This is a genomic window from Streptomyces sp. NPDC028722, assembly GCF_040637655.1.
In the GTDB taxonomy this organism is placed as follows: Bacteria; Actinomycetota; Actinomycetes; order Streptomycetales; family Streptomycetaceae; genus Streptomyces.
The window spans coordinates 1-115,343 of record NZ_JBEZWU010000003.1 but is presented as its reverse complement, the minus strand read 5'-3'; the positions used below and the strand labels follow the sequence as shown (position 1 = coordinate 115,343).

The following is a 115,343-nucleotide window of genomic DNA, read 5'->3' as shown; positions in this document are numbered from 1 at the left end:
CACCCTGGGCCGGCACCGACACGAACGCGGACGGTGGCGAGGACGACCGTTCGGTGCCGCTGCCCGCGACGGTGTTCGCGCCGCCGTTGAGCGACCAGGGCGCCCCGCCGCGCCCGCCGATGGCCGCGCCGGACGCGCCGACGGCGCTGATGTCGGGCGGTAGCCAACTGCCGCCGACGGCGGTCGCACCGGCGCTCGACGCGTCGATCGTGCCGGGCGCGCAGGACGTTCCGCCGGGCGCCCCCGCAGACGCGTCCGCGGCCGGCGCCACGTCGGGCGGCCCGCGGGGCAGCACGCCCCCGCCCCCGCCCGGCGCGCCGGTGTACGGCACCCCGCCGGCGGCCCCGGGTACGCCGCCCGCGCCTCCCACGGGCGCGCCGGGCGGGCCGTCGTACGGCTACCCGCAGGGCGCCGGTCCCCAGGACGCCGCGGGGTACGGCTACCCGCTGGCGCCCGCCGGGCCGGGCGCGCCGGGGCGGCAGCTCGCGCCGAACGCCGGGGACATCGCGGACGCCGCGACGAGCAAGGCGGCGCCGCCGCCGAAGAAGGCGCGCGGTGGAGCGGGAGCACCTCCGCCGCCGCCGGGCGTCCCCGGTCTGCCGGGCGCACGCCCGGGGAACACGGCGACGCCGCCCGCGGGCGGGTATGTGCCGACGCAGCTCGTCTCGGCGCTCGGGCCGGAGGGGCCCGGGGGGCCGGAGGGGCTCACCGGGGCCGAGGGCCAGGGCGGTGCGGGCGCGCCGAACGCTCCGGGCGCCCCCCGTCCGCCTGTCGCGCCCCCGGGTGCCGCGGGCGGTACGCCTCCGGGTGGCGTCCACCACGCGGCCACGATGCTGGCCGGCCCCGGCCGGACGGGCGGCAGCGGCGTTCCCCAGGCGCCGGGTGGCCCGGCCGCTCCGCCCGGCGCCCCCGCAGTTCCGGGGATGCCCGACCACCCCGGCGCACCCCAGCCTCCGGGCGCTCCCGGTGCCCCCGGTGGGGCTCACGGTGCCATGCACCATGCAGAGACCGTGCTGTCCGCGCCGCCGCCGTCCGGACCCGGCATGCCCCCGCCGCCCGCCCCCGGCGCGCTCGGTGTGCCGGGCGCCCCGCCGATGCCGCCCGGTGCGATGCCGCCGCCGGGTGCGATGCCGCCGCCGGGTGCGATGCCCCCGCCCGGTGCGATGCCGCCGCCCGGTGGGCCGTTGCCGGGGCAGGCCGGGGCGTACGGGTATCCGCAGCAGGGGCTGCCGACGGTGGGCCCCGGCTATCAGGCGGTGCTGCGCTACCGCGCGCAGGACGGTTCGGAGCAGCAGCTGATCCGGCGTTCGGCGCCGGGTACGCCGCACCCGGAGTGGCAGATCTTCCATGAGCTGCGGGCGATGAACGTACCCCCGGACCAGGTGCTGGAGCTGCACACGGAGCTGGAGTCGTGCGAGCTGCCGGGCGCCTACTGCGCGCGGATGATCCGGGAGCAGTGGCCGCAGGCGCGGATCGCGAGCATCGCGCCGTACGGTACGGATCACGCGAGCCGGCAGCAGGGCATGCGGCAGCTGCTGGCGCACCAGGGCGAGTTGCATCAGGTGGCGGACGGTCCCGCGCGGCCGGCGCCGGTGCGGGCGCCGCTGCCGCCGGTGCAGGCCGTGCCGCCCGTCCCGCCGGAGGGGATCGCGCAGGAGCTGGCCGCGGCGTTCGGGCCGGGGGTCTTCCGGTTCGAGCAGCAGGCCGTCTCCCGGCAGGGTGTGCCGCCGGTGGTGGCGCACACGCTGGTGGTGGCGGGGCTGCCGCTGGACATGGGCCCGTTCTTCTGGGCGCAGGCGCAGCCGGGCCGTCCGGTGCCGACACTGGCGGAGCTGGCGGCGGAGCGCAGGGTGCAGCCGGCCGCGGACGCGGGTTCGTACCTCGTCATGGGCACGGACTTCGGCAAGGCGGTCTGTGTGCAGTACGGGACGGCGAACATCGTGGCCGTGCCCGTGGAGGCGGGGCCGGGCGGGGCGCCGGTGCCGCCGCAGTTCGTGAACACCGGGCTGCCGGAGTTCGTCCGCTGCCTGGCCCTGCTGGGCCGGATGTGGCGGCTGCGGTACGGGCTGAACCAGGAGCAGGCGGGCCGCTGGACCGTCGACTTCCAGGCGCAGCTCGCGGCCCTGGACCCGGCGGCGCTCGGGTCGCCGGAGAGCTGGTGGTCGGTGCTGCTGGAGCAGATGTGGGACGGACTGCTGTAGCGGGCTCCGGCCGGGTGTGAGCCCTCGTGCCCTTCACGCGCGCGCGTGAAGGGCATGAGGTGTTTTCCGGGGGTGTGGGCCGCCGTCGGTGCGGTGTGCGGGACACCGGCCGTGACGGGACTGCGGAGTGTCGCGTTATGAACACTTACGCCCTATCCATCAAGATGTGCGCGAAATCGTCCTGTCGTGTATGTCCGGTGGAGAGGGGTTCCAGGATGAGCAGCGCAGCGATGCCGCCGCACGGCTTCGTGACCGTCCGGGGGCGCGGCTACCGCCCCGACCAGGTCGACGCGTACCTGGAGGCGCTCTCCGAGGACCGCGACGCCGCCTGGGTGCGTGCCGCCCGGCTGACGGTGCTCGCCCGGGAGATGGAGGAGGAGGTCGTACGGCTGCGGGAGACCGTGGCGCAGCTCGCGCCGCAGACGTACGAGACGCTCGGGGAGCCCGCGCGGCGCCTGTTCCAGCTCGCCCTGGAGACGGCCGCTGAGCTGCGGGAACGTACGCGGCGTGAGACCGGGCAGGAGGTCGCGCGGGCCGAGGAGTCGGCCGAGGGCGTGCGCCGGGAGGCGCGGGAGGCCGCGGACGCGGTTCGCGCGGAGGCCGACGAACAGGCCCGCCAGTGCCTCCTCGACGCGCGTGCCGAGGCCGACGGTCATCGGGTGGGTGCCCGGCGCGAGGTGAAGGAGGGGCGCGGGCAGGCGCTCGGGGCGTTGCGCGAGACGCGGCAGCGCATCACCGCGATGCTCGCCGAGCATGCCCGGGAGCAGACCGAACGCTGGGCGGAGGCCGAGCGCGAGGAGGCCGAACGGGTGAGCGCGCTGGACGCCCGGCACGCCGAACGGGTGAGCCGGGCGGAGGGGGAGCTGGCCGCGGCCGAGCGGGCGCTGGTGGAGGCCGGGGAGTACGCGCGCCGCCACGAGGAGGAGGCACACGCGCGTGCCGCGGAGATCGTCGCCGACGCGCGTGTGCACGGGGAGCGCATCGCCCGGGAGACCGAGCAGGTGCTGCGCGAGCACAGTGCGACCTGGGACGACGTCCAGGCGCACATGGACTCCGTACGCGACAGCCTTCTGTCGCTGACCGGCAGGGTGGCGATGGAGTAGCGGCGGGTACGGCGTCCGCGTCGTCAGTCGCCCTTGCGTACCGCCCCCGCCAGGATCCGGGCCTCCACCGCCTCGTACTGGTGCCGCTGCCGTTCGGCACCCGGGCGGCCGGACAGCACCGTGCCCAGCCAGCCGAGGAGGAAGCCGGCCGGGATGGAGACGAGGCCGGTGGTGGTGAACGGGAACCAGTCGAAGTGGGCGTGCGGGAACGCCGAGGTGGGTGAGCCGGAGACGAGCTTGGTGCCCGGCATGAGCAGCAGCACGGTCAGCGAGCCGCCGATCAGGGTGCTCAGCAGTCCGCCGCGGGTGTAGCGGCGCCAGAAGAGGCCGTAGACCAGGGCGGGTGCGAGGGCGGAGGCGCCCAGGCAGAACGAGAGCGTGACCAGGGGCTGGAGGCTGTGGTGCTGCACCAGGGTGGCCAGCAGGATCGTCGGTGCTCCGACGGCGAGCGCCGAGACGCGCGCCAGGGCCGTCTCGCGGCGGGCCGGCATCTCCTGCACCCGGGCGGCGAACACGTCGTGGGCGAGGGAGTTGGCGCAGGCGAGGATCATCCCGGCCACCGAGGCGAGCAGGGTCAGGAAGATCGCGGCGGGGACGAGGGTGAACAGGAACATCTCCCCCGTGGACACGTCGGCGCCGAACACCGCGCGCGAGCCCAGCAGGTACGCGGTGTTGCCCCGCGGGTCGGCCGCGGCGATCGCGGTGCGGCCGACCAGGGCCGTCGCGCCGAACCCGACCACCGTGATGACCAGCACGAACAGGGCGACGATCGACACCGCCCAGGACATCGCGCGGCGCACCTGGCGGGCGCTGGAGGCGGTGTACATGCGCATGGTGACGTGCGGCAGGCAGGCGCCGCCGAGTACGACGGTCAGCTCGGAGGCGATCATGTCGAGGCGGGACGCGGGGGTGGTGCCGAACTCCAGCCCGGAGCGCAGGAACGCGGGCCCGGTGCCGCTCCGCCGTGCCGCGGCGGTGAACAGGGCGCCCGGGTCCCCGTCGAAGCGGCGGAGCACGAGGACGGCGACCAGGATGCCGGAGCCGACGAGCAGCACGATCTTCAGGATCTGGATGAGGGCGGTGCCCTTCATGCCGCCGATCGCGGCGTAGGCGATCATCAGCGCGCCCACTCCCACGACGCATCCGGTCTTCAGGGACTCGCTGGAGAAGCCCAGGATGAACGCCATCAGCTGTCCGGTGCCGGCTAGCTGGACGAGCATCAGCGGCAGCAGGGCGGCGATGGTGACCGCGCAGGCCGCCACGCGTACGCGGCGGCCGGGCAGCCGGCGGGCCAGTGCGTCGCCCATGGTGAACCGGCCGGCGTTGCGCAGTGGTTCGGCGAGCAGGAACATCAGCAGCAGCAGGGACAGGGCCGTGCTGAGGGCGAGGACGACACCGTCGTAACCGCACAGGGCGATGATGCCGCCCGTGCCGAGGACGGTGGCCGCGGAGATGTAGTCGCCAGCGATGGCGAGGCCGTTGCGCAGCGGGGACAGGGAGCCGTAGCCGGTGTAGAACGCGTCGAGGTCGTCCCCGTCGGGGCCGGTGAGCACGCACAGCAGCAGGGTCACCGTGACGACGGTGGAGAAGGCCACCAGGGACATCGCCCGGACGGAGTCGCTGAATCCGGAGAGGGCGGCGATGCCGGCGGCGCTGGTCATCGGCTCGCTCCTCGCCGCACGTCGAGTTCGGTCTGCCTGCGGATGCGGTCGGCGAGCGGGTCGACGCAGCGGCGCGCGGTGGTCTCGTACAGGCCGATCGCCAGCCAGCTGACGGGGAGTTGGACGAGGGCGAGCAGCAGGCCGGCGGGGATGCCGTCGGCGACCGTGCGCGTCATCGCCCCGGGGGCGCACGCGGACAGGACGAGGAACAGCGTGAAGTAGCCCAGCGCGGTGAGCGTGGCGGTGCGGCGCTGCCGGCGGTAGGCGCCGCGCAGGACGCGCAGGTCGCTGTGGTGGCCGAGGGGTTCGCGGAGCGGGCGGCGGGCCGGGCGGGGCGGCTCGGGGAGTACGGGGGGTGCGGGCTGTCGGGGAGGGGTGAGGCGGGGCGGCGGGTCGTAGGACATCCCGGTGCTCCTTGCGTGGCTCGGGTCCGTGGCGACGGACCGCAGGGAGGGGGGAGAGCTGAGCCACGCACGCTACTCGCGCGGTCCGGACCGCGCGGCGTTTTCTCCGAACTGGCCGGTCGGTATGTGCTCACCGCACCAGGACGGCCCGGGACACCCGGGCTCGCCCACGGCACCGCTCACTCCTCGAGCACCGGGAACCGTCGCGGCGCCACGAGGAGCAGGAGCACGAACGCCAGTGCCGCCGCTGCCGCCGCACCGAGGTACACCGCGTGCACCGCCTCCGCGATCGCCCGCCGGGTGGTCTCCGGGGCCGTACCGGCGCGCAGCGCGCGCGTGACGGAGTCCAGGTCGCCCGCCCCACCCAGCCGCGCGGCCAGCACGCCGTTGGCGACGGCGCCGAACAGGGACGCGCCGACGGTCTGCCAGGTCTGCCGGCAGAAGAGCACGGACGCGGTCGTGGTACCCCGCTCCGACCAGCCCACCGTCGACTGCACCCCGACGATCAGCGGCAGCTGGAACAGGCCCAGCGCCCCGCCGAGCAGCAGCATCAGCAGCGTCGGCTGCCACCACGAGCCGGGGTACGGCAGGAAGGGGAACGCGGACAGGATCAGCGCGGCCAGGCCGATGCCGAGCAGTGCGGTGTCGCGGAAGCCGATCCTGCGGTAGACGTGCTGGCTGAGTGCGGCCGTCACCGGCCAGCTCAGCGTCCACACCGACAGCACGAACCCGGCGGCCACCGGCGCGAGCCCGAGCACCGACTGCGCGTACGTCGGCAGGAACACCGCCGGTGCCACCATCAGCAGCCCCAGCGCGCCGAGCGCCAGATTGACGGCGGCGATCGTCCGGCGCCGCCACACCCAGCCCGGGATGACCGGCTCCGCGGCCCGCCGTTCCACCGCGACCACCACGGCGGCCAGGGCGAGGCCGGTGCCGAAGAGGGCCAGGGACGGCGCCGACAGCCACGGCCAGGCCACCCCGCCCTGCACCAGCGCGGTCAGCAGCACCCCGCCGCACGCGAACACCGCCAGCGCGCCGGCCCAGTCCACGCGCGCGTGGCGCGCGTGCCGCCGCTCGGCTTCGTGCAGGTGACGGACGATCAGCCAGAGGGCGGCGGTGCCGACCGGCAGGTTGACCAAGAAGATCCAGCGCCAGTCGGTGTAGGCGGCGAGCACCCCGCCCAGCCCGGGACCGGCCACCGCGGCCACCGCCCACACCGTGGACAGCCTGGACTGGATCTTCGGGCGCTCCGCCAGCGGGTACAGGTCGGCGGCCAGGGTCTGCACCGTGCCCTGCAACGCCCCGCCGCCCAGGCCCTGCACGATCCGGAACGCGATCAGCGCCGCCATGTTCCAGGCCGCCGCGCACAACAGCGAACCCAGCAGGAACACGGCCGCGCCCACCACCAGCACCGGCTTGCGGCCGAAGGTGTCGGACAGCTTGCCGTAGACGGGGAGCGTGACCGTGACGGCGAGCAGATAGCCGGAGAACAGCCACGAGAAGACGGAGAACCCGCCCAGGTCGCCGACGATCTGCGGTACGGCCGTGGCGACGATGGTGGAGTCGAGCGCCGCCAGTGCCATGGCCAGCATCAGGGCGGCGACCACCGCACCCCGCCGGCCGGTGTCCAGCTGCCGCGCGGCCCCGCCGCGTATCGCCGGTGTCGTGCTCCCCACCGCGACTCCCCTCCCGTGGTCCCCGCCGGGTGACGTTCCGTGCCCCCTGCATCCGTCGCCGGACGACAGCCTCCCACGGCGGGCGGGATCCCGGCCGTGACCCGGCACGAGGGCGGAGACCTGCCGCGCCCAAGGGTGGAGGCGACCCCGGGAACGGCTGCACCCGGCGGTGGACCACCCCTAGGGGTAACTCCGAACCGCGGCTCGGGGAGGGGTCGTCCCGGCGGAGGACGAGACCGGCCGGGGACAGTCCCTAACCTGGGCTTCGACGCCGCTGGGGGGCGGCGTACCGCACCGGCGGGGGTGGGGTTTACCCCCCGGGAAGACGGGGCCCCGCACCAGCGCGCGCCACCCCCGCCGGCCGCGAGACTCGACGGCATACCCAGGACGGCCGCCCGGCACACCCGGGCTTCTCATCGACCTGTCGACGACAGAGGAGACATACCGTGACATCGGCTGTGACCATTCCCAGGCACGGGGGCACTGGAGGGCGTACGGCCGTTGCCGCGCGGGCGCGGCAGGTGGTGAAGGCGTACGGGTCCGGCGAGACCCGCGTCGTCGCCCTGGACCGCGTCGACGTGGACATCGCCCGCGGCCGATTCACCGCGATCATGGGCCCCTCCGGGTCCGGCAAGTCAACCCTGATGCACTGCCTCGCCGGCCTCGACACGGTGACCAGCGGTCACATCCACCTGGACGAGACTGAGATCACCGGGCTGAAGGACAAGAAGCTCACCCAGCTGCGCCGGGACCGGATCGGCTTCATCTTCCAGGCGTTCAACCTGCTGCCGACGCTGAACGCGATCGAGAACATCACGCTGCCCATGGACATCGCCGGCCGCAGACCCGACCGGGCCTGGCTGGACCGGGTGGTGGAGACCGTCGGGCTCGCCGGACGACTGAAGCACCGGCCGACCCAGCTCTCCGGCGGCCAGCAGCAGCGCGTCGCCGTGGCCCGCGCGCTCGCCGCCCGCCCGGAGATCATCTTCGGGGACGAGCCGACCGGAAACCTCGACTCGCGCGCCGGAGCGGAGGTCCTGGGCTTCCTGCGCCGCTCCGTGGACGAACTGGGGCAGACCATCGTGATGGTCACCCACGACCCGGTGGCCGCCTCCTACGCCGACCGCGTGCTCTACCTCGCCGACGGCCGCATCGTGGACGAGATGCACCACCCGACGGCCGACCAGGTCCTGGACCGCATGAAGGACTTCGACGCCCGGGGCCGTACGTCATGACCGTCCTGAAGACCTCGATGCGCAACTTCTTCGCACACAAGGGCCGCATGGCGCTGTCGGCGGTCGCCGTCCTGCTGTCCGTGGGCTTCGTGTGCGGCACCCTGGTGTTCACCGACACGATGAACACCACCTTCGACAAGCTGTTCCAGGCGACCGCCTCGGACGTCACGGTCAGCGCCCAGGGCTCCTCCGACAGCGGTCGGACCGTCTCCCGCACCGGCAAGCCGCCCGTCATGCCGGCCTCCGTGCTCGACCGGGTCCGCGCCGCCCGCGGCGTCGCGTCCGCCGAGGGCACGGTGCTCTCCACCTCGGCGACCGTCGTCGACGCCGCCAAGGACAAACTGTCACCGAGCAACGGCGGCCCCACCATCGTCGGCGGCTGGAACCGCAACGACGCCCGCACGATGGACATCACCTCCGGTACGGCGCCCAGGGGCCCGGACCAGGTGATGGTCGACGCCGACACCGCCGGCAAGCACCACCTGCGTCTCGGTGACGAGATCGGTGTGATCACGGCCGTCGGCACGCACCACGCGCGCGTGTCCGGCGTCGCCGCCTTCCGGGTCACCAACCCCGGCGCGGCCCTGTTCTACCTGGACACCCGGACCGCCCAGCAGGTCATCGTCGGCCGGACCGGTGTCTACACCGACGTCAACGTCACCGCCGCCAAGGGCGTGACGGACGCCCGGCTGAAGAAGAACGTCACCGCCGCCCTCGGGCACACCTACCAGGTGCGGACCGCCAAGGAGGTCGCCGACGCCAACCAGAAGAGCGTCGGCAGCTTCCTGAAGGTCATGAAGTACGCGATGCTCGGCTTCGCCGGAGTCGCCTTCCTGGTCGGCATCTTCCTGATCATCAACACCTTCTCCATGCTGGTCGCCCAGCGCACCCGGGAGATCGGCCTGATGCGGGCCATCGGCTCCTCCCGCAAGCAGGTCAACCGCTCGGTGCTGGTCGAGGCGCTGCTGCTCGGCGTGATCGGCTCCGTGCTCGGCGTCGGCGCGGGCATCGGCCTCGCCGTCGGCCTGATGAAACTCATGGGCCAGATGGACATGCACCTGTCCACCGACGACCTGACGGTCGCCTGGACCACCCCGGCGACCGGCCTGCTGCTCGGCGTGGTCGTCACCGTGCTCGCCGCCTACCTCCCCGCCCGGCGCGCCGGCAAGGTCTCCCCGATGGCCGCCCTGCGCGACGCGGGCGCCCCCACCGACGCCAGGGCGGGCACCGTCCGGGCCGGCATCGGCCTGCTCCTCACCGCCGCCGGCGCCTGGAGCCTGTACGCCGCCGCCACCGCCGGCCGGGCCTGGACCGGCTCGGGCTGGCTCGGCCTCGGCGTCCTGTTCACCCTGATCGGGTTCGTCGTCATCGGCCCGATGCTCGCCGCCGGCCTGGTCCGCGTCCTCGGCGCCGCCCTCCTGCGGGTCTTCGGCCCCGTCGGCCGGATGGCCGAACGCAACGCCCTGCGCAACCCGCGCCGCACCGGCGCCACCGGCGCCGCCCTGATGATCGGCCTCGCCCTCGTGGCCTGCCTGTCGGTGGTCGGCTCCTCCATGGTGGCCTCCGCCACCGACCAGCTGGACAAGACCGTGGGCGCGGACTTCATCATCGAGGAGGACCACGGCCAGGTCGTCGACGCGCAGGCCGTCGACGCCGTCAAGCGCACACCCGGTCTCGCACGGGTCACCGAGTACAAGGTGCTGGACGCCTCCCTGACCACCCCCGACGGCCGCACCACCGGCAAGGAGACGGTCAACGCCGCCGACCCGGCCTACGCGCGCGACGTGCGCACCAGGACCGTGGCCGGCCGGCTCGCCGACGCCTACGCGCCCGGCTCGATGTCCGTCTTCGAAGGCTTCGCCAAGGACCACGGCGTCAGGCTGGGCTCCACCGTCGCCGTGCACTTCGAGGGCGGCAGGACGGCGAAACTCACCGTCCGCGCGATCACCAGCGACGACGTCGTCATCGACAAGGGCGCGATGTACGCGTCCATCGCCACCGTCGCGCGGTATGTGCCCGCCGACCGGATGCCACTGGACCAGCTCGTCCTCGCCACGGCCAAGGACGGTCAGGAGAAGACCGCCTACCGGGCGCTGAAGTCGGCGCTGCACGAGTTCCCGCAGTACACCGTGCGCGACCAGACCGACTACAAGCAGGAGCTGAAGGACCAGATCGGCCAGCTGCTGAACATGATCTACGGCCTGCTGGCGCTCGCGATCATCGTCGCCGTCCTGGGCGTGGTGAACACCCTGGCCCTGTCGGTGGTCGAGCGGACCCGGGAGATCGGCCTCATGCGGGCCATCGGCCTCTCCCGCCGCCAGCTGCGCCGCATGATCCGCCTGGAGTCCCTGGTCATCGCCGTCTTCGGCGCGCTCCTCGGCCTCGGCCTGGGCATGGGCTGGGGCGCCACCGCCCACCGGCTCCTCGCCCTGGAGGGTCTCACCATCCTGGAGATCCCCTGGCCGACGATCATCGGGGTCTTCGCGGGCTCCGCGTTCGTGGGCCTGTTCGCCGCGCTCGTCCCGGCGTTCCGGGCGGGCCGGCTGAACGTCCTGAACGCCATCGCGACGGAGTAGCCCGTACCGCGCCGACGGCCACCGCATACGGGGGTTGCGGGGGAAGAACCCGGTGCCGGGACGCCTTCGGGCGCCACCGGCACCGGGTTCTCCGCCGTCGCGCCGACCGCTGGACGGCGGGTCGCCCACAGGGGTGGTCCACAGCCGTCGTCCACAGGGGTGGTCCACAGTGGTTGTCCACAGCTCCCGCACCGCCGGGCGAGGCGTCGTACGCTGGACACCCCCGGCCGCTCCCAGCGTCGGGCTCTTCGCGTTGCCCCCACGACCCGGACGGAAAGCCCCCTCCATGAGCCTGCACGGTCTGCTCGACGCCGTCGTCAAGGACCCCGCCCTCGCGGAAGCGATCGGCGCGGCAGCGGACGGCAACCGCACGCACGTCGATCTCGTCGGCCCCCCGGCGGCCCGCCCCTTCGCGGTAGCCGCCCTGGCCCGCGAGGCCGGCCGCCCGGTGCTGGCCGTGACGGCGACCGGCCGCGAGGCCGAGGACCTCGCGGCGGCCCTGCGCTCGCTGCTGCCCCCCGAGGGTGTCGTGGAGTACCCCTCCTGGGAGACCCTCCCGCACGAGCGGCTCAGCCCCCGCAGCGACACCGTGGGCCGCCGCCTCGCCGTCCTGCGGCGCCTCGCCCACCCCAGCACGGACGACCCCGGGGCGGGCCCCGTCTCCGTCGTCGTCGCACCCGTGCGCTCCGTGCTCCAGCCGCAGGTCAAGGGCCTGGGCGACCTGGAACCGGTGGCCCTGAGGACCGGCCGGACCGCCGACCTGAACGAGATCGTCGAAGCCCTCGCTGCCGCCGCCTACGCGCGCGTGGAGCTGGTCGAGAAGCGCGGCGAGTTCGCCGTCCGCGGCGGCATCCTCGACGTGTTCCCGCCCACCGAGGAACACCCCCTGCGCATCGAGTTCTGGGGCGACGACGTCGAGGAGATCCGCTACTTCAAGGTCGCCGACCAGCGCTCCCTCGAAGTCGCCGAGCACGGCCTGTGGGCACCCCCGTGCCGCGAGCTGCTCCTCACCGACGAGGTCCGCACCCGGGCGCGCGCCCTCGCCGAGGAACACCCCGAGCTGGGCGAACTGCTCGGCAAGATCGCCGAGGGCATCGCGGTGGAGGGCATGGAGTCCCTCGCGCCGGTCCTCGTGGACGACATGGAACTGCTCCTCGACGTGCTGCCCAAGGGCTCGATGGCCGTCGTCTGCGACCCCGAGCGGGTCCGCACCCGCGCCGCCGACCTCGTGGCCACCTCCCAGGAGTTCCTCCAGGCATCCTGGGCGGCCACCGCCGGCGGCGGCGAGGCCCCGATCGACGTCGGCGCCGCCTCCCTGTGGTCCATCGCCGACGTCCGCGACCGCGCGCGCGAGCTGGACATGATGTGGTGGTCGGTGTCCCCGTTCGCGGCCGACCTGGAGCCGGACGCCGACACCCTCAAGCTCGGCATGCACGCCCCCGAGACCTACCGCGGCGACACCGCGCGGGCCCTCGCCGACACCAAGGGCTGGCTCGCCGACGGCTGGCGCACGGTGTTCATCACCGAGGGCCACGGCCCGGCAGCCCGCACGGTCGAGGTGCTCGGCGGCGAGGGCATCGCCGCCCGCCTGGACTCCGACCTCGGCACGCTCAGCCCCTCCGTCGTGCACGTCTCCTGCGGCTCGCTGGAGTACGGCTTCGTGGACCCGGTGCTGGAACTCGCCGTGCTCACCGAGACCGACCTGTCCGGCCAGCGCACCGCGAGCCGCGACGGCGCCCGCATGCCGGCCCGCCGCCGCAAGACCATCGACCCGCTCACCCTGGAACCGGGCGACTACATCGTCCACGAACAGCACGGCGTCGGCCGCTACATCGAGATGGTGCAGCGCACCGTGCAGGGCGCCACCCGCGAGTACCTCGTCGTCGAGTACGCGCCCGCCAAACGCGGCCAGCCCGGCGACCGGCTGTACATCCCGACCGACCAGCTTGAGCAGATCACCAAGTACGTCGGCGGCGAGGCGCCCACCCTGCACCGGCTGGGCGGCGCCGACTGGACGAAGACCAAGGCGCGCGCGAAGAAGGCCGTCAAGGAGATCGCGGCCGACCTGATCAAGCTGTACAGCGCGCGTATGGCCGCCCCCGGCCACGCCTTCGGCACGGACACCCCCTGGCAGCGCGAGCTGGAGGACGCCTTCCCCTACGCGGAGACCCCCGACCAGCTCACCACCATCGCCGAGGTCAAGGAGGACATGGAGAAGTCCGTCCCCATGGACCGCCTGGTCTGCGGCGACGTCGGCTACGGCAAGACCGAGATCGCCGTACGGGCCGCCTTCAAGGCCGTACAGGACGGCAAGCAGGTCGCCGTCCTGGTGCCCACGACCCTGCTGGTGCAGCAGCACTTCGGTACGTTCTCCGAGCGGTACGGGCAGTTCCCGGTCAACGTGCGGGCGCTCTCCCGCTTCCAGACCGACACCGAGGCCAAGGCCGTCCTGGAGGGGCTGAAGGAAGGCTCCGTGGACCTCGTCATCGGCACCCACCGCCTGTTCTCCTCCGAGACCAAGTTCAAGGACCTCGGCCTGGTCATCGTCGACGAGGAGCAGCGCTTCGGCGTCGAGCACAAGGAGCAGCTGAAGAAGCTCCGCGCCAACGTCGACGTGCTGACCATGTCGGCCACGCCCATCCCGCGCACCCTGGAGATGGCGGTCACCGGCATCCGCGAGATGTCCACGATCACCACCCCGCCGGAGGAGCGCCACCCGGTGCTCACCTTCGTCGGACCGTACGAGGAGCGGCAGATCGGCGCCGCCATCCGCCGCGAACTGCTGCGCGAGGGCCAGGTCTTCTACATCCACAACCGGGTCGAGTCCATCGACCGTGCGGCGGCGAAGCTGCGGGAGATCGTCCCCGAGGCCCGCATCGCCACCGCCCACGGCCAGATGTCCGAGGCGGCCCTGGAACAGGTCGTCGTCGACTTCTGGGAGAAGCGGTTCGACGTCCTCGTCTCGACCACGATCGTGGAATCCGGCATCGACATCTCCAACGCGAACACCCTGATCGTGGAACGCGGCGACACCTTCGGCCTGTCCCAGCTGCACCAGCTGCGCGGCCGGGTCGGCCGGGGCCGCGAGCGCGGCTACGCCTACTTCCTGTACCCGCCGGAGAAGCCGCTGACGGAGACCGCCCACGAGCGGCTCGCGACGATCGCCCAGCACACGGAGATGGGTGCCGGCATGTACGTCGCGATGAAGGACCTGGAGATCCGCGGCGCCGGCAACCTGCTCGGCGGCGAACAGTCCGGGCACATCGCCGGCGTCGGCTTCGACCTGTACGTCCGCATGGTCGGCGAGGCCGTCGCCGACTACCGGCGCCAGCTGGAGACCGGCGGCACCGAGGAGGAGCCGCCGCTCGAGGTCAAGATCGAGCTGCCCGTCGACGCCCACGTCCCGCACGACTACGCCCCCGGCGAGCGGCTGCGCCTCCAGGCCTACCGGGCCATCGCCTCCGCCAACAGCGAGGAGGACATCAAGGCGGTCCGCGAGGAACTCACCGACCGCTACGGCAAGCTGCCCGAACCGGTGGAGAACCTGCTGCTGGTGGCCGCCCTGCGCATGCTCGGGCGCGCGTGCGGCGTCGGCGAGATCGTCCTCCAGGGCACCAACATCCGCTTCGCGCCGGTGGAGCTGCGCGAGTCGCAGGAGCTGCGGCTCAAGCGGCTCTACCCCGGCACGGTCATCAAGCCCACCGCCCACCAGGTGCTGGTACCGCGCCCCAAGACCGCCAAGGTGGGCGGCAAGCCGGTGGTCGGCCGCGAACTGCTGGCCTGGGTGGGGGAGTTCCTCACCTCGGTCCTCAGCTGATCCGCGGGCGGCGGGCGGGCCACCGGGCTCTCCAGGCCCGGCGCCGCCCTCCCCGTAAAGCCTTACTCGTCCGGTAATCGCCCCTTCAGGCCCCATCCGACGGGCGCCGAAGGGGCGTTACCGTGGGGGCGGAACGATCCGTCCGCATCCGGGGGGCGGTTCAGGGTGAGCGAGGGGGCGCAGCGTGACACGTCTGAGGGGCGGGGCGGTCACCGCCGTGGCCGTGCTGGTCGCCGTGACCGGCTGCAAGGTGGAGCAGACGACCGGGTCCGGCGGACCGCAAGGGGCGGGGGGCGGGGGAGCGGCCATGGCCGCCGCCGGCTCACTGACCGTCAAGGGGCGCGCGCCGAAGACCGGTTACTCCCGGGAGCGGTTCGGCACCGCCTGGGCGGACACCGACTCCAACTCCTGCGACACCCGCGACGACATACTCAAACGCGACCTGGAGAAGGTCAGGTTCACGAGCGGCGGCTGCAAGGTCTCGTACGGGCTGCTGGCGTCCGACCCCTACTCCGGCAAGGAGATCACCTACCGGCGCGGCCGCAGCCAGGTCGACATCGACCATGTCGTGGCCCTCTCGGACGCCTGGCAGAAGGGCGCCAAGTACTGGGCCCCCGGCAAGCGCATAGCCCTCGCCAACGACCCCCTGAACCTTCTCGCGGTCGACGCGAGCACCAACCGCGGCAAGGGGGACGGCGACGCGGCCACCTGGCTTCCCCCCAACAAGGCCTACCGCTGCGCCTACGTCGCCGCGCAGGTCGCCGTCAAGAAGAAGTACGGCCTGTGGGTGACCGCCGCCGAGAAGTCCGCGATGCGGAAGGTCCTGGCCACCTGTCCGGACCAGAAGCTTCCCTCCGGCGGCAACCCCACCAGCGCACCGGAACGCTTCCGCGCCCGCTGACCGGCCCGGCGGCCGGGCGTCAGTGGAGCCCGGCCGCCGGCGCCGTGACTCACGCGCCCGTCTTGCCCTTGAGGGAGCCCAGGACCTGGGTCGTCAGCTTCTTCGCGATGGCGGCGCCGTTGTCGCCGCCCGCCGTCGACAGCACGGTGACCACGGAGTTGCCGGAGCGGGCCGCGATGAGCGTGGTGCCGTTCTCCCAGGCGCCGCTCGTCAGCGTCATCGTGTACGCCTCGTCGCCGAGCCCGGTCGTCGACTGCCCGGCGACCTTCACCCTGGCGTGCGCGTCGGTGTCCGTGAAGGAGGCGCACTCGGTGGCCACGGACCGCAGGTTCTTCATCACGGTCTTCGCGGTGTCGCCCTGGAACGCGTCGACCTCCTGGGCCACTTCCTCGGTCTTGTCCTGGTTCACGTAGTCGTTCTGCGCGAAGGACGCGCCGCCCTTGTAACCGGACACCTGTATCCAGGACGTGCCCTCCAGCCGGGTGCAGTCCGGCTTCGCCTTGTTCCCGGCGGAGGCGGGGACGAACTGGCTGCCGCTGTCCGAGGCGCCGTCGGCCTCGGCCGTGAACCCGGCCGGGAAGGCGGACGCGGGCGCCAGCACACCCTTGAGCTGCGTACCGGTGAGCAGACCGGCGTTAGGGTTCGTCGACTTGGCCGGCTTGGCGCTCGCGGCGTCGGAGGAGGAACCGGACGAACAGGCGGACAGGGCCAGGGGAAGTGCCGCAACCGCGAGCGTGGTGACGACACGGGACGAGAGGCGCATGACAGTCCTTCAGAACGGTGGTGGAACGGGGGGCACAGCAGGGGGGTGGCGGGGGGCCGCGGAGCCGTGAAGTGACCGCTCGGCCGCGGGCTAATAAGATCAAAGCTTGTGAACCGAGTCAACACGATCCACGGGCATCACTGTGTACACGTCGTGAAGCTCCGGATCATGTGTACGTCGGTATGCTCGATCACACACGGGACGAGGGGAGCGGCAGCCGTGCTGGAAAACGCGACAGAGGTGACCGCAGCCGGTATCGCACGGCTCGCCGGAGTGGGCCGGGCCGCCGTGAGCAACTGGCGCCGCCGGCACCCGGACTTCCCCAAGCCGGTCGGCGGCAGTGAGACCAGCCCGTCCTTCGCGCTCGCCGAGGTCGAGTCCTGGCTGCGCGCCCAGGGGAAACTGGCCGAAGTACCGTTGCGGGAGCGGGTCTGGCAGCAGCTCGCCGGCCACCCCGAGGGCCCGCTGACGGCCCTCGTGCACGCCGGCTGTGCGCTGCTGCTGATCCACGAACGCCCCACCGTCTGGCTCGACGCGAGCGCCGGTTCCGACGCGCGGCTCGCCGCGATGCTGCCGGGCGCGCTGGAGCAGGTGCTGACACCGCGCTTCGGCGGCGCGAGCGCCGGGGCGGGCGCCCGGTCGGACGCCGAGGGTGTGAACACGGCGCTCACGCCATCTGCTGTGAACCCCGCACCAACGCCCCCGCCTGTGAACACCTCATCGGCCGCGCCGCTTGTGAACGCCTCCTCGGCCGCGCCGCCTGTGGACACCTCGTCGGCCGTGCCGCTTGTGAACACCTCATCGGCCGCGCCGCTTGTGAACGCCTCCTCGGCCGCGCCGCCTGTGGACACCTCGTCGGCCGTGCCGCTTGTGAACACCTCACCCGCGCCGCCACCCGTGAACCCCGTGCCGACATCGTCGGCCGTGACCGCCTCACCAACGGTTCACAGCACCCCAGCCGCTCACGGTTCGACCGCCTCACCAACGGTTCACAGCACCCCAGCCGCTCACGGCTCGACCGCCTCCCCTCAGGCCACTCCGTCCCCCCACGCCACTCCGCCCCCTCATGCCACCCCGTCCCCTCAGGACACCCCGGCCGCCCGCGCCGCCCCTGCCCTCCGCACCCCCACCGGCCCCCAGCTCCTCCCCTCCGCCCCCCTCCTGCGTGGTGCCGCCGAGCTGGCCGCCGAGGTGGGTGCGCGGCAGGCGTTCGAGTTCCTGCTGGGGCGGCACCTGGACGCCAACCCCCGCCAGTACACGCTCACCCCCGCCGAACTCGCCGGCCTCATGGCGGACCTCGCCGGCCCGGCCCGTACCGTCCTGGACCCGGCCTGCGGCACCGGCGCCCTGCTGCGCGCCGTGGACACGCGCCCCGGCCAGGAGCTGTACGCCCAGGACAGCGCCCCCGACCTCGCCGCGCTCAGCGCGCTGCGGCTCGCGCTGCACACCCGGGCCGCCGTGCGCGGCGCCGTGGGCGACAGCCTGCGCGCCGACGCCCACCCGGAGCTGCGCGCGGACGCGGTCCTGTGCCATCCGCCGTTCAACGAGCGGAACTGGGGCCACGACGAACTCGCCTACGACCCGCGCTGGGAGTACGGCTTCCCGGCGCGCACCGAGTCCGAGCTGGCCTGGGTCCAGCACGCGCTGGCCCGGCTGACCGACGGCGGCACCGCCGTCCTGGTGATGCCGCCGGCCGCCGCCTCCCGCCGCTCCGGGCGCCGGATCCGCGCCGACCTGCTACGCCGGGGCGCGCTCAGGGCCGTGGTCGCGCTGCCGGTCGGGGCCGCACCGCCGTACAACATCCCGCTGCACCTGTGGGTGCTGCGCCGGCCGGACCGTACGCCGGCGGCGCCGGAGGTGCTGCTCGTGGACACCGGGAGGTTCGCCGCCGGGGGGCGTGGCGGGCCGGACTGGGTTGCGGTGCGGGAGGCCGTCCTGGACGCCTGGCGGGTGTTCGGGCGCGCCGGCCGGCTGGCGGAGCGGCCGGGCCTCGCCCGTTCCGTGCCGGTGATCGCGCTCCTCGGCGACGACGTGGACCTGGCACCTGCCCGTCATCTGCCGCCACCGGCGGTGGCCGGCGGCGCGGCGCACCTCGCCGAGGTGCGTGAGCGGCTCGGCGAGACCCTGCGCCTGACCGACGGCCTGACCCCGGCACCGGCGGACCGGGCACCGGACGGTCCCCCATCGGCCGGTCCGGCCCCGGCCGCGCGCCGGCCGGTCACCACCATCGGTGAACTCGCGCGCGGGGGCGCGCTGGTGCTGCGCACGGGCGGGAACGGCGGCCACGCGCGCGTGCCCGTGCTCACCGACCATGACGTCCTCGCGGGGACGGCCCCCTCGGGCACGCTCCCGGAGAGCGAGGAGGAGGCCGTACTGACCGAGACGGGTGACATCGTCGTACCGGTGCTGGGCGGGGGTTCGGTGGCGCGGGTGATCGACGAGGGGACAGCGGGCGCCGCCCTGGGGCGCAACCTCGTGCTCCTGCGCCCCGACCGGGCGGCGCTCGACCCCTGGTTCCTCGCCGGCTTCCTGCGCGGTACGGCCAACAACCGCCAGGCCAGCAGCTACGCCTCCACCGCGACCAGGCTGGACGTGCGCCGGTTGCAGCTGCCCCGGCTCCCGCTGGAGGAACAGCGGCGCTACGGCGCGCGGTTCCGCGCACTCGACGAGTTCGAGCGGGCGCTGCGCCACGCGAGCCGGCTCGGGGAGCAGCTCGTGCGGGGGATGTACGACGGCCTCACCGACGGCACCGTCCTGCCCGGCTGATCCGGGGCGGGTGGCCGTCGGACAACGGTTCGGTACAACCCGGACCGCATGTCCCCGCCGGGCCATATGCTCGACGCGACATGCGCACGACCGGCGTCCGTCCGCCCCGCGGAGGGCGCCGGCCGGGCGTGCACGCCCACTTCAGGCATCAGGAGCAGCCATGCAAGGCCACGGCTACGGACAGCCGGTGAAGCAGCCGCCGCACACCGCGTGGCTGGTTCTCCTGCGTGTGCTGTTCGTGGCGCTCGGAATCCTCACCATCGGCTTCCTGGCGTGGGCGATGCTGCTCCGGCTGGCGGCCGTCACCCGCCGGTCGCTGGACTGGGGGCTGTTCGTGGCGGTGCTGGCGGCCGACATCCTCAGCATGGCGCTGCTGGCGGCCGAGCCCGGCGACGACGTCCACACGGCCGGCGGTTACACGGGCATCCTGCTGCTGCTCGGCACGCTCGTGGCCACGACGGCGTACTACCTGGCCGCGGACATCCGCCACTTCCTGCTGCGGCAGCAGGCCTACCAGGGGCAGCAGCGGACGTACCAGGGGCAGCGGCAGGCCCCGGCGTACGGCTACCCGGCCGTCGCGACGCCGTACACCGCGGCGACCGTACCGACCCTGCCGACGCACGCCACGCCCGTGACTCCCGCGCACCCGGCCGCCCCGCACACCCCGCCCCCGGTGCCGCACCCCGCCGTGCCCCGGCCGCCGTTGGCCACCCCGCCGCCGCAGCGTCCGGCGCCCGCCCGGATCGACCAGGTGCGCGCCGAGCTGGACGAGCTGAGCGACTACCTCCGCCGGCACGAGGGCCAAGAGGGCGGACGGTGAGCGTGGCGACCGGACGTGTCGTCGCGGGCCGTTACGAGCTGTCGACGCTCATCGGCCAGGGCGGCATGGGCCAGGTCTGGACGGCGTACGACCAGCGGCTGGACCGGCGCGTGGCGGTGAAGCTGCTGCGGCCCGACAAGGTGGCGGGCCAGGAGGCGGACGAGCTGCGCCGGCGCTTCCTGCGCGAGTGCCGGGTGACCGCGCAGGTGGCACACCCCGGCCTGGTGACGGTGCACGACGCGGGCACCGAGGGCGAGGAGCTGTTCCTCGTCATGCAGTACGTCGACGGCGCCGACCTCTCCGACCACCTCGCCGAGCACGACCCGTACCCGTGGCAGTGGGCGGTCGCGGTGGCCGCGCAGCTGTGCGCCGTGCTGAGCGCCGTGCACGCGGTGCCGATCGTGCACCGCGACCTCAAGCCGCGCAACGTGATGGTGCAGCAGGACGGCACCGTCACCGTCCTCGACCTGGGCGTGGCCTCGGTCATGGACACCGACACCACCCGCCTCACCCACACCGGCTCCCCGATCGGTTCGCCCGCCTACATGGCGCCCGAACAGGCGATGGGCGGTGCGGTCGGCCCGTACACCGACCTGTACGCGCTGGGTGTGCTGATGCACGAACTGCTCAGCGGTGACGTGCCGTTCGCCGGCTCCACGGCGCTCGGTGTGCTGCACCGGCACCTGTACGAGCCGCCGCTGCCGGTGCGCCGGATCCGCCCCGAGGTCCCCGAGGCGCTGGAAGCCCTGGTGCTGCGGCTGCTCGCGAAGGACCCGCAGCACCGGCCCGCGTCCGCTCAGGAGGTGTATGAGGACCTGGCGCCGCTGCTGCCCGCGCGCGGGATGCCCACCGGGGCGCCCCTGGATCCCACCCGCCCCTTCCTGCGCCCGCACGCCCCCTGGCCGGACCGCGCGCGCACCCCCGCGCCGCAGCCCGCCCCCGTCACGCCGACGCCCACGGTGGCAGGGAAGCCCGACGTCGCCGCCGCCGTCGACGACGTCAAACGGCTGCTGGGAGAGGGCCGTATCACGCAGGCCGTCGACATCCTGGGCGCGATCCTGCCGGCCGCCGCGCAACAGCACGGCGAGCACTCTCCGGTCGTCCGCACGCTGCGCAAGCAGTACGCGGCGACGCTCATGGACGACGGCCAGTACCGGCGCGCGCTGCCCGAACTGCGCCGGCTCGCCGACGAACGCGCCGCCGAGGCCGGCCAGGCCGACCCGCAGTCCCTGCGCTACCGCTACGAGGCCGCGCAGTGCCTGGAACAGCTGGGCGAACCGGCGGCGGCGCTCGCCGAGTACCGCGCGCTGCTGCCGTACTACGAGAACCAGTACGTGTCCGGGGACCCGGGGCTCGCGCACGAGGTGCGCCGGCGCATCGGCCATCTGCTGCTCGCCCTCGGTGACCGGCCGGCCGCCCACGACACGCTCGCGCGGCTGCTGATGGATGTGGAGCGGCTGCACGGCCCCGGCCACCCCACGGCCGTGGAGGTCCGGCGGACCTTGCAGTGGCTGGGGCAGGTGCGCGGGTAGATTCTGCCGTTCCCCGGGTGCTGCGAGCACTCCAGGGGCGCGGTTCTCCGGCGGCGGACCCGCCGCCCGATACCTTGCGGTTCGATTTCGACAGGCACGCGCGTGCGTGCACGATGAGGGGTGGGGTTCATGGCCGGCCACCGGCAGTCCAAGAAGCGCAGATACATCACGTGGGCGGTGGCCGGCGCGGCCGTCGTCACCGGGGCCGGGATCGCCGCCCAGGCGTCCATGGCCGCCACCACGTGGCCGGCCCAGAAGACCTTCACCGGGCGTGCGTTCGACACGTGCAGCGCGCCCTCGCTGTCCGCCATGAAGGCCTGGCACACCGGCTTCTACGGCGCGGCGGCCGTCTACGTGGGCGGGAAGAACCGCGGCTGCGCCCAGCCCAACCTCACCGCCTCCTGGGTGAAGTCGGTCAACTCCCTCGGCTGGAAGCTCATCCCGCTCTACGTCGGCGCCCAGCCGCCGTGCCAGTCGGGTGCCAACCCCGAGAAGATGACCGCCTCCACCGCCGCCTCGCTCGGCGCGAAGGACGCCGCCGACGCCGTGGCCAAGGCGTCCGCGCTCGGCATGAAGGCGGGCAGCGCGGTCTACCTCGACATGGAGGCGTACGACATCACGAACACGTCGTGCAACGACGCCGTGCTGACGTATGTGCGCGCCTTCGACAAGGGCCTGCACGCCAAGACCTACCGGGCCGGCTACTACGGCTTCAGCAGCTCCAGCGCCAAGGCGATAGCCACCGCCAAGGACCGCACGGACCTGCCGGGCAACCTCTGGTACGCGCTCTGGGACAAGCAGAACACGACGACCGCGGACTGGCCGTGGGGCTCCACCCAGTTCACCCAGCACAGCCGCGCCCACCAGTACCTGGTCAACAGCAAGGAGTCGCACGGCGGCGTCACGCTGACCGTCGACCGGGACGCGTGGGACGCGCCGGTGGCCCTCGTCGGCTGACCCGGCGGCAGACCCCGCGGCGGGCGGCGGTGCCCGAAGGGCGTGTGAATCGTTGGTCGAATGGGTTGGCCGCAGCCTGCCCACTGCCTACCATCGATCATCGCAAGTCATTGCAATCTCCCCTGGAGGTTTCCTTGCACCGCCGCCGTCGCACCGCGCTCGTCCTCACCGCCGCGATCGCCGCCGCGGCACCCCTGCTGACCGCCTGCGGAAACGACGCGCACCCGGGCGCCGCGGCCGTCGTCGGAGGCGGGCGGATCACCGTCGCCCAGCTGGAGAACCGGGTGGACGAGGTCCGCGAGGCACAACGGGCCGCGGTGACGGACGACGCCCAGTACCAGCAGATCGTCTCCTCCACGAGCAGCCTGACCCGCGACACCCTGCACAACATGATCCTTGACCGGGTGCTGCACCGCGCCGCCCGGGACGAGGGCGTCACGGTCAGCCGCAAGGACATCCAGCAGATGCGCGCGGGCCTGGAGCAGCAGACCGGCGGCGCCAAGGGCCTGGAGACGGCCTGGCTCCAGAAGTACGGCATCGCCCCGGCACGCCTCGACGACAACCTGCGCCTCCAGCTGGAGGCGCAGAAGCTCGCCGCGAAGCTGGGCACCGACACCAGCCGGCCGGAGTTCTGGAAGGCCCTGTCCGCGGCGTCCCGGGAACTGCACGTCGACCTCAACCCGCGCTACGGCTCCTGGGACGTGCAGAAGAGCAGCCGCGTGGACGCCCGGACCCCGTGGGTGCGGGAGGTCACGACGACGGACGGACAGCCACCGACCACGGCATAGTCCGGCCAGGGCGCCGGCCGGTCACGGCACAGGCCGGTCACGGCACAGTCCGGCTACGGCATCGGCCGGTCACGGCTTGGTCCGACCACAGCGCGCGTGCGGACCCCGGCAGAGGCCGGCCGGTCACACGATCGCAGGACTCCTCGGCCCTGTGGACAACGCGATCCGTTCGCTCCCGCCGTGGGTTACGTTCGGATCGTGAACGAAACCAGCCGCGAGACCGCTGCCACCCCCGGCCGTGCCGTCCTGCTCACCACCAGCCACCGCGTCGCCCCCGGCCTGCTGTCCTGGCCCGCCTGGCAGGCCCTGCGCGCCGCCGACGCCGTGCTGTGCGCGGACGGCGCGCATCCGCAGCTGCCGTATCTGCGGGAGGCGGGGATAGCGGTGGCGCTGACGGCGCCCACCGCTCAGGAGCTGGTCGACGCGTGCGCCGGCGGGCGGACGGTGGTGGTCGTGGCCACCGGCGAGGGCGAGCCGGCCCTCACCGACGGCCTGGCCCGGCTGGCCGGCACGGGCCGGACCGCCATGCCCGACCTGGAGCTGCTGCCCGCCTCCTACGACCTGCCGGGCGCCCGCCTCCTGGACCTCGTACAGGTCATGGACCGCATCCGTGCGGAGTGCCCGTGGTCGGCCCGGCAGACCCACGAGGGCCTGGCGAAGTACGGCATAGAGGAGGCGTACGAACTGGTCGAGGCGATCGAGGCCGGTGACCGCGAGGAGCTGCGCGAAGAACTGGGTGACGTCCTCCTCCAGGTCGTCTTCCACTCCCGGATCGCCGAGGAGCACCCGGACGCGCCGTTCTCCGTCGACGATGTCGCCGGCGGCATCGTCGCCAAGCTCGTCCACCGGCACCCGCACGTCTTCGGCGACGAGACGGCCGAGACCCCGGAGGACGTCAAGGAGCACTGGCTGCGCACCAAGGCCGAGGAGAAGCGGCGCACCTCGGTCACGGACGGCGTACCCCTCGGCCAGCCCGGCCTGGCACTCGCCGCGAAGCTCGCCTCCCGCACCCGCACGGCGGACCTGGACGTACCCCTGCCGCGCGGCGAGGGCATCGGGTACGAACTGCTGGCGCTGGCGGTCCGCGCCGAGGCGGCCGGCATCGACCCCGAGGCGGCGCTGCGGGCGGCGGCGCGGGTGTACCGGGACGCGATACGGGCCGCTGAGGGCCTGTCCGCTCAGCGCCCTAGCCCCGATGGACCGGAGTGAGGCGCTCGGGGGCGGGCGCGGCACAGGGAGAAGGAGCCGTCCACACCGCGCGGTAACCGGTCCCGCTGCCGCACCGGCAGGGCACGGACGGGGAAGCAGGGGAGTGACGGAGGAGTAGGGGAAGGTGGGGCGCAGGGCAGCCGCCGGGGAGCGGGAAGGCACGCTGCAAGCGCTTGCAGCGTCACCCCGCCGCGCCTTCCCGGGCGAGCCGGATACCGTCGGGGAGTGACCGACCAGCTCCGCCCCGACGGCCCGCCGCCCGCCCTCTTCACGTGGGAGTTCGCCACCGACCCCTACCCCGCCTACGCCTGGCTGCGCGAGCACGCCCCCGTGCACCGCACGCGGTTGCCGAGCGGGGTCGAGGCCTGGCTGGTCACCCGGTACGCCGACGCCCGGCAGGCCCTGGCCGACCAGCGGCTGAGCAAGAACCCGGCGCATCACGACGAGCCCGCGCACGCCAGGGGCAAGACCGGCATCCCCGGCGAGCGCAAGGCCGAACTGATGACGCATCTGCTGAACATCGACCCGCCGGACCACACCCGGCTGCGCAGGCTGGTCAGCAAGGCGTTCACCCCGCGCCGCGTCGCCGAGTTCGCGCCCCGGGTGCAGCAGCTGACCGACGACCTCATCGACCGGTTCGCGGCATCGGGCTCCGCCGACCTCATCCACGAGTTCGCCTTCCCGCTGCCCATCTACGCCATCTGCGACCTGCTCGGCGTCCCGCCCGAGGACCAGGACGACTTCCGGGACTGGGCGGGCATGATGATCCGGCACGGTGGCGGGCCCCGGGGCGGGGTCGCCAGGTCGGTGAAGAAGATGCGCGGCTATCTCGCCGAGCTGATCCACCGCAAGCGCGCGGCCCTGCCCGCCGAACCGGCGCCCGGCGAGGACCTGATCTCCGGCCTGATCCGCGCCTCCGACCACGGCGAGCACCTCACCGAGAACGAGGCCGCCGCGATGGCCTTCATCCTGCTGTTCGCCGGCTTCGAGACGACGGTCAACCTCATCGGCAACGGCACCTACGCCCTGCTCACCCACCCCGGGCAGCGCCTGCGGCTCCAGGAGTCCCTGGCGCGCGGGGAACGGGACCTGCTGGAGACCGGCGTGGAGGAACTGCTGCGCTACGACGGGCCGGTGGAGCTGGCCACCTGGCGGTTCGCCACCGAGCCGCTCACCATCGGCGGGCAGGACATCGCGCCGGGCGATCCGGTGCTCGTCGTCCTGGCCGCGGCGGACCGGGACCCGGAGCGGTTCACCGGCCCGGACGTGCTCGACCTCGCCCGCCGCGACAACCAGCACCTCGGCTACGGCCACGGCATCCACTACTGCCTCGGCGCCCCGCTCGCCCGGCTGGAGGGCCAGACCGCGCTCGCCACCCTGCTCACCCGCCTGCCCGACCTGCGTCTCGCCGCGGACCCAGCCGAGCTGCGCTGGCGCGGCGGGCTCATCATGCGCGGTCTGCGCACCCTGCCGGTGGAGTTCACACCCACCGCGTGAGGCCCACCGCGCCACGGAAATGACAGACGTTCAACTTTGTGATCTTCACGTGATCTGTGCGGCATTAACTTGTGACAAGTGATCGTCTGCCGATACGTTCACCCCTCAACGCGGCGGGCACCGTTCGCCGCCGGTCCTGCTGTCGCTCGAAAGGCTCCTGCATGCTCTCCGGGAACGGCCGACACCGTCGCCCCCGTCAGGCTCCGGCCCTCCTCGTCGCGGCCGGCGTGACCGGTTCCGCCATCGCCATTCCGCTCCTCGGCGCCGCGAGCGCCCACGCGGCCGACGGCACCACCTGGGACAAGGTGGCCGAATGCGAGAGCGGCGGCTCCTGGAGCGCGGACAACGGCAACGGGTACTTCGGCGGCCTCCAGATCTCGCAGGACGACTGGGCCAAGTACGGCGGCAGCCAGTACGCGGCCAGCGCCGACCAGGCCAGCCGCTCCCAGCAGATCGCCGTCGCCGAGAAGATCCTCGCCGCCAAGGGCACCACTCCGTGGGCCACCTGCGCCCTGCTGTCCGGGCTGACCTCGAACTCGGGCTCCGTGGACGTCGACACCGGCGTCGGCGGCACCGGCGGCACCGGCGGTTCCGGTGACACCGGCGGATCCGGAGGTTCGACCGGCACCTCGGACTCGACCGGCTCGCCGGGATCGGCCGGTACGTCCGGCAGTTCCGGTACTTCCGACACGTCCGGCACGTCCGGCTCGCCGGATTCGCCGTCCTCCACCGGTGCCGGCTCGCACACCGGCTCCGGTTCCGGTTCCGGTTCCTCCTCGGCCCCGGCCACCACGCCGACCGCGAAACCGGACAAGGGCACCGGCAAGGCCACCGGGACCAAAACTCCCGAGTCCGACAAGTCCACTCCGTCGGACGCCGGAACCCCGCAGGGTGCCGACAGCTCGGCCACGGCCACCCCCGACACCGGCAATCCGGACAATCCCCAACAGGCCGCCGGTTCTTGGAGTCTGGTCGACACCGGCAGCCTGGACGCCGGCGGGCGCCACCGCGGCACGAGTGCGGACGAAACCGTGACAAACGGTCAAAGTCCCGCACTGTCCGGCCGCCACGCCTCCCGGGAGTCGGACGCCTACACCGTCCACGAGGGTGACACCCTCGCCTCCATCGCCGACTCCCTTGACGTCGACGGCGGCTGGCGGGCGCTCTACGCCGGCAACAAGAAGGCCATAGGCACCGACCCGAACCACATCAGTGCCGGTCAGACCCTCGAAGTCGGGTACGAAACGGACGCGAAATAGCGAGAGTTGACGCCTCATTTGGCGCTTGATGTCCGTTTTGGCGAAAGTGTGGGATGAGTCTCAGAAGCCCTGATCGTCTTTGAAATTCCGTCGATCACGTGTCTACGGTCGAGATCGCTCGTCACCACGAGCCCCGGCAGTCGCAACGCCGAATCCTGCCAGCGGTTGCCCGGGAACAGTCGTCGCGTCAAGCGCCGCAGGCAGGAGCGGGGGACCCAAGGTAAGTGCCGGGACCAGCAGTCGAAGAGGCTGGCACCGGCTGGGGGTGAAGCCGCACCTCGCGTGACAGCGAGAGGTGCGGCCGGGCAACTCAACCGGCCCGAACCCGACAGCTCACCTCGCAGGCGTCGGTGAGGGGATAGATTCATGCTGTTTTCCGCCAAGGGCAAGCACCGTCGTCCGTCCAAGGCCGTTCGTGCCATCACGCTCGCCGGTGTCACCGGCGCCGCCGTCGCCGCCCCGCTGATGGCGACCGGCACCGCCTCCGCCGCCACCACCTCCGAGTGGGACGCCGTCGCCCAGTGCGAGTCCGGCGGCAACTGGGCCATCAACACCGGTAACGGCTACTACGGCGGTCTTCAGTTCTCCGCCTCCACCTGGGCCGCGTACGGCGGCACGCAGTACGCCGCCACCGCCGACCGGGCCGGCAAGGCGCAGCAGATCGCCGTCGCCGAGAAGGTCCTGGCCGCGCAGGGCAAGGGCGCCTGGCCGGTCTGCGGCACGGGCCTGTCGGGCGCGTCCTCCAGCGGCTCCGCCCCGAGCACCACCCCGGACTCGGCCGGTACCACCACCCGCTCCACCGACCAGCAGACCGCCTCCCGCTCCGCCGAGCGCCCGGCCGCGTCCGCGAGCCAGGCCCCGAGCCAGGCGCCGAGCCAGAGCCAGAACAAGAGCAAGACCGTCACCACCCCGACCGGCAAGACGGTCAAGAAGGGCGACGGCGAGTACAAGGTCGTCACCGGCGACACCCTCAGCTCCATCGCCACCGCGCACCACGTGCAGGGCGGCTGGGCGAAGCTGTTCGAGCTGAACAAGGACATCGTCCAGGACGCCAACCTCATCTACCCGGGTCAGCAGCTGCACCTGAAGTGACCCCCGGCTCCGCACGGAGCCACAGCCCCCTCACACCCGGCCCGCATACCGAGGGCCCCGTGAGGGGGTCCCCGTCCCCACGGGCTCCCCGCCCCGGTGCGTGTTCCCCCGTACGCACCGCGGCGGGGCTTTTTTCTGCCCGCCGCCCTTTCCCCTCCGTCCCGGCCCCTTTTCGCCGATCCCCTTTGTTTCGGCAACAAACAAAAGGTACGGTCGCCTTGTCCACGGGACGGTCGGTCGGTGGCCGACGCCCCCGGGACGGTTAGGCTCTAGTCGCAAGGCACAGCCGTAAGGCACCCAGCCCCGCACTTCCAGCGTCACATCCAAGAAGGAGATGCTCGTGCCGTCCATCGACGTCGTCGTAGCCCGGGAAATCCTGGACTCCCGAGGCAACCCCACGGTCGAGGTCGAGGTCGGCCTCGACGACGGCAGCACGGGTCGTGCCGCCGTTCCGTCCGGCGCCTCGACCGGCGCCTTCGAGGCCATCGAGCTGCGCGACGGTGACCCGAACCGCTACCAGGGCAAGGGCGTCGAGAAGGCCGTCCTCGCCGTGATCGAGCAGATCGGCCCGGAGCTGGTGGGCTACGACGCCACCGAGCAGCGCCTGATCGACCAGGCCATGTTCGACCTGGACGCCACCGACAACAAGGGCTCCCTCGGCGCCAACGCCATCCTCGGCGTCTCGCTCGCCGTCGCCCACGCCGCCTCCGAGGCCAGCGACCTGCCGCTCTTCCGCTACCTGGGCGGCCCGAACGCGCACCTGCTGCCGGTGCCGATGATGAACATCCTGAACGGCGGCTCGCACGCCGACTCCAACGTGGACATCCAGGAGTTCATGATCGCCCCGATCGGCGCGGAGTCCTTCTCCGAGGCCCTGCGCTGGGGCACCGAGGTCTACCACACGCTGAAGAAGGTCCTGAAGAGCAAGGGCCTGTCCACCGGTCTCGGCGACGAGGGCGGCTTCGCCCCGAACCTCGGCTCCAACCGCGAGGCCCTCGACCTCATCCTCGAGGCGATCAAGGAGGCCGGCTACACCCCCGGCGAGCAGATCGCCCTGGCCCTCGACGTCGCCGCCTCCGAGTTCTACAAGGACGGCTCGTACGCCTTCGAGGGCAAGTCCCGCTCCGCCCAGGAGATGACCGAGTACTACGCCGAGCTGGTCGAGGCGTACCCGCTGGTCTCCATCGAGGACCCGCTGTTCGAGGACGACTGGGAGGGCTGGAAGACCATCACCGACCAGCTCGGTGACAAGGTCCAGCTCGTCGGTGACGACCTGTTCGTCACCAACCCCGAGCGCCTCGCCCGGGGCATCGAGGACGGCGCCGCCAACGCCCTGCTGGTCAAGGTGAACCAGATCGGCTCGCTGACCGAGACCCTCGACGCCGTCGAGCTGGCCCAGCGCAGCGGCTACAAGTGCATGATGTCCCACCGCTCCGGCGAGACCGAGGACGTCACCATCGCCGACCTGGCCGTCGCCACCAACTGCGGCCAGATCAAGACCGGCGCCCCGGCCCGCTCCGAGCGCGTCGCCAAGTACAACCAGCTGCTGCGCATCGAGGAGATCCTCGACGACGCCGCGGTGTACGCGGGCCGCTCGGCCTTCCCCCGGTTCCGCTCCGCGGACCAGTAGGCACAGCGCTCCGCGGACCAGTAGGCACAGCGCTCCGCGGACCAGTAGGCACAGCAGGGGCTGAGCCTGCCCGGGCTATGTCCTAGCCAGTCGTACGTACGTCCCCGTACCCGGTCCCGTACCGTGTCCGGGGACGTACGCGCGTGTGACGGGAGGCGGGAAACAATGGCCGTGAAGGACCGTGACCGGTTCTCCACCGCGACGAGGCTGCGGCTGCTCGGCGAGCAGACGGCGGCCCGGGTCTACCGCTCCCAGACGAAACGCCAGGCCCGCCGCTCCCGGCTCACCGGACGCGCGGCGCTGCTCGCGCTCGTGCTGTGCTCGCTGGTCGTCGCCCTCGCCTATCCGATGCGGCAGTACGTCTCCCAGCGCGCGGAGATCGCCGACGTCCAGCGGCGGCAGCGGCAGGCCCGCGAGCGCGTGGAACAGCTGCGCGACCTCAAGGCCCGCTGGCAGGACGACGCCTACGCCGAGCAGCAGATCCGCCGCCGGCTGCATTATGTGATGCCCGGCGAGACCGGGTTCGTCGTCATCGACCCGGGCGCGGCCAAGCAGTCCCGCGCCGACCTCCGGGCCGCCCACCGGCCCTGGTACGCGAACGTCTGGGACGGTGTCGACAAGTCCGACGCCTCCGACCAGTGAGCCGGCGTCAGAGCCGGCACAACGACGAGAAAGCCACCCTGAAAGCAGTCATGGAAACCCCTCCGCCGCCCACTCCGCGCACCGAGCCCACCGACGCGGACGTCGAGGCCTTCAAGCAGCAGCTGGGCCGCCCGCCGCGGGGCCTGAGGGCCATCGCGCACCGCTGCCCCTGCGGTCAGCCGGACGTCGTGGAGACGGCACCGCGCCTGCCCGACGGCACTCCCTTCCCGACGCTGTACTACCTGACGTGCCCGAAGGCGTCCTCCGTCATCGGCACGCTGGAGGCGAACGGCGTCATGAAGGAGATGACCGAGCGGCTCCAGCGCGATCCCGAGCTGGCCGCCGCCTACCGGGCCGCGCACGAGGACTACATCCGGCGCCGCGACGAGATCGAGGTCCTCCAGGGCTTCCCGAGCGCGGGTGGCATGCCGGACCGGGTCAAGTGCCTGCACGTGCTCGTCGCCCACTCCCTGGCCGCCGGCCCGGGTGTGAACCCGCTCGGCGACGAGGCCCTGGCGATGCTGCCGGAGTGGTGGCGCAAGGGCGCCTGCGTGACACTCGACGACACCGAGGAGGACGCGAAGTGACCCGCGTCGCCGCCATCGACTGCGGCACCAACTCCATCCGCCTGCTGGTCGCCGACGCCACCGGGGCCGCCGACGGCGCCGTCGGCGCGGGCGCGGCGGCCGAACTGGCCGAACTGGACCGCCGTATGACGATCGTGCGGCTCGGCCAGGGGGTCGACCGCACCGGCCGGCTCGCCCCCGAGGCGCTGGAGCGCACCTTCGCCGCCTGCCGTGAGTACGCGGACGTCATCAAGGAGCACGGCGCCGAGCGCGTCCGCTTCGTCGCCACCTCCGCCTCCCGGGACGCCGAGAACCGGGCGGACTTCGTCCGGGGGGTCGTGGACATCCTCGGGGTCGAGCCGGAGGTCATCACCGGTGACCAGGAGGCCGAGTTCTCCTTCACGGGAGCGACGCGGGAACTGCGGGGCCGCGACGACCTGGCCCGGCCCTACCTGGTGGTGGACATCGGCGGCGGCTCCACCGAGTTCGTCGTCGGCGACGACCGCGTCCGCGCGGCGCGGTCCGTGGACGTCGGCTGCGTGCGGATGACCGAGCGGCACCTGGTGCACGACGGCCAGGTCGCCGACCCGCCCACCGAGCGGCAGATCGCCGCCATGAGGGCCGACATCGAGGCCGCCCTGGACCTCGCGGAGCAGACGGTCCCGCTGCGCGAGGCGCGCACCCTGGTGGGCCTCGCCGGATCGGTCACCACGGTGTCCGCGATCGCCCAGGAGCTGCCCGCGTACGACTCCGCGCGCATCCACCACTCCCGCGTCTCCCGCGACCGCGTCCGCGAGATCACCGAGTGGCTGCTGCACGCCACGCACGCCGAGCGCGCCGCGATCCCCTCGATGCACCCGGGCCGGGTCGACGTCATCGGCGCGGGCGCCCTCGTCCTGCTCGCGATCATGGAGCGGACGGGCGCCGAGGAGGTCGTGGTGAGCGAACACGACATCCTCGACGGCATCGCGTGGTCGGTGGCGTAGCTCTCTTTTATTACCGAACGGTAGCCATCTGCTGAGCAGGCTGGATAACGTTTGAGCGGCTTCGGGGGCCCCGCGAGGGGCCCTCTGCCATAGGTGCGCGAAAAGGTTCGTGAAGTTCTTCACAAGGAATTCCCTCACGTCGTATCCCGGACAGGGGGGCATAGGCCCTTCCGGGGGTCCAAGAGCCGTTTGAACATGTTCAGATGAGGGGCGTGCGGGTGCCCCTGAAGGATGTGTTCCGGGGGTGTCGCGCGGCCCTCACGGCCGCCGCGTCACGCCGGAGAGGCAGCTCACGCGGCATTGACAACGGCACCGGCCGCCCCGCGGTTCCCCTGTCCCCGCATGACCTGCGTCACGCGGGCCGCGGAGTTTAACACAGGCCTCGTCGGACCTTGTGAAGGGGCGCACGAGCGACCCCCCATCGACGGGTGGATACTCGATGGCATGAGCACCACGGAGCGTCCCAGGATCCTCGTAGTAGGCGGTGGGTACGTAGGCCTGTACGCAGCTCGGCGCATTCTCAAGAAGATGCGCTACGGCGAGGCGACCGTCACGGTCGTCGACCCCCGGTCGTACATGACCTACCAGCCCTTCCTCCCCGAAGCCGCCGCCGGCAGCATCTCCCCTCGGCACGTCGTCGTCCCGTTGCGACGCGTGCTGCCGAAGGCGGAGGTCCTCACCGGCCGGGTCACCACCATCGACCAGGACCGCAAGGTCGCCACGATCGCCCCGCTGGTGGGCGAGGCGTACGAGCTGCCCTTCGACTACCTGGTCATCGCCATGGGCGCGGTCTCCCGTACCTTCCCGATCCCCGGCCTCGCCGAGCAGGGCATCGGCATGAAGGGCATCGAGGAGTCCATCGGCCTGCGCAACCACGTCCTGGAGCAGCTGGACAAGGCCGACTCCACCGACGACGAGGAGATCCGCCGCAGGGCGCTCACCTTCGTCTTCATCGGCGGCGGCTTCGCCGGCGCGGAGACCATCGGCGAGGTCGAGGACATGGCCCGGGACGCGGCCAAGTACTACAAGAACGTGTCGCGCGAGGACATGCGCTTCGTCCTAGTCGACGCCGCCGACAAGATCCTTCCCGAGGTCGGCCCCAAGCTCGGCCAGTACGGCAAGGAGCACCTGGAGAGCCGCGGCGTGGAGATCTACCTCTCCACCTCGATGGACTCCTGCGTCGACGGCCACGTGGTGCTGAAGAACGGCCTCGAGGTCGACTCCAACACCATCGTGTGGACCGCCGGTGTCAAGCCGAACCCGGCCCTCGCCCGCTTCGGCCTGCCCCTCGGCCCCCGCGGTCACGTCGACTGCGAGCCCACGCTCCAGGTCAAGGGCACCGACTACATCTGGGCCGCCGGCGACAACGCCCAGGTCCCGGACCTCGTCGGCCGCAAGGCGGGCAACGAGAACGCCTGGTGCCCGCCGAACGCCCAGCACGCGCTGCGCCAGGCCCGCGTCCTCGGCGACAACGTGATCTCCGGTATGCGGGGCTTCCCGCAGAAGGAGTACGAGCACGCCAACAAGGGTGCGGTCGCCGGTCTCGGCCTGCACAAGGGCGTGGCGATGATCGTCATGGGCAAGATGAAGATCAAGCTCAAGGGCCGCCTCGCCTGGTACATGCACCGTGGCTACCACGGCCTGGCGATGCCGACCTGGAACCGCAAGATCCGCGTCTTCGCCGACTGGACCCTCGGCATGTTCCTCAAGCGCGAGGTCGTCTCCCTGGGCGCCATGGAGAACCCCCGCGAGGAGTTCTACGAGGCCGCCAAGCCGGCGCCGGTCGCCGCCGCCAAGACCGAGGAGAAGGCCAAGGCCTCCTGACCTCGGGACCACCCCGAACAGCCCGAAGGGGCCGCCTGCCATCCGTGGTGCGGGCGGCCCCTTCGGCGTGCCCGGGCGGCTCCTTCGGCGTGCGCGAGTGACCGTTCGGCGTGCGCGGGCGGCTCCTTCGGCGTGCGCGGGCGGCCGTTCGGCGTGCGCGGGCGGCCGTTCGGCGTGCGCGGGCGGCCGTTCGGCGTGCGCGGGCGGCCGGGCAGACGGTTTTCCCCGTCAGTCAGGTGATCCCCGGGCTCGCCGCCATGCCGGTGGGCGCACCGGGTGGTACACGACGCAGGTGAGCATCCAACCGCCTCCGGGCCCGCCCGCCGGCCCGCCGTCCGGCCCCCTGGGCCCGCCCACCGTCACCCAACCGCCGCGGCGCCCCTGGTGGCGCAGGTCCGGCGTGCTGGCCGGCGCGGCGGTGGCGGCCGTCGCCGTCGCCGCGGCGGCCGCGCTGGTGCTGGCGCGTCACGGCGGCCGGGGTACGCCGTCCGCCGGCACACCGGCGCAGGCCCGGGAGATCACCCGCCGGGTGGCGCTGGCCCCGGCCGACTGGGGGCCCGACGCGGTGCGGGACGACCCCTACGAGAACGACGACAAGGTGGTGCTCGTCGCCGACGACAGCTGCAAGGTGGTGCGCCAGCCCGGGGTCGACATGCTCGGCTACCTGGACCGCAATGTCCGTAAGAAGGACCTGACGGAGTACGTCACGTCGACGGTCATGGTCTACCGCGGCGCCGGTTTCGCGCAGGCTGACGCCGGCCGGTTCCGGGCGGACGCGCAGCGGTGCGGGAAGGAGGCCGACAGCGGGAGCAAGGCGCGCTGGGAGGACATCCACGAGGTGGACATCTCCACGTTGAAGGGCTTCGACGACGTGGTGTCGGCCGAGGAGGGCCGTCTCACCGTCGACAGGGACGGGCGGAAGACGGACTGGTACTACACGACCGCGACCGGCCGCACCGGACAGTTCCTGCTCCAGGTGACCGTCCTGCGTGACGCCTCCCCGGGTCGGAACCGCGAGGAGGCGCTGAACGCCCTGTCCGTCATGCGCGGCCGCCTGTGACGGCCGGCGGGGCCCGGTCCGCCGTCGGACCGGGCCCCGCGGCGCCGTGCGCTCAGGTGGACCGGGTGTCGTCGCCGGACGGCGGCGCCGTGTCGCCGCCCGAGGGTGCCGTGACGTCGCCGGGCGGTGCCGGCGGAGCCGTGTCGCCGCCGGGCAGGCGGACGCTGTCCATGAGCTGGTCGTAGTCGGTCCGCATGGCGTCCGCCTTGTCCTGGGTGCCGATCGCGTACAGCTCGAGCAGATGGTCCTTGACGACGGTGTAGGTGGTGTGTCCGACGGTGCCGTCGGCGGCGACGAGGTCGGCGTCCAGGGTGGGGCTGCCGTCGTCCGTGGTGCCCTTGCGGACGTGGTCGCTGCGGAGGACGTCGGCGGGGGACCCGGAGTCCTCGTTGTAGTGGTCCAGGTTCTCTTTCAGGGTGGCCGGGAGGTCGAAGCCGTCTCCGTCGAAGACCGAGAAGCCGATGCCCCCGTAGGCGGTCTGCACCTGATGCGCGCGCCCGTCCTGGTCGTCGAGCCGCTGGGTCTTCGGCCGCCCGGGCAGCCGGGCGGAGATCCCGCTCCCCTCGTCGGTGGTCTCGGTCCACCGGCCCACCGAGCCGGTGCCGCCGGCCTCGGCGCTGCTGGTCCTGGTGGCGGTGCCGGTGCCGTCCAGGGCGACGGTCACGGTGTGCGGAGCCGGCGGCGCGGCGAAGGCGCTGGTGGGCAGCAGCGCGCCTCCGGTGATCACCGTGGTGGACGCGGCGAGCAGGGCGAGGCGCTGGTACGTGGCGGGACGGGTCATGGGGCTGCACTTCCTGGTCTGCGAGGTGGGCGGGGGCCGTGCATCCATTACGGCGCACCCCGCGCCCCGGGTCATGCCGGGAGAACTCGGGACTTGACCGGTGACGGTCCGGCGCCCACACTCCACCGGCCCCGCGTGTCGGCGGGGGCGTACGAAGGGGAATGACGGCCATGTGCGCGATCGTTTGCCAGGAACGGATGCAGACGGTACGGGTCCCCTCACGGAGGTGTGCGCCATGACCGACGCCGCGTCGCGGCTGACGAGTCTTGCCGAGCAGATGCTGGGAGCCCCGCTCCCCCTACGGGTACGAGCCTGGGACGGCTCGCAGGCCGGGCCGCCGGACGCCCCGGCGCTGGTGATCCGCAACCGCCGCGCCCTGCGCCGCATGCTGTTCGCACCGGGCGAACTGGGCCTCGCCCGCGCCTGGGTCTCCGGCGACCTGGACATCGAGGGCGACATGTACATCGCGCTCCGGGCGGTGGCGGGCCTCGTCTGGGAGCGTGGGGAGGACGCCCGTGGCCTGGTCGAGGCCGTACGCGACCCCGCCGTCCGGGCCGCCGCCCGTGACCTGCTGAGGCTGGCCGGTCCGCCCGTGCCGCCCGCCCCGCCGCACGAGGAGGTCCGCAGACCGCGCCGGGGCCTGCACACCCGGCGCACCGACCGGCGCGCCATCAGCCATCACTACGACGTCGGCAACGACTTCTACGAGCTGGTCCTCGGCCCCTCGATGGTGTACTCCTGCGCGTACTGGGAGGCCGACGGAAGCGGCGCCACCCTGGAGTCCGCCCAGCGCGACAAGCTCGAACTGGTCGCGGCGAAACTCGGACTGACGGCGGGTCAGCGGCTGCTGGACGTCGGCTGCGGCTGGGGCTCCATGGCCGTCCACGCGGCCCGCGAGCACGGGGTGAGCGTCGTCGGGGTCACCCTGTCGCAGGAGCAGGCGGCGTACGCCCGCAAGCGCGTCGCCGACGAGGGACTGACCGACCGGGTGGAGATCCGGGTCCAGGACTACCGGGACGTCACGGACGGCCCCTTCGACGCGATCTCCTCCATCGGCATGGCCGAACACGTCGGCGCCGAACGGTACCTGGAGTACGCGCGCCGGCTGCACGCACTGCTGAGGCCCGGCGGACGGCTGCTCAACCACCAGATCGCCCGCCGCCCGCAGGGGGACGAGTCGACGTACCGGCCGGACCGGTTCATCGACGCCTACGTCTTCCCCGACGGTGAACTCGCCCCCGTCGGCACCACCGTCACCCAGCTGGAGCGGGCCGGCTTCGAGGTCCGGGACGTGGAGTCCATCCGCGAGCACTACGCCCGCACCCTGCGCCAGTGGGTCGCCAACCTGGAGGCCGGCTGGGACCAGGCGGTCGGACTCACCGGCTTCGGCCGGGCCCGCGTCTGGCAGCTGTACATGGCCGCCTGCGCGCTCGCCTTCGAACGCAACCGCATCGGCGTCAACCAGGTCCTGGCCGTCCGCACCCCCGAGTCCGGCGCCTCCGGACTCCCGCTGCGCACCCGCACCTGGAACACCTGACACGGCGAGAGGCCCCGCCCCGCCACCGCGGGGCGGGGCCCGGCGCCCTAGGGCTACTCGGCCTTGATGGCCGCCAGCATGTTCAGCCGGGCCGCGCGGCGGGCCGGCCACAGGGCGGCCAGCACGCCGACCACCCCCGCCAGCAGCAGGAACACCGCCAGCCGGCCCCAGGGCAGCACCAGTTCGTACGTCGGCATCTTCGTGCCCAGCAGCTCGCCGGCCGCCCAGCCGAAGAACACGCCCAGCCCGATGCCCAGCACCCCGCCGAACAGGGAGATCACCAGGGACTCCAGGCGGACCATCCGTTTCAGCGCCTTGCGGTCCAGGCCGATCGCGCGGAGCATGCCGATCTCCTGCGCTCGTTCGAAGACCGACATGGCCAGCGTGTTGACGACGCCGAGCACGGCGACGATCACCGCCATGGCGAGCAGACCGTAGACCATGTTCAGCATGAGCGTGAACATCTGCGCGGTCTCGTGCGAGATGTCCTGCTTGTCCTGCACCTTGATCGCCGGGTTGGAGCCGAGAATCTTCTCCAGCCGGTCCTTGGCCGCGCCGGACGCCCCGTCCGCGGTCCTGACCATGACCTTCATGTCGGCCGGGTCGGTCAGGTGCGGGGTGAGGACCTTGTTGTCCAGGAGGATCCCGCTGAGCAGGTCGTTGCCCTCGTAGACCCCGGCGACCGTCAGCCGCCGCGTCCCGCCGTCCTCGAAGTGCGCGGTGAACCGCGAACCGGCCCGCCAGCCGTGGACACCGGCCGCGTCCTCGTCCACGACGACCCGCGTACCGCCCACGGTGAAGGAACCGTCGGTCACCTTCAGGTCGGTCAGCCTGCCGATGTCCGCGCCGTTGACACCGGTCAGGAACTCCGTGTCGCCGTCGACGCGGGACTCGCCGTCGCGCAGCGGGCTGCTGGCGGTGACCCGTCGGCGGCGGCCAGCCTGCGCGCCACGTCGGGGGAGAGCGGGCCGTGGTTGGCCATCGAGACGACGTAGTCCGCGCGGATCGCCGCGCCGGCCATCTTGTCGATCGAGGTCTGGAGGCTGCCCGCCATCACCGTCATCCCGGTGATCAGGGTCAGGCCGATCATCAGCGCGGAGGCGGTGGCGGCGGTACGGCGCGGGTTGCGCACCGAGTTCTGGCGGGCCAGCTTGCCCGCCACCCCGAAGACGCGCAGGACCGGGGCGGCGGCCGCGATCAGCGGGCGGGACAGCAGCGGGGTCAGGACGAACACGCCGAGGATCAGCAGGACGGCACCCACGCCCATCGGTCCCTGCGCCGCGTCCGCGTCCATCGAGGTGGCCGCGAGGACCACCGCGACACCGGCCCCGGCGCACAGCGCGCCCAGCGTGTTGCGCAGCACCAGCGACTTGGTGGTGGCCTTGGCGTGCACGCTGTTCATCGCGGCCACCGGCGGGATCTTCGCGGCCCGGCGGCCGGGCAGCCAGGCGGCCAGCATGGTGACGAGGACGCCGACCGCGAGGGCGGCCACCACCGTGCCGGGGCGGACCACCAGCGGCCCGTCGGGCACGCTCGCGCCGAAGGAGCCGAGGAGCGCGCGCAGGCCCGCGCCGATGCCGACGCCGAAGGCCAGACCGGCGACACCGGCGACCGCGCCCACGGCGAACGCCTCGGCGAGCACCGAGCGGGTGACCTGGCGGCGGGAGGCGCCGACCGCCCGCATCAGGGCCAGTTCCCGGGTGCGCTGGGCGACCAGCATGGTGAAGGTGTTGGCGATGATGAACGTGCCGACGAACAGGGCGATGCCGGCGAACACCAGCAGCGTCTGCCGCAGGCCGCTCATCGACGCGGAGATGGCCCGGGCCTGGTCGTCGGCGAGCTGCCGGCCCGTCGTGGTCTCCACCAGGTGCGCGGGCAGGGCCCGGTCCAGCGTGGCCTTGAGCGCCCGCTGGCTCGTGCCGGCCGCGGCCCGCACGTCGATCTCGTCGTACGTCCCCTTCTTGCCGAACAGCGCCTGTGCGGTCGGGGTGTCGAACAGGACGAGGCTGCCGCCGGCGGCCACGTTGCCGTCGTCGGTGGTGAAGACGCCGCTGACGACGGGGGTGAGGACCGGGCCGTCGACGGACAGGCGCACCCGGTCACCGACCGTGTAACCGGTCCGCTTCGCGGTCGCGGAGTCGATCAGCACCTCGCCCTTTCCGTGCGGCACCTGGCCGCTGACCAGCGGATAACGGGGGTCCCCGGTGCCCCAGTAGTTGCCGCCGGCGGACTGCCAGTCGCCGCCGACGAGCTTGCCGTCCTTGCCGGCGAGGGCGGTGAAACCGGTGACGACACCGGTGGCGGAGGCGGCCCCGGGGACGTGGGCCGCCTTGTCGAGCAGGGCCCGGGTCAGCTCGGGGGTCCGGCCGACCTTGTCACCCTTGGAGTCCTGGTACTCGGGCCGTACAGCGACGTCGACCTGGTCGAAGCCCTTGGCGGAACTCTTCTGGTAGGCGTCGGAGATGGTGTCGGTGAAGACCAGCGTCCCGGACACGAACGCCACGCCGAGCAGGACGGCGAGCACGGTCATCAGGAGCCGGGCCTTGTGCGCGAGGACGTTGCGCAGGGCGGTGCGGAACATCAGCGGTTACGGCCCTTCGCGTCGGACTCGGCGGGCTGGGCGCCGCCCCCGGGGAAACTGCGCATGAGGTCGAGCACGCTGTCGGCGGTCGGGTCGCACATCTCGTCCACGATCCGCCCGTCGGCCAGGAAGATCACGCGGTCGGCGTACGCGGCGGCCACCGGGTCGTGGGTCACCATGACCACCGTCTGGCCCAGCTCGCGCACGGAGTTGCGCAGGAAGCCGAGGACCTCGGCGCCGGCGCGCGAGTCGAGGTTCCCGGTCGGTTCGTCCCCGAAGACGATCTCGGGCCGGGAGGCGAGGGCCCGGGCGACGGCCACGCGCTGCTGCTGGCCGCCGGAGAGCTGGGACGGCCGGTGGCTCAGCCGGTCGGACAGGCCGACCATCCGGACGACCCGGTCCAGCCACGCCTTGTCCGGCTTCCGCCCGGCGATGTCCATCGGAAGGGTGATGTTCTCCAGGGCGGTCAGCGTGGGCAGCAGGTTGAACGCCTGGAAGATGAAGCCGATCTTGTCCCGGCGCAACTTGGTGAGTTGCTTGTCCTTCAGGGAGCCCAGCTCGGTGTCCCCGATGCGCACCGACCCCGAGGAGAAGGTGTCCAGACCGGCCACGCAGTGCATCAGCGTGGACTTGCCGGAGCCGGACGGGCCCATGATCGCGGTGAACTCGGCCTGCCGGAAGCCGACGGAGACCTGGTCCAGGGCGACCACACGGGTCTCACCCTGCCCGTAGATCTTCGACAGCTCCGTGGCGCGTGCGGCCACGGCGGTGGTCCGGCCGGCGGTGGGGGTGGTGGTCACGGGACAGTGCTCCTGTCGGGACGACGTCTGTGCGAGGGGACCTGTTCATCGTCCCGGCGCGGAGCGGGCGTGTAGTCAGTCGCTGATCCGGTTCCGGAGGGCGACTCGGGGCGGACAGGAGGCCGCGGTGTCATACCTGGGGAGGACGGCCGACCCCGAGAGGACGGGCCGGCCGTGCCGGACCACCGCCCGGCTGTCGAGAACAGGTGGGCCACCCTCGTTCGTACGGTGAAATTCCGTCATTCCGCGTACAGGCGCACCGGCGACAGGTCAGGCTGTTGGCACGTGCGGACGGCGCATTCCTTGGGCTGATGCCCCCTCAGGCGCCAATAAAATAAGACAACATCGGTCCAACACTCCGCTGTCCGGGGGATGGGTGCCGATAGGCTCGGATCCTCGAAGCGGAGCCCATGGCCTGCCCGGATGGTGGAAAGCAGACACGGCGAGCTTAAACCTCGCTGCCCCTTCGCGGGCGTGCCGGTTCAAGTCCGGCTCCGGGCACCTTCGTCAAGCACGGCCCGACCAACGGGAACGGCCCTACGGGGCCGTTTTCTCGTACCCCGCGCTCCGCGGGAGCGGCCACGGAAGTCGCCCGGCTTCAGCTCCTGCCCTCGCCGAGGGCGGTACGAAGCCGGTCCAGGGAGCCGGTGCCCAGCACGGCGTCGGCCGGCTTGTCGGCGTCCCGGGCGCACCGGGCCTCCGGGGACTCCTGGGGGCTGGAGCGGATCGCCTCCTCGCGCGCGGCCGGGACGGACCTCGCCGAGGCGTGCACCGGGTTTCCTTTCGATCAGGCGGCGGCTTCGTCACCGAATGCCATCGTCCGTGGCCGGGAACCGGTCCTGCGCGTAGCGTGTGGGTCAGCACGGCAGGGGAAAGATCCTCCTCAAGTATCATGGTCGATCCTTTGCCAATCCATTACTCTTGAGCCAAGGCTGCGCACGGCAGCCATGGAGGAGTGAAATGAGGAGCAGTAACCCGGTCTTCTCGCGACGGGGGTTCAGCCGCGACAACGGCTACGCCGGCTTCAACACCGCACCGCAGGCCGGGTACGCCCAGGGCAACCCCTATGCCCAGGGGAACCCCCAGGCGCAGAACCCGTACGCCCAGAACCCGTACGCGCAGACCGACGTCCGCAACGGCGCCCCGCCGCAGGCCCCGGTCACCACCGACCGGATGACCATGGACGACGTCGTCGTCCGCTCGGCCCTCACGCTCGGCACGGTCGCCGTGGGCGCCGTCCTCGCCTGGGCGCTGCTGCCGGTCTCCGGCACCAGTTACGGCCTGGCCGTCGGCTCCGCGCTGATCGCGTTCGTCCTGGCCATGGTCCAGAGCTTCAAGCGCACCCCGTCGCCCGCGCTGATCCTCGGGTACGCCGCGTTCGAGGGCGTGTTCCTCGGCGTCATCAGCGAGATGTACAACAGCCGCTGGAGCGGGGCCCCCTTCCAGGCGGTGCTCGGCACCATGGCGGTGTCGGGCGCGACCCTGCTGGTCTACAAGGCCGGCTGGATCCGCGTCACCGCCCGTTACGCCCGCATCGGTATCGCCATCGCGATCGCCTTCATGGTGGTCATGGCGGTCAACCTGCTGCTGGTGGCGTTCGGTGTCGCCGCCGACGGCGGTCTGCGCAGCTTCGGCCCGCTCGGCGCGATCGTCGGTATCTTCGCGATCCTGCTCGGCGCCTTCTTCCTGACCCTCGACTTCAAGCAGATCGAGGACGGCATCGCCTACGGCGCCCCGCGCAGCGAGTCCTGGCTCGCCGCGTTCGGTCTCACCATGACCCTGGTGTGGATCTACGTGGAGATGCTGCGGCTGGTGGCGATCTTCAGCAGCAACGACTAGCGGCCCGACGGTCGTACGCGAAGGGCTCCGGACGCGTTCCGGGGCCCTTCGTCGTCGTCCTCGCCGGTGCGGCGACGCCGGCGGCTAGAGCAGCTTGCGGGCCGCCCTCCTGAGGTCGTACTCGTGCACGAGCGCCTTCGCGTGGCCGTACGCGAGGTCGTACTCGTGCCGGAGCCAGCTGACCTTCTCCTCGAAGCGGAACAGGGCGGGGCCTTCTTCGACGGTGCGCAGCCAGTCGGAGACCTCGCGGCCGGTGCAGTGCGGAATGCGGGCGAGGATGTTGCGGTGGGTCTCTTCTGACAAGACATGGGACATCGGCGCCTCCGAAGGCAAAGGGGATGTGAGCCGGTCCTTCCCGTCACCGTGCCTGAGCGCCCGCGTATTGGCAACAGTGCGGCGCGTTACGCTCGGCGGGTGGTTGATACGACGCCCTTGAGCCGAGCAGTGGATCACTTCGCCGACCGCTTGCGGGCCGCTCCGCAGAGCCGGCTGCAACGAGGGGCCGCCGCCGAGGCGCTGGCCGCCGCCCGGGAGCTGGCCCGCCGGGCCCAGCAGCTGGAGGAACCGGGCGCCGAGGCCCGGGAGATGCCCGACGCGGGGATGTTCGCCGCCGCCGACCAGATCCTCGTGGCCGCGCACGACCTGGCGGTCGTGGTGGAGAGCGACGAGCAGGTCGCCGAGGCGGTACGGCTGGTGGAGGAGGCCCGGCAGCGGGCCGGGGTCTGAGCCGGCGTCAGAAGGAGGCGATGACCCGGTCGGCCAGGATGTAGAGCATGTCGTCGCCGCACGCGAACGTCAGGGTGTACGCGCCGGAGATGCCGGAGCCGCCCAGGAGGTACGGGGCCTCGCCCGCTTCCAGGGCCGCCGCCAGCCGTTCGGCCGTCTCGCGGTGGCCCGGGGTCATGCACAGGGTGGTGCCGTCGGCGAAGACGTAGACGTCCAGCGTGCCGAGCGGGCCGGGGCGGACGTCCGACAGGGCCACGCGGTCGGCGGCCAGCTGCTCCAGGGCGGTGACCGTGCGCTCGTGATCGTTGACCGCCGGGGACTGCACGGGGACGAAGTCGGGGTGCGAGGGGTGGCGGCGGCGGGCCGCGGCCAGCTCCGGGGACTCCCCGCCGAACTCGTCGGCGTCCACGGTCGGCTCGGACACCGGCTCCAGCGGCTCCAGGCCGAGGAAGTCGGCCTGCCGGGGCAGGAACAGATCCATCTCGGGCAGGCCCAGCAGCGAGGGGGTGTCGGAGACGTCACGGGTCTCCTGCGCCGCCCAGAAGGCACGCGCCTCGGCCAGCTCCCGCTCCCGCTCCTCGGCGAGCGCCTCGGCCACCGCCGCGCGTATCTGGTCGGTGTCGGCGCCGGTGCGGGCGTTCGGCAGCACGGCGCGCGCGCCGGCCGCCTGGTTCCCGGCCAGCTGCCGCTGGAGCTCCGTGAGCTGGCGGCGCAGCTTCAGCACGGTGCGCAGGACGGCGACGCCCACGGCGCCCGTGGCGGCCGTGGTGAGCAGCAGGGCGATCGGCATGGCGCTCACTGACGTACTCCCGGTTCAGACTCGTCCCCCCGACTTCCTACATCAGCTTGAAGGGCGGACTATCCAACTGTCAGTGCGTAACGTCACGAAACGGACAGGAACTTGGCCGAGCGGTGCGGGGGCGTGCTCTGCTGACCCGCTCTGACCTGGGGCGATGTCCCCGGTGAGCGAGATAGGTCACATCCTGGGGGAGATTGGATCACGGAAAGGCCCAGAACCTTGGTGTTTCCTCGGTTCTGGGCCCTTGTGTGACGGGACGTGCGCATCCCGTCACCGACGGTGTGTCAGCTGAGGCGCTCGATGACCATCGCCATGCCCTGGCCGCCGCCGACGCACATCGTCTCCAGGCCGAACTGCTTGTCGTGCCACTGGAGGGAGTTGATGAGGGTGCCGGTGATGCGGGCGCCGGTCATGCCGAAGGGGTGGCCGACGGCGATGGCGCCGCCGTTGACGTTCAGCTTGTCGAGGTCGATGCCGAGGTCCTGGTAGGAGGGGATCACCTGGGCGGCGAAGGCCTCGTTGATCTCGACCAGGTCGATGTCGTCGATGGTGAGACCGGCGCGCCGCAGCGCCTGGCGGCTCGCCTCGACCGGGCCGAGGCCCATGATCTCGGGGGACAGACCGGAGACACCGGTGGAGACGATCCGGGCGAGCGGGGTCAGGCCCAGCTCGCGCGCCTTGGTGTCGGACATGATGACGAGCGCGGCGGCGCCGTCGTTGAGCGGGCAGCAGTTGGCGGCGGTGACCAGGCCGTCGGGGCGGAACACCGGCTTGAGGCCCGACACGCCCTCCAGGGTGACGCCCGCGCGCGGACCGTCGTCCTTGCTGACGACCGTGCCGTCGGGGAGGGTCACCGGGGTGATCTCGCGCTCCCAGAAACCGTTCTTGACGGCTTCCTCGGCGAGGTTCTGCGAGCGGACGCCGAACTCGTCCATCTCCTGGCGGCTGATGCCCTTGGCGCGGGCCAGGTTCTCGGCGGTCTGGCCCATCGCGATGTACGGGTCGGGCAGCAGGCCGTCCTCGCGCGGGTCGTGCCAGGTGCTGCCCTCCTGCTGGGCGACCTCGGCGGTACGGGCCTCGGCCTCGGCGAACAGCGGGTTGTGGGTGCCCGGCATGTCGGAGCTGCCGTGGACGTAGCGGGAGACCATCTCGACACCGGCCGAGACGAAGACGTCGCCCTCGCCGGCCTTGATGGCGTGCAGCGCCATGCGGGAGGTCTGGAGGGAGGAGGAGCAGTAGCGGGTGACCGTACAGCCCGGCAGGTGGTCCATGCCCATCTGTACGGCGACGATCCGGCCGAGGTTGTGGCCCTGCTCGCCGCCGGGGAGGCCGCAGCCGAGCATCAGGTCGTCGATGTCCTCGGGGTTCAGCTCGGGGACCTTGGCGAGTGCCGCCTGGATGATCGTGGCGGTCAGGTCGTCGGGGCGCAGGTCCTTCAGGGAGCCCTTGTTCGCGCGGCCGATGGGGGAGCGGGCGGTCGAGACGATGACGGCTTCGGGCATCACGGCTCCAGTGGGACTGGGGATCGGGCAGGGCCGGTTGGGAAGTTACCCGTCCGTATGGCCCGGGTCACCGTTGTCGCGGTGTGACACTGGCCGCAATTGTCTAAGCGCTTGCTTGGCCAGGTGGGGCCCGCCCGCCGTGACGGGCCGGCGGACGGCCCCACCCCGGTCAGGCCGAGGGGCGGGCCGGTTCGGCCTCCGGTACCCGGCGCCGCCGCCTCCGCTTGAGCAGCGCCCACGGACCCCGGGGCCCCGCCGGCATCGCCGCCGTGACCTCCGTACCGGCCTCCGACGCGGCCTCGGCCGCCGCCCGGGCGACCGGCAGGAACCCCTCGCGCCGCGACGCGTCCGGCCGCTCCTCGTCCGCCGGCCACAGGCCCAGCGCCGCGCACACCGTCGGCAGCACCGCCATCGCCGCCGTCGCGTACCCCTCCGCCGACGGGTGGTAGTTGTCCGGGCCGAACAGCTCCCGCGGGTTCGCCTCGAACTCGGGGCCCAGCAGGTCGCCCAGCGACACCGTGCGCCCGCCCTGCTCCACCGCGCCGATCGTCTGCGCCGCCGCGAGCTGCCGGGACGCCCGCCGGGCCAGCCAGCGCAGCGGCTGCTGCACGGGCTCGATCGTGCCGAGGTCGGGACAGGTGCCGACGACCACCTCGGCGCCGGCCGTGCGCAGCCGTCGTACCGCCGCCGACAGGTGCCGTACCGAGCGGGTCGGCGGCATCCGGTGGGTCACGTCGTTCGCCCCGATCATGATCACGCAGACGTCCGGGGCCGGGAACGCGGACGAGAGCACCAGCGTCACCTGGCGGTCGAGGTCGTCGGACCGGGCGCCGGGCAGCGCCACGTTCCGCAGTTCCACCGGGCGCTCCGCCACCGCCGCCAGGCCCGACGCCAGCAGCGCCCCGGGGGTCTGGCCCGCCCGGTGCACGCCCTGCCCCGCGGCCGTGGAGTCGCCGAGCATGGTCAGGCGGAGCGGGGGTTCGCCGGGGATGTCGTACGCGTGGCCGTACAGCCCGTCGGCCGGCGGCACCCGGCTGCTGCTGCCGTTGCCCACGTGGCGCCGGGCCAGCCGCAGCTCCGTCAGCACCAGGCCGACGACCGCGGCGCCGACCAGCCCGACCCCGCCCCCGCCGTACGCCGCTCCGGCCGCGATGCGCCGGGCCACTCTCGCCCTGGACATGCTCGTCATGCGTCGCCGCCACCTCCTCGTAGCCGTACACCCACTCCTTGCCCCGTACAGACGGTCCGCCAATCTCGACAGGGAGTGAACGCCCACGCCGGTTCGGCCGGGGGCCTTAGGCTGGCGACACCACTTACGACCACATTTTGCGCAAGCAACCGGAGACAACGGTGCGATTCCACGACTCGATGATCAGCCTCGTCGGCAACACCCCGCTGCTGAGGCTCAACAGCGTCACCAAGGGCATCCAGGCGACCGTCCTGGCCAAGGTGGAGTACTTCAACCCGGGCGGCTCCGTGAAGGACCGCATCGCCCTGCGCATGATCGAGGCCGCCGAGCAGAGCGGGGAACTGAAGCCGGGTGGCACGATCGTCGAGCCGACCAGTGGGAACACCGGCGTCGGACTGGCCATCGTCGCGCAGCAGAAGGGGTACAAGTGCATCTTCGTGTGCCCCGACAAGGTGAGCACCGACAAGATCAACGTACTGCGCGCGTACGGTGCCGAGGTCGTGGTGTGCCCGACCGCCGTGGCTCCGGAGCACCCGGACTCGTACTACAACGTCTCCGACCGGCTCGTCCGTGAGACGCCGGGCGCGTGGAAGCCCGACCAGTACTCCAACCCCAACAACCCGCTCTCGCACTATCACTCGACCGGCCCCGAGCTGTGGGAGCAGACCGAGGGGAAGATCACCCACTTCGTCGCGGGCGTCGGCACCGGCGGCACCATCTCCGGCACCGGGCGGTACCTGAAGGAAGCCAGCCAGGGCGCGGTCAAGGTGATCGGCGCCGACCCCGAGGGCTCCGTGTACTCCGGCGGTTCCGGGCGGCCCTACCTGGTCGAGGGCGTCGGTGAGGACTTCTGGCCGACCGCCTACGACCGCACCGTCGCGGACGAGATCGTCGCCGTCTCCGACAAGGACTCCTTCCAGATGACCCGCCGGCTGGCCAAGGAGGAGGGCCTGCTGGTGGGCGGCTCCTGCGGTATGGCCGTCGTCGCCGCGCTGGAGGTCGCCGAGCGGCTCGGCCCGGACGACGTCGTGGTCGTCCTGCTGCCGGACAGCGGCCGCGGCTACCTCAGCAAGATCTTCAACGACGAGTGGATGGCCGACTACGGCTTCCTGGAGGACGAGGGCCCGAGCGCCCGCGTCGCCGACGTCCTCAGCGACAAGGCGGGCGGCACCATCCCGTCCCTGGTGCACATGCACCCGGAGGAGACCGTCGGCCAGGCCATCGAGGTGCTGCGCGAGTACGGCGTCTCGCAGATGCCGGTCGTCAAGCCGGGCGCCGGGCACCCGGACGTCATGGCCGCCGAGGTCGTCGGCTCGGTCGTGGAACGGGAACTGCTGGACGCCCTGTTCAGCCAGCGCGCGTCGCTGGAGGACCCGCTGGAGAAGCACATGTCCGCGCCGCTGCCCCAGGTCGGCTCCGGTGAGCCGGTCGGCGACCTGATGTCGGTGCTCGGCGCGGCCGACGCGGCGATCGTGCTCGTCGAGGGCAAGCCGACCGGTGTGATCAGCCGGCAGGACCTCCTGGCCTTCCTGGCCAAGGGCGGCGGCAAGTAGCCGACCCTCCGCCCGGTCCGGGGGCGCCGCGGGCACCGGGACGCGGGGTTCGCGCAAGTGGTACGCGCGTGTCACGTGCGCGCAGCACCCGCTTAACACGCGCCCGGCACAGTGGTGGGTGTCGGCAGGGGCGGGTCAAGCGCCTCCGGGGCTTCGCGGCCCGGGGAGAGGCTTCCCGCCCGGGCCGGCGCCGAACGGCGCCAAGGACTACCGGAGCGGCTCCCGGACCTCCCTGGACGCCACGGACGCGGGGGCCCGGCCTGACCCGGCCCGCGTCCCTCGCGGGGACCGCCGTCGTCCCGCCCCCCGGAAACGGGGGTGCGGCGGTCCCCGCGAAAGTCTTCTGCGCGCTCACCGATGCCCGCCGGGCACCGCGGGCATCCCTGCCGCCGTCCCCGGTTCCGGCGCGGTGTGCGGGACCCGCGAGACGCGTGGGTCACCGCGGTGATGTCCGGTACGCGCAGGCGCGCAGCCTGCCGGGCCCGCGACGCGCGGGTGACCGGCGTGGGCGGCCGGGGGCCGACGTGCGGGGCGCGGGTGAGCGGCGTGGGCCGTGGGCCGACGTGCGGGGCGCGGGTGGGCGGCGTGGGCCGGGGGACCGACGTACGTGGGACGCGCAAGTCACCGGTGTGGGCCCGGGGGCTGACATCCGACGCGCAAGTCACCGGCGTGGGTCGTGGATCCGACGTGCGACGTGCGACGTGCGACGCGCGGTCGCCGGTCTCGGGCAGGGCCCGTGGCCCGTACGGGGCGCCGAGATCGGGCCGGGGCCCCGTCAGTCGTCGGTCGTGGGCCGGTTCCGGCCGGGGAGGAGTTCGGGGTTGAGCCGGACCGCCTGCACCGCGTTCACGCCGACGATGCCGACCCAGGTGACGACCATCCCGGACAGCCCCGCGAAGGCGGCGGCGATCGCGGACAGCGGAATGGCCAGGACCAGCGTGATCAGGGCGAAGCCGTAGCGCTCCGCCCAGGAGTCGGCCGGTTTCGGCCGCCGGGTGCCGCGGGCCGCCGCCATGTCCTGTTCGGCCAGCCGGCGCCGTACCCGGCGGTCCACCGCGTCGTCGATCCGCTGTTCGACCTTCTCCAGGAAGGAGTCGACCAGCACGGAGTCGTAGTCGTCGCCCAGTTCCCGGCGGGCCCGCACGGTGGCGTCGAGGTCCCTCCCGAGGTCGGTGCCTCGCGGGTCGAGTGTGCTCATGCGGGCCAGCCTAGGGAGCGGCGGCCGGGGGCGCACTGGGGCTAGCCCCCGGTCCGGCCCCCGGAGATGTATAACGGTATGCAGTGACACGCTCTCTGAATAATTGACTGGTGTGTGTCCACGCCCCGGCGCTGTACTCTCCCGGGGCGTCGAGGACTCGCAGAGGGGGAGTACGTCATGAGTGCGACCGACAGCCCGGCCAACCGGTTGCAGGCCCTCTTCGAGGGGCACCGGCTCACGCCGACCCAGCGCCGCATCGCGCACAGCATGGTGCGCCGGGCCGCCGACGTGCCCTTCCTGTCCAGCGTGGAGCTGGCCGATCTGGCCGGGGTCAGCCAGCCGTCGGTGACCCGGTTCGCGGTCGCCCTCGGTTTCGACGGCTACCCCGCCCTGCGCAGGCACCTGCGTGAGGTCGTCCCGGCCGAACCGGTCGCCGGCGCGGGCGCCTACAACGAGTACCAGCAGGCGGTCGAGGCCGAGATCGAGAACCTCCGGCACCTCGCCGAGCTGCTCGCCGACCCGCGCCCGGTGCAGAAGGCCGGCCGGATCCTCGCCGCCTCCCGCCCGCTGCCGGTGCTCGGACTGCGCGCCGCCGCCTCCCAGGCCTACGGCTTCGCCTACTTCGCCGCCAAGGTCCACCCCGACGTACGGCTGCTCCACGAGGGCGGCACCATGATCCACGACCGCGTCGACGCCGCCGTCCGCGCGGGCGCCACCGCCCTGCTGTGCTTCGCGCTGCCCCGGCACCCCCGCGAGGTCGTGGACACCCTCGCCTACGCCAAGGACGCGGGCCTGACCGTCGTCACGGTCGCCGACTCCGCGTTCGCGCCCGTCGCCAAGTACTCCGACCTGCTGCTGCCCGCCGCCGTCGGCACCGGGCTGGCCTTCGACACCGCGTGCGCGCCGATGCTGCTCGGCCGGGTGCTGCTGGAAGCGGTCTGCGACGACCTGCCCGACGCCCAGGCCCGCCTGGAGGAGTTCGACGCCAACGCGGCGGCACGCGGACTGTTCGTGGAGTGAGAATCCCGCACGGCCTCTCTCAGACTCGTCTCAGGTTCTGCTATTAGCTTCCCTGGAAGACACAGGCGCTCACTGCAACGTGACACGGGAGGCTGACGTGGCGCGCGGAGGACAGGGACTGGCCCGGGTGGCCGTCGTCGTACGGGCGGGGGCCGCCCCGCTCTGGTGGACCGGGGTGGTCGCCGCGGGGATCGGCGCCGTACCGGAAGGACTGACCGGACGCCGGATCGGCGTCCTCGCCGGGGCGGCGCTCTTCCTGCTCGGCGCGGCCGGCGTGGCCCTCGCCCGCCGGGGCCGGTACACCGCCCTCGCCCGCGGCGCGGACCGCGCCGGCAAGTACGACGTCCTACAGGACCGGGCGGTGACCGTGCGCAACTGGCGCCGGGGACACCGCTGGTGGCTGCTGCTCGGCGGCGCCGCCGCCCTCGGGTCCGCCTTCGCGGTGCCCGTGGCCGGCGGCCTGCTGCTGGCCGGGCTCGGCACCGGGCTGCGGCTGAAGGCCGCGTGGCTCGGCCGGCTGGAGCGGACCGGGCAGACGCTGCTGTGGGTGCGCGTCGACTGGCTCGGCCGGTACGGCGGACGCCCGGCCGGCAAGGCCGTCAGGGGCCTGCGCGGTACCGGCGTGGCGGCCGGCGACGCGGCCCCGGGCGGGGCCCGTCGCCGTACCGCGGCACTCGTCTGAGCCGCCGTCAGACCTCCAGCTCCTCCTCGATCCGCTTCAGCTGGTGCCGGGCCATCGCCAGGTTGGCCCGGCCCGAGTCGAGGACCAGGTAGAGGAACAGGCCGTTGCCGCCACGGCTGTTGAGCAGGCGGATCAGGTGGTACTGGTCCGACAGGGTGATGAGGATGTCCTCGATGCCGCCCTTGAGGCCCAGCATCTCCATCGTGCGCATCTTGGCGCGGATCACGTCGGTGTTGCCGGCGGCGGCCACGTTCAGGTCGAACGTCTTGCTGCCGCCCATCGTGCCCAGCGCCATCCCGCTGGTGTAGTCGACGAGCGCGACGCCGGTGGCGCCCTCGATGGAGGTCAGCGCCTCTTTCAGCGCGGTCTCGGTGTTGGCCATGGTGAGTCCTCTCGGATCGTTCAACTGTCGGTTGCGGTGCGCGCTTCGGCGCTCGTGGTGCGGGGGGTCGGGCGGGCGCGGGCCGGGGGCACGGCGCTGACGGCGCCGGGCGGCCTGCGGGCCGGGCGGGCGGCCCGGGCCGCGGCCTCGGCGGCGTCGAGCAGCTCCCCGATGCGCGCTCCGGCGCGGCGGCCCTCCAGGTGCAGCCGGCCGACGTTGACCCGGTCCTGGGCGAGCAGGGTCAGTACGGCGGTGCGGCCGGCCGCGTAGGTGGCGACGTAACCGCGCTCGCCGCGCACCAGCAGTTCGCGGAAGCCGCCGTGCCCGGTGGTGTCGGCGACCCGTACGGCGACGCCGAGCGCGGCGGCGGTGAGCGCCGACAGGCCCTCCGGGTCGACCCCGGGGGTGTCGTGGGCGATGACGAGACCGTCGACACCGGCCGCCAGGGCGCCGGTGAGCTGGGGCACCCGGGTGCGCAGCCGGCGCAGCTCCTCCAGGACGGCCCGGAGATCCTCGTCGGACACCATCAGCTCTCTCCTCTCGGCGGGGCGGTGCCGTTCAAAGTGCCTCCAGCGCATTCCTGAGCCTCTTCAGCAGCGCGATGTCGGGGTCGGTCACCGTCGGCGGCGGTGCGGGCCGCGCGTGGCCGGCCGTCACCGGGGCGACGTGGCCTGCCGCCGCGAGCCGGCGTACGTCGACGAGGGTGTGGAAGGCCTGCCGTCCCAGGTTCCGGGCGATCTCGACGGCCGAGCGGACGCCGTCCACACGGTCCAGGACCGCCCGCTGCCGGGGCGTGAGCGGGGTGGCCGCCGCCGGGTCCGCGCGGATCAGCGGGGCACCGTCGACGGCCGGGTCGGGCCACAGCCGGTGCAGCAGCAGGCGGCGCCGCAGTGTCTCGCGCTCCAGCGCGACGACCGGGACCGAGGGCAGCGGACCTGGCCGGGGCGTGCTGTCGTAGCGGAACCGGCCCGGGGTGCTGCTCGGCGCCAGCGCGAAGTACCCGGCGTCGTACAGGGCGTCCAGGTGGCACAGTTCCAGCGCGCCCGCGGGCAGCAGCCCGGAGTCCAGCAGGAGTCCGGCGGCCTGCGGGGGGCCCGCGGCGCGGGCGGCGGCCCACTGCCAGGCGGTGGCCGCGAGGGTGCCGTGGGCGGTGAGGAGCACGTCGAGGCCGGGGGCGAGGGGGCTCTCGGCGTGCACCACCCGGCCCTCGGCGAGGTACAGGGTGCCGCACTCGCGGAGCAGGACGCCGGTGGCCCGCTCCTCGGCCAGCCGGGTCAGCATGGGAGACAGCGCGCGCGGGGCCGTCCTGTCCCGCACCGGCAGGGGCGACGGCGGTATTCGGACCATGGTCATCCCAGCACCAGCCGGGCGGCCATCTCGCCGAGCCGGATCCGGGCGAGCGCGAGGTTGCCCTCCTCGCGGCCGAGCCACAGGTGCAGGAACACGCTGCTGTCGAAGGACGTGTCCAGGAACCGCAGCAGGTGATAGCTGTCACCGTTGCTGATGATCACGTCCTCCACGGGCAGCAGGTCGTCCCCGCGCGCCGCGAAGGTGCCGTGTTCGGTGGCCATCCGGGCCAGTTCGGCGGCCTCGGCGGCGGTCGTCTCGTGGTCGCCGCCGGGCGCCTCCCCGACCGTCCCGAGGGCCAGTCCGCTGGTCCAGTCCACCAGCGCGGCTCCCCGGGCACCCGGTAACCGCATCGCTTCCAGCAGGCACTCGTCGATTCCGGGCACCGTGGCTCCCCTCCCGCCTGGGAATCCGGCTGAGTGACAGAGACACTACGCAACGTGTGTGCGGGAGGTGATGCGTTTGGCATTTTCCGATGGAACATGCTTCCGGCGTACTAGCGTGGGTCAACTGACCCCTGTGACGCAGGAGTTGATCACCGATGCCGGGGGGCCTGTCAACGGCGCACGGGCGCTCAAGGGTGGTGCGAGTGGGCGCGTGCGCCCCCCGGGCCGCGCATCGGCGCCCCGATGTATTGACTAGCTCTATTCAGACAGACAGGATGTGAATAGACGTAGGCACCGGAGGAGGCAGACGATGTCGGGACCCCGCCCCGTACGAGCACCGCGCGGCACGGAACTCAGCGCGCTGGGATGGCAGCAGGAAGCCGCCCTGCGCATGCTCCAGAACAACCTCGACCCCGAGGTCGCCGAGCACCCCGACAAGCTCGTCGTCTACGGCGGCACCGGCAAGGCCGCCCGTGACTGGCGCTCCTTCGACGCCATGGTGCGCACGCTGCGCACGCTCAAGCAGGACGAGACCATGCTGGTCCAGTCCGGCCGCCCGGTCGGCGTCATGCAGACCCACGAATGGGCCCCGCGCGTCCTCATCGCCAACTCCAACCTCGTCGGCGACTGGGCCAACTGGGAGGAGTTCCGCCGCCTGGAGGCCCTCGGCCTGACCATGTACGGCCAGATGACCGCCGGCTCCTGGATCTACATCGGCACCCAGGGCATCCTCCAGGGCACCTACGAGACCTTCGCCGCCGTCGCCGCGAAGAAGTTCGGCGGCACCCTCGCCGGGACGATCACCCTCACGGCCGGCCTCGGCGGCATGGGCGGCGCCCAGCCCCTCGCCGTGACCATGAACGACGGCGTCGCCCTCTGCATCGACTGCGACCCGCGCGCCATCGAGCGCCGCATCGAGCACCGCTACCTCGACGTCGCGGCCGACAGCCTGGACCACGCCCTCCAGCTGGCCGTCGAGGCCCGCGACGCACGCCGTCCGCTGTCCATCGGCGTCCTCGGCAACGCGGCCGAACTGGTTCCGCAGCTGCTCGCCATGGGCGCGCCCATCGACATCGTCACCGACCAGACCTCCGCCCACGACCCGCTGGCCTACCTGCCCACCGGCATCGCCTTCGAGGACATGGCCGACGCCGCCGCCAAGGACCCGGCCGGGTTCACCACCCGCGCCCGCGAGTCCATGGCACGCCACGTCGAGGCCATGGTCGGCTTCATGGACGCCGGCGCCGAGGTCTTCGACTACGGCAACTCCATCCGCGGCGAGGCCCGGCTCGCCGGCTACGACCGCGCCTTCGCGTTCCCCGGCTTCGTCCCCGCCTACATCCGCCCCCTCTTCTGCGAGGGCAAGGGCCCCTTCCGCTGGGCCGCCCTGTCCGGCGACCCCGCCGACATCGCCAAGACCGACAAGGCGCTCCTGGAACTGTTCCCCGAGAACGAGTCCCTGGCCCGCTGGATCAAGATGGCCGGCGAGCGCGTCCACTTCCAGGGCCTGCCCGCCCGCATCTGCTGGCTCGGCTACGGCGAGCGCGACAAGGCCGGCGAGCGGTTCAACGACATGGTGGCGAGCGGCGAGCTGGCCGCCCCGCTGGCCATCGGCCGCGACCACCTGGACTGCGGCTCCGTCGCCTCCCCGTACCGCGAGACCGAGGCCATGCTCGACGGGTCCGACGCGATCGCCGACTGGCCGCTGCTGAACGCGATGGTCAACGTCGCCTCGGGCGCCTCCTGGGTGTCCATCCACCACGGCGGCGGTGTCGGCATGGGACGGTCCATCCACGCCGGCCAGGTCACCGTGGCCGACGGCACGAAGCTGGGCGGCGAGAAGATCCGGCGCGTCCTCACCAACGACCCGGGCATGGGCGTCATCCGCCACGTGGACGCCGGATACGACATCGCCGAATCCGTGGCCGCCGAGCGCGGGGTCCGGGTGCCGATGCGCGAGGGTGACCAGGCGTGACCCAGCGTTCCGCCGAGTCCGTCGTGGGCAGCTCCTTCCATGAGATGTGGGCGGAGCTGCTCCCCATCGGCCGCCATCCCGGCTCCCGGGGATACCGCCGCTACGCCTGGACCGGGGCCGACGCCGACTGCCGGGCCTGGTTCGAGGAGCAGGCCCGGGCGCGTGGGCTGGCGTACGAGGTCGACCGGAACGGCAACCAGTGGGCCTGGCTGGGCGATCCGGCCGCCGGGGACGCCGTCGTCACCGGGTCGCACCTGGACTCCGTGCCGGACGGCGGTGCCTTCGACGGGCCCCTCGGGGTGGTGTCCTCCTTCGCCGCGCTGGACGAGCTGCGCGGCCGGGGAGCCGAGTTCACCAGGCCCCTGGCCGTCGTCAACTTCGGGGACGAGGAGGGCGCCCGGTTCGGGCTCGCCTGCGTCGGCTCCCGGCTGACCGCCGGGCAGCTGACCGTCGAACAGGCCCACCGGCTCACCGACGGCGACGGGGTCAGCCTGCCGCGCGCCATGGAGGCCGCCGGGTACGACCCCGAGGCCATCGGTGCCGACCCCGAGCGGCTGGCCCGCATCGGCGCCTTCGTCGAACTCCACGTCGAACAGGGCCGCGCGCTGGACCTGTCCGGCGACCCGGTCGGCATCGCCAGCGCCATCTGGCCGCACGGCCGCTGGCGGTTCGACTTCCGCGGCGAGGCCAACCACGCCGGCACCACCCGGCTGGCCGACCGCCGCGACCCGATGCCGTCCTACGCCGAGACCGTGCTCGCCGCCCGCCGCGAGGCCGAACTCGCCGGCGCCGTCGCCACCTTCGGCAAGGTCTCCGTCGAGCCGAACGGCGTCAACGCCATCCCCTCGCTGGTGCGCGGCTGGCTCGACTCCCGCGCCGCCGACCAGGAGACCCTGGACACGGTCGTCGGGGGAGTGCAGAAGGCCGCCCGCGAGTACGCCGCCGCGCACGGCGTCGACCTCGACGTCGTCCGGGAGTCCTTCACCCCGGTCGTCGAGTTCGACCACGCCCTGCGGGACGAACTCGCCCGCATCCTGGGCCGGGACACCGGCCTGCGGGTACCCGTCCTCGGAACCGGTGCCGGACACGACGCCGGCATCCTGTCCCGGAGCATTCCGACCGCCATGCTGTTCGTGCGCAACCCCACCGGTGTCTCGCACTCCCCGGCCGAGTCCGCGGCCGAGGACGACTGCGTGGCCGGAGTGCGCGCACTCGCCGACGTACTGGAAGGACTGGCCTGCCGGTGACCGAGGGAACCTACTGGCTGGAGCACGCCTGGCTGGGCGACCGGGTCGAGCCGGGCGTGACGGTCGAGGTGGCACGGGGCCGCGTCACGGCCGTCCGCACCGCGACCCCCGCCCCGCCGCCCGGCGCCGAGGTGCTGCGCGGACTGACCCTCCCGGGTCTGGCCAACGCGCACAGCCACGCCTTCCACCGGGCGCTGCGCGGCACCGTCCAGGTCGGCAGCGGCACCTTCTGGACCTGGCGCGAGGTGATGTACTCCGTCGCCGACCGGCTGACCCCGGAGACCTACCACGCCCTGGCCCGCGCGGTGTACGCCGAGATGGCCCTCGCCGGCATCACCTGCGTCGGCGAGTTCCACTACGTGCACCACGCGCCCGGCGGCACCCCCTACGCCGACCCCAACGCCATGGGCGAGGCGCTGATCGCCGCCGCCGCCGAGGCCGGGATCCGCATCACCCTCCTCGACACCTGCTACCTCTCCGCCGGTTTCGGACAGCCGCCCGGCAGCCACCAGCTGCGCTTCTCCGACGGCGACGCGGAGACCTGGGCCGCACGCTGCGCGGATCTCCGGGAGCGGGACCACGCCCGGATCGGGGCGGCGATCCACTCCGTACGGGCCGTGCCCGCCGGGCAGCTGGCCACCGTGGCACGGTGGGCCGAGGAGCGGCGCGCCCCGCTGCACGTGCACCTGTCGGAGCAGACCGCGGAGAACGACGCCTGCCTGGCCGCCCACGGCCGCACGCCCACCCGGCTGCTCGCCGACCACGGCGTCCTCGGGCCACGCACCACCGGTGTGCACAACACCCACCTCACCGACGAGGACATCGCCCTGCTCGGCGGTTCGGGCACCGGCACCTGCATGTGCCCCACCACCGAACGGGACCTGGCCGACGGCATCGGCCCGGCCGCCGCGCTGCAACGGTCCGGCTCCCCGCTCTCCCTCGGCTCCGACAGCCACGCCGTCATCGACCTGCTCGAAGAGGCACGCGCGATGGAGCTGGACGAGCGGCTGCGCACCCGCACCCGGGGCCACTGGACCGCCGCGGCACTGCTGCGGGCCGCCACCGCCGACGGCCACGCCGCCCTGGGCTGGGACGACGGCGGCACCATCGAGCCCGGCGCGCTCGCCGACCTGACGACGATCGCCCTGGACACGGTCAGGACGGCCGGGCCGCCGCCCAGGCTGGGCGCCGAGACGGCCGTCTTCGCGGCGGGCGCGGCCGACGTACGGCACACGGTCGTGGGTGGCCGGCACGTCGTACGCGACGGCGCGCACACGCTGGTACCGGACGTGCCGCGGGCACTGGCCGCCGCCGTGCAAGCCCTGCGCGGCTGAGGAACGCCGACCCCCACGAGGACGACACCATGAGCAGCAGCACCGTCATCACCAACATCGCCACGCTGGTCACCAACGACCCCTCCCTCCCGGGCTCCCCCCTCGGGCTGGTCCAGGACGCGGCCGTCGTCATCGACGGCGACCGCATCGCGTGGACCGGTGAAGCAAGCAAAGCACCCGCCGCTGACAACCGGGTCGACGCGGGCGGCCGGGCGGTGCTGCCGGGGTTCGTGGACTCCCACTCCCACCTGCTCTTCGCGGGCGACCGCACGCAGGAGTTCAACGCCCGCATGTCCGGCCGCTCCTACACCGCGGGCGGCATCCGCACCACGGTCGCCGCCACCCGGGCCGCGAGCGACGCGGAACTGGAGGCGAACCTGACCCGCTACCTGGCGGAGGCGCTCCGCCAGGGCACCACCACCTTCGAGACCAAGTCGGGCTACGGCCTGACCGTCGAGGACGAGTCGCGCGCCCTGCGCATCGCGGCCGGGCACACCGACGAGGTCACCTACCTCGGCGGGCACATCGTCCCCCCGGACCACGCCGACGACCCGGCGGCCTACGTCGCCCTGGTCACCGGCGAGATGCTGGACGCCTGCGCCCCGCACGCCCGCTGGATCGACGTGTTCTGCGAGAAGGGCGCCTTCGACGGCGACCAGGCCCGTGCGATCCTCACGGCCGGCCGGGCCAAGGGCCTGCACCCGCGCATCCACGCCAACCAGCTCACCTACGGCCCCGGCGTCCAGCTGGCCGTCGAACTCGACGCGGCCAGCGCCGACCACTGCACCCACCTCACGGACGCCGATGTCGACGCCCTGGCCCAGGGCCGTACGGTCGCCACTCTGCTGCCCGGCGCCGAGTTCTCCACCCGCGCGCAGTGGCCCGACGCCCGCCGCCTGCTGGACGCGGGCGTCACCGTCGCCCTCTCCACGGACTGCAACCCCGGCTCCTCCTTCACCTCGTCGGTGCCGTTCTGCATCGCCCTCGCCGTCCGTGACATGGGGATGACCCCCGACGAGGCGGTCTGGTCGGCCACGGCCGGCGGCGCCGCCGCCCTGCGCCGCACCGACATCGGCCGCCTCACGCCCGGCGCCCGCGCCGATCTGACCCTCCTGGACGCCCCGAGCCACGTCCACCTGGCCTACCGGCCGGGCGTGCCGCTGGTCAGCGGGGTGTGGCGCGGGGGCGTACGCGTCGTCTGAGCCGCGGCCGGCGACCGGCGCGGGCACCCCGGCGGCGTGCCCGCGCGGCGTCCTCGCGGACCGGTCAGGCGGGCTCCACCGCGGTGGCTTCACAGCCGCCGCCCGTCCCTGGAGCCTGCCCGCCGGTCGCCGGCGGTGCCTGGCCACCGCCCGGCACCGGCGTCTGGCCTCCGGCAGCCACCGGCGCTCGGCCACCGGCCGGCACCGGTGCCCGTCCGCCGCCCGCCACCGGAGCCTGCCCGCCGGCCGCCGTGACTCCGGCCGCCGTGACTTCGCCCGCCGTGACACCGGCCGCGGCGACGCCGTCCGCGTCCGCACCGGCCTCGCGTCCCCGGTTCGCCGGCTTCCGGCCCCACGCCGTACCGGCGAGCACCAGGACGGCGCCGAGGTACCCGAGCGGGCCCGGCCGGTCGCCGCCCAGGGCGATGCCCACGGCCGCGGCCCACACCGGCTCCGTGCCGAGCAGCAGGCTGACCCGGGACGGGGACGACCGCCGGACCGCCCACATCTGCACGAAGAACGCGAGCACCGTGCAGAACACCGACAGGTACAGCAGCCCCAGCCAGTCCCCGGCGCCGAACCCGGCCGCCGCCGACCAGGGCGAGGCGCCGGTGCCCGGCAGCGCCGCCAGAACGGCGAACACCACGACCGCACCGCCCAGCTGAACGGTCGTCAGCGACAGCGCGTCCGCCCCCCGCACCGACTTCATGCGGGACATGGCCAGGACGTGCGCCGTACGGGCGGCGGCGGCCCCGAGCATCAGCAGGTCGCCGCCGTTCGGGGCGGTGAAACCCGCGCCCAGGGTCAGCAGGGCGACACCGAGCACGGACAGTCCGGCCGCCGCCAGGAAGGACCCGGGCAGCCGGGTGCCGCTCATCCTGCTCTCGGCGAGCGGGGTGAACACCATGGTGAGACTGATGATCAGGCCCGCGTTCGTCGCCGAGGTGTGCACCACCCCGTACGTCTCCAGCAGGAAGATCCCGGCGAGGAGCAGTCCCAGCAGCCCGCCACCGCGCAACTGGACGGCGCTCAGCGCGCGCAGCCGCCGCCGGCCGGCGGCCACGAGCACCGGTACGGCCACGGCGAACCGCAGCACGAGCACGGCGAGCACCGTCCGCTCCGTGGTGACGCCCTTGGCGGCCAGATAGCTGGAACCCCACACCACCGCGACCAGCAGGACGGGAAGATCGGTGAGCCGGCCGCCACGGGCCGCGGTGACAGTCATGGGCATCTTTCAGGGGGGTGTACGGACGGGGCGTACTGCGGCGGCATGACGGTTGCCCGGTGGGGTACCCACCAGTCGGTGGAGGCTGTCCGCGCACGCGGGAGCGGCCCGGCGCGTCGGCCGGGCCGCTCCCGCGGTGCAGGAAAGGGTCACTCCTCCACGGTCAGTCCCTTGCGGAGCCGGACCAGCGTGCGCGACAGCAGCCGGGACACGTGCATCTGGGAGATGCCGAGTTCCTCACCGATCTCCGACTGGGTCATGTTCGCCACGAACCGCAGCGAGAGGATCTTCCGGTCGCGGGACGGCAGACCGGCGATCAGCGGCTTGAGCGACTCGATGTACTCGATGCCCTCGAGCCCGTGGTCCTCGTACCCGATGCGGTCCGCGAGCGCGCCCTCGGAGTCGTCCTCGTCGGGCTGGGCGTCCAGCGAGGAGGCGGTGTAGGCGTTCGAGGCGGCCATGCCCTCGACGACCTCCTCATTGGAGAGGCCGAGCCGCTCGGCGAGTTCCGCGACCGTCGGGGCGCGGTCCAGCTTCTGCGCCAGCTCGTCCCTGGCCTTGGCGAGGTCCAGCCGCAGTTCCTGGAGCCGGCGCGGGACGCGCACGGACCACGAGGTGTCGCGGAAGAAGCGTTTGATCTCACCGATGATGGTCGGCATCGCGAATGTGGGGAATTCCACACCGCGGGCCAGTTCGAAGCGGTCGATCGCCTTGATCAGGCCGATGGTGCCGACCTGGACGATGTCCTCCATCGGCTCGCTGCGGGAGCGGAAGCGGGAGGCGGCGAACTTCACGAGCGCGAGGTTCAGCTCGACGAGCGTGTTGCGGACGTACGCGTGCTCGTGCGTCCCTTCCTCCAGCGACTCCAGGCGCTCGAAGAGGGTCTTGGACAGCGCCCGCGCGTCGACCGGGCCGATCTCGTCGTACGGGGGGATCTCCGGGAGTCCCTCGGAGGGATCGAGGGCGCCGATGGGATGATCCAGTTGTTCCGGTGGGGGTGTCGACGTCGCGATGGGGGTATGCGATGCGTCGAGCCGGGGTGACATGGGTGTCCTCCATCGTTCTCGGCATAAGGCTGCCGAAGCCAGTGCGTGCACTACCGTGTGCGGCGCCTCCGAAGCCGACGTGTAGGGATGTGTGTCCTTACTAGCCCTACCCGCTGCACCGAGCGAGTCGCAAGTGCAATGTGTTGCGATATGTCCGTTTGTGCGCGGTTGTTCGGGTGTCGGAGTGCGCGGGGAAGGCGTAATGTTCGAGGGCATCAGCAGCCACGACCTCGGGAGAGAGACGGCATGGACCACGGGACGGTCGGCAGCGCACAGTCGGGCCGGCTTCTGGTGGAGGTGCGGGAAGAGGGCTCCAGCGCCGTAGTGACACCGGCCGGAGAGCTGGACCACCACACCGCCGATCTTCTGCGGGAGCCCCTCGACGACCTTCTGGCCAAGGGCTTCGCGCGGCTCGTGGTGGACTGCTCACGCCTGGAGTTCTGCGACTCCACGGGGCTGAACGTCCTGCTCGGCGCCCGGCTGAAGGCGGAGGCCGCCGGAGGCGGTGTCCACCTCGCCGGAATGCAGCCAGTGGTCGCCCGCGTGTTCGAGATCACCGGGGCCGAGGCGGTCTTCACCGTCCATGACTCCCTGGAGGCGGCCCTGGCCGACGGTGCCGACTGACCCGCCGCCCAGCGCGGCCCGTCCGCGCACCCGCCGCCGGCCGCTTTCGGGCGTTGCACGCGTCACGCCGAACACAGGGGTGTTCCGCCGGATCGGTCGGGCAGGAGAGGGCAGAAGAACCAGGAGGCGACCGGACGGCCGCCGGCCGCCGGACCCTGCCGGACCCGGCGAACGGCCTGGGACGGGACCTGCCTCGGCGGACCGGTGGTCACAGGACCCCGCACGGACCACGTGCGGGCGACGGCCGGACGACGTACGACCCGGCACCGGTGGTGCCGGACCTTTGACCGCACTTTTAGGATCATGAACTGGTGAATCGGTGAGGTGAAGCGCTGATGAGCACCACCCGGCCTTACTCGCCGGGCGACCGCGGCCCGGAGCCCAGCGGCGCTTCCGGGGCGTCCGAGAGGGTTGTGCCGGCCGTCGGCGCAGCCACGGGGGCAGCCGCGCCGTCCGTGCCGTCCGGCTCGTCCGGCGGCACACCGCAGGAACGGAGCCCGCAGCTCCGCAGACTCCGTCTGGAGGGCGAGAGCGGGGTCGTCCCCCTCGCCCGTGACTTCACCCGCCAGGCGCTGTACGCGTGGGGCTGGCTGCCCGCCGACTCCGCGGACCAGCGGGCCGCCGCCGAGGACGTCCTGCTCGTCGTCTCCGAACTGGTCACCAACGCCTGCCTGCACGCCGAGGGTCCCGACGAGCTGTTCCTCTCCTGCGACAACAAGGTGATCCGGGTCGAGGTCTCGGACCGGGGCGCGGGCCAGCCGGCCCCGCGCACCCCGCACCGCGCCGGCCGCCCCGGCGGGCACGGCATGTTCATCGTGGAGCGGCTGTGCCTCGACTGGGGCGTGGTCCGCGCCGCCGGGCGCCCCGGCAAGACCGTCTGGGCGGAAATGGGCGCCCCCGCCTGACCGTTGCCGCGAGGCGGCGCGCGAGCGCCGCCCGACCGTCACCGAAGCCCAGCGTTCCCCCACACCGTCACCACCCGGTCGGACCGACGACCGGAACGCGCGGTACGGCCACGCGTGCCTGCCGGCGAGGCGGAAACACACGCCGTTCCTGTCGCCGGGCAGACGGATGGATCAGGACGTGCGGTACGGCTGTGACGTGCCTGCCGGCGAGGACGGTAGCGCTGCCTCCCGACGCCCGGGCGGTGGGCGGCACGCCGGCAGTTCCACGAGCCCCGGCTTGCCCGGACGGTGGATCCGCCCGGCCGGACGGCCCGACGGCCAGGCGCCTGATACGGCCCTGACGTGCCCGCCGCCCCGGACAGAAGCCCTGACGCCCCGGCCGGCCGGGCGGGCCGCGAGCGGGAACGCCGGCACTCAGCAGGCGGCCGGCGGTGACAGCGACTCCGGCGGCGTCGCAGGGCCCGGCGACAGCGACGGCGACCACGGCACGCGGGGGCGGTGACCACGCCCCCCTGACGGGCGGGGCGCTGTCCAGACGCCTGCCGAGGCGCGGGACGCGCCGAGCCGCGGCCCTGCCCCCTTCGCCGCGCCCGGCGTCCGGGCCACGGCCTCGCCCGCCGTCGGCCCCGGCGCCTCGCCGGACACCGCACCTCGCGGCCCCACCGCCCGCCGGTCGGCACCCGCACGCCGCAGCACCCCGCGAAGGTCCTGGAGGGTTGCCGTGCCCGGCAGGTCACCGCACCTCGCGGCCCCGCCGCCCGCCGGTCGGCACCCGGAGGCCGCAGCACCCCGCGAATCCCCGGGAGCCGCCGAACCTCGCAGGCAGCCTCAGACCGCCGCAGCCCGCACCCCCCCCGCAGAGCCGCCGCACCCCCCGCCCCCCCCTCCGGACACCCGCCGAACCCCGCAGCCCGCCGCCCCCCCCCCCGCAAGACCCGCGGACCCCGCAGCCCCCCGAAACTGCCGCAGGCCCCCGCAGCCCCGCAGGCCGCCCCTCCCCGCAAGTCGCCCGGCGGGCCGCCTCTCCCTTCCGCAAAAAGCCCGGAGGGCCGCCGCATCCCGGGATGCGGCGGCCCTCCGGCCGTGTCCAGTGGTCGTCAGTTCACGTTGCCCATGAGCTTCTTGACCTTGTTGCGGTACATCCACACCGCGACACCGGCGATCACGGCGAGCACGGCCTCCAGGGCGACGAAGCCCATCTTGTCGAGGTTGACGCCGCCGACGGCCGGGTTGGACAGCAGCGCGGTGATCGAGTCGCCCGCGGTGACCGCGAGGAACCAGACGCCCATCATCTGCGAGGCGTACTTCTTCGGCGCCATCTTCGTCGTCACCGACAGACCCACCGGCGACAGCGTCAGCTCACCGACGGTCTGCACGAAGTAGATCGCGACCAGCCACAGCGCCGCGGCCTTGTGGCCGCCCTCGGCGATCGACAGCGGGGCGAGGAAGAGGAAGAAGGACGCGCCCACCAGCACCAGGCCGGAGGAGAACTTCACGATCGTGCTGGGCTCCTTGCCGCGCCGGTTCAGCCACAGCCACAGCCAGGCGAAGACGGGCGCCAGGGCCATGATCATGACCGGGTTGACCGACTGGTACCAGGAGACCGGGAACTCCCAGCCGAGGACCGAGTTCTTGGCCGAGTCCGAGGCGAAGATCGACATGGTCGAGCCGCCCTGGTCGTAGATCATCCAGAAGACGGCGGCGGCCACGAAGAACCAGATGTACGCCGACACCTTCGAACGCTCCGCCGGCTCCAGGTCCTTGTCGCGCAGGATCCGGGTGATGACGAGGATCGGCACGATGAGGCCGATCAGGGTGAGCGGGATCAGCGCCCAGTTCAGGGTGAAGTGGCCGGAGAAGCTCACGGCGCCGTAGAAGACGGCGGCGACGGCCAGCCAGATCAGGCCCTTGCGCAGGGTGGCGGCCTTCTCCGCGGCCGACAGCGGGGTGGGGACCTCGCTGCTGCGCGGGCTGAGGTGACGCCCGCCGAGCAGGTACTGGACGAGACCCAGCGCCATGCCCAGGGCGGCCAGCGCGAAGCCCAGGTGCCAGTTGACGTTCTCGCCGACGGTGCCGATGACCAGCGGCGCGACGAAGGCGCCGAGGTTGATGCCGATGTAGAACAGCGTGAAGCCGGCGTCGCGGCGCGGGTCGTCCGGGCCCTTGTACAGGTGGCCGACCATCGTGGAGATGTTGGCCTTCAGCAGGCCGGAGCCGATGGCGACGAGACCCAGGCCGACGAAGAAGCTGGCGGCGACGGGCAGCGCCAGGCACAGATGGCCGAGCATGATGACCAGACCGGCGACGGCGACCGTCTTGCGGGGGCCGAGCACCCGGTCGGCGAACCAGCCGCCGGGCAGGGCGAGCAGGTAGACGAGCGACACGTACACGGAGTAGATCGCGGTCGCCGTGCCCGCGTTCATGTGCAGGCCACCCGGGGCCACCAGGTACAGCGGGAGCAGGGCCCTCATGCCGTAGTAGGAGAAACGCTCCCACATCTCGGTCATGAAGAGAGTGGCCAGTCCGCGGGGGTGGCCGAAGAAGGTCTTCTCGGACCCGGGGGTGCCCGGGCGGACCGAGTCCTTCGTCAGGCTGGACGCCATGGTCGTTCCTTGCTGGTCGGGACGCGCGGTCGAGCGTGCGCGCCCGGTGGGGGTGCGGCCGGCACCGGCGGGGTCGGCCGTCCACCCCCACGCCCAGGGGGAGTCCGTTCCGGATCGCGGAGCGGTGGGCGGCGACCACCGGGATCCACGCCCCGACGCGTCACTGCGTCCGGAGCCCGGCCAGAGGTCATTCCTTTCAAGGCTGATCTTCATCAGCCCGCACACAAAAGAGACCTTCAGCGTCACTGCCCGCCAAAGGCCCCCGGTGTACTACAGGCGTTCAGGTCACCATACGGCAGGACACCGCCGGATATGGAAGGACTTGAGACGCGGATCACAGGTGTCATGGGAACCGCACGAGGGAATTCGAAGGCTCCTTCTACGATCCCATCCCCAGGTCAATGGTTCGTACCAGTGGGCCGCGAAGGTAAGAAGTCCGGGAAGCGATCACGCCCCGGCACCCTCCGCGAGCGGTCTACCATCACCTCATGACCCGTGTACTGCTCGCCGAGGACGACGCGTCCATCTCGGAGCCGCTGGCCCGCGCCCTGCGCCGGGAAGGTTACGAGGTCGAGGTGCGCGAGGACGGACCCGCCGCGCTCGACGCCGGAATGCAGGGCGGTGTCGACCTGGTCGTGCTGGACCTGGGACTGCCCGGCATGGACGGCCTGGAGGTCGCCCGCCGGCTGCGCGCCGACGGTCACACCGTGCCGATCCTCATCCTGACCGCGCGGGCCGACGAGGTGGACACCGTCGTCGGCCTGGACGCGGGCGCCGACGACTACGTCACCAAGCCCTTCCGGCTCGCCGAACTGCTGGCCCGGGTCCGGGCCCTGCTCCGGCGCGGCGCCGCCGAGCCGCAGCAGCCGCCGGCCACGCACGGGGTACGGATCGACGTCGAGTCGCACCGGGCCTGGATGGGCGACGAGGAACTCCAGCTCACCGCCAAGGAGTTCGACCTGCTGCGGGTGCTGGTGCGGGACGCCGGCCGGGTCGTGACCCGGGATCAGCTGATGCGCGAGGTGTGGGACACCACCTGGTGGTCCTCGACCAAGACCCTCGACATGCACATCTCCTGGCTGCGCAAGAAGCTCGGCGACGACGCGGCGAACCCGAGGTACATCGCGACGGTCCGCGGTGTGGGCTTCCGCTTCGAGAAGAGCTGAGCCCGGACCAGCGACAGCGACAGCACAGGTGACCGACCATGCGCCGACGTCTCATCCAGTCCACCCTCGCCGTCGTCCTGGTGGTGATCGCCGTCTTCGGTGTCTCCCTGGTGATCGTGGAGACGCGGACGATCAGCAACAGCGCCCAGGAGCGGGTGTACTCCGAGGCGGTGCGGCTGGCCAGCATCGTCGACAGCCGGATACTCGCCGCCGAGAACGTCAACGCGGACGTGCTGCGCAATCCGGTCAGCAAAGAGCAGTACGCGGTGATCCGCATGCCCGGCCGGCCGCCCATCGAGATCGGCACCCCGCCGGAGGGTGACGTCATCCGGGCCCGGCAGGCGGGCGAGGAGGGTGAGACCGTCACCGTGGAGGAGCCGCGCTCCGCGGTGACCCGCGAGGTCGGCCGCACCCTGCTGATCATCGGCCTGGTGGCGCTGCTCGCCGTGGTCGCCGCCGTGCTCCTCGCCGTCCGCCAGGCCAGCCGGCTCGCCTCCCCGCTGACCGACCTCGCCGAGACCGCCGAGCGCCTCGGCTCCGGCGACCCGCGCCCCCGGCACAAGCGCTACGGCGTCCCCGAGCTGGACCGGGTCGCCGATGTGCTGGACTCCTCCGCCGAGCGGATCGGGCGCATGCTGACCGCCGAGCGGCGCCTGGCCGCCGACGCCTCCCACCAGCTCCGTACGCCGCTGACCGCCCTGTCCATGCGGCTGGAGGAGATCACCCTCACCGACGACCCGGACACGGTGAAGGAGGAGGCGACCATCGCGCTGACGCAGGTGGAGCGGCTGACGGACGTCGTCCAGCGGCTGCTGACCAACTCCCGCGACCCGCGTACCGGCTCCGCCGTCACCTTCGACCTCGACGAGGTCATCCAGCAGCAGCTCGCCGAGTGGCGGCCCGCCTACCGCAGCGCCGGCCGGGCGGTCGTCAGCTCCGGCAAACGGCATCTCCAGGCGGTGGGCACCCCGGGCGCGGTCGCCCAGGTGCTGGCCGCGCTGATCGAGAACTCCCTGATGCACGGCGGCGGGACCGTCGCCCTGCGCACCCGGGTCACCGGCAACCAGGCTGTGATCGAGGTCACCGACGAGGGGCCCGGTGTGCCGGCCGACCTCGGCGCGCGGATCTTCGAGCGCACGATCAGCGGGCGGAACTCCACGGGCATCGGCCTGGCCGTCGCCCGGGACCTCGCGGAGGCCGACGGCGGCCGCCTGGAGCTGCTCCAGGCGCAGCCCCCGGTCTTCGGCCTGTTCCTGTCCCGCACGCCCCCGGCCCGCACCCCGGACGAGGACCGCCCGACGGTGCGCTGAGGGCGTCCGTCACAGGACGCGCCGCGAGCGTTTCAGGGCGCGCCGCGGGCGCTCCCGTCAGCGGACGCGCTGCTGCGGCTCGGACGCGTGCGGCGCCGGGTGCGCCTCGGCCGCGAGGATCGACTCCGCCTCGCGGGACGGCAGCGCCCGGAACACCCAGGTGCGGTACGACCAGAACCGGAACAGGGTCGCGACGCCGATGCCGACGAACTTGAAGACATTGCTCTGGAGCGGGCTGTCCCAGCCGAAGCCGTAGGTCGCCAGGTACAGCAGGCCGTTCTCGATCACCAGGCCGATCGCGCTGAACAGCAGGAACAGCGTGAGTTCCTTGGTGCGGCCGTGCTTGTCGCGGTCCCGGTAGGTCCAGTAGCGGAAGCCGACGTAGTTGAAGACGATCGCCACGACGGTCGCGATGACGCCGGCCCGCACCACCGGCAGCCCGGAGACGTGCCGGACGAGGTTGAAGACGCCGAGGTTGACGAGGACGCCGGCGCCGCCGACGGCCCCGAACTTGGCCATCTCGCCTACGAGCCGTTGCAGCCCCGAGGAACGAGGTTCCATGGCTGGGCAGCTCCCGTCGGTAGGTTCCGTCAACGCCGCCATGCTATCCGGGCCGGGGCGCCGATGCCCGTGGGCCGGACCACGTCCCGGAAACAGGTCGGAAAGAGCCGGGAAAGCGCTGGGTAAGAGATCGAGGGCGGGACGGGATCCGGCCGCCCCGCCGTGGCCGATACGCTAGGGGTGTGACGTTCCCGGTAGTCGGCATGGTCGGCGGGGGGCAGCTCGCGCGTATGACGCACGAGGCGGGCATCCCGTTGGGCATCAGGTTCAAGCTTCTCAGTGACACTCCTCAGGATTCCGCGGCGCAGGTCGTCGGTGATGTCGTCATCGGCGACTACCGCGACCTGGACACGCTGCGCGAGTTCGCGCGGGGCTGTGACGTGATCACCTTCGATCACGAACACGTGCCCACCGAGCATCTGCGTGCCCTGGAGGCGGACGGCATCCCCGTCCGTCCCGGACCGGACGCGCTGGTGCACGCCCAGGACAAGGGCGTGATGCGCGCGCGGCTCGACGCGATCGGCATCCCGTGCCCGCGGCACCGGATCGTGCGCGATCCCGCGGACGTCGCGGCCTTCGCGGCGGAGGGCGACGGCTTCCCGGTCGTCCTCAAGACCGTCCGCGGCGGCTACGACGGCAAGGGCGTGTGGGTCGTCGGCTCCGCCGAGGAGGCCGCCGCGCCGTTCCGGGCGGGCGTGCCGGTCCTCGCCGAGGAGAAGGTCGACTACGTCCGCGAGCTGGCCGCCAACGTCGTACGCTCCCCGCACGGCCAGGCCGTCGCCTACCCGGTGGTGGAGTCGCAGCAGGTCGGCGGCGTCTGCGACACCGTCATAGCCCCCGCGCCCGACCTGGACGAGGCCCTGGCCCTGCACGCCGAGCAGCTGGCGCTGACCATCGCCAAGGAGCTGGGCGTCGTCGGCCACCTCGCCGTGGAGCTGTTCCAGACCCGCGACGGCCGCATCCTGGTCAACGAGCTGGCGATGCGCCCGCACAACTCCGGCCACTGGACCATGGACGGCGCCGTCACCTCGCAGTTCGCCAACCACGTCCGCGCGGTCCTCGACCTCCCCCTCGGTGATCCCCGTCCCCGCGCGCCGTGGACGGTCATGGTCAACGTCCTGGGCGGCGACTACCCGGACATGTACGGGGCGTACCTGCACTGCATGGCCCGCGACCCCAAGCTCAAGATCCACATGTACGGCAAGGACGTGAAGCCCGGCCGCAAGGTCGGACATGTCAACACCTACGGCGACGACCTGGACGACGTGCTGGAGCGCGCCCGTCACGCAGCCGGCTACCTGAGAGGCACGATCACCGAATGAGCCCCGTTGTTGGCATCGTCATGGGGTCGGACTCCGACTGGCCCGTCATGGAAGCCGCCGCCAAGGCCCTGGACGAGTTCGAGATCGCCTACGAGGTCGACGTCGTCTCCGCGCACCGCATGCCCCGCGAGATGATCACGTACGGGGAGCAGGCCGCCGACCGCGGACTGAAGGCGATCATCGCCGGTGCGGGCGGCGCCGCCCATCTGCCCGGCATGCTCGCCTCCGTCACCCCGCTGCCGGTCATCGGGGTGCCGGTGCCGCTGAAGTACCTGGACGGTATGGACTCGCTGCTGTCCATCGTGCAGATGCCGGCCGGTGTCCCGGTCGCCACGGTCTCCGTCGCCGGTGCCCGCAACGCCGGTCTGCTCGCGGCCCGGATGCTCGCCGCGCACGACGAGGACCTGCTGCACCGGATGCGCGACTTCCAGCAGGACCTCAACGACCAGGCCACCGAGAAGGGCAAGCGGCTGCGCGCCAAGGTGGAGGGCGCGAGCGGCTTCGGCTTCGGGAAGTGACCGCGGCGACGTCCCTGGCCCGGGCCCGGGAACTGCTGCGCGAGTTCCCGGTCGTCGACGGCCACAACGACCTGCCGTGGGCGCTGCGCCAGACGGCCGGCTACGACCTCGACAAGCTCGACATCGCCGCCCACCAGGACGCCCACCTGCACACCGACCTGCCGAGGCTGCGCGAGGGCGGCGTCGGCGCGCAGTACTGGTCGGTGTACGTGCCCGCCGAGCAGCCCGAGCCGGTCGCGGCCACCCTGGAGCAGATCGACTGCGTCCGGCAGCTGCTCGCCCGCTACCCGGCGGACCTGGCGCCCGCGCTGACCGCCGCGGACATGCGCCAGGCACGCCGGGACGGCCGTATCGCCTCCCTGATGGGCGCCGAGGGCGGCCACTCCATAGCCAACTCGCTGGGCACCCTGCGCGGTCTGCACGCGCTCGGCGTGCGCTACATGACGCTCACCCACAATTCCAACGTCGACTGGGCGGACTCCGCGACCGACGAGCCGAGGGCCGGTGGCCTCACCGCGTTCGGCCGTGAGGTCGTCCGGGAGATGAACCGGCTCGGCATGCTGGTCGACCTCTCGCACGTCGCGGCCACGACCATGCGCGACGCGCTGGAGACGGCCTCGGCACCGGTGATCTTCTCGCACTCCTCCGCCCGCGCCGTCTGCGACCACCCGCGCAACATCCCCGACGACGTCCTGGAGCGGCTGCCCGCCAACGGCGGGGTGGCCATGGTGACGTTCGTGCCGAAGTTCGTGCTCCAGGCGGCCGTCGACTGGACGGCCGCGGCCGACGAGAACCTGCGCGCCCACGGCCTCCACCACCTGGACACCGGCCCGGAGGCGATGAGGCTGCACCGCGCCTTCGAGGAGCGCTCCCCGCGTCCCGTCGCCACGGTGTCGACGGTGGCGGACCACCTCGACCACATGCGCGAGGTGGCCGGCGTCGACCACCTGGGCATCGGCGGCGACTACGACGGCACCGCGTTCACCCCGGACGGCCTCAGCGACGTCTCCGGCTACCCGAACCTGCTCGCCGAGCTGCTCGACCGAGGCTGGTCCAAGGCTGACCTGGCCAAGCTGACCTGGCAGAACGCGGTCCGTGTGCTGGGCGCCGCGGAGGACGTGGCCCGTGACCTTCAGGCCACCCGGGCGCCGTCCCTCGCCACCATCGACTCGCTCGACGGCTGACGGTCCAGGGTGGGGTAGTCGTTGTAGCCCTCCGCCCCGCCCACGTACATGAAGTACCGGTCCCGGACCGGGTTGAGCGGCGCGCCGGCGCGCAGCCGCTCGACCAGGTCCGGGTTGGCGAGGAACGGCCGGCCGAGTGCCACCAGGTCGGCGCCGGCCGCCAGCATCTCCCGCGCGGCCCGGGTGACGGCCTCGCCCGACAGGTCGGTGAGATCCGGGTTGCCGATCAGGACGCCGGGCCAGCCGGCGCGGATCCGCCGGTACCAGCCGGCCCCCGGATCGGAGCGCACCAGGCTCAGATAGGCCAGGCCCAGCCCCTTCAGACGGGCGAGGAGCGCGTCGTACAGGGCGTCGGTGTCGTCCTCCCGGACGCCGTTGACGGTGCTCGCGGGGGAGACGCGGATGCCCACCCGGTCCGCGCCGATCGCGTCGGCCACCGCCTCGGTCACCTCCACCGCGAACCGCACCCGCCGCTGGACGCAGCCGCCGTAGCCGTCCGTGCGGAGGTTGGTGTTGTCCGCGAGGAACTGGTGCAGCAGCATCCCGTTGGCCGAGTGCACCTCCACGCCCTCGAAACCCGCCTCGACGGCCCGCCGCGCGGCGGCGGCGAAGTCGGCGATCGTCGCACGGATGTCGTCCGCCGTCATCTCACGGGGCACGGCGGCCGGCCGGTGCCCGCCCGGAGTGAAGATCGTCTCCGGCAGCGGAACGGGCGAGGGCGCGACCGGGGTGAGCCCGGTGGTCTCCGGGTGGCCGACCCGGCCGCCGTGCTGGAGCTGGAGGAACATCCGCCCGCCGGCCGCCCGCACCGCGTCGGTGACCCGCCGCCAGCCGGCCGTGTGCCGGTCGGTGTGGATCGCGGTGATGTCCGGGTACGTCTGCCCGGCCGGGCTGGGCGTCGAGCCCTCGGCGACGATCAGTCCGGCGGTGGCGCGCTCGGCGTAGTGGGTGACCATGAGCGGGGCCGGGGTGCCGTCCGGCTCCGCACGGTTGCGGGTCAGCGGCGCCATCACCAGGCGGTTCGGAAGTGTCAGCCGGCCGAGCCGGGCCGGGGCCAGGAAGTCAGTTGTCCGCGTCATGCCGGCACGGTAGAACCTGACACTGATGTCAGATTCAAGCCCGGAGGTACCGGCATGAGAATCGGTGAACTGGCCCGGCGCACCGGTGTGAGCGAACGCTCGCTGCGGTACTACGAGACCCGCGGGCTGCTGAGCAGCGACCGCACCCCCGGCGGCCACCGCGACTACCCGGACGCGGCCGTCGACCGCGTCATCCGCGTCCAGGAGCTGTACGCGGCCGGCCTGAACAGCGAGAAGATCCGGCAGCTGCTGCCCTGCATGCGTGACCGGGACGGCGGCCCCTCCGCGATCGCCACCCCCCGGCTGGTCACCGACCTCACCGCCGAACGCGACCGCATCGACCGCGTGATCGCCGACCTCCGGCGCACCCGGGAGACCCTGGACGAGGTCATCCGCACCGCCCGCGAGACCTGACCGCCGTACCCCCGAACGCCCCGCTCACCAGGAAGCGTTCGTCCTCCCCGTGCGACCGTGGGCGGTACGCCAGCCACGTCACGACGTAGCTCACGAACGACGTGGCCCACGACGTACGGAGCCCGCCATGGCCGACCTCCAGGACGACGTCCCCGCCCCCGCCGAGGTCGGCGGGGAGGACGGCCTGCCGGACGACCCCTTCCCTCCGCCGCACGCGCCGGCCGGGGAGATGCTGGAGCGGGCACACGCCCTGCTCGCCGCCCATCCGGTCGCGGACGGCTACAGCGGCCTGCCCTGGGCCCTGCGCCATCTGCCCCGGTACGACCTCGAACTGGGCGAGGCCGCGATCGACACGGACGTGCCGCGGATGCGCGAGGGCCACGTCGGCGCCCTGTTCTGGTCCCTGCACCTGCCCGAGGGCCCAGGCGGCGAGCGCGTCGTGGCGGCGACCCTGGAACAGCTCGACCAGGTGCGCACGGTCGTCGAGAGCCACCCCGAGGGACTGCGCCTGGCGCACACCGCCGGCCAGATCATCGACGCCCGCAACTGCGGCCGGGTCGCGGTCGTGCCGGGCCCCGCGCACGGCACCGCGCTCGGCGACTCCCTCGGCATCCTGCGCGTCCTGCGCGCCCTGGGCCTGCGCGTGCTCAGCCTCGCGGGCACGGCCTGGACGGACCGGCCCGGGCTGACCCGGTTCGGCGAGGAGGTGGTGCGCGAGATGAACCGGCTCGGCGTGCTCGCCGACGTCTCCGGCGCCTCCCCGGCCACCGTGGAACGGACCGTCGCCCTGTCCAAGGCTCCCGTGCTGTGCACCCGCTCCGCCGCCCGCGCCCTGCGCCCGCACCCCGCCAACCTGCCCGACGACCTGCTCGCCGCGCTGGGCGGGGCCGGGGGCCTGTGCATGGTGCCGCTGACCGCGGAGCAGACCGGACCGACCGTCCACGACGTCGCCGACCACCTCGACCACGTCCGGGACGCCGCCGGCCCCGAGTGCGTCGGCCTGTCCGGCACCTACGACTCCGGCGCCGCCCACCCCCACGGCCTCGCCGACACCTCCCGCTACCCCCACCTGATCGCCGAACTGCTGCGGCGCGGCTGGTCCGAGACGCAACTGTCGCTGCTGACCTGGGGCAACGTGCAGCGGGTGCTGCGCAGCGCCGACTTCGTGGCCCGGGCCGCGCAGCACCGCCGGGAGCCGTCCAACGCCAAGATCACCGAGCTGGACGCGCCCTAGGGTCTCACTCGATCCGGCACAGGCAGAACGGGTGCCCGGCCGGGTCCGCGTACACCTGGAAGTCCTTCTTCTCCCGGTCCGCCACGTCCAGCGGGCGGGCGCCGAGCGCCAGCACCCGCTCGTGCGCCGCGTCGAACTCCGCCCAGGTGCTGCCCGCGTCGAAGTCCAGGTGGAACTGCTGGCCGTTGCGGTCCGCGCGCGGCCACTCCGGCGGGGTGTGCCCCTCCGCCCGCTGGAAGGCCAGCCGCGGCCCGTCCGGGACGTGCAGCACGACCCAGTCGTCGTCCTCGGCCTGCGGGGTGCCCCCGGCCACCGCCGCGTAGAAAGCGGCCAGCGCGTGCGGATCGGGACAGTCGAGCACGACGGAACGGAGACGGGCGACGGACGCCATGATGTCCTCCTTCGGAAAGGACTCGGGAAACGGCTTCAGGACGACTTCGGGAACGACTCCCGAACGGCTTCGGCTTCACAAGCGGCTTCGTAAGCGACTCCGGAACGGCTCCGGGACCGGCCTGCGCCCCGGTCAGCAGGCGCAGAGGCAGAACGGGTGCCCCGCGGGATCGGCGTAGACACGGAAGCCGCGCGAGCGGTCGGCCGCGTCCAGTGGCTTCGCCCCCAGCTCCAGCACCCCCTTCTCGGCCGCGTCCAGGTCCTCCACCACCAGGTCCAGGTGGAACTGCTGCGAGTCGTCCGGGGCGGGCCACCGCGGCGGGACGAACCCCGGCGCCCGCTGGAAGGCCAGCGCCGGCCCGCCGGGCACCTTCAGGTCCACCCACTCTCCCTCCCCCTCCACCGCGCCGCCCAGCACACCGGCGTAGAAACCGGCCAGCGCACGGGGGTCGGGACAGTCCAGGACCACGACACCGAGCTTGGCGAGAGCCATGACGAACCTCCTTGTGTTACCCGTATGCCCGGGTAACCGGTAACGGTCACCGCATGCTCCCGCATCGGGGGTAACGTCGCAAACATGAGCGAGAGAACGGCCGCTCCCGGCGGCCTGGCCCTGATCGAGTCCCTCGTGAACACGCTGGACATCGAGACGGGCGCCGACTCGCTGGACACCGCGCAGGGCCGCGCCCGCCTCGGGATCACACGGGCCGCGCTGGCCGACACCCGCGAGCTGCGCGAGTCGCTGCGGGCCGCGCTGCTCGCCCACGCCGGCCACCCGCCGCACCGCACGGTGACCCCGCTGGGCACCCTGCTGGCCCGGGCCCCGCTCCACGTCACCGTCGACGGCCACGACGGCTCGGCCCGCCTCGTCCCCGCCGACGAGAGCCCGCTGCTCTCCCGGGTCGCCGCCGCCGTCGCCGAGGCGCTCGTCGCGGACACCTGGACCCGGCTGAAGGCCTGCGAGGCCGACACCTGCCACTGGGCGTACTACGACCGCAGCCCCGCCGGGCGCGGGCGCTGGTGCTCGATGCGGGTGTGCGGGGCCCGCGCGAAGATGCGGCGGTACCGCGCGAAGGGATCCTGAGCCGGCGCGATGTGGTGCAGAATGCGGAAAGACGCCGGTTCGGCCGACTGAGCCTCGGCCGAACCGGCGTCACCCGCGACAGCCTGTCCGGTTACGCGGTCGGGCGTCCCATCGCCCGGTACGTCCACCCCGCCCGCCGCCACAGCTCCGGGTCCAGGGTGTTGCGCCCGTCCAGCAGGACCCGGCCCTCCGCGGCCTCGCCGAGCGCCACCGGGTCCAGCTCGCGGAACTCCTGCCACTCGGTCAGGTGCAGCACCACGTCCGCGCCCCGGGCGGCCGCCAGCGCCGAGTCGGCGTAGCCCAGGGTCGGGAAGACCTTGCGGGCGTTGGCCATGCCCTTCGGGTCGTACACGGTGACCTGGCCGCCCTGGAGGTGGATCTGGCCGGCCACGTTCAGCGCGGGGGAGTCACGGACGTCGTCCGAGTCCGGCTTGAAGGTGGCACCGAGCACCGCCACCCGCCGGCCCAGGAAGGAGCCCCCGCCGAGCGCCTCCCGGGTCATCTCGACCATCTGGCCGCGCCGGCGCATGTTGATGGAGTCGATCTCGCGCAGGAACGTCAGCGCCTGGTCCGCGCCCAGCTCACCCGCGCGGGCCATGAACGCCCGGATGTCCTTGGGCAGGCAGCCGCCGCCGAAGCCGATCCCGGCACGCAGGAACTTCCGCCCGATCCGGTCGTCGTGCCCGATGGCCTCCGCGAGCCTCGCCACGTCACCGCCCGCGGCCTCGCACACCTCCGCCATCGCGTTGATGAAGGAGATCTTGGTGGCGAGGAAGGAGTTCGCGGCGGTCTTCACCAGCTCCGCGGTCGGGAAGTCGGTGACGACGAACGGCGTGCCGTCGCCGACCGGGCCGGCGTACACCTCGCGCAGCAGCTTCTCCGCGCGCTCGCTGTGCACGCCGACGACGATCCGGTCCGGGTGCAGGGTGTCCTGGACGGCGAACCCCTCGCGCAGGAACTCCGGGTTCCAGGCGAGTTCGGCGTCCGCGCCGGCCGGGGCGTGCTCGGCGAGGTAGGCGGCCAGCCGGCCGGCGGAGCCCACCGGCACCGTCGACTTGCCGACGACCAGGGCCGGGCCGCGCAGATGCGGGGCAAGGGAGGCGATCGCGGAGTCGACGTACGACATGTCGCAGGCGTACTCGCCGTGCTTCTGCGGTGTGTTCACGCACACGAAGTGCACGTCGCCGAAGGCACCGACCTCGGCCCAGTCCGTGGTGAACCGCAGCCGCCCGGTGGCGCCCTCGATCCCGGCCACGTGCCGGCGCAGCAGCTCCTCCAGACCCGGCTCGTACATCGGGGTCTCGCCGCGCTCCAGCATGGCGATCTTCTCGGGTACGACGTCCAGGCCCAGCACCTCGAAGCCCAGCTCGGCCATGGCCGCGGCGTGGGTGGCGCCTAGGTAGCCGGTGCCGATCACGGTGATCTTCAGGCTCATGCGAGTGCTCCAGCTCCGGTCCGTCGGTCCTTCGGTCATGCGGTGCAAGAGCATAGTCGGGGCGCTCACCGGGCAGATTTCCCGCTGTCACCAAGCTCACGTAGGCGTGTTCGCGCCAGCGCTCTAAAATTCAGTTACTTAACGGTAATTAGCGTCAGTATCACTGCGTCTTTGGAGCGTGAGAGACCGTGGCCGGATCGGCTGACTTCGACCTGTACCGCCCGTCCGAGGAGCACGACATGCTCCGTGACGTCGTCCGGGCCCTGGCCGAGGCGAAGATCGCGCCCTACGCCGCCGCGGTGGACGAGGAGGCCCGCTTCCCGCAGGAGGCGCTCGACGCCCTGGTGGCCAACGACCTGCACGCCGTGCACGTCCCCGAGGAGTACGGCGGCGCCGGCGCCGACGCGCTCGCCACGGTCATCGTCATCGAGGAGGTGGCCCGCGTCTGCGTGTCCTCCTCGCTGATCCCGGCCGTGAACAAGCTCGGCTCGCTCCCGGTGATCCTCTCCGGCTCCGAGGACCTGAAGAAGAAGTACCTCGGCCCGCTGGCCAAGGGCGACGCGATGTTCTCGTACTGCCTCTCGGAGCCGGACGCCGGCTCGGACGCGGCCGGCATGAAGACCAAGGCGGTCCGCGACGGCGACCACTGGATCCTCAACGGCGTCAAGCGCTGGATCACCAACGCGGGCGTGTCGGAGTACTACACGGTGATGGCCGTGACCGACCCGTCGAAGCGCTCGAAGGGCATCTCGGCGTTCGTGGTCGAGAAGTCCGACGAGGGTGTCTCCTTCGGCGCGCCCGAGAAGAAGCTCGGCATCAAGGGCTCGCCGACCCGCGAGGTCTACTTCGACAACGTCCGCATCCCCGCCGACCGCATGATCGGCGAGGAGGGCACCGGCTTCGCCACCGCCATGCAGACCCTGGACCACACCCGCATCACCATCGCCGCCCAGGCCCTCGGTGTCGCCCAGGGGGCCCTCGACTACGCCAAGGGCTACGTCCAGGAGCGCAAGCAGTTCGGCAAGCCGATCGCCGACTTCCAGGGCATCCAGTTCATGCTCGCCGACATGTCCATGAAGATCTCGGCGGCCCGCGCGCTCACCTACCAGGCCGCCGCCGCCTCCGAGCGCGGCGATGCCGACCTCACCTACCTGGGTGCAGCCGCCAAGTGCTTCGCCTCCGACACCGCGATGGAGGTCACCACCGACGCGGTCCAGCTCCTCGGCGGCTACGGCTACACCCGCGACTACCCGGTGGAACGCATGATGCGCGACGCCAAGATCACCCAGATCTACGAAGGCACGAACCAAGTTCAGCGGATCGTGATGGCGAGGAACCTGCCGTAGCGGGACGGCACGGATCTCCCCGGCCCCCGGCGTGTTCGCCGGGGGCTGTTGTCGTCACCCGGCGCACCGGTCGGCCCCGGTCGACCCCGGTCGGCCGTAGGGCCGTAGGGCCGTAGGCCGACGTGCGGTGCGGCGGTGCGGGACGTAGGACGGAAGCAGACGGGGGCCGCCCCGGATCCCCACCGCCTCCGAGGAGGAGCCATGACCCAGTCCCGGATGATGCCCGCCATCAGCCAGCAGATGCAGGACTGCATCGAGGCCTGCATGAGCTGCCACAGCATGTGCGAGGAGACCATGAGCTCCTGCATGCAGCAGGGCGGTCAGGCGCAGATGCAGGTCATGCGCGCGCTCATGGACTGCTCCGAGGCGACCCGGATGTGCGCCGACATGATGATGCGGCGCTCGCCCATGGCCGGCGAGATGAGCGCGCTCTGCGCGAAGGTCTGTGACATGTGCGCCGAGGCGTGTATGTCCATGCCGGACGACCAGCAGATGATGCGCTGTGCGGAGGCGTGTCGCCGCTGCGCCGAGAGCTGTCGCGCGATGGCGGGCGCCACGATGTGACCCGGCTCCGCTGAGCCACGCGTCAAGGGCACCCTCGCGGGTGCCCTTGCACCGTGTCCGCGCCGGCCGTCAGTTGCCGGCGACGGTGACCTTCTCGTCGTTGTTCAGTTCCTTGACGAGGGTCTTCACCTTCGCCTTGTCCCAGAGCAGGTTGCCGCCGGCCGAGCCGGAGATCGGCATGTTCATCGAGGTGCCGTCACCGCCGCTGACGCCCTTCATCGCCCAGAACATCGAGGCCAGGTCCCACAGCGACATGTCCTTGTCGACGATGAGGGAGTCCAGGCCCGCACCCATGGTCGGGTAGAGCTTGAAGGGGTTGAGGACCGTCGACGGGGTGGCCACCTGGTGGGCCAGGGCGGCCAGGAACTTCTGCTGGTTCTTGGTGCGCTGGAGGTCGGACGCGGCGAACGCGTGCCGGGTGCGGACGAAGGCGAGGGCCTGCCGGCCGTCGAGGGTCTGCTTGCCGGCCTTGAAGTCGGCGCCCGACCACTTGTCCTTGAAGCCCTTGTCGATGGTGATGTCGACCCCGCCGACCGCGTCCACGATGTTGGCGAAGCCCTGGAAGCCGATCTCCACGTAGTGGTCGATGTGCAGCCCGGTGTTGTACTCGACCGCGCGGACCAGCAGGGTCGGTCCGTCCTCGGCGTAGGCCGCGTTCAGCTTCTCGTGCCGGCCTCTGGCGGGGTAGGTCTTCCCGGACGTCGAGCCCCGGTACGACGGGATCTCCACGTCGGAGTCGCGCGGCAGCGAGACCAGTGTGTCGCCGTTGCCGCCGACGTGCAGGATCATCATCGAGTCGGTGCGCTTGCCCTCGGCGCCACCGGTGTGCAGGTTCTTCTCGTCCTGCTTGGACATGCCCTCCCGGCTGTCGGAGCCGACGATCAGGTAGTTCGTGCCGTCGCCTCCCTCCGGCCGGTCGATGACCGTGGAGAGGTCCACCTCGCGGCGCAGCTTGGAGTCGGCCCAGAAGTAGGTCGCGACCGATGTGACGACCACCACGGTCGCCACCGTGATCGCCGTCCACTTGATCCGGCGCCGCCAGTTCGGCGCGGGGCGCGGGGCGCGGCCGGCCGCCGCGCCGGGGGCGCCCGGGCCACGGCCGCCGGGAGCGCCGTAGACCTGGCCGGTGTTGTAGCCGCCGTCATACGCGTCGTGGCCGCCGTCGTCGTGCCCCCGGCCGTCGACGTACGAGGGCTGCTGCGGCACGCCGGCCCCGTACGGCGGCGCCGACGGCCCCCGTCGCACCTGGCGCATCACGCGCGCGCCCTCAGGCTGCGCGCCGGCACTGCCGCGTCCGTGGCGCGTGCCGCGGTTGTCGTCGGACCATCCCTCGGGCCAGTCATTCATGGGCCCCAGTGTGCAGGGCCCCGCCATGTGCTCCACAAGGGCTGTCGGAAAATCAGAGCGCCGCTGTTGCGAACCCGACACAAAGTCCGCGAAGGGGGCTCGGCATAAGGTGGAGGGCATGACAGATCAGGCCACGGACAGGGAAACGGACATCCCGGGCAAGCCCACGTCCTCCTCGCGCACCACCCTCAGCCACATCATGACCCACAACGACACCAACCTGCTGGGTACGGTGCACGGCGGGGTGATCATGAAGCTGGTCGACGACGCGGCGGGCGCGGTGGCCGGCCGGCACTCCGGCGGCCCCGCCGTCACCGCGTCGATGGACGAGATGGTGTTCCTGGAGCCGGTCCGCGTCGGCGACCTGGTCCATGTCAAGGCCCAGGTGAACTGGACCGGCCGGACCTCCATGGAGATCGGCGTCCGGGTCCTGGCCGAACGCTGGAACGAGTCCGACCCGGCCACCCAGGTCGGCTCGGCCTACCTGGTCTTCGCGGCCGTGGACGCCGACGGCAGCCCGCGCCGGGTGCCGCCGGTCCTCCCCGAGACCGACCGCGACCGCCGCCGCTACCAGGAGGCCCAGATCCGCCGCACCCACCGTCTGGCCCGCCGCCGGGCGATCCGCGAACTGCGCGAGAAGCGCGCCGCGGAGGGCTTCGAGGACTAGGGCCCGTCGTTCGGAACGAAAGCCCCTGGCCACGGGCCCGGTCCGCCGCCGGTCCCCGCCGCCCCACGGTCCCGCTCCCGCGTCCTACGGGTCCCGCTCCCGCGTCCTACGCGTTCCCGGAGCAGACCACCTCGTTGCCCCGCACCACGTCCTGCTCCGGCTGCGCCGGGTCCTCGAAGCGGACCTTGCGCACCTTGCGTACGTCGCCGAATTCGGGTCCGGCGATCACCCTCAGCAGCGGGCCCTGGCCCGGGGCCGCGCGCAGTTCGCTGCCCGGCAGGGCCGCGGTGAGGGAGCGGGCGGAGCGGTCCCAGCGGGGGTCGTAGGAGATCACCGTGTGCCCGACGCGGGCGGGGGCGGTCACCGGCTGCCGGGTGGTGGCGAAACCGTTCGCCGCGAGCGCGGCGTCGACCTGCTTGGCGAGCCCGGCCGTGCCGGAGCCGTTCTGCACCTGCACCCGGATCTGGGCCGGGGCCACCTCCACCGGCACCGGTGCCGGGCCGTGGTGCGGGCGGTCCACGGTGAGCGGTTTGTCGTCGCGCAGCGCCTGGAACAGCTTGGCCGCCTTCGCCTGGTCCCACTTCAGGGTCGAGCCGATGCCCTTGACCTGGTAGTTCATCTGCGCGAGGGGAACGGTGGTGAACTCGGAGGACGACGGGGAGAAGTTCCGCATCGCACGGCCGAGGTCGAGCAGTTCGTCGGTGCCGAACCCCACGTCGGCACGGACCGAGCCGAGCACCGCCCGGGTCACGTCCCGGAACCGCATCGGGTTCAGCAGCACCCCGGAGGAGGTCGCCTTCTCGATCAGCGCGGCCAGGAACCGCTGCTGCCGCTTCATCCGGCCCAGGTCGCTGGCCCCGTCGACATGCCGGGCGCGCACGTACTGGAGGGCCTGCCCGCCCATGAGGGTGTGCGTGCCGGGCGGGAGGTCCAGGCCGGTGTACGCGTCCTTCAGCGGTGTCGGCGTGCAGACCTTCACCCCGCCGAGCACGTCCACGGTCCGCATGAAGCTGCTGAAGTCGACCTCCAGGTAGTGGTCGATCTTCACGTGGGTCATGCTCTCGACGGTGCGGATGGTCAGCTGGGGGCCGCCCTCGGCGTAGGCCGCGTTGAGCTTGACCGGGTGCGGGCCGTGGCGCTGACCGGAGTTCTGGTCGACGTGCGCGGGCATCTCGGCGTAGGAGTCGCGCGGCAGGCTCACCACGGTGGCCCGCTCCCGGCCCTCCGCGATGTGCACGATCATCATGGTGTCGGTGCAGTGGCAGGGCTCACCGCCCAGCCGGTACGCGCGCCGCTCCCGCTCGCCGATCTTGTCGCGGCCGTCGGTGCCGACGAGCAGGACGTTCATGCCGTGGCCGGCCCGGGGGCGGTTCTTCATGTCCTTGAAGGCGTCGATCCGGGCGATGCCCGCATCCAGGCTGCTGACGACCGCGTGTCCGATGCCGGCCGAGGCGAGCACCACGACCGAGAGGGTGGTCACCGCCCGCATGGCCCAGCGTGGCCGCCGGGGTGGCCGGACGGAGCGCACGGGCCGCTCGGGCGGGCGCGGTACACGGCGGGGTGGTTGCGGTCGGGGCTGCGGACGCGCGGGCGACCGAGGCGGGCTGGGCAAGGGGGACACCTCCGGACGAGTCCGTACGTGGGATCCGTGAGCACAGTAGGGCGATACGATCTCCAGCCCGCTGTGCTGTCCCGGCGGCGCGCACCGGTGTCCCCCGTTCGCGGTAACGTGACTCTCCTATGAACGCCAAGCCCGACGTGCGGCTCCCCGCTGTGTCCGTGATCATGCCCGTCCTCAACGAGGAGCGGCATCTGCGCGGGGCCGTCCAAGCGATCCTCGCGCAGGAGTACCCCGGCGAGATGGAGGTCGTGATCGCCCTCGGTCCGTCAACGGACCGCACGGACGAGATCGCGGCCGAGCTGGTGCACGAAGACCCGCGCGTGCACACCGTCCCCAACCCGACCGGTCGCACGCCGGCGGCGCTGAACGCGGCGATCAAGGCCTCACGGCATCCGGTCGTGGTCCGCGTCGACGGCCACGGCATGCTCTCGCCGGACTACATCGCCACCGCCGTCCGCCTCCTGGAGGAGACCGGCGCGCAGAACGTCGGCGGCATCATGCACGCCGAGGGCGAGACCGACTGGGAGCACGCGGTCGCCGCCGCGATGACCTCGAAGATCGGCGTGGGCAACGCCGCCTTCCACACCGGCGGCCAGGCCGGCCCCGCCGAGACGGTCTACCTCGGTGTCTTCCGCCGGGAGGCCCTGGAGCGGCAGGGCGGCTACAACGAGGAGTTCATCCGCGCCCAGGACTGGGAGCTGAACTTCCGGATCCGTGAGGCGGGCGGGCTGATCTGGTTCTCGCCCGAGCTGAGGGTGTCGTACCGGCCGCGGCCGTCCGTGCGGGCGCTGGCGAAGCAGTACAAGGACTACGGCCGCTGGCGGCACGTCGTCGCCCGCTACCACTCGGGCTCCATCAACCTGCGCTACCTCGCCCCGCCGACCGCGGTGTGCGCGATCGCGGCGGGGATCGTGGTGGGCGCGGCCCTGACGCCGTGGGGCCTGCTGGTCCCCGGCGGCTACCTGGCCGCGATCGCCGCGGGCTCCGTCCCGGCCGGCCGGGGGCTGCCCCTGAAGGCCCGGATACAGATCCCGGTGGCCCTCGCCACCATGCACATGTGCTGGGGCTGGGGCTTCCTCACCAGCCCCCGGTCCCTGGCGAGGAAGGTCATCGCCTCCCGGCGGCCGGCCGTCCTGGACGCCGCCTGACCGGCCGGAGGCCACGCGGCCCCACCCACCGGGAAGGGCGTGCAACGGGGCCCCGTCCCTTTCGGGAGGGGCCCTTCGCCGTTCATCCCGCTACCACCGGTACACGCTGTACACCGGCATGCACGACTTCGTGTCCGAGCCGTTGACCGCGTCGGAGTTGTCGGGCAGGTCGCCCGCCTTCGGCTCGGACTTGCCGGGGTAGGACGTGCCGGTGCGCCAGTCCGCGCCCACGACGAGCGTGACCCCCGAGACGTCGGTCGACTTCTGCACCGCGCTCATCGGGATGCCCAGCGCCGCGGCCAGGGCCTGCGCGTCCCCCTCCAGGTCGGCGCTCGGGTACCGTACGGCCGTCCTGTCCTCGGCCAGGCTGCCCGAGGTGTCGGCCTGGGCCCGGGCGTAGCCCTTGCCCACGAGTGTCCGGGTGATCTCCGAGGCCCGTTGCGGTACCGCGGCCTGCGTGGTGGTCCGGGTGGCGTTGCGCACCAGCACCCCGAGCCGGTCCGTCTCGACCGACGGCTGCCTGGTCGGCTTGTCGTCCTTCGCGCCCTTGGCGTTCTTCTTCGCAGCGGACTGCCCGCCGTTCTTGTCGAACGCCACGTCGTCCTGGAGCATCTGCCACATCTTGTCGGCGTTGGGCTTGTCCGGCACGACGTGGTTGCGGTCCAGCGGGTCCTGCTTGTTGGGCATGGTCACCGAGGTGATGCGGTCGGCCGGCACGGACTTCAGCTGCATGCCGAGGTCGTAGAGCTTCTTGACCGTACCGATCTCCTCGGACACCTTCAGCGACTTGGTGGCCGCGTCGGCCAGGTCCATGAGCCGGCCGGTGTCGGTGAACACGTTCTGCTTCTTCAGCGTGCGCATCATCGAGTTCAGGTACATGTGCTGGGCGCGGGCGCGCATCAGGTCGTCGCCCCAGGCGTGCCGCGTGCGCAGCCACTGGAGGGCCTGCTCGTGGTAGATCTTGTGCGTGCCGGCCCGCAGCTTCAGTCCCGAGCCGCCGGACACGTCCGGCGTCGGGCGGTCCCACACGTTCTGCTTCACGCAGACCTCGACACCGCCGATGGCGTCCGCCATCCGCACCACACCCGCGAAGTCGATCGTCATCCAGTGGTCGATGTAGACCCCGGTGAGGTTCTCCCAGGTGAGCAGGGTGCAGCCGGCGCCGCCGCGGGCCAGGGTGACGTTGATGATGTCGTTCGTCGGCGGATACCGCTTGCCGCTCACGGGGTCCTTGCACTCGGGGATGTCCACCCGGGTGTCCCGCGGGATGCTGACCATGGCGGCGCTTCTGCGGTCCGCGGAGAGGTGGATGAGCATCTGCACATCCGCGAGCGGCGGGTCACCGGCGTGGTCCTTGCTGCCGCCGAGCTTCAGGTTCTCCGCGCTGTTGCGGCTGTCGGAGCCGATCAGCAGGATGTTCAGCGGGGTCTGACCGGCCGCGTTCGGCTCGGTCCGGTGCGCCTTGGAGTCGTCCCCGCCGGCGCGCGCCCCCTTCTTGATGTTGCCGTTGAGATGCTGGTAGTAGAGATAGCCGGCGCCTGCCGTGCCGAGTATCAGCACCGCCAGCACGGTCGCCGACCAGCGCATGGCTCGCCGTCTGCGCCGTCTCGGCTCGGTCTTCGGACCACCGGTCCGCCGCCCGCCGCCCCGGCCCCGCCCCGCCGACGCGTCCGCGGTCCGCGGCGTGAGCGACTTCTCGTCCTCGACCACCGCAGCCCGTCCGCGCACCTCACTCTGCGCCAACTCCTTGCCCTCCCCACCCCTTGCGCCGGACAACGGACCCGTCCCGCGTCCGGTTAGACGCACGACGGGCCCGTCGGGTTACCTACGAGGCGCACTTGACCTTGTCTGCCGTGGACTTGTCGACCTCCGGCGCCTTCGACGGCACCGTGAGGGAGACCCCCGCCCCCTTGAAGTCCTTGCCCAGGGTCAGCGTCATCGCCGGCAGCCCCTGGGAGTTGGTCACGCTCTTGCCCGGCTTCAGCGCCGATCCGGACATCCCCATGAGGGCGGCCAGCCGGCGTGCCTGGGCCGCTTGGCCGGGGGCGTACTCCAGCGTCGTCCGGGTGGCCGGCGCCGGGGCGTTGCCGTCGTTCTCCGACCTGGTCACGCCCTCGTCGTTCTGGAGCCAGTTGAGCACCGCCTGGGCGCTGCCGTTGACGGCACCGCCGTTGAGGATGCGCACCCGCACCTCGGAGGCGGGCGCCTTGCTGCCCTTGAGCCGGGCGGCCTGGGCGTCCTTCGCGGCCTTCTGCTTCTTCTTCACGTCGCTGAAGGAGACGTCGTTGCGGACGGCGTCGAAGACCGCGGGCGCCTTCGCCTCGTCCAGGACCACGGTGGCATGGACCTTCTCCGCCGGGTTGTCCTTGACCGGCACCGTGGTGAAGGTCAGGTTCTTCGGGTTGAGCTTGCCCAGCTCCAGACCGAGGTCCTTCAGCTTGCCGATGCTGTCCAGCTTGTCGTCCACGGTCAGCGCCTTGGTGCCCGCCTCGGCCAGCTTCAGCATCTTCGTCGGGCTGGTGAGCGTGGAGTTCCCCTTCAGCTTGCGCATCAGCGCGCCCAGGAACTGCTGCTGGAGCCCGATCCGGCTCAGGTCGCCGCCGAAGCCCACGGAGTGCCGGGTGCGGACGAACGCCAGCGCCTGCTCACCGGAGATCGTGTGGGTGCCCTTGGACAGCTTCAGATGCGAGTCGGCGTCGTCGATGTCCTTGGCCAGGCAGACGTCGACGCCGTCCACCGCCTCGGTCAGCGTCTTGACCGCGTTGAAGTCGGCGACCATGAAGTCGTCCGGTGTGATCCCGGTCAGCTCGGTCACCGTGCGCATGGTGCAGCTCGGCGTGCGGCCGTCCTGCCCGAGGCTCTGGTTGAAACGGGCGCCGACCGAGCCGGGGATGACCTTCCGGGTGCCGTCCTCCTGCTGCGTCGGGCAGTCCGGGATGTCGGTGATCAGGTCCCGGGGGATGCTCAGCGCGGTGGCGTTCGACCGGTCCTTGGACAGGTGCAGCAGGATGTTGGTGTCGGCGTGCCCGACGCTGCCCGCGTCGCCGTAGCCCTCGTTGCCCTTGCCGGTGCGCTTGTCGGTGCCGATCAGCAGGATGTTGATCGCCTGATCCTTGCTGAAGCCGCCGGTGCTGGCGCCGTCGTCGGACAGGGACGTGATGTTGCCGTTGAGGTGCTGGATGTAGAGGTAGCCGGCGGCCGTCACGGCGACCAGCACGAAGGCCACGGTCCCGCCGGTCCACAGCAGGACCTTCTTCGTCCTCGACTTCTTCTTCACCGGCCGCCGGGCAGCGCGCCGCCCCTGGGGCGGCTCCGGCTCCCGCTCCGGCTCAGCGCCCCGGCGCCGGGCCGAGCGCGGCTGCGGCACTTCGGTGCCGCGCGTGCGGGGTTCCGGCCGGGTCTCGCCGCCCGGCTGCCGGGCGCGGGCGCCCGCCGCGCGACCGCCGTCGCGGGGAGAGGGGCGACGCGGTCCGGGGACCGGTGACTGCGCTGTGGAAGGAGTCAGTCGCAGTTCGTATTCGCCGGTGTCCGGATTGAGTACCCACTGGTCTGCGGGGTCGATGTTGTCCGCCCGCCCACGGCCTTGCGCGTCCACGGTTGTCCGAATCCTCCGTCGGGGCCACGCGGCGCCTTCCCCCTACGGCGCTCGGGTCTCGGTGAAACAGTGCACGACCCCAGGTCGGACCTCGCGGCCAGGTGCACCGGATCGCTCACACTATCCGCCCAGTTCAGCGTCGGGCGACGCCGGTGACAAATTCCACCTCCCTACAACTGGGCAATCCCTCTCATATTCCGAACGAAGGGCCGTTGTCTTGGTGAGCCCCTTACTCACAGGGGTGTTCGGCGGCGGTGTTCCCGCGGAAGGTCGGCACTGGCGAGGGGTCGCTCTTGCCGTCCTGACCCGCGTCCTTCCCTGTGTCCTCGCTGTGGGCGTCCTGGGTCACCGCGACCGGCCGGTCGGCTCGCAGCCGCGCGAACAGCCGCTCGGCCGCGGGCTCCACGAGCTGGTCACGGTTGGAGTCGTAGACGTACGACTCCCTCGGGACGGTCAGGAACTGCACCCGTTCGGTAGGGATGTCGCGCAGTCCGCGCACCAGTTGGTACAAACCGTGCAGACTCGCCAGTTCCGGGTCGGTGGTCAGTGACGACGTCGCCGCGTCCAGCACCGGATACAGCTTCACCGGGTTCAGCAGGACGTCGTCGCCGCGCACCTTGCTGACCAGCGCCCCGAGGAACCGCTGCTGCCGCTCCATCCGCTCGGTGTCGCTGCCGTCGCCGAGCGTCTTGCGGGCGCGCACGTACCCGAGCGCCTGCTCCCCGTCGAGCGTGACCTTCCCGGCGGGCAGTCTGAGCTTCGCCGCCGCGTCGTCCACGGGTTCCCGCAGGCACACCTGGACACCGTCGACGGCGTCCACCATGTCCTTGAACCCGCTGAAGTCCACGACCATGTGATGGTCGACGCGGATGTTCGTCAGCTTCTCGACAGTACGGATCGTGCAGGCCGAACCGCCCACCTGGAAGGCGTGGTTGAGCATCGCGAACACCGGGTCGCTGCGGGTGCCGTCCGGCTGCCGGCAGCCGGGGACGTCCACCATCAGGTCCCGGGGCAGCGACACCGCGGTGGCGCTGTCCCGGTCGGCGGCCAGATGCAGCAGGATCGTCGTGTCCGACCGCTCGCTGCCCAGGTCCCGCCCGTACTTGCCGTTGCCCTCCCCGGCCCGCGTGTCCGACCCGATCAGCAGGATGTTCTGCGCGTCCCGCACCAGCGCGGTGGGCCGCTCCCGCTCGTAGCGCGCCAGCTCGGCCGCCGCCGCGTCGTCGGCGGTGATGTTGGCGCTGAGCTTGGCGTAGACGGCCCAGCCGGCCCCGCCGGCCAGGACGGCGAGCACGGCGGCCCCCAGCGCCGAGTACCGCAGCCAGCGCCGCCGCCGGCGCCGGGACAGCCCGGCACCGGTGGCGGAGGCTCCCGGACCGGGACCGAGGGACCTGCCTGCGGTGTCGGTCACGGTGGGGCCACCCCCTCATGGCGTACGAGCGTCACGTCACGGCCTGCTCCTACGACCATGGCGGGGGCCGGGGCGGGAGGCGCCCTGTGCTACGCCGATCGGGGGAACGGCGCGGCCCGGGCCCTTGGGCCGTCCCGGGGTCCGCGGCCCGCGGGGCCCCGCCCTCGCGGTCACGGTTCCGGCACTACCGCCGGACCGCCGTCACCCTCTCGCTCTCCACCCGCTCCGCGAGGCGGTCCTCGTCCACCCGTTCCAGATGCCGGCACAGCACCACGGACCCCCCGACGGCCAGCGGCGCGTACAGCCCGGCGCTGAGCCCCTCCCAGGTGTCGTACGGCAGCCCCGACAGCAGTCGCGCCCCCGGCCCCGTCAGATCCAGCGACGGCGCCTGCGCAGAGGCCCGCTCGACCACCTCCGCCGCGCTGAACTCCCGCCCGGCGACGATGAGCGCCGGCTCCTCCGGATCCACCGGCGCGAACGGAACGAACCGGTCTCCCTGCCCCGGCACCTCCACGGCGTAGTCGGCGAAGCCCTCCGGCGTCCGCGGGAACCGCCCGCCCAGAGGCCGCAGCGCCAGCGCCACCCGCTCACCCCGGCAGGCCCGCGCGGCCTCCAGGGAGTCGGGTCCGCTCACGACGACGTCGGCCGCCGCCGGATCCCCCGCGACGTCCGCGACCGCGCCCACCGAGGAACACGCCAGCAGCCACACCGCCGTCTGCCAGTGCGCGGGCAGCAGCAGCGCGACCCGGTCACCGGGCCCGACGGCGAGGTCGCCCTGAAGGAGGTTGGCGGTCTTGGCCACCCAATTGGCGAAGGTGGCCACGGACAGTTCGACGCGTTCGCCCGTGGCATCGTCGTAGAAGGTCACCAGCGGGCGGCCGGGGTCCGCGGCGAGCGCGGAAGTCAGCAGGTCGGCAGGGGTGCGATCGGTGGCGTTCACCCGGCACAGGGTACGCGCGGGCCGGTGCGGGCACCGCGTGCCGAGGCCACCGGTCCGGCGGAACGGCCCACGGCGGCCCGCCAGTTCCCCGATGGACAGAGGTGTGCGGTTCCGACACCGGAGGGGCCCCGGACGGGCGTGCCGGAGCGCCGCGGTGGGGGCCGGGAACCCGCGGGAGTCGCTGCCGGGGCGCAGTCCCGGCAGCAGGACGGACCCGGCTCGCCGCGCACCGCCCCCGGCAGGAAGGCCGCGTCGGCCGCCTCCGCCGCCGGCACCGGCATCACCCGGTCCGGCGCCACCGCGATCCGGGAGCTGAACCGGCGGGACACCGAACAGGAACTGACCCGCCTGACGGGACACGCGCGGGCGAAACCGTACATCCGCCGCGGTGAAGGCCGTAGCCCGGCTCACCGCCCGGGAACTCGGGCTCTACAGCGGCGATCCGCGTGGAAAGGCCTCGCTCACGTCGGGCGGCGGCGACCGCTACCCCCGGGGCAGGACCGTACGGCTCCACGTGATCTCCGGGCACCGGGACGGTTTCGCCACCGAGCGCCCCGGCAAGCGCCTCTACGGCAAGCTCGGCACGGCCCGTTCCGGCGCGGCCCGCTACCAGGGCCGCTGAGGCTGGAGCCGGCGGGGGAGGGGCGGCAAAGGTCCCGACCGGGGTCGGCCGGGGAAACCGCGCGCCACCCGACGGGACTCCGCGCGGCCACTGCGAGTGTCACCGCCCGGTCCGCATACACTGACCGGCCGAAACGACAGTCGACGAGTGGTGCGGCCGGACCGGCAGGAAGCAGAGACGACAGGTGACAGAAGCCATCCTCCTGGTCGGCGGCAAGGGCACGCGGCTGCGGCCGCTCACCGTGCACACGCCCAAACCGATGGTCCCGGCCGCCGGGGTGCCCTTCCTCACCCACCAGCTGGCCCGGGCCGGGGCTGCGGGCGTCGAGCACATCGTCCTCGCCACCAGCTATCTCGCCGAGGTGTTCGAACCGTACTTCGGCGACGGCTCCGCGCTGGGCCTGCACCTGGAGTACGTCACCGAGGAGGAACCCCTCGGCACCGGCGGCGCCCTCCGCAACGTCGCCTCCCGCCTGCACTCCGGCCCCGACGACCCGGTCCTGGTCTTCAACGGCGACATCCTGACCGGCCTGGACATCAGGGCCCTCCTCGGCACCCACGAGTCGACGGGCGCGGACGTCTCCCTGCACCTGACGAAGGTGACCGACCCGCGGGCCTACGGTCTCGTCCCCACGGACGCGACCGGCCGCGTCCAGGCCTTCCTGGAGAAGCCGCAGACCCCCGAGGAGATCTTCACCGACCAGATCAACGCGGGCGCGTACGTCTTCCGCCGCTCGGTCATCGACGCGATCCCCGCGGGCCGCCCCGTCTCCGTCGAACGCGAGACCTTCCCCGGGCTGCTGGCCGCCGGCGCCCACCTCCAGGGCATGGTCGACTCCACCTACTGGCTGGACCTCGGCACCCCCGCCGCGTTCGTCCGCGGCTCGGCCGACCTGGTCCTCGGCCGCGCGCCGTCCCCGGCCGTCCCCGGCCGCCGCGGCGACCGCCTGATCCTCCCCACGGCCACCGTCGCGCCGGATGCGAAACTGACGGGCGGCACGGTGGTCGGCGAGGGCGCGTACGTGGCACCGGGCGCGCGGGTCTCCGGCTCGGCCATCCTCCCCGGCGCCGTCATCGAGCCCGGCGCCGTCATCACCGACTCCCTCATCGGCGCCCGGGCCCGCGTCGGCGAACGCTCCGTCCTCACCGGCACGGTCATCGGCGACGGCGCGATCGTGGGCGCCGACAACGAACTCCGCGAGGGAGCACGCGTCTGGTGCGATGCCCACATTCCCCCGGCCGCACTCCGCTTCTCCCCCGACCAGTAACGGACTCCGCCTCCAACGACCAGCCACATCCCGCCCCGGCACCGGCCGACAGGACCCCCGATTCCAGCGGCACACCCGCCCGCGCCCTCATCCCAGGTGCGGCCGGCCGCCATCACACACACCGGCCCCACCCTGCCCAGCTGCGGGCAGTCGTGCCACTGGGGCGGCACGGGTGGGCGCAGCGGCCCCCCGGGCGGCGCCGGCGAGCGTCCCCACCCGTCGTCCGGCGGCGCCTGACCGGTGCGGGCGAGCGTCCCTGCCGGGTGTCCGGCCGCGGCCTGGCCGACACAGGCGAGCGTCCCCACGCGGCACCCGGCGGCAGCATCCCGGCGGCAGCCACCCGGCAGCCACCCACCGGACACCACAGCCCCCTCACAGCAGACCGATATCCACCCGAGGCATCTTCGGCACCCGCCGCGCCGGCACGCACCCGCTCAACAGAATCAGCCGAGCCGCCCGATGCCGCTGCCCGGCATACGGCTCCAGCAGCCGCAGCATCACGGAGTCGTCCGCGTCCCGGTCCCCGGCCAGCGCCCACCCCACGATCCCCGGCAGATGCAGATCCCCCACCGTCACCGCGTCCGCCGCCCCGTGACTGCGCTGCACCACCTCGGCCGATGTCCACGGCCCCACCCCCGGCACGACCTCCAACCGGGCCCGAGCGGCCTCCGCCGGCATCCCGACCGCCTGCTCCAGCCGCGCGGCGACCCGCACGGCCCGCAGGATCGTGGAGGCCCGCTTGTCGTCGACCCCGGCCCGGTGCCACTCCCAGGAGGGAATCAGCGCCCACGTCCGCGGCGCGGGCATCACGGACATCGGCCGTCCCCCCGCTCCCGCGGGCCCCGGCGCGGGCTCACCGAACCGCCGTACGAGCAGCCGCCACGCCCGGTACGCCTCGTCCGCGGTGACCTTCTGCTCCAGCACGGACGGGATCAGCGACTCCAGCACCAGCCCGGTCCGGGTCAGCCGCAGCCCCGGCCGCCGGTGCCGGGCCAGCGCCACCACCCGGTGCCGCGGCACGAACGCGCCGGGATCGTCGGCGGCACCGAGGAACTCCGGCAGCTGCTCCAGCAGCCACTCGGCCCCGGGCCCCCACGCCTCGCCGAGCACCTCACCGCCGTACGCGCGCACCCGTAGCGTGCCCGGTCCGGCAGGCGTACGGGCGGCCCGCCACACGGACCCGTCCGCCGTGGCCCGGAACGTGGGGTCGCCGGGCCCGCGCCGGAGCGGTCCGAGGACCAGCCCGAGGTCGACGGGCCCGTCCGGCACCCACCGCCGTACCCGCACCGGTGCGCTCGCCTGCCGCGGCACCCCGGCCCCGGCGCCCGCGGGTACGCCGGCATGCCCGCCGCGTACGGTCGTACGCGTGGGACGCTGGGGAAAACGTCCTGCCACTGGGGGTCCTAGAGCTGCCGGGGCTGTCCTAAGAGACTAGGCGCTGTCCGGCCCGCTCACCGCACCTCCAGGAACGCCTCCGCGTCCCGCTGCGGACGCGGTGCGGGCTCCCCGGCCGGATGGCCGACCGCCACCGCGCCCATCGGGTCCCAGCCGGCCGGCAGTTCCAGCACCTCGCGCACCACGTCCCGGCAGAACATCGTGGACGACACCCACGCCGAGCCCAGTCGTTCCCCGGCCAGCGCGACCAGCAGGTTCTGCACGCCCGCGCCCATCGCGACGACGAACATCTCCCGCTCGGCGGCGTCGCGCCGCGCGTCCCCGTACGTGTGCGAGCCGTCCATGACCAGGCACGGCACGACGAGACAGGGCGCGTTGCGGAGCACGTCCCCGCGCCGGACCCGCCGGGCGACGGACTCCTCGCTCTTGCCGTCCCGGCGCAGGTCGGCCACCCAGGCGTCCCGCATCGCGTCCAGCAGCCGGGTCCGGGACTCCGCCGACTCCAGCAGCACGAACCGCCACGGCGTGGTGTGGTGCGGGGCGGGCGCGGTGACCGCCGCGGCCACCGCGCGGCGTACCGCGCCGGGGTCGACGGGCTCGTCGGTGAACGCCCGGACCGTGCGCCGCTGGGTCACCGCCTCCCGGACCGCCTCGGAGGTGCCGAGCCGGAACATGTCGTCCCGCGCGGTGCGCACCAGCGCCCGCGCGCCGTCGGCACTCTCTCCGTCTCCGTTCCCGGCACCGTCCTGGCCGCCCGTGCCGCCCTGGGCGGCGGTCACCAGGTGCGGCAGGCCGCGCACCACGGCCACGGGCCGGCCGGCCGTCTTGCCCTTGACCAGGTCACCGGCGGCGGCCAGCTCGTCCGCCGTGGCGACGACGGTCGCGTTGAGCGGGTTGCCGTGCGCGTCCGTGCCGCCGCGCAGGTCGTCCAGCACGCGCACTCCGGCCGCGCCGATGGCCACGTCCGTCAGTCCGGCGCGCCAGGGCCGCCCGAAGGTGTCGGTGACGACGACACCGACGTCGACGCCGAGGATGTCGCGCAGGCCGGCGCGGATCGCGCGCGCGGACGCGTCCGGGTCCTCGGGCAGCAACAGCACCGTCCCGGCGGGGGTGTTGGAGGCGTCGACCCCGGCGGCGGCCATGACCAGGCCCTGCCGGTTCTCCACGATGCGGAGCATGCCGCGCCGGGCCACCACCCGGACCGTCTCGGCGTCGATCGCGGCCTCCCGGTCGGCCGCCCGGACGACCCGGCCCTCGGCCTTGGACACGATCTTGGAGGTGACGAGCAGCACGTCCCCGTCGGCCAGGCGCGGCTCGGCCGCGGCGATCAGCTTGGCCAGGTCGTCGCCCGGCTGCACCTCGGGGATGCCCGGCAGGGCCCGGACCGAGTACTCCGGGCGCTCGTGCCCGGGCCGCTCCGCGCTCACGCTCCCCGCACCTCCTCGGCCAGCGCCAGCGCCTCCCGTGCCATCTGCGCGGTCGCTTCCGGGCCGGTCATCAGCAGGGGCACGGCCCGGCAGCGGATGCCGTCGGCCTCGACCCGCTCCACCACGCCGGCGTCCACGGTGTCGACCAGCCAGCCGTCCAGCAGGCCGGAGCCGTAGTGCTCGGCGACCGCGGCGGCCGTGGACTCCACGCCGACCGCCGCGAGCACCTTGTCGGCCATCCCGCGCACGGGCGCGTCGCCCACGATGGGGGACAGGCCGACCACGGGCACGCCCGCGTCGGCGATGGCCTCGCGGATGCCGGGCACGGCCAGGATCGTGCCGATGGACACGACCGGGTTGGACGGCGGGAAGAGGATGACGTCCGCCGCGGCGATGGCCTCCAGGACGCCCGGGGCCGGCTTGGCCTGCTCCGCGCCGACCGGGACGACGGCCTCGGCCGGGACGGAGGCACGCAGCCGCACCCAGTACTCCTGGAAGTGGATCACCTTGCGTTCACCCTCGCCCGCGGCGGAACCACTGCCGGGCAGGGTGACGGCCACGTGCGTCTCGACGCGGTCGTCGGTCATCGGGATCAGTTTCACGCCCGGCTGCCAGCGGTCGCACAGCGCCTGGGTCACCGCGCTCAGCGGGTAACCGGCGCCGAGCATCTGCGTCCGCACGATGTGCGTGGCGAAGTCCCGGTCGCCCAGCCCGAACCACTCGGGCCCGACGCCGTAGGCCGCCAGCTCCTCCTTCAGGTGGAAGGTCTCGTCGGCCCGCCCCCACCCCTGTTCCTCGTTGATGCCGCCGCCCAGCGTGTACATCACCGTGTCGAGGTCCGGGCAGACCTTCAGCCCGAAGAGATGGATGTCGTCGCCGGTGTTGCCGATGACCGTGACGTCCGCGTCCGGCGCGGCCCGCTTCAGACCACGCAGGAAACGGGCACCGCCGATGCCGCCTGCCAGAACCACAATGCGCATGGGGCAAGTCTCGCAGGCGGGTACGACAACGTGTCAGGCAGTCACCGGACGCGACGCCGACGGATTTCGGGCAGCCGGGTCCGGACGGCCGAGTTCCGGCCGAGTGTCAGGCGGTCACCGGACGCGGCCCGGGGCGCGCCTCGCAGTGCGGGGAGCCGTGCATCGGCATCTCGGTCAGCCCCGGGAAGTACACGTGCAGGCTGACGGCCGGCTCCAGCGTGTCGTTGACGACCTCGTGGACGTAGCCCGGTGCGAACACCCGTCCCCACTCCCCGTCGCCCCCGTGCGGCGGCGTGCCCGCCGTCAGCGCGCGTGTGCCGTGCTCGGTGCGCTCGGTGAGGGTCCCCTCCAGGACGGTCAGCACCCCGGAGGAGCGGCCGTGGTCGTGCCGCCCGCTGCCCTGTCCGGGCACCCAGGACAGCAGCCACACCTCGTAGCCGGGGCCGGTGCGCAGCCGGTGGTACCAGCGGGTGGTGGCGTCGTAGCGGACGAGGTGCGCCCACTGGGCGCGGTCGGCGGCGATCGAGCGCGCGAGCCCCACGAACTCGGCGATGGTGGCCGGATGCTCGCGCGGCGGCTGGAGCAGGTGCGGGACTTCGAGGATGTCGCCGGCGATCTGGAGGTCGTTGTCGCTGTTCATCGGGGTGCGGTGGTCCTCGGCGAAGAGTGGGGGGCTGGAGCTGGGGTGTGGAGCCAGGTGACGCGTGCGGTCCGCCCGGGTCACGGGCGGGCGGGTGCCCCGGTGCGGGATCACGGAGCGGGGAACGCGGCCGAGCCGGAACGGACTCGGGGACAGCCGGAGCGGGGTGGGCTCAACAGCTGGGACAGCAACAACAGCTACAGCGCGCGCGGGCGGCACCGAGGGACCCGGCGGAGCGGGTCGAGGCGGGCGCCGAGTTCGCGAGCATGCCCACTAGGACACCGGTTCACACCGGCACTGTCAACTCGTCGCCCGGTATGTGGGACATGTTTCACCTCATCCGGTTCTTCTGGCAGGTGAAAGGTTTGTTCACCGGGATGCCGGGACACATGGGGCACATCCGAGCGCTCGAGCTTCACGGAACGCGATCGAACACGGGGACGTCCTTCTCCGTACAGACAGGTGTACAGGGTTTCGGCCACCCCGTGGGTCCGTCTGCGTGTCAAGGTTTAGGCCGATTTGAACACTTTCCGCACGGCCTTGGTTCCGCAGAGTGAATAACGGGCCCAATAGCAGATCTCGGCTTGACTCGCCCGGAGCAGCACACTTGTAATTTCACTCGTGTCGTTCAGCCGGAATCGGTAACGGCCACGCACGGGGACGTGAGAGACGGACGAGGGGCGCACATGACCGAGCTGGTGCAGCAACTGCTGGTCGACGACGCGGACGAGGAACTCGGCTGGCAGGAGCGCGCGCTCTGCGCCCAGACCGACCCCGAGTCCTTCTTTCCCGAGAAGGGCGGCTCCACCAGAGAGGCCAAAAAGGTCTGTCTCGCCTGCGAGGTCCGCTCCGAGTGCCTCGAGTACGCCCTCGCCAACGACGAGCGCTTCGGCATCTGGGGCGGCCTGTCCGAGCGGGAACGCCGCCGGCTGAAGAAGGCCGCCGTCTGAGCACAGTCGCACGCGTACGGCCGCACGCGCACAGTCGTACGCGTATGCGCACACGCGCGCGTACACACGGGAGCGTCACGAACGGCCCGGCGCCGGTGGGTTGTCCACAGGCGGCGGGCCGTCGTCATGGCCAGCCGATAGTGTGGTCGCTCGTCCGAGACGCCCCGCCGTCCCCTCGACGCACGAGGAGGCGCGGGCGTCCACCGCAGTCCATCGAACCGGGGCCCGTACCTCGATGTCCGTGCACAGCCATACGGCGGCCCAAGACGGCACCGCCATCCCTGAGTTCCCGCGCCATGTGGTGACCGCGGTCCTCGTCTCCCACGACGGCGCCCGCTGGCTGCCCGACGCGCTCGCCGGGCTGCTCGGCCAGGAGCGCCCCGTCCAGTACGCGGTGGCCGCCGACACCGGCAGTGCGGACGGCTCCGCCCAGCTGCTCACCGATGCCCTGGGCGACGCCAACGTGCTGCACCTCGCCCGCCGCACCGGCTTCGGCCAGGCCGTGGAGGAGGCGAGCCGCACCGCGCCCGTCCTCACCCCGGAGGAACTGCCGTACCTCAAGCGCCCCAGCGGCTGGGACCCGGTCACGCGCAGCTGGCGCGACGACGCCTACGACCTGCCCGAACTGCCGCACGGCGAACCCGTGCAGTGGCTGTGGCTGCTGCACGACGACTGCGCCCCCGAACCCGACGCCCTCGCCCAGCTCCTGCGGGTCGTCGACACCGAACTCGAACTCGGCCGTGACGACGTCGCGGTCGTCGGCCCCAAGCTGCGCGGCTGGTACGACCGCCGCCAGCTGCTGGAGGTCGGCGTCACCCTCGCCAACTCCGGCCGCCGCTGGACCGGCCTGGACCGCCGCGAACAGGACCAGGGCCAGCACGACCACGTCCGCACCGTGCTGTCCGTCTCCACCGCCGGCATGCTCATCCGCCGCGACGTCTACGAACAGCTCGGCGGCTTCGACCGCCGGCTGCCCCTGATGCGCGACGACGTCGACCTGTGCTGGCGCGCCCACACCGCCGGCCACCGCGTCCTGGTCGCCCCCGACGCGGTCGTCCGGCACGCCGAGGCCGCCTCCCGGGAGCGCCGCGCCGTCGACTGCGCGGGCCGCACCACCGCCTCCCCGCACAAGGTCGACAAGGCCGGCGCCGTCTACACCCTCCTCGTCAACACCCGTACCGCCGCGCTGCCCTGGGTGCTCACGCGGATCGTCCTCGGCACCGTCCTGCGGACCCTCGCCTACCTCGTCGGCAAGGTCCCCGGACAGGCCCTCGACGAGATCCGCGGCCTGCTCAGCACGCTGCTGCGCCCCGAGCGGATCATCGCCGCCCGGCGCCGCCGCGGCCCCGCGCAGACCGACAAGGGCGAACTGCGCGCCCTCTTCCCGCCGCCCGGCGCCACCGTCCGGGCCACCGTGGAACAGCTCGCGGGCCACTTCACCAGCGACTCCGACATCGACACCACCTCGGCCGGCCGGCACGGCGGCGCCGTGGAGTCAGGGCCCGGCGGCGACGACGCCGACTTCCTGGAGGTCGAGCAGTTCGCCCGGCTCCGGCGGATCGCCCGCCGGCCCGGCCCGGTGCTCTTCCTCGCCCTGCTGCTCGTCTCCCTCGCCGCCTGCCGCGCCCTGCTCGGCAGCGGCGCGCTAGGCGGCGGCGCCCTGCTGCCCGCCCCCGCCGACGCCGGCGACCTGTGGTCCAGCTACCTGGACGCCTGGCACCCGGTCGGCTCCGGCGGCACCCCGTCCGCACCGCCCTACCTGGCCTTCGTCGCGGCCCTCGGCTCCCTCCTGTTCGGCTCCACCGGGCTCGCCGTCACCGTCCTGCTGGTCTGCTCGGTACCGCTCGCCGGATGCACCGCCTACTTCGCGTCCCGCCCCCTGGTCACCTCCCGGCTGCTGCGCGCCTGGGCGGCCATCGGCTACGCCTTCCTGCCGGCCACCACCGGCGCCCTGGCCGGCGGCCACATCGGCACCGCCGTCCTCGCCGTCCTGCTGCCGCTCATCGCGCGCGCGGGCGTCGCCGCGAGCGGCCTCGCCCACCGCGCCGGCGCCCCCGGCAGCTGGCGAGCCACCTGGGCGTACGCGCTGCTGCTGAGCATCGCCACCGCCTTCACGCCGATCGTCTGGCCCGTCGCGCTGCTCCTCGGCCTAGGCGTCCTCGTCCTGCGCCGCCGCGACCTCGTCGCCCACGGCCTGCGCTTCCTCGTCCAGCTCGGCACCCCGCTGCTCTTCCTCGCGCCCTGGTCGCTGACCCTCCTGCCGGCCGGCTTCTTCCGGGAGGCCGGCCTGGAGTACGGCCCCTCGGCGGCCTCCGCGCTGGATCTGCTCGGTGCCGGCCCCGGCGGACCCGGCACCGTGCATGGCCTGATGCTCATCGGCATCGTGCTCGCCGCCCTCGCCGCCCTCCTGCGCTCCGAACGGCAGCTCGGCATCCGTACCGCCTGGGCCGTCGCCCTCGTCGGCCTCGTGTCCGCCGTCCTGTCCAACCGCTCCGCCTGGGCCGGACCGGCCACCCTCGTCTACGGCATCGCCCTGCTGGCCGCCGCCGCGCTCGGCGCCGACGGCGCACGCGCGCGTGTGGCCGAGCAGAGTTTCGGCTGGCGTCAGCCCGTCGCCGCCCTGATCGCCTTCGCCTCGGCCGCCGGCCCGCTGCTCGTCGCCGCCGGCTGGATGATCCGCGGCGCCGACGGCCCCCTGGAGCGCCGCGACCCGTCGCAGGTGCCCGCGTTCGTCGCCGAGGACTCCGCCGGCGGCGACCAGGCCCGCACCCTGATCCTGGACAGCGACTCCACCGCGCGCGTGCGCTACACCCTGGTCCGCGGCTCCGGCGCCCGCATGGGGGACGCCGAACTCGCCGCCGCCGACGGCGAGAACGCCCGCCTGGACAAGGTGGTCGCCAACCTGGTCGCCGGCTCCGGCGCCGACCAGGCCGACGAACTCGGCGGCTTCGCCGTGCGCTACGTCCTCGTGCACCAGGGCACCCCCCGCGACACCACCCGCGTCCTGGACGCGACCCCCGGCCTGTCCCGGCTCAGCCGGCAGAGCGGCAACGCCCTGTGGCGCGTCGACCAGGAGGTCTCCCGCGCGGCCATCGTGCCCGCCGCCGGCCCGGGCCGGGCCCAGCCGGTCACCGCGGGACCGGTGGAGATCCACACCACGGTCCCCGCCGGCTCGGGCAGCCGCGTCCTGCGCCTGGCCGACAGCGCCGCCGACGGCTGGACGGCGACCCTGGACGGCAAGCCGCTCACCCCGACGACGGTCGACGGCTGGGCCCAGGGCTTCCGGCTGCCGTCCACCGGCGGCAGGCTCGACGTCACCTACGACGCACCGCTCGCCCACACCGCCTGGCTGTGGGCCCAGGGCGCGCTCGCCGTCGTCCTGGTCGTCCTCGCCCTGCCCGGCCGCCGCCGCGACGTCGACGACGACCTGCCCGAGGAGCAGCCCGTGCCCGCGCAGGCCACCACCGGCGAGGGCCGCCGCGCCCGCCGCCTGCGCGCCCAGGCTGAGGAAGCGCCCGCCGGGAACCCGCCCGCCGCGCCCGCGCCCCCCGAACAGCCCCCGGTGGCCGTACCCCACCAGCAGTCCTACGACGAGTGGAACCCGGCCACCTACGGCGGCGACACCGCGAACGACGGCTACACGGACCCGTACAGCACCGCGGCGGGCTACGGCCGGCAGACGTACCAGCAGCCCGACCCCTACCAGGCGGCCCCCTACGACCCGTACGCCTACAACGGCGGCGCGGACCAACCCCCGTACGACCCGGCGGCATACCAGCAGCAGGGCTACGACCAGGGGTACGAGCAGGGCTACGACCCCGCCCACGACCCCGCCCGGCAGGGCTACGACCCCGCCCAGGACCCCGCCCGGCAGGGTTACGACCCGGCCCATCCCCACGGCACCGGCAACGAGCGCCCCGACGGGAGCCAGCAGTGAACCGCACCACCCTGTCCCTGTTCGCCGGCACGGCCGCGCTGGCCGCCGTCACCGCGTTCGCCGCGGTCGCCACACCGGCCGCGTCCGGCGCCGCCACCCCCCGGACGGCCGCCCGGCTGCCCGTCGAACGCACCGGCCTGCTGTGCCCGGCACCCAGCGACTCGGACATCGCCGACACGACGTACACGTCGTTCACCCCCGTCACCAAGGGCGCCGCGCACAATGGCACGGCGCGGCTCCAGGCGGCCGACGGGGACGCGGCCGGGAGCGGGAAGGGCAAGGGCGGCAAGCGGAGCGCCGGCCGGCCGGTGCTCACCCCGAAGGCGCCGGGCACGCCGGTCACCGGCGACACCTCCGGCGCCGCGCCCGCACTGATCGGCACGGCGGACGGCGGGTTCGCCCCCGGCTGGACCCTCCAGGAGACGACCGACGTCGCCGCCGGCACCGGCCGCGGCCTCCAGGGCGTCAACTGCACCGGCGCGGACACCGAGTTCTGGTTCCCGGGCGCCGCCACGGCCGCCGGCCGCACCGACTACGTCCACCTGACCAACCCCGACGACTCCGCCGCCGTCGTCGACATCGAGCTGTTCGGCAAGGACGGGGCGATCAAGTCCCCACTGGGCGAGAACCTCACCGTCAAGCCGCACACCAGCAAGGCGTTCCTGCTCTCCACGCTCACCGACGAGCGGCAGGCCGACCTGACCGTGCACGTCGGCGTCCGCAGCGGGCGGGTCGGCGCCGCCGTGCAGGCCCTGGACGACAAGGCGGGCGGCGACTGGTTGGCCCCGGCCGCCGACCCGGCCGGCAGCCTGGTCCTGCCCGGTATCCCGAAGGACGCCACCGACGTCCGTCTCATCGCCTTCACGCCCGGCGACGACGACGCCGACCTGAAGATCCGCCTGGCCTCGCCCGCCGGCCTGATCACCCCGGCCGGGAACGAGACCCTGCACGTCAAGTCCGGCATGACCGGCGCGGTCGACCTCGGCGACGTCACCCGCGGCGAGGCCGGCTCCCTGGTCCTGACGCCCACCGGCCGGCCGGCCCCGGTCGTCGCGGCGCTCCAGGTCGTCCGGGGCAAGGGCGGCAACAAGGAAACGGCGTTCATCCCGGCCACCACCGCCGTCGGCACGCGCGCGACGTCGGCCGACAACCGGGCGAAGGGCACGACCCTCGCCCTGACGGCCCCCACCGCCACGGCCACGGTCAAGGTCACCGCGTCGGCCGGCAGCGAGGGCGGAACGCCGGTCACCAGGACGTACACGGTGAAGTCCGGCACCACACAGGACATCGCCGCCCCGGTCCCGGCCGGCCTGAAGGGCACGTACGCCCTCACGGTGGAGCCCACGTCCGGCGGCCCCGTCTACGCCGCGCGCACCCTCGCCGCCACCGGCACGGACGTCCCTGCCTTCACCGTCCAGACCCTGCCGAACGACCACGGCACGGTGGCGGTCCCCCAGGCGGAGGAGGACCTGACGATCCTCCAGAAGTAGGCGGCCGGGCGGGCGTACGCAAGCAGGCGGGCCCAGCCGAGCGGGTGGCCGCGGGCGGAAGCGGGACAGGCCGCCGCAGGCGGTGGCGCGGGAGGCCGCCCCGCCGCCCCGGGGGACGGACCAGGCCGAGCACCGGCGGGGCGCCCCGCCGAACGAGAGGCCCTAGTCCTCCCCGTACCGCGGATCCACGGTCTCCGGCGTCAGCCCGAGCAGCTCGGCCACCTGCTCCACCACGATCTCGTGCACCAGCGCGGCCCGCTCGTCGCGCCCCTTGGTCCGGATCTCCACCGGCCGCCGGTACACGACGACCCGGGCCCGCCGCCCCTCCCGCGCGGGGACGGTCCCGCCGAGCGGTACGGCCTCGTCGCTCCAGGCCGCCTCTTCCCCCCGGCCCTCCAGCCGGGGCACCTCCAGTACGAGGAAATCGAAGTCGGCCAGCTGCGGCCAGCGCCGCTCGAGACGGTCCACGGAGTCCTGCACCAGGTCCGCGAACACCTCGGCGCGGCTGGCCGCGAGCGGCACCTGCGGCGGTGCGATCGGCCCCCGCATGCCCCGCCCGTGGCGATCACGGCGACGGGGTCCGGGTCCGGCGGCACGGGGCGGTACACGGTTGTCCATCACCGGTGAAGCGTAGTCCCCGCGCCCTGTGCCCGTCCGTCTCCACACGGCAACCGGCGTCGATCACTCGTGTCGCAGGATGACCGTTCCAGCCAAGGTCTGGCTCGTTCCCATACCCTTCCCGGATCACCGAACTCCAGGCGATCGGCGGTGTTTGTACCCACATATGACCGGTCGTCCCACCGCCCGGCACCAGCGGGAAGGCCCTCCGCACAGGTCAGCGGGGGCCACCCGGAGCGGTGTGTGGGGCGTTTCACAGCACGACACGGTGGAGTGACCTGGGGGAGAGTCGTCGCGGCCCGCTCAAGAGTGCGGTACCGTCCAACGTCGTGAGCCCTGTACGTCGCTGTTCGCGCACCGCCTGCGGCCGACCCGCCGTCGCGACGCTGACGTACGTCTACGCCGACTCGACCGCGGTCCTCGGCCCGCTCGCCACCTACGCCGAACCCCACTGCTACGACCTGTGCGCCGAGCACTCCGAGCGCCTCACCGCCCCGCGCGGCTGGGAGGTCGTCCGCCTCCTCGACGGCTCCGCTCCCGCGCGGCCCAGCGGAGACGATCTGGAAGCGCTTGCCAACGCCGTACGCGAGGCGGCGCGCCCGCAGCAGCGCGCGGCCGGGGCGGCCGGCGGCGGAAGCCGCTCGGTGGACCCCATGGAGGTGGCCCGCCGCGGTCACCTGAGGGTTCTGCGCTCCCCGGACAACTGAGCGCCACCCCCCGCCACCCTGCCAGGCGTGACGGTTCTCCTCCCGCGGGCGTCACCGCCGCAGGGCTCGCCGCGCGTCCACCCGGCGTCCGCGCACCGACCCCGCACCCCGGACGGGTAGTTTGTGGGCACCCATAGGACTTCGGAAGGGTTGGCCGTGACTGCTGATCTGTCGCAGCTCGTGAAGGCGTACGACGTGCGCGGTGTGGTCCCGGACCAGTGGGACGAGAAACTGGCCGCACTGTTCGGCGCCGCCTTCGCCGAGGTGACGGGGGCGGCGGCCATCGTCGTCGGCCACGACATGCGGCCCTCGTCCCCCGGCCTCTCCCGCGCCTTCGCGCGCGGCGCGGCGGACCGCGGCGTGGACGTCACCGAGATCGGCCTGTGCTCCACGGACCAGCTCTACTACGCCTCGGGCGCGCTGGACCTCCCGGGCGCCATGTTCACCGCCTCCCACAACCCGGCCCGGTACAACGGCATCAAGCTGTGCCGCGCGGGCGCCGCCCCTGTCGGCCAGGACACCGGTCTCGCGCAGATCCGCGAGCTGGCCGAGCGCTGGCTGGAAGAGGGCGCTCCCGAGCCCGCGGCCCGGCCGGGAAGCCTCTCCTCGCGCGAGACGCTGGAGGACTACGCGGCGTACCTGCGCTCCCTGGTCGACCTGACCTCCGTGCGCCCCCTGAAGGTCGTGGTCGACGCCGGCAACGGCATGGGCGGCCACACGGTCCCCCCGGTCTTCGCCGGCCTGCCCCTGACCCTCGTCCCGATGTACTTCGAGCTGGACGGCACCTTCCCCAACCACGAGGCCAACCCGCTGGACCCGGCGAACCTCGTGGACCTCCAGAAGCGGGTCCCGGCGGAGGGCGCCGACCTCGGCATCGCCTTCGACGGCGACGCCGACCGCTGCTTCGTCGTGGACGAGAACGGCGACCCCGTCTCCCCGTCCGCGATCACCGCGCTGGTCGCCGCCCGCGAACTCGCCCGCAACGGGGGCACGGGCACGGTCATCCACAACCTGATCACCTCCCGCACGGTCCCGGAGGTCGTACGGGAGAACGGCGGCACCCCGGCCCGCACCCGGGTCGGCCACTCCTTCATCAAGGCCGAGATGGCCCGCACCGGCGCGATCTTCGGCGGCGAGCACTCCGCCCACTACTACTTCAAGGACTTCTGGAACGCCGACACGGGCATGCTGGCCGCCCTGCACGTCCTCGCGGCCCTCGGCGGCCAGGAGGGCCCGCTCTCCGGCCTGGTCGCCCAGTACGACCGCTACGCCGGCTCCGGCGAGATCAACTCCACCGTCGCCGACCAGACCGCCCGGCTCGCCGCGATCCGCACCGCGTACGAGAGTCGCGCCGACGTCACCCTCGACGACCTCGACGGCCTCACCGTCGCCGCGGCCGACTGGTGGTTCAACGTCCGCCCCTCCAACACCGAGCCGCTCCTGCGCCTGAACGCGGAGGCGAAGGACGGGGCCACGATGGTCAAGATCAGGAACGAGGCCCTGGCGATCATCAGGGGCTGAGCGGTCTGCCCACCAGCGGTACGCTGACCGGGCATCCACAGACACCCGCACGCCCCCGAAGGGACACCCCATGCCGCTCGAAGCCGGCCTCCTGGAGATCCTCGCCTGCCCGGCCTGCCACTCCCCCCTCGAGGAGCAGGACACCGAGCTGATCTGCACGGGCCAGGACTGCGGCCTCGCCTACCCCGTGCGCGACGACATCCCGGTCCTCCTCGTGGACGAGGCCCGCCGCCCCGGGTGACGGGACCCCGTACGCCGTAGCGAGGCCCCGCACGTCGCGGCCACGAGGCCCTGTCCCCGTGGCGGCGAGGCGCCCCGCGCCACCCCCCGCAAAGGCTCTGCCCAGGACCCCCGGCGATGGAGGCTGCCGCCCATGCTGGACGAATCGCTGCTCGACACCCCGGAGGGTCTCTCCGAGGCCGACCGCCGAGGCCTGCTCCGCGGCGCCGCGGAGGCCGGTGCCCGTGTGCGCACCGCCGCCCGGCACACCGCCGAGGCCGGCGTCGGCGGCCTCACCCCCGACGGCCGTCCACGCGCCGTCCTGATCGCGGGCCCGGGCGTCGCCGCCACCCACACCGCCGACCTCCTCGGCACGCTGGCCGGCCCCGGCAGCCCCGTGGTCCGGCTGGCCCCCACCGGCGTCGCCCCGGCCCCGGGCGCCCTGCGCTGGGAACTGCCCGGCTGGGCCGGCTCGGTGGACCTGCTGCTGATCACCACTCCCGACGGCACCGAACCGAGCCTCTCCCTCCTCGCCGAGCAGGCCTACCGGCGCGGCTGCTCGGTCGTCGCCGTGGCCCCGCAGAGCACCCCGCTCGCCGAGGCCGTCGCCGGCGCGCACGGCCTGTTCGTACCGATGGCGACCGCACCGTACGACCAGCAGGAACCGCTCGCCGGGTCCGCCCCGGGCGTCTTCTGGGCCCTGCTGACCCCGCTCCTGGCCCTCCTGGACCGCGTCGGCCTGCTCGACGCCCCGCCGGAGGCCATCGAGCGGATCGCCGACCGCCTGGACCGCATCGCGGAACGCTGCGGCCCCGCCATCGCGACCTACGGCAACCCGGCCAAGACCCTGGCCGCGGAACTCGCCGACGGGCTCCCCGTGATCTGGACGGAAGGCACCTCGGCGGGCCCGGCCGGCCGCCGGTTCGCCGCAGCCCTCGCCGAACTCGCCGGCCGGCCCTCCCTGGTCGCCGAACTGCCCGAGGCGCTCGCCGCGCACGCCGCTCTGCTGGCCGGCCCACTGGCCGCCGGCGCCGATCCGGAGGACTTCTTCCGCGACCGCGTGGAGGAGCCGCCCGCGCTGCACGCGCGCGTGGTGCTCCTCCGCGACCGCCCGACCGGCGGGCTCACCGCCGCGCCCGCCGCCCGGGACCTGGCCCTCGACCACGACACGCCGATCAGCGAGCTCGAACCCGAGGAAGGCGGCGAACTCGAGACCCTCGCGGAACTGATCGCCGTCACGGATTTCGCCGCCGTTTACCTGGCGCTCGCTTCCGGAGCCTGATCTTTGCTCCGGGCCGCACCAGCCGTGCCCGTACCGGCGCCGCGACCGACGTAGCCACCGGCGCCGGCCGAGCAGCGTACGTACGGAGACAGAGAAGACACATGGACCGCCTCGACAACACCGTCCGCCCCTACGCCTGGGGTTCCCCCACCGCCATCCCGCACCTCCTCGGCACCGAACCGACCGGGGAACCCCAGGCGGAGATGTGGATGGGCGCCCACCCGGGCGCCCCCTCGCGCACCACGCGCGGGACGCTCGCCGAGGTCATCGACGCCGGCCCGGAGCGCGAACTGGGTTCCCGCGCGGTCGCCAGGTTCGGCCCGCGCCTGCCGTTCCTGCTCAAGATCCTCGCCGCCGGCGCGCCCCTGTCCCTCCAGGTGCATCCCGACCTGGCACAGGCCAGGCAGGGCTACGCCGAAGAGGAGCGCCGCGGCGTCCCCGTCGACGCCCCGCACCGCAACTACAAGGACGCCAACCACAAGCCCGAACTGATCTGCGCCCTCACCGAGTTCGACGGCCTGTGCGGCTTCCGCGACCCGGCCCAGGCCGCCGACCTGCTCGCCGGCCTCGGCGTCGACTCCCTCGAGCCGTACGTCGACCTGCTGCGCGCCCACCCCGAGGACGCGGCCCTGCGCGAGGTCCTCACCGCCGTCCTCAGCGCCGACCCGCGGGAGATGGCCCACACGGTCGCCGAGGCCACCACCGCCTGCACCCGCCTCGGCGGTGCCTACGCGCCCTACGCCGACATCGCCCACCACTACCCGGGCGACCCCGGCGTGCTCGCCGCCATGCTGCTCAACCACGTCCGCCTGCAACCCGGCGAGGCCCTCTTCCTGGGCGCCGGCATCCCGCACGCCTACCTGAACGGCCTCGGCGTCGAGATCATGGCCAACTCCGACAACGTCCTGCGCTGCGGCCTCACCCCCAAGCACGTCGACGTCCCCGAGCTCCTGCGGATCGTCCGCTTCGAGCCGAGCGACCCGGGCGTGCTGCGCCCCGAGGCGTCCCCGGACGGCGAGGAGGTCTACGAGACGCCGATCGACGAGTTCCGCCTCTCGCGATACGTCCTCCCGCAGGCCGGCAGCGCCCACGACCTCACCCGGGACACCCCGCAGATCCTGCTCTGCACGGCGGGTACCGTCCGGGCCGGGGAACACGAACTGGGCCCCGGTCAGTCGGTCTTCGTCCCGGCCGACGAGAAGGCGGAGATCTCGGGCGCCGGCACGGTCTTCCGCGCCACTGTGATCGTATGACCGGGGCTGTGGACGGGTGACGCGGCGCGGCCCGGCCGGACTGCAAGAATGATCCACCGGCAAAGGCCGGGCAAAGCCGGGCACACGTCCTGACGGCAGGGACGTACGAGGCGACAGAGGCGAAGGGACAACGCGGACACATGAGCGCGTCAGGCGGTACCAGGGCGATCGTGGCGGCACTCGGCGCCAACCTCGCGATCGCGGCATCGAAGTTCGTGGCGTTCGCGTTCAGCGGCTCCTCCTCGATGCTCGCTGAGGGCGTCCACTCGCTCGCCGACTCCGGCAACCAGTTCCTGCTGCTCGTCGGCGGCAAGAAGGCACAGCGCGAGGCGACCCCGCAACACCCCTTCGGCTACGGCCGCGAACGGTTCATCTACGCCTTCCTCGTCTCGATCGTCCTGTTCTCGATCGGCGGCATGTTCGCCGTCTACGAGGGCTTCGAGAAGATCCGCCACCCGCACCAACTGGAGCACTGGTACTGGCCGGTGGGCGTCCTCGTCTTCGCGATCATCGCCGAGGGCTTCTCCTTCCGCACGGCCATCAAGGAATCCAACCAGACGCGCGGCACGCTCTCCTGGGCCCAGTTCATCCGCCGCGCCAAGGCACCCGAACTGCCCGTCGTCCTGCTGGAGGACTTCGGCGCGCTCATCGGCCTGGCCCTCGCCCTCGGCGGCGTCGGCCTCTCCCTGCTCACCGGCGACGGCACCTGGGACGGCATCGGCACCGTCTGTATCGGTGTCCTGCTCATCCTCATCGCCCTCGTCCTGGCCGCCGAGACCAAGTCGCTGCTGCTCGGCGAGGCCGCGGGCCTGGACGACGTCAAGAAGATCGAGGCCGCGATCGTCGACGGGGCCACGGTCACCCGCATCATCCACATGCGCACCCTGCACCTCGGCCCCGAGGAACTGCTGATCGCCGCCAAGATCGCCGTCCGGCACGACGACACGGCCGCCGAGGTCGCCAACGCCATCAACGCCGCGGAGACCCGCATCCGCACGGCCGTCCCCATCGCCCGCGTCATCTATCTGGAACCGGACATCTACAGCGAGGCCGAGGCCGCCAAGGGGCCGGACCCCATGGCCACCCCGGGCGGCCCGAACCCCCACGCGACCGGTCACTGAGCCCCGCCGGCCGCTGTCGGACGGGCCGCACGGGCCGGGGCACCGGCGGCACAGCCGGCGCCCTCCGCCGCCGTACGGCCAGAGCACCGGTCCCCGGCCCGGCACCGGTGACGCTCAGCACCACGCCGAGCACCGCGGCCGCACCCAGCAGGGACAGGACCGCACGGCCGTCCGTCACCCGCCCCCGCACGGCGGCCACCGGAAGCGCCCCGTCCCGGTCGGAGGCGAAGAACCGCGAGTCCATCGAGTCGGACCGGTGGCCCCCAGGAGGAACAGCCGGCCACGCGGCACCCTGACGTCGTACGACCGGTGCAGCCCGTCGGCGTCGCCCCCGCAGACGTACGGCTCCTTCAGCGGCCGCCCGTCGACGGTGATCCGCTCCTTGCCCGCCACGACCGTGCAGCAGACCACACGGTCGCCGCCCATCCCGATCACCCGCTGCATCAGGGGCCCGGGGTTCCCGTAGCGTTCCGCCGCCGAGAACGTCACGACGTCACCGCGCCGCATCTCGCTCCCGCCCACCCGCTCCCAGGCGATCCGGTCACCGCGCCGGTACGTCGGCTCCATGCTCCGGCTCGGCAGGCTGCCGGTGCCGTACGCCCCGTGCCCGTACAGGTAACTCCCGCCGGCCGGCAACAACCCCACCAGCCCCCGCCACCAGCGCCCCGATCCCCAGTCCCCGCCCTCTGTCCGCCATCTCCCGTCCTCCCCCACGCGGCCCCTCCGCGGCGCGGACGACATCGGCCCTCCGCGAACTCCGTGCCGCCGGGGGCGGAAGATCACCGGCGTCGGCCCCGGCCGGACCGATCACGTCGATCTCCTCACGCTTCCGGCCGCGCGCGCCGTGTCCCGCACACCCCGCGCACCGCACCGCACCAATCACCACCTCCGCCCCCCAAGGGGCGAGAAGCCCAGATCAGGCCGGTGCATCGGCCCCGGCCGCACGTTTCACCCCCACCCGCCGACCACCGGACCCGGCCCCCGGGCCGCCGTCCGTACGGCCCGAAGCCCACGAAGGCGGACTGGGGGCGGACCGGCCCTCCGGTGTAGCTTGGGACGGAGCCAGACGTCGCTGCTGATGGCGGTCGGGCGGTCCCCGTGGACCGGCCGAGGGAGAGAGGGCCTCCGACGGACTGCGCTGCGCGCACGTGGGCATGCCTGTGTCCTCTTCTCGGGCACCCCTGTGTCCGCCGCCGCGCAGACCAGCCGTACCCACCTCGCCCCGATCCCGAGGAGCAGCTCGCAATGACGACTGTCGACAACCGACAGGACTTCAAGGTCGCCGATCTCTCGCTGGCCGAGTTCGGCCGCAAGGAGATCTCCCTCGCCGAGCACGAGATGCCCGGCCTGATGGCGCTCCGCAAGGAGTACGCCGAGGCGCAGCCGCTGGCCGGCGCCCGCGTCACGGGTTCGCTGCACATGACCGTGCAGACCGCCGTGCTCATCGAGACCCTGGTCGCCCTCGGCGCCCAGGTCCGCTGGGCCTCCTGCAACATCTTCTCCACCCAGGACCACGCGGCCGCCGCCATCGCCGTCGGCCCGAACGGCACGCCGGACAACCCGCAGGGCATCCCGGTCTTCGCCTGGAAGGGCGAGTCCCTGGAGGAGTACTGGTGGTGCACCGAGCAGGCGCTGACCTGGCCGGGCACCCCCACCGGCGGCCCGAACATGATCCTCGACGACGGCGGTGACGCCACCCTCCTCGTCCACAAGGGCGTCGAGTACGAGAAGGACGGCAAGGTCCCCGGCCTGGAGACCGCCGAGTCCGACGAGCACCGCGTCATCCTCCAGCTGCTGCACCGCACCCTGGGCGAGGACCCCCAGAAGTGGACCCAGCTGGCCTCCGAGATCCGTGGTGTCACCGAGGAGACCACGACCGGTGTCCACCGCCTGTACGAGATGCAGCGTGACGGCGCCCTCCTCTTCCCGGCGATCAACGTCAACGACGCCGTCACCAAGTCGAAGTTCGACAACAAGTACGGCTGCCGCCACTCCCTGATCGACGGCATCAACCGTGCCACCGACGTCCTGATCGGCGGCAAGACCGCGGTCGTGTGCGGTTACGGCGACGTGGGCAAGGGCTGCGCCGAGTCCCTGCGCGGCCAGGGCGCCCGCGTGATCATCACCGAGATCGACCCGATCTGCGCCCTCCAGGCGGCGATGGACGGCTACCAGGTCACCACCCTGGACGAGGTCGTCGAGACCGCCGACATCTTCATCACCACCACCGGCAACAAGGACATCATCCTCGCGTCGGACATGGCGAAGATGAAGCACCAGGCGATCATCGGCAACATCGGTCACTTCGACAACGAGATCGACATGGCCGGCCTGGCCAAGATCCCCGGCATCGTCAAGGACGAGGTCAAGCCGCAGGTCCACACCTGGACGTTCCCGGAGGGCAAGAAGCTCATCGTGCTCTCCGAGGGCCGCCTGCTGAACCTGGGCAACGCCACCGGTCACCCGTCGTTCGTGATGTCCAACTCCTTCGCGGACCAGACCCTGGCCCAGATCGAGCTGTTCACCAAGCCCGACGAGTACCCGACCGGCGTCTACGTGCTGCCCAAGCACCTCGACGAGAAGGTCGCCCGCCTCCACCTGGACGCGCTCGGCGTCAAGCTCACCAAGCTCCGCCCGGAGCAGGCCGCCTACATCGGCGTCGAGGTCGACGGCCCGTTCAAGTCGGACCACTACCGCTACTGAGCCGGTGACCGCGTAGCCCGGCCCGCCGGGATAAGTGCGTCGGCGCACCGACCCACTCACCCCGGCGGCAGGTCCTCCGAGGCAGGCCCCCGCACCCCCGTGCCGGGGGCCTGCCCCTTTGACCCGCCGCCCCGGCGGCGCGCGCCGACCGGCTCACCGACCGACCGGCTCACCGACCGACCGGCCCGGGTCGACGGCCCGGCCGGACCGTCAGCCCGTCAAGACCCAGGACCCTCATGCCCCGCGGCCGTTATTCGCTCCACGATCCGCACGATCACACCCCCCTCGCGGAAGAACACTTCCAGTGCGCCCCCGGCCCGTCCGGCTGGCGCTACGTCTCTCAGCTGACGACCCCCGCCGGAGATCACCGCGGCTCGGTCGACCTCACCCTGGACGACCTCGGCCGCCCCATCCGCCTCGAACTCCACGCGGGTGGCTGGCAGGTACGCGGCGCCGCCCTCGACGGCGTCACCTGGGTCCGCACCGACCCCACCGGCACCGATGCCACCGAAGGCAATGTGCGCGCCCACGCCTTCACCGGCACGTCCCCCGCGTTCCTCGTCGCGACCGCCCGTCTCCTGCGCCTCACCCCCTCGTCCGCCGCAACCCGCGTACGCCTCGTGGCCCTCACCGACCCGGTCCTCGCCCCCCGCACCGTCGACCAGTCCTGGGCCTTGGTGGACAGCGAAACACACGCCACTGACAACGGCCCCCTGACCGTGGACGCCTACCAGGTCACAGCCCTGGACACGGGCGAACGGCACACCGTGCACCTCGCCGGAGACGTCGTCCTGGCCGCGCCCGGCATCGAGTTGGAAGACCTCCAGTCACCGCCGTCGGCTTTCACCTGACCGCGGCCCACGCACCCGGCCGCCGCGGCCTCGGTCCCGGGCGCGCGGCGCGCTACGCCGGCGGCGCGAACCCGGTGGCCGGCCGGCCGCCCGCCGGTTCGCCCCGCGCCGGCGCCGCCGGCGGAGCGGCGGGAGCCTGAACCGAGCCCCGCGGCGGGACCATCGGAGACTGATGAACGGCCTGCGGCGGGTAGGCGGCCGGATGGGCGGCCCGGGGCTGATGACCGCCCGGGGCACCAGGCTGTCCCGGCGGCGGGGCGAACCCACCGCCGCCGAACGCCTTCCTGACCTCGCGGGACTGCCGCTCGTGCACCACGGCCCCCAGGAACGCGGCCGGAGGAAGATCCACCGGCGCCGGAGTCCCCGTACATGCCGCGAGGTCGGCCGCGAGCCGCTGCGCCATCCCCGTCGACACCTGCGGATCGAGCTGCCGCATCCGCGTCAGGTACTGCCGTATGGCGAGCCACAGCCCGTCCGGAACCGCCGACAGATCCAGTCCCGCGAAGCGCCCCGCGAGCCAGGGAGGCGGGGGCGGTACGAACCCGGTCCGCCCGGCGGGTATCCGCTCACGCACGACCAGCGTGCCCGCGAACACGTCCCCGAGCCGCCGCCCCCGCGCCGACACCAGCGAGGCGATACAGGCCACGACCCCGAACGTCATGAGGATCTCGATCACCCCGACCGCGCCCCGCACCAACGCGTGCCGGAACCGGATCGGTCCGCCGTCGTCCCGTACCACCCGGAGGCCGAAGGCCAGCTTCCCCAGTGAACGCCCGTGACTGAGGGTCTCGACCGCGATCGGCCCGCCGACCAGCACCAGCAGAAACGACGCGATCGACAACGCCACCTGCGCCGCCTCGTCCAGCGAAGCGGTCGACAACGCCAACGCCATGAGCACGACGAGATAGGCGAAGACGGCCACCACCAGGTCGAGCAACACGGCCAGCGCCCTGCTCGGCAGCTTCGCGGGCCGCAGTTCCAGCGCCACCGCCTCGCCCGTCACCAACTCACTCACGCCCGCCGCCCTTCCCTGGTCCACCCCTGAAGCGCAAGTCTGCCAAGCTGTGGGCGCATCGCGTCCCAGTACGACAAGCTGACAACATCCACGAGCATCCACGACGAGCCGTGGGCGATCAGCCGAGGAGCAGGCAGACCCGATGGACCTGGACGTCTTCGTCTCCGTGCACCGAGCCGAATGGGACCGTCTCGATGCTCTCCTGCGCCGCCGGCGCCGTCTCACCGGCGCCGAGGCGGACGAACTCGTCGCCCTCTACCAGCGGACCGCCACCCACCTCTCCCTCATCCGGTCCAGCGCCCCGGACCCGCAACTGACGGGACGCCTCAGCCAACTCGTGGCACGCGCGCGCAGCGTCGTCACCGGCACCCGCCGCGCCTCATGGCGTGATGTCACGCGCTTCCTGGGCCGGGGCTTCCCGGCGGCCGTCTACCGCGCCCGGCACTGGTGGGTCCCCACTGCACTCGTGTCCACCACGATCGCCGTCCTCCTGGGCTGGTGGATCGGCACCCACCCCGACGTGCAGTCCTCCATCGCCGCCCCCAGCCAGCTGCGCGAGCTGACCCGCCCCGGTGGCGAATACGAGACGTACTACTCCAGCCATCCCGCGACCGCCTTCGCCGCCCAGGTGTGGACCAACAACGCCCAGGCGGCGGCGATGTGCCTGGTCCTGGGAGTCTTCCTGGGCCTGCCGGTCCTCTGGATCCTCTTCGAGAACATGCTCAACCTGGGCGTCGGCTTCGGTCTCATGGCCTCGGCCGGCCGCCTCGACACCTTCCTCGGGCTGGTCCTCCCGCACGGCCTGCTGGAACTGACCGCAGTGTTCGTCGCCGCCGGTACGGGACTGCGGCTCGGCTGGACCGTCGTGGACCCCGGTCCCCGCACCCGGCGTGCCGCCCTCGCGGAGGAGGGCCGGGCCGCCATCGGCATGGCGATCGGTCTCGCCCTGGTGCTGTTCGTCTCCGGCGCCATCGAAGGCTTCGTCACCCCCTCCGGCCTGCCCACATGGGCGCGCATCGGCATCGGGATCGTGGCCGAGCTGGCCTTCCTGGCGTACGTCTACGTCCTGGGCGGCCGCGCGGCACGCGCGGGCGAGACGGGCGACCTCGAGGCGGTGGACCGCAGCGCTTCCGTGCCCATGGCCGCCTGATGTGCATCCGGCCCGCGCGAGCTGCTAGTCTCCTCTTCGCCCCGCAAGAGCCGTTGACACGGAGCTCGTGGGGAGGTAGATTCAAACAGTTGCCTAGAGCTGGACAGCGTCCGGTGACGGCCGATAGAATCCACTAGCTTCTTCAAAAGCCGTGAACGGCATTCCAAGAAGCACCCCCCGATTATTCGGAAATGAACGGCCGGTCAAACCGGCCAAGAACTTCTGATAAAGTCGGAACCGCCGGAAAGGGAAACGCGGAAGCGGGAACCTGGAAAGCACCGAGGAAATCGGGTCGAGAAAAGATCTGATAGAGTCGGAAACGCAAGACCGAAGGGAAGCGCCCGGAGGAAAGCCCGAGAGGGTGAGTACAAAGGAAGCGACCGTTCCTTGAGAACTCAACAGCGTGCCAAA

95 protein-coding genes, 1 tRNA gene, 2 pseudogenes and 1 riboswitch (1 of these 99 running past the window's edge) are annotated in these 115,343 nt (G+C 72.9%); of the genes and pseudogenes, 60 read left to right on the top strand and 38 right to left on the bottom strand.

The genetic code is table 11. From position 1 onward, the window contains the following. Together AB0F03_RS05750 and AB0F03_RS05745 are read left to right on the top strand one after the other, a co-directional pair. On the top strand, positions 1-2,201 hold the 3' portion of the coding sequence (locus tag AB0F03_RS05750; protein ID WP_361986894.1) for an SUKH-4 family immunity protein. It extends 559 nt beyond the left edge of the window; only the last 2,201 of its 2,760 coding nucleotides appear in the window; the start codon falls outside the window, past its left edge; its stop codon occupies positions 2,199-2,201. Positions 2,202-2,416: 215 nt separating this feature from the next. Next, positions 2,417-3,304 carry a cellulose-binding protein gene (locus AB0F03_RS05745; protein ID WP_361986892.1) on the top strand — a complete coding sequence of 296 codons (888 nt, stop codon included), beginning with the start codon at positions 2,417-2,419 and terminating at the stop codon, positions 3,302-3,304. A gap of 23 nt (positions 3,305-3,327) precedes the next feature. On the opposite strand, the gene AB0F03_RS05740 is transcribed toward AB0F03_RS05745, so the two are convergent. The 3 genes from AB0F03_RS05740 to AB0F03_RS05730 form a co-directional block, all read right to left on the bottom strand. Next, the gene (locus AB0F03_RS05740; protein WP_361986890.1) at positions 3,328-4,965 is read right to left on the bottom strand and encodes a cation acetate symporter; all 1,638 of its coding nucleotides are present in this window, start codon (positions 4,963-4,965) and stop codon (positions 3,328-3,330) included. After that, on the bottom strand, positions 4,962-5,369 hold the full coding sequence (locus AB0F03_RS05735) for a DUF485 domain-containing protein (protein WP_361986888.1): 408 nt from the start codon (positions 5,367-5,369) through the stop codon (positions 4,962-4,964). Before AB0F03_RS05735 ends, AB0F03_RS05740 begins: the two co-directional genes overlap by 4 nt. Positions 5,370-5,548: 179 nt before the next feature. Continuing rightward, positions 5,549-7,045 carry an MFS transporter gene (locus tag AB0F03_RS05730; protein ID WP_361986886.1) on the bottom strand — a complete coding sequence of 499 codons (1,497 nt, stop codon included), beginning with the start codon at positions 7,043-7,045 and terminating at the stop codon, positions 5,549-5,551. A 446-nt stretch (positions 7,046-7,491) separates the two neighbouring features. Between AB0F03_RS05730 and AB0F03_RS05725 the strand changes: the two genes are divergently transcribed. From AB0F03_RS05725 to AB0F03_RS05710, 4 genes are all read left to right on the top strand, one after another. After that, complete coding sequence (locus AB0F03_RS05725) at positions 7,492-8,280, top strand: ABC transporter ATP-binding protein (RefSeq protein WP_361986884.1); 789 nt, start codon at positions 7,492-7,494, stop codon at positions 8,278-8,280. After that, a complete protein-coding gene (locus tag AB0F03_RS05720; RefSeq protein ID WP_361986883.1) occupies positions 8,277-10,856 on the top strand; it encodes an FtsX-like permease family protein in 2,580 nt (859 codons plus the stop codon). Before AB0F03_RS05725 ends, AB0F03_RS05720 begins: the two co-directional genes overlap by 4 nt. A gap of 286 nt (positions 10,857-11,142) precedes the next feature. Continuing rightward, positions 11,143-14,673: a transcription-repair coupling factor gene (mfd, locus tag AB0F03_RS05715; protein ID WP_361986881.1), complete on the top strand. Its 3,531-nt coding sequence runs from the start codon at positions 11,143-11,145 to the stop codon at positions 14,671-14,673. Between the two features lie 184 nt (positions 14,674-14,857). After that, entirely contained in the window at positions 14,858-15,574 is a 717-nt protein-coding gene (locus AB0F03_RS05710; RefSeq protein ID WP_361986879.1) for an HNH endonuclease family protein, read from the top strand. Positions 15,575-15,623: 49 nt separating this feature from the next. Here AB0F03_RS05710 and AB0F03_RS05705 read toward each other — a convergent pair whose 3' ends face one another. Next, positions 15,624-16,337 carry a hypothetical protein gene (locus AB0F03_RS05705; RefSeq protein WP_361986877.1) on the bottom strand — a complete coding sequence of 238 codons (714 nt, stop codon included), beginning with the start codon at positions 16,335-16,337 and terminating at the stop codon, positions 15,624-15,626. Positions 16,338-16,556: 219 nt separating this feature from the next. Between AB0F03_RS05705 and AB0F03_RS05700 the strand changes: the two genes are divergently transcribed. The 15 genes from AB0F03_RS05700 to AB0F03_RS05630 all read left to right on the top strand — a co-directional run bounded on the left by AB0F03_RS05700 (position 16,557) and on the right by AB0F03_RS05630 (position 34,965). Further along, complete coding sequence (locus tag AB0F03_RS05700; protein ID WP_361986876.1) at positions 16,557-19,103, top strand: N-6 DNA methylase; 2,547 nt, start codon at positions 16,557-16,559, stop codon at positions 19,101-19,103. A gap of 160 nt (positions 19,104-19,263) precedes the next feature. Continuing rightward, positions 19,264-19,923 (top strand): hypothetical protein, encoded by a 660-nt coding sequence (locus AB0F03_RS05695; RefSeq protein ID WP_361986874.1) that lies wholly within the window; start codon positions 19,264-19,266, stop codon positions 19,921-19,923. Positions 19,924-19,988: 65 nt separating this feature from the next. Then, the gene (locus tag AB0F03_RS05690; RefSeq protein WP_361987484.1) at positions 19,989-21,455 is read left to right on the top strand and encodes a protein kinase; all 1,467 of its coding nucleotides are present in this window, start codon (positions 19,989-19,991) and stop codon (positions 21,453-21,455) included. A 129-nt stretch (positions 21,456-21,584) separates the two neighbouring features. Next, positions 21,585-22,412 (top strand): glycoside hydrolase domain-containing protein, encoded by an 828-nt coding sequence (locus AB0F03_RS05685; RefSeq protein ID WP_361986872.1) that lies wholly within the window; start codon positions 21,585-21,587, stop codon positions 22,410-22,412. Positions 22,413-22,546: 134 nt separating this feature from the next. After that, complete coding sequence (locus AB0F03_RS05680) at positions 22,547-23,200, top strand: SurA N-terminal domain-containing protein (RefSeq protein WP_361986870.1); 654 nt, start codon at positions 22,547-22,549, stop codon at positions 23,198-23,200. 198 nt (positions 23,201-23,398) lie between these two features. Beyond that, positions 23,399-24,409, top strand: coding sequence for a nucleoside triphosphate pyrophosphohydrolase (locus AB0F03_RS05675; RefSeq protein WP_361986868.1), 1,011 nt, complete (start codon positions 23,399-23,401; stop codon positions 24,407-24,409). Between the two features lie 225 nt (positions 24,410-24,634). Continuing rightward, on the top strand, positions 24,635-25,906 hold the full coding sequence (locus AB0F03_RS05670) for a cytochrome P450 (RefSeq protein WP_361986867.1): 1,272 nt from the start codon (positions 24,635-24,637) through the stop codon (positions 25,904-25,906). Positions 25,907-26,067: 161 nt separating this feature from the next. After that, on the top strand, positions 26,068-27,165 hold the full coding sequence (locus AB0F03_RS05665) for a transglycosylase family protein (protein WP_361986865.1): 1,098 nt from the start codon (positions 26,068-26,070) through the stop codon (positions 27,163-27,165). A gap of 182 nt (positions 27,166-27,347) precedes the next feature. Next, positions 27,348-27,527: riboswitch (cyclic di-AMP (ydaO/yuaA leader) on the top strand. 4 nt (positions 27,528-27,531) lie between these two features. Next, positions 27,532-28,257, top strand: a complete 726-nt coding sequence (locus AB0F03_RS05660) for a transglycosylase family protein (RefSeq protein WP_361986864.1) — start codon at positions 27,532-27,534, stop codon at positions 28,255-28,257. A 340-nt stretch (positions 28,258-28,597) separates the two neighbouring features. Further along, positions 28,598-29,887: a phosphopyruvate hydratase gene (eno, locus tag AB0F03_RS05655; RefSeq protein ID WP_361986862.1), complete on the top strand. Its 1,290-nt coding sequence runs from the start codon at positions 28,598-28,600 to the stop codon at positions 29,885-29,887. A 165-nt stretch (positions 29,888-30,052) separates the two neighbouring features. After that, positions 30,053-30,529, top strand: coding sequence for a septum formation initiator family protein (locus tag AB0F03_RS05650; RefSeq protein WP_361986861.1), 477 nt, complete (start codon positions 30,053-30,055; stop codon positions 30,527-30,529). A 50-nt stretch (positions 30,530-30,579) separates the two neighbouring features. Then, positions 30,580-31,116, top strand: coding sequence for a DUF501 domain-containing protein (locus AB0F03_RS05645; protein WP_361986859.1), 537 nt, complete (start codon positions 30,580-30,582; stop codon positions 31,114-31,116). Beyond that, positions 31,113-32,081 (top strand): Ppx/GppA phosphatase family protein, encoded by a 969-nt coding sequence (locus AB0F03_RS05640; RefSeq protein ID WP_361986857.1) that lies wholly within the window; start codon positions 31,113-31,115, stop codon positions 32,079-32,081. The genes AB0F03_RS05645 and AB0F03_RS05640 overlap by 4 nt, the downstream gene beginning before the upstream one ends. A 444-nt stretch (positions 32,082-32,525) precedes the next feature. Continuing rightward, positions 32,526-33,905 carry an NAD(P)/FAD-dependent oxidoreductase gene (locus AB0F03_RS05635; RefSeq protein WP_361986855.1) on the top strand — a complete coding sequence of 460 codons (1,380 nt, stop codon included), beginning with the start codon at positions 32,526-32,528 and terminating at the stop codon, positions 33,903-33,905. A 292-nt stretch (positions 33,906-34,197) separates the two neighbouring features. Then, positions 34,198-34,965: a hypothetical protein gene (locus tag AB0F03_RS05630; protein WP_361986853.1), complete on the top strand. Its 768-nt coding sequence runs from the start codon at positions 34,198-34,200 to the stop codon at positions 34,963-34,965. Positions 34,966-35,017: 52 nt separating this feature from the next. On the opposite strand, the gene AB0F03_RS05625 is transcribed toward AB0F03_RS05630, so the two are convergent. Further along, on the bottom strand, positions 35,018-35,746 hold the full coding sequence (locus AB0F03_RS05625; protein ID WP_361986851.1) for a hypothetical protein: 729 nt from the start codon (positions 35,744-35,746) through the stop codon (positions 35,018-35,020). A gap of 235 nt (positions 35,747-35,981) precedes the next feature. On the opposite strand from AB0F03_RS05625, the gene AB0F03_RS05620 reads away from it, so the two are divergent. Continuing rightward, positions 35,982-37,283 (top strand): cyclopropane-fatty-acyl-phospholipid synthase family protein, encoded by a 1,302-nt coding sequence (locus AB0F03_RS05620; protein ID WP_361986849.1) that lies wholly within the window; start codon positions 35,982-35,984, stop codon positions 37,281-37,283. A gap of 53 nt (positions 37,284-37,336) precedes the next feature. On the opposite strand, the pseudogene AB0F03_RS05615 reads toward AB0F03_RS05620, so the two are convergent. Together AB0F03_RS05615 and AB0F03_RS05610 are read right to left on the bottom strand one after the other, a co-directional pair. After that, positions 37,337-39,864: pseudogene (locus AB0F03_RS05615) on the bottom strand (ABC transporter permease). Next, positions 39,864-40,664: an ABC transporter ATP-binding protein gene (locus AB0F03_RS05610; protein ID WP_361986848.1), complete on the bottom strand. Its 801-nt coding sequence runs from the start codon at positions 40,662-40,664 to the stop codon at positions 39,864-39,866. The pseudogene AB0F03_RS05615 and the gene AB0F03_RS05610 overlap by 1 nt, the downstream one beginning before the upstream one ends. Before the next feature lie 417 nt (positions 40,665-41,081). Between AB0F03_RS05610 and AB0F03_RS05605 the strand changes: the two genes are divergently transcribed. Continuing rightward, positions 41,082-41,165 (top strand) — tRNA-Leu (locus AB0F03_RS05605). A 97-nt stretch (positions 41,166-41,262) separates the two neighbouring features. Here AB0F03_RS05605 and AB0F03_RS05600 read toward each other — a convergent pair. Beyond that, complete coding sequence (locus AB0F03_RS05600; protein WP_361986846.1) at positions 41,263-41,436, bottom strand: hypothetical protein; 174 nt, start codon at positions 41,434-41,436, stop codon at positions 41,263-41,265. A 188-nt stretch (positions 41,437-41,624) separates the two neighbouring features. Here AB0F03_RS05600 and AB0F03_RS05595 point away from each other — a divergent pair, with 188 nt between their 5' ends. Beyond that, complete coding sequence (locus tag AB0F03_RS05595) at positions 41,625-42,503, top strand: Bax inhibitor-1/YccA family protein (RefSeq protein ID WP_361986844.1); 879 nt, start codon at positions 41,625-41,627, stop codon at positions 42,501-42,503. A gap of 84 nt (positions 42,504-42,587) precedes the next feature. On the opposite strand, the gene AB0F03_RS05590 is transcribed toward AB0F03_RS05595, so the two are convergent. Next, positions 42,588-42,818: a DUF4287 domain-containing protein gene (locus AB0F03_RS05590; RefSeq protein WP_356817497.1), complete on the bottom strand. Its 231-nt coding sequence runs from the start codon at positions 42,816-42,818 to the stop codon at positions 42,588-42,590. Positions 42,819-42,917: 99 nt separating this feature from the next. On the opposite strand from AB0F03_RS05590, the gene AB0F03_RS05585 reads away from it, so the two are divergent. Then, positions 42,918-43,229, top strand: a complete 312-nt coding sequence (locus AB0F03_RS05585) for a hypothetical protein (protein WP_361986842.1) — start codon at positions 42,918-42,920, stop codon at positions 43,227-43,229. 7 nt (positions 43,230-43,236) lie between these two features. Here the strand turns inward: AB0F03_RS05585 and AB0F03_RS05580 are convergent, their stop codons facing one another. The 3 genes from AB0F03_RS05580 to AB0F03_RS05570 form a co-directional block, all read right to left on the bottom strand. Continuing rightward, positions 43,237-44,019: a hypothetical protein gene (locus AB0F03_RS05580; protein ID WP_361987482.1), complete on the bottom strand. Its 783-nt coding sequence runs from the start codon at positions 44,017-44,019 to the stop codon at positions 43,237-43,239. A 293-nt stretch (positions 44,020-44,312) separates the two neighbouring features. Next, entirely contained in the window at positions 44,313-45,530 is a 1,218-nt protein-coding gene (locus tag AB0F03_RS05575; protein ID WP_361986840.1) for an acetyl-CoA C-acetyltransferase, read from the bottom strand. Positions 45,531-45,699: 169 nt separating this feature from the next. Continuing rightward, positions 45,700-46,719 (bottom strand): SGNH/GDSL hydrolase family protein, encoded by a 1,020-nt coding sequence (locus AB0F03_RS05570; protein WP_361986838.1) that lies wholly within the window; start codon positions 46,717-46,719, stop codon positions 45,700-45,702. A 161-nt stretch (positions 46,720-46,880) separates the two neighbouring features. On the opposite strand from AB0F03_RS05570, the gene AB0F03_RS05565 reads away from it, so the two are divergent. Continuing rightward, positions 46,881-48,272 (top strand): cystathionine beta-synthase, encoded by a 1,392-nt coding sequence (locus AB0F03_RS05565; RefSeq protein WP_361986836.1) that lies wholly within the window; start codon positions 46,881-46,883, stop codon positions 48,270-48,272. Between the two features lie 775 nt (positions 48,273-49,047). On the opposite strand, the gene AB0F03_RS05560 is transcribed toward AB0F03_RS05565, so the two are convergent. Then, positions 49,048-49,470, bottom strand: a complete 423-nt coding sequence (locus tag AB0F03_RS05560; protein WP_361986834.1) for a hypothetical protein — start codon at positions 49,468-49,470, stop codon at positions 49,048-49,050. Between the two features lie 177 nt (positions 49,471-49,647). On the opposite strand from AB0F03_RS05560, the gene AB0F03_RS05555 reads away from it, so the two are divergent. Continuing rightward, positions 49,648-50,490, top strand: coding sequence for a MurR/RpiR family transcriptional regulator (locus AB0F03_RS05555; protein ID WP_361986832.1), 843 nt, complete (start codon positions 49,648-49,650; stop codon positions 50,488-50,490). A gap of 97 nt (positions 50,491-50,587) precedes the next feature. Further along, entirely contained in the window at positions 50,588-51,172 is a 585-nt protein-coding gene (locus AB0F03_RS05550; protein ID WP_361986830.1) for a hypothetical protein, read from the top strand. Positions 51,173-51,179: 7 nt separating this feature from the next. On the opposite strand, the gene AB0F03_RS05545 is transcribed toward AB0F03_RS05550, so the two are convergent. From AB0F03_RS05545 to AB0F03_RS05530, 4 genes are read right to left on the bottom strand one after another with little or no spacing between them, the layout of a single operon-like run. Then, a complete protein-coding gene (locus AB0F03_RS05545; RefSeq protein ID WP_121788412.1) occupies positions 51,180-51,554 on the bottom strand; it encodes a hypothetical protein in 375 nt (124 codons plus the stop codon). Between the two features lie 20 nt (positions 51,555-51,574). After that, a complete protein-coding gene (locus AB0F03_RS05540) occupies positions 51,575-52,081 on the bottom strand; it encodes a roadblock/LC7 domain-containing protein (protein ID WP_361986828.1) in 507 nt (168 codons plus the stop codon). A gap of 31 nt (positions 52,082-52,112) precedes the next feature. After that, positions 52,113-52,907, bottom strand: a complete 795-nt coding sequence (locus AB0F03_RS05535; protein WP_361986826.1) for a transcriptional regulator — start codon at positions 52,905-52,907, stop codon at positions 52,113-52,115. Further along, the gene (locus AB0F03_RS05530) at positions 52,904-53,287 is read right to left on the bottom strand and encodes a hypothetical protein (RefSeq protein ID WP_121788415.1); all 384 of its coding nucleotides are present in this window, start codon (positions 53,285-53,287) and stop codon (positions 52,904-52,906) included. The genes AB0F03_RS05535 and AB0F03_RS05530 overlap by 4 nt, the downstream gene beginning before the upstream one ends. A 310-nt stretch (positions 53,288-53,597) precedes the next feature. Between AB0F03_RS05530 and hutU the strand changes: the two genes are divergently transcribed. Genes hutU through hutI form a run of 4 tightly spaced genes read left to right on the top strand, consistent with a single transcriptional unit; the run spans position 53,598 to position 59,045 of the window. Continuing rightward, on the top strand, positions 53,598-55,262 hold the full coding sequence (hutU, locus tag AB0F03_RS05525) for a urocanate hydratase (protein WP_361986824.1): 1,665 nt from the start codon (positions 53,598-53,600) through the stop codon (positions 55,260-55,262). A 44-nt stretch (positions 55,263-55,306) separates the two neighbouring features. Beyond that, the gene (locus AB0F03_RS05520; protein WP_361987480.1) at positions 55,307-56,509 is read left to right on the top strand and encodes an allantoate amidohydrolase; all 1,203 of its coding nucleotides are present in this window, start codon (positions 55,307-55,309) and stop codon (positions 56,507-56,509) included. Beyond that, on the top strand, positions 56,506-57,843 hold the full coding sequence (locus tag AB0F03_RS05515) for a formimidoylglutamate deiminase (protein WP_361986822.1): 1,338 nt from the start codon (positions 56,506-56,508) through the stop codon (positions 57,841-57,843). Before AB0F03_RS05520 ends, AB0F03_RS05515 begins: the two co-directional genes overlap by 4 nt. Before the next feature lie 29 nt (positions 57,844-57,872). Continuing rightward, positions 57,873-59,045, top strand: a complete 1,173-nt coding sequence (hutI, locus tag AB0F03_RS05510) for an imidazolonepropionase (protein ID WP_361986820.1) — start codon at positions 57,873-57,875, stop codon at positions 59,043-59,045. 334 nt (positions 59,046-59,379) lie between these two features. Here hutI and AB0F03_RS05505 read toward each other — a convergent pair. Continuing rightward, positions 59,380-60,270: pseudogene (locus AB0F03_RS05505) on the bottom strand (DMT family transporter); the annotation flags it as partial. Positions 60,271-60,419: 149 nt separating this feature from the next. After that, the gene (locus tag AB0F03_RS05500; RefSeq protein WP_361986818.1) at positions 60,420-61,316 is read right to left on the bottom strand and encodes an RNA polymerase sigma factor SigF; all 897 of its coding nucleotides are present in this window, start codon (positions 61,314-61,316) and stop codon (positions 60,420-60,422) included. A 246-nt stretch (positions 61,317-61,562) separates the two neighbouring features. On the opposite strand from AB0F03_RS05500, the gene AB0F03_RS05495 reads away from it, so the two are divergent. Both AB0F03_RS05495 and AB0F03_RS05490 read left to right on the top strand, forming a co-directional pair. After that, positions 61,563-61,940, top strand: a complete 378-nt coding sequence (locus AB0F03_RS05495; RefSeq protein ID WP_356817472.1) for an STAS domain-containing protein — start codon at positions 61,563-61,565, stop codon at positions 61,938-61,940. Between the two features lie 335 nt (positions 61,941-62,275). Next, on the top strand, positions 62,276-62,845 hold the full coding sequence (locus AB0F03_RS05490; protein ID WP_361986816.1) for an ATP-binding protein: 570 nt from the start codon (positions 62,276-62,278) through the stop codon (positions 62,843-62,845). Positions 62,846-63,942: 1,097 nt separating this feature from the next. Here AB0F03_RS05490 and AB0F03_RS05485 read toward each other — a convergent pair. Beyond that, a complete protein-coding gene (locus tag AB0F03_RS05485; RefSeq protein WP_361986814.1) occupies positions 63,943-65,448 on the bottom strand; it encodes an oligopeptide:H+ symporter in 1,506 nt (501 codons plus the stop codon). A 488-nt stretch (positions 65,449-65,936) separates the two neighbouring features. Between AB0F03_RS05485 and AB0F03_RS05480 the strand changes: the two genes are divergently transcribed. Both AB0F03_RS05480 and AB0F03_RS05475 read left to right on the top strand, forming a co-directional pair. Then, on the top strand, positions 65,937-66,614 hold the full coding sequence (locus AB0F03_RS05480) for a response regulator transcription factor (protein WP_030653180.1): 678 nt from the start codon (positions 65,937-65,939) through the stop codon (positions 66,612-66,614). 38 nt (positions 66,615-66,652) lie between these two features. After that, the gene (locus AB0F03_RS05475) at positions 66,653-67,924 is read left to right on the top strand and encodes an ATP-binding protein (RefSeq protein WP_361986812.1); all 1,272 of its coding nucleotides are present in this window, start codon (positions 66,653-66,655) and stop codon (positions 67,922-67,924) included. 57 nt (positions 67,925-67,981) lie between these two features. On the opposite strand, the gene AB0F03_RS05470 is transcribed toward AB0F03_RS05475, so the two are convergent. Further along, the gene (locus tag AB0F03_RS05470; RefSeq protein WP_361986810.1) at positions 67,982-68,485 is read right to left on the bottom strand and encodes a GtrA family protein; all 504 of its coding nucleotides are present in this window, start codon (positions 68,483-68,485) and stop codon (positions 67,982-67,984) included. Positions 68,486-68,667: 182 nt separating this feature from the next. Between AB0F03_RS05470 and AB0F03_RS05465 the strand changes: the two genes are divergently transcribed. The 3 genes from AB0F03_RS05465 to AB0F03_RS05455 are packed head-to-tail and all read left to right on the top strand — an operon-like array spanning position 68,668 to position 71,509. Further along, positions 68,668-69,807: a 5-(carboxyamino)imidazole ribonucleotide synthase gene (locus tag AB0F03_RS05465; RefSeq protein WP_361986808.1), complete on the top strand. Its 1,140-nt coding sequence runs from the start codon at positions 68,668-68,670 to the stop codon at positions 69,805-69,807. Next, positions 69,804-70,325, top strand: a complete 522-nt coding sequence (purE, locus tag AB0F03_RS05460; protein WP_356817460.1) for a 5-(carboxyamino)imidazole ribonucleotide mutase — start codon at positions 69,804-69,806, stop codon at positions 70,323-70,325. Before AB0F03_RS05465 ends, purE begins: the two co-directional genes overlap by 4 nt. Beyond that, positions 70,322-71,509, top strand: coding sequence for a dipeptidase (locus AB0F03_RS05455; protein WP_361986806.1), 1,188 nt, complete (start codon positions 70,322-70,324; stop codon positions 71,507-71,509). Before purE ends, AB0F03_RS05455 begins: the two co-directional genes overlap by 4 nt. Here the strand turns inward: AB0F03_RS05455 and AB0F03_RS05450 are convergent. Beyond that, complete coding sequence (locus AB0F03_RS05450) at positions 71,458-72,588, bottom strand: alkene reductase (RefSeq protein WP_361986804.1); 1,131 nt, start codon at positions 72,586-72,588, stop codon at positions 71,458-71,460. The two genes, AB0F03_RS05455 and AB0F03_RS05450, sit on opposite strands and share 52 nt — an antisense overlap. Before the next feature lie 54 nt (positions 72,589-72,642). On the opposite strand from AB0F03_RS05450, the gene AB0F03_RS05445 reads away from it, so the two are divergent. Together AB0F03_RS05445 and AB0F03_RS05440 are read left to right on the top strand one after the other, a co-directional pair. Next, positions 72,643-73,002, top strand: a complete 360-nt coding sequence (locus AB0F03_RS05445; RefSeq protein WP_361986802.1) for a MerR family transcriptional regulator — start codon at positions 72,643-72,645, stop codon at positions 73,000-73,002. Between the two features lie 127 nt (positions 73,003-73,129). Continuing rightward, complete coding sequence (locus AB0F03_RS05440) at positions 73,130-74,236, top strand: dipeptidase (protein ID WP_361986800.1); 1,107 nt, start codon at positions 73,130-73,132, stop codon at positions 74,234-74,236. 4 nt (positions 74,237-74,240) lie between these two features. Here AB0F03_RS05440 and AB0F03_RS05435 read toward each other — a convergent pair whose 3' ends face one another. Both AB0F03_RS05435 and AB0F03_RS05430 read right to left on the bottom strand, forming a co-directional pair. Continuing rightward, complete coding sequence (locus tag AB0F03_RS05435) at positions 74,241-74,627, bottom strand: VOC family protein (RefSeq protein ID WP_361986798.1); 387 nt, start codon at positions 74,625-74,627, stop codon at positions 74,241-74,243. A gap of 132 nt (positions 74,628-74,759) precedes the next feature. Further along, entirely contained in the window at positions 74,760-75,119 is a 360-nt protein-coding gene (locus AB0F03_RS05430) for a VOC family protein (protein ID WP_361986796.1), read from the bottom strand. An 84-nt stretch (positions 75,120-75,203) separates the two neighbouring features. On the opposite strand from AB0F03_RS05430, the gene AB0F03_RS05425 reads away from it, so the two are divergent. Further along, a complete protein-coding gene (locus AB0F03_RS05425) occupies positions 75,204-75,710 on the top strand; it encodes a CGNR zinc finger domain-containing protein (RefSeq protein ID WP_361986794.1) in 507 nt (168 codons plus the stop codon). A 91-nt stretch (positions 75,711-75,801) separates the two neighbouring features. Here AB0F03_RS05425 and AB0F03_RS05420 read toward each other — a convergent pair whose 3' ends face one another. Beyond that, on the bottom strand, positions 75,802-77,145 hold the full coding sequence (locus tag AB0F03_RS05420) for a UDP-glucose/GDP-mannose dehydrogenase family protein (RefSeq protein ID WP_361986792.1): 1,344 nt from the start codon (positions 77,143-77,145) through the stop codon (positions 75,802-75,804). A gap of 188 nt (positions 77,146-77,333) precedes the next feature. Here AB0F03_RS05420 and AB0F03_RS05415 point away from each other — a divergent pair, with 188 nt between their 5' ends. Further along, the gene (locus tag AB0F03_RS05415; protein WP_361986791.1) at positions 77,334-78,491 is read left to right on the top strand and encodes an acyl-CoA dehydrogenase; all 1,158 of its coding nucleotides are present in this window, start codon (positions 77,334-77,336) and stop codon (positions 78,489-78,491) included. A gap of 201 nt (positions 78,492-78,692) precedes the next feature. Next, entirely contained in the window at positions 78,693-79,055 is a 363-nt protein-coding gene (locus AB0F03_RS05410) for a four-helix bundle copper-binding protein (protein ID WP_361986789.1), read from the top strand. Between the two features lie 69 nt (positions 79,056-79,124). Here AB0F03_RS05410 and AB0F03_RS05405 read toward each other — a convergent pair whose 3' ends face one another. Next, on the bottom strand, positions 79,125-80,402 hold the full coding sequence (locus AB0F03_RS05405; RefSeq protein ID WP_361986787.1) for an LCP family protein: 1,278 nt from the start codon (positions 80,400-80,402) through the stop codon (positions 79,125-79,127). Positions 80,403-80,520: 118 nt separating this feature from the next. Here AB0F03_RS05405 and AB0F03_RS05400 point away from each other — a divergent pair, with 118 nt between their 5' ends. After that, positions 80,521-81,069, top strand: coding sequence for an acyl-CoA thioesterase (locus AB0F03_RS05400; RefSeq protein WP_361986785.1), 549 nt, complete (start codon positions 80,521-80,523; stop codon positions 81,067-81,069). A 106-nt stretch (positions 81,070-81,175) separates the two neighbouring features. On the opposite strand, the gene AB0F03_RS05395 is transcribed toward AB0F03_RS05400, so the two are convergent. After that, positions 81,176-82,558 carry an LCP family protein gene (locus AB0F03_RS05395; RefSeq protein ID WP_361986783.1) on the bottom strand — a complete coding sequence of 461 codons (1,383 nt, stop codon included), beginning with the start codon at positions 82,556-82,558 and terminating at the stop codon, positions 81,176-81,178. A 251-nt stretch (positions 82,559-82,809) separates the two neighbouring features. Here AB0F03_RS05395 and AB0F03_RS05390 point away from each other — a divergent pair, with 251 nt between their 5' ends. Beyond that, positions 82,810-83,838, top strand: coding sequence for a glycosyltransferase family 2 protein (locus AB0F03_RS05390; protein WP_361986781.1), 1,029 nt, complete (start codon positions 82,810-82,812; stop codon positions 83,836-83,838). A 90-nt stretch (positions 83,839-83,928) separates the two neighbouring features. Here the strand turns inward: AB0F03_RS05390 and AB0F03_RS05385 are convergent, their stop codons facing one another. The 4 genes from AB0F03_RS05385 to AB0F03_RS05370 form a co-directional block, all read right to left on the bottom strand. Next, entirely contained in the window at positions 83,929-85,425 is a 1,497-nt protein-coding gene (locus AB0F03_RS05385; protein WP_361987478.1) for an LCP family protein, read from the bottom strand. A 238-nt stretch (positions 85,426-85,663) separates the two neighbouring features. Then, entirely contained in the window at positions 85,664-87,433 is a 1,770-nt protein-coding gene (locus tag AB0F03_RS05380) for an LCP family protein (RefSeq protein ID WP_361986779.1), read from the bottom strand. Positions 87,434-87,662: 229 nt separating this feature from the next. Next, entirely contained in the window at positions 87,663-88,844 is a 1,182-nt protein-coding gene (locus AB0F03_RS05375) for an LCP family protein (RefSeq protein WP_361986777.1), read from the bottom strand. A 184-nt stretch (positions 88,845-89,028) separates the two neighbouring features. Next, positions 89,029-89,784: a TIGR03089 family protein gene (locus AB0F03_RS05370; protein ID WP_361986775.1), complete on the bottom strand. Its 756-nt coding sequence runs from the start codon at positions 89,782-89,784 to the stop codon at positions 89,029-89,031. 388 nt (positions 89,785-90,172) lie between these two features. Here AB0F03_RS05370 and AB0F03_RS05365 point away from each other — a divergent pair, with 388 nt between their 5' ends. Together AB0F03_RS05365 and AB0F03_RS05360 are read left to right on the top strand one after the other, a co-directional pair. Then, complete coding sequence (locus tag AB0F03_RS05365) at positions 90,173-90,406, top strand: hypothetical protein (protein ID WP_361986773.1); 234 nt, start codon at positions 90,173-90,175, stop codon at positions 90,404-90,406. 184 nt (positions 90,407-90,590) lie between these two features. Then, positions 90,591-91,673 carry an NDP-sugar synthase gene (locus tag AB0F03_RS05360; protein ID WP_361986771.1) on the top strand — a complete coding sequence of 361 codons (1,083 nt, stop codon included), beginning with the start codon at positions 90,591-90,593 and terminating at the stop codon, positions 91,671-91,673. 372 nt (positions 91,674-92,045) lie between these two features. Here the strand turns inward: AB0F03_RS05360 and AB0F03_RS05355 are convergent, their stop codons facing one another. The 4 genes from AB0F03_RS05355 to AB0F03_RS05340 all read right to left on the bottom strand — a co-directional run bounded on the left by AB0F03_RS05355 (position 92,046) and on the right by AB0F03_RS05340 (position 96,115). Further along, positions 92,046-93,068 (bottom strand): DNA-3-methyladenine glycosylase 2 family protein, encoded by a 1,023-nt coding sequence (locus AB0F03_RS05355; protein ID WP_361986769.1) that lies wholly within the window; start codon positions 93,066-93,068, stop codon positions 92,046-92,048. Between the two features lie 56 nt (positions 93,069-93,124). Further along, positions 93,125-94,495: a coenzyme F420-0:L-glutamate ligase gene (locus AB0F03_RS05350; RefSeq protein WP_361986767.1), complete on the bottom strand. Its 1,371-nt coding sequence runs from the start codon at positions 94,493-94,495 to the stop codon at positions 93,125-93,127. After that, entirely contained in the window at positions 94,492-95,475 is a 984-nt protein-coding gene (gene cofD / locus AB0F03_RS05345) for a 2-phospho-L-lactate transferase (RefSeq protein ID WP_361986765.1), read from the bottom strand. The genes AB0F03_RS05350 and cofD overlap by 4 nt, the downstream gene beginning before the upstream one ends. Before the next feature lie 106 nt (positions 95,476-95,581). Continuing rightward, positions 95,582-96,115: a cysteine dioxygenase family protein gene (locus AB0F03_RS05340; protein ID WP_361986763.1), complete on the bottom strand. Its 534-nt coding sequence runs from the start codon at positions 96,113-96,115 to the stop codon at positions 95,582-95,584. A gap of 686 nt (positions 96,116-96,801) precedes the next feature. On the opposite strand from AB0F03_RS05340, the gene AB0F03_RS05335 reads away from it, so the two are divergent. From AB0F03_RS05335 to AB0F03_RS05325, 3 genes are all read left to right on the top strand, one after another. Further along, positions 96,802-97,065 (top strand): WhiB family transcriptional regulator, encoded by a 264-nt coding sequence (locus AB0F03_RS05335; RefSeq protein ID WP_003975777.1) that lies wholly within the window; start codon positions 96,802-96,804, stop codon positions 97,063-97,065. 235 nt (positions 97,066-97,300) lie between these two features. Further along, positions 97,301-101,002: a glycosyltransferase gene (locus AB0F03_RS05330; RefSeq protein ID WP_361986762.1), complete on the top strand. Its 3,702-nt coding sequence runs from the start codon at positions 97,301-97,303 to the stop codon at positions 101,000-101,002. After that, on the top strand, positions 100,999-102,492 hold the full coding sequence (locus tag AB0F03_RS05325; protein ID WP_361986760.1) for a DUF5719 family protein: 1,494 nt from the start codon (positions 100,999-101,001) through the stop codon (positions 102,490-102,492). The genes AB0F03_RS05330 and AB0F03_RS05325 overlap by 4 nt, the downstream gene beginning before the upstream one ends. 162 nt (positions 102,493-102,654) lie before the next feature. Here the strand turns inward: AB0F03_RS05325 and AB0F03_RS05320 are convergent, their stop codons facing one another. Then, positions 102,655-103,041: a metallopeptidase family protein gene (locus AB0F03_RS05320; RefSeq protein ID WP_361986758.1), complete on the bottom strand. Its 387-nt coding sequence runs from the start codon at positions 103,039-103,041 to the stop codon at positions 102,655-102,657. Positions 103,042-103,388: 347 nt separating this feature from the next. Between AB0F03_RS05320 and AB0F03_RS05315 the strand changes: the two genes are divergently transcribed. The 6 genes from AB0F03_RS05315 to AB0F03_RS05290 all read left to right on the top strand — a co-directional run bounded on the left by AB0F03_RS05315 (position 103,389) and on the right by AB0F03_RS05290 (position 109,213). After that, the gene (locus tag AB0F03_RS05315; RefSeq protein WP_361987476.1) at positions 103,389-103,817 is read left to right on the top strand and encodes a DUF3499 domain-containing protein; all 429 of its coding nucleotides are present in this window, start codon (positions 103,389-103,391) and stop codon (positions 103,815-103,817) included. A 156-nt stretch (positions 103,818-103,973) separates the two neighbouring features. Next, positions 103,974-105,338 carry a phosphomannomutase/phosphoglucomutase gene (locus AB0F03_RS05310; protein ID WP_361986756.1) on the top strand — a complete coding sequence of 455 codons (1,365 nt, stop codon included), beginning with the start codon at positions 103,974-103,976 and terminating at the stop codon, positions 105,336-105,338. 70 nt (positions 105,339-105,408) lie between these two features. Beyond that, complete coding sequence (locus AB0F03_RS05305; protein ID WP_361986754.1) at positions 105,409-105,579, top strand: Trm112 family protein; 171 nt, start codon at positions 105,409-105,411, stop codon at positions 105,577-105,579. Positions 105,580-105,711: 132 nt separating this feature from the next. Next, on the top strand, positions 105,712-106,839 hold the full coding sequence (locus AB0F03_RS05300) for an SIS domain-containing protein (protein ID WP_361986752.1): 1,128 nt from the start codon (positions 105,712-105,714) through the stop codon (positions 106,837-106,839). 101 nt (positions 106,840-106,940) lie between these two features. Then, positions 106,941-108,092: a mannose-6-phosphate isomerase, class I gene (manA, locus tag AB0F03_RS05295; RefSeq protein WP_361986750.1), complete on the top strand. Its 1,152-nt coding sequence runs from the start codon at positions 106,941-106,943 to the stop codon at positions 108,090-108,092. A 140-nt stretch (positions 108,093-108,232) separates the two neighbouring features. Then, complete coding sequence (locus tag AB0F03_RS05290) at positions 108,233-109,213, top strand: cation diffusion facilitator family transporter (protein ID WP_361986748.1); 981 nt, start codon at positions 108,233-108,235, stop codon at positions 109,211-109,213. A gap of 174 nt (positions 109,214-109,387) precedes the next feature. Here the strand turns inward: AB0F03_RS05290 and lepB are convergent, their stop codons facing one another. Further along, a complete protein-coding gene (gene lepB / locus AB0F03_RS05285; protein ID WP_361986746.1) occupies positions 109,388-109,858 on the bottom strand; it encodes a signal peptidase I in 471 nt (156 codons plus the stop codon). A 600-nt stretch (positions 109,859-110,458) separates the two neighbouring features. Between lepB and ahcY the strand changes: the two genes are divergently transcribed. Together ahcY and AB0F03_RS05275 are read left to right on the top strand one after the other, a co-directional pair. Then, positions 110,459-111,916 carry an adenosylhomocysteinase gene (ahcY, locus tag AB0F03_RS05280; RefSeq protein WP_361986744.1) on the top strand — a complete coding sequence of 486 codons (1,458 nt, stop codon included), beginning with the start codon at positions 110,459-110,461 and terminating at the stop codon, positions 111,914-111,916. Between the two features lie 236 nt (positions 111,917-112,152). Then, positions 112,153-112,767, top strand: coding sequence for a hypothetical protein (locus tag AB0F03_RS05275; RefSeq protein WP_361986743.1), 615 nt, complete (start codon positions 112,153-112,155; stop codon positions 112,765-112,767). A 52-nt stretch (positions 112,768-112,819) separates the two neighbouring features. Here AB0F03_RS05275 and AB0F03_RS05270 read toward each other — a convergent pair whose 3' ends face one another. After that, the gene (locus AB0F03_RS05270; RefSeq protein WP_361986741.1) at positions 112,820-113,782 is read right to left on the bottom strand and encodes an RDD family protein; all 963 of its coding nucleotides are present in this window, start codon (positions 113,780-113,782) and stop codon (positions 112,820-112,822) included. Between the two features lie 142 nt (positions 113,783-113,924). On the opposite strand from AB0F03_RS05270, the gene AB0F03_RS05265 reads away from it, so the two are divergent. Further along, a complete protein-coding gene (locus AB0F03_RS05265; RefSeq protein ID WP_361986739.1) occupies positions 113,925-114,932 on the top strand; it encodes a stage II sporulation protein M in 1,008 nt (335 codons plus the stop codon). Positions 114,933-115,343 lie beyond the last annotated feature (411 nt).

Bases quoted from the DNA above. Each gene is read 5' to 3' on its own strand.
- AB0F03_RS05560 (WP_361986834.1), bottom strand. From the start codon at position 49,470: ATGAGCACACTCGACCCGCGAGGCACCGACCTCGGGAGGGACCTCGAC.
- AB0F03_RS05735 (WP_361986888.1), bottom strand. From the start codon at position 5,369: ATGTCCTACGACCCGCCGCCCCGCCTCACCCCTCCCCGACAGCCCGCA.
- hutI (WP_361986820.1), top strand. From the start codon at position 57,873: ATGAGCAGCAGCACCGTCATCACCAACATCGCCACGCTGGTCACCAAC.
- AB0F03_RS05495 (WP_356817472.1), top strand. From the start codon at position 61,563: ATGGACCACGGGACGGTCGGCAGCGCACAGTCGGGCCGGCTTCTGGTG.
- AB0F03_RS05480 (WP_030653180.1), top strand. From the start codon at position 65,937: ATGACCCGTGTACTGCTCGCCGAGGACGACGCGTCCATCTCGGAGCCG.
- AB0F03_RS05435 (WP_361986798.1), bottom strand. From the start codon at position 74,627: ATGGCGTCCGTCGCCCGTCTCCGTTCCGTCGTGCTCGACTGTCCCGAT.
- AB0F03_RS05445 (WP_361986802.1), top strand. From the start codon at position 72,643: ATGAGAATCGGTGAACTGGCCCGGCGCACCGGTGTGAGCGAACGCTCG.
- AB0F03_RS05500 (WP_361986818.1), bottom strand. From the start codon at position 61,316: ATGTCACCCCGGCTCGACGCATCGCATACCCCCATCGCGACGTCGACA.
- AB0F03_RS05400 (WP_361986785.1), top strand. From the start codon at position 80,521: ATGACAGATCAGGCCACGGACAGGGAAACGGACATCCCGGGCAAGCCC.
- AB0F03_RS05300 (WP_361986752.1), top strand. From the start codon at position 105,712: ATGCTGGACGAATCGCTGCTCGACACCCCGGAGGGTCTCTCCGAGGCC.
- AB0F03_RS05665 (WP_361986865.1), top strand. From the start codon at position 26,068: ATGCTCTCCGGGAACGGCCGACACCGTCGCCCCCGTCAGGCTCCGGCC.
- AB0F03_RS05740 (WP_361986890.1), bottom strand. From the start codon at position 4,965: ATGACCAGCGCCGCCGGCATCGCCGCCCTCTCCGGATTCAGCGACTCC.
- AB0F03_RS05695 (WP_361986874.1), top strand. From the start codon at position 19,264: ATGCAAGGCCACGGCTACGGACAGCCGGTGAAGCAGCCGCCGCACACC.
- AB0F03_RS05410 (WP_361986789.1), top strand. From the start codon at position 78,693: ATGACCCAGTCCCGGATGATGCCCGCCATCAGCCAGCAGATGCAGGAC.
- AB0F03_RS05390 (WP_361986781.1), top strand. From the start codon at position 82,810: ATGAACGCCAAGCCCGACGTGCGGCTCCCCGCTGTGTCCGTGATCATG.
- AB0F03_RS05660 (WP_361986864.1), top strand. From the start codon at position 27,532: ATGCTGTTTTCCGCCAAGGGCAAGCACCGTCGTCCGTCCAAGGCCGTT.
- AB0F03_RS05385 (WP_361987478.1), bottom strand. From the start codon at position 85,425: ATGCGCTGGTCGGCGACCGTGCTGGCGGTGCTGATACTCGGCACGGCA.
- AB0F03_RS05425 (WP_361986794.1), top strand. From the start codon at position 75,204: ATGAGCGAGAGAACGGCCGCTCCCGGCGGCCTGGCCCTGATCGAGTCC.
- hutU (WP_361986824.1), top strand. From the start codon at position 53,598: ATGTCGGGACCCCGCCCCGTACGAGCACCGCGCGGCACGGAACTCAGC.
- AB0F03_RS05265 (WP_361986739.1), top strand. From the start codon at position 113,925: ATGGACCTGGACGTCTTCGTCTCCGTGCACCGAGCCGAATGGGACCGT.
- cofD (WP_361986765.1), bottom strand. From the start codon at position 95,475: ATGCGCATTGTGGTTCTGGCAGGCGGCATCGGCGGTGCCCGTTTCCTG.
- AB0F03_RS05470 (WP_361986810.1), bottom strand. From the start codon at position 68,485: ATGGAACCTCGTTCCTCGGGGCTGCAACGGCTCGTAGGCGAGATGGCC.
- AB0F03_RS05545 (WP_121788412.1), bottom strand. From the start codon at position 51,554: ATGGCCAACACCGAGACCGCGCTGAAAGAGGCGCTGACCTCCATCGAG.
- AB0F03_RS05580 (WP_361987482.1), bottom strand. From the start codon at position 44,019: ATGCCGATCGCCCTGCTGCTCACCACGGCCGCCACGGGCGCCGTGGGC.
- mfd (WP_361986881.1), top strand. From the start codon at position 11,143: ATGAGCCTGCACGGTCTGCTCGACGCCGTCGTCAAGGACCCCGCCCTC.
- AB0F03_RS05475 (WP_361986812.1), top strand. From the start codon at position 66,653: ATGCGCCGACGTCTCATCCAGTCCACCCTCGCCGTCGTCCTGGTGGTG.
- AB0F03_RS05490 (WP_361986816.1), top strand. From the start codon at position 62,276: ATGAGCACCACCCGGCCTTACTCGCCGGGCGACCGCGGCCCGGAGCCC.
- AB0F03_RS05305 (WP_361986754.1), top strand. From the start codon at position 105,409: ATGCCGCTCGAAGCCGGCCTCCTGGAGATCCTCGCCTGCCCGGCCTGC.
- AB0F03_RS05430 (WP_361986796.1), bottom strand. From the start codon at position 75,119: ATGGCTCTCGCCAAGCTCGGTGTCGTGGTCCTGGACTGTCCCGACCCC.
- AB0F03_RS05535 (WP_361986826.1), bottom strand. From the start codon at position 52,907: ATGACCATGGTCCGAATACCGCCGTCGCCCCTGCCGGTGCGGGACAGG.
- AB0F03_RS05340 (WP_361986763.1), bottom strand. From the start codon at position 96,115: ATGAACAGCGACAACGACCTCCAGATCGCCGGCGACATCCTCGAAGTC.
- AB0F03_RS05290 (WP_361986748.1), top strand. From the start codon at position 108,233: ATGAGCGCGTCAGGCGGTACCAGGGCGATCGTGGCGGCACTCGGCGCC.
- AB0F03_RS05690 (WP_361987484.1), top strand. From the start codon at position 19,989: ATGGGCCAGGTCTGGACGGCGTACGACCAGCGGCTGGACCGGCGCGTG.
- AB0F03_RS05650 (WP_361986861.1), top strand. From the start codon at position 30,053: ATGGCCGTGAAGGACCGTGACCGGTTCTCCACCGCGACGAGGCTGCGG.
- AB0F03_RS05685 (WP_361986872.1), top strand. From the start codon at position 21,585: ATGGCCGGCCACCGGCAGTCCAAGAAGCGCAGATACATCACGTGGGCG.
- AB0F03_RS05555 (WP_361986832.1), top strand. From the start codon at position 49,648: ATGAGTGCGACCGACAGCCCGGCCAACCGGTTGCAGGCCCTCTTCGAG.
- AB0F03_RS05705 (WP_361986877.1), bottom strand. From the start codon at position 16,337: ATGCGCCTCTCGTCCCGTGTCGTCACCACGCTCGCGGTTGCGGCACTT.
- AB0F03_RS05320 (WP_361986758.1), bottom strand. From the start codon at position 103,041: ATGCGGGGGCCGATCGCACCGCCGCAGGTGCCGCTCGCGGCCAGCCGC.
- AB0F03_RS05420 (WP_361986792.1), bottom strand. From the start codon at position 77,145: ATGAGCCTGAAGATCACCGTGATCGGCACCGGCTACCTAGGCGCCACC.
- AB0F03_RS05620 (WP_361986849.1), top strand. From the start codon at position 35,982: ATGACCGACGCCGCGTCGCGGCTGACGAGTCTTGCCGAGCAGATGCTG.
- AB0F03_RS05635 (WP_361986855.1), top strand. From the start codon at position 32,526: ATGAGCACCACGGAGCGTCCCAGGATCCTCGTAGTAGGCGGTGGGTAC.
- AB0F03_RS05450 (WP_361986804.1), bottom strand. From the start codon at position 72,588: ATGACGCGGACAACTGACTTCCTGGCCCCGGCCCGGCTCGGCCGGCTG.
- AB0F03_RS05275 (WP_361986743.1), top strand. From the start codon at position 112,153: ATGCCCCGCGGCCGTTATTCGCTCCACGATCCGCACGATCACACCCCC.
- AB0F03_RS05440 (WP_361986800.1), top strand. From the start codon at position 73,130: ATGGCCGACCTCCAGGACGACGTCCCCGCCCCCGCCGAGGTCGGCGGG.
- AB0F03_RS05395 (WP_361986783.1), bottom strand. From the start codon at position 82,558: ATGCGGGCGGTGACCACCCTCTCGGTCGTGGTGCTCGCCTCGGCCGGC.
- AB0F03_RS05520 (WP_361987480.1), top strand. From the start codon at position 55,307: ATGTGGGCGGAGCTGCTCCCCATCGGCCGCCATCCCGGCTCCCGGGGA.
- AB0F03_RS05590 (WP_356817497.1), bottom strand. From the start codon at position 42,818: ATGTCCCATGTCTTGTCAGAAGAGACCCACCGCAACATCCTCGCCCGC.
- purE (WP_356817460.1), top strand. From the start codon at position 69,804: ATGAGCCCCGTTGTTGGCATCGTCATGGGGTCGGACTCCGACTGGCCC.
- AB0F03_RS05335 (WP_003975777.1), top strand. From the start codon at position 96,802: ATGACCGAGCTGGTGCAGCAACTGCTGGTCGACGACGCGGACGAGGAA.
- AB0F03_RS05645 (WP_361986859.1), top strand. From the start codon at position 30,580: ATGGAAACCCCTCCGCCGCCCACTCCGCGCACCGAGCCCACCGACGCG.
- AB0F03_RS05570 (WP_361986838.1), bottom strand. From the start codon at position 46,719: ATGACGAGCATGTCCAGGGCGAGAGTGGCCCGGCGCATCGCGGCCGGA.
- AB0F03_RS05745 (WP_361986892.1), top strand. From the start codon at position 2,417: ATGAGCAGCGCAGCGATGCCGCCGCACGGCTTCGTGACCGTCCGGGGG.
- AB0F03_RS05720 (WP_361986883.1), top strand. From the start codon at position 8,277: ATGACCGTCCTGAAGACCTCGATGCGCAACTTCTTCGCACACAAGGGC.
- AB0F03_RS05330 (WP_361986762.1), top strand. From the start codon at position 97,301: ATGTCCGTGCACAGCCATACGGCGGCCCAAGACGGCACCGCCATCCCT.
- AB0F03_RS05595 (WP_361986844.1), top strand. From the start codon at position 41,625: ATGAGGAGCAGTAACCCGGTCTTCTCGCGACGGGGGTTCAGCCGCGAC.
- AB0F03_RS05485 (WP_361986814.1), bottom strand. From the start codon at position 65,448: ATGGCGTCCAGCCTGACGAAGGACTCGGTCCGCCCGGGCACCCCCGGG.
- AB0F03_RS05575 (WP_361986840.1), bottom strand. From the start codon at position 45,530: ATGCCCGAAGCCGTCATCGTCTCGACCGCCCGCTCCCCCATCGGCCGC.
- AB0F03_RS05625 (WP_361986851.1), bottom strand. From the start codon at position 35,746: ATGACCCGTCCCGCCACGTACCAGCGCCTCGCCCTGCTCGCCGCGTCC.
- ahcY (WP_361986744.1), top strand. From the start codon at position 110,459: ATGACGACTGTCGACAACCGACAGGACTTCAAGGTCGCCGATCTCTCG.
- AB0F03_RS05405 (WP_361986787.1), bottom strand. From the start codon at position 80,402: ATGAATGACTGGCCCGAGGGATGGTCCGACGACAACCGCGGCACGCGC.
- manA (WP_361986750.1), top strand. From the start codon at position 106,941: ATGGACCGCCTCGACAACACCGTCCGCCCCTACGCCTGGGGTTCCCCC.
- AB0F03_RS05540 (WP_361986828.1), bottom strand. From the start codon at position 52,081: ATGGTGTCCGACGAGGATCTCCGGGCCGTCCTGGAGGAGCTGCGCCGG.